Genomic DNA, 110,825 nt, shown 5'->3' on the forward strand with positions numbered 1-110,825 from the left:
ATGTAATCGAAGGCCTGCCGCCCGGACCGATCGCCAATCCGGGCCGTGCCTCGCTCGAAGCGGCCGCCAACCCGGCACGCACACGCGACCTCTTCTTCGTCGCCGACGGCACCGGCGGGCACGCCTTCACCGAAACCTACGACGCGCATCAGAAAAACGTCGCCAAGCTGCGGGCGCTCGAAAAACAGATTCAGAACGACACCGTCGAGCCGACCGAGGATGCGCCGCCACCGACGGCTGCCGGAGCGCCGCTGGATACCAACCCGACGGCGACGACACGGCCGACGGCGCCCGCGAAAAAGCCGCCCGCCCGGCCTGCGGCACCTGCGACCGCGCCGGGCCGGCAGGGCGCCGCGCAGTCGACCACGACGCCGCCGGTGGTGCAGCGTTGAGCCGGCGTTCCCGCCACGGCCCGAACGTAATTCCACTTTGGCGGAAATCGGCTTAAGGTCGCGCCGATCTTTTCGAGTCTCGAAATCCCTGTCTTTCGGAGAGTGTTACGCGATGGCGCTATCGAGCATGACCGGTTTTGCCCGGAGTCACGGCGCCAGCGGTCCCTACACGTTCGAGTGGGAACTGAAGTCGGTCAACGCCAAGGGCTTTGACCTCCGCTTGCGCCTGCCGCCCGGCTGGGACGAGGTGGAAGCCTTTGCCAAAAAGCGCGCCGCGGAGGTGCTGTCGCGCGGCACGGTATATGCCAACCTCAACGTCAAGCGCGCCAACGCTGTTGCGACCGTGCGCATCAATGAGGACGTGCTCGCCTCGGTCCTGAAGGTGGCCGGTGAACTCGCCGCCAAGGTCGACGCGGTGGCGCCGAGCATCGACGGCCTGCTCGGCATCAAGGGCGTCATCGAGGTGGTCGAGCCTGAAAGCGACGAGGTGGAGGACAAGGCGGCATGGGATGCAGCATCGGCCGCATTCGAACAGGCGCTTGGCAACCTCGTCGAGATGCGCCGCCGCGAGGGCGTGGCGCTCGGGAAAATCCTGAGCCAGCGCATGGACGAAATCGAGCGGCTGGCGAAAAAGGCGGAAGCCGCGCCGGGCCGCAAGCCGGAGGCGATCAGGGCGCGGCTGGCCGAGCAGGTGGCGGCGCTATTAGAGACATCCGAACGCTTCGACCCCGACAGACTCAATCAGGAGGCGATCCTGATTGCGACCAAGGCCGACATCCGCGAGGAGCTCGACCGCATCGCCTCGCATGTCGCCCAGGCGCGCGAGATGATCGGCAAGGGCGGACCGGTTGGACGGCGGCTCGACTTCCTCGCCCAGGAATTCAACCGCGAGGTCAACACCTGCTGCTCAAAGTCGAACGATCTGGAATTGACCCAGACCGGCCTCGAAATGAAAAACGTGGTCGAGCAGTTCCGCGAGCAGGTCCAGAATCTGGAGTGACGGATGGTGGCTTCTGGTTTCGACGGAGTTGAGCGACGCGGGCTGATGTTCGTGCTGTCCTCGCCATCGGGCGCGGGCAAGACGACGCTGTCGCGCATGCTGCTTGAGCGCGAGCCGGGCCTCAAGATGTCGGTTTCAGCAACGACGCGCCAGATGCGGCCGGGCGAGGTCGAAGGACGCGACTATTACTTCGTCGACAAGCAGACATTTGAGAAGATGGTGGAGCAGGGCGAACTGCTCGAATGGGCGACTGTATTCGACAATCTCTACGGTACGCCGCGGGCGCCGGTCGAAGCGGCGTTGTCGGCGGGGCAGGATGTTTTGTTCGACATCGACTGGCAGGGCACTCAGCAACTGCATCAGAAGGCGAGTGTCGACGTGGTCCGTGTCTTCATCCTGCCGCCTTCGGCCGCCGATCTCGAGAAACGGCTGCACACGCGGGCGCAGGATTCGGACGAGGTGATTCGCGGCCGCATGAGCCGCGCCACCCACGAACTCAGCCACTGGGCGGAATACGACTATATCGTCATCAATCAGAACGTCGATGATGCCTTTGCCGAGGTGCAGTCGATCCTGAAGGCCGAACGGCTCAAACGTGAGCGCCGCACCGGCCTGACCGAGTTCGTGCGTAAGCTGCAGCGCCAGCTGGAAAAATAACCACCGCTTCCGTGCCGGTTACGTCTGCGCGCTGCGCGCGAGGCGGGACAGCATTTCCGTGACCTGCCGCTCCCGTTCCCGGTCCTGCGGCACCTGTCGCCGGTCCGGGGGCGCGAATGAGCGCTCCGGGGTCGTGCGCGGCCGCTCCCGGGGCACCCGTGTCCGGTCTTGCAAGGGGCGATCCTGGAATGGACGGTCTTGGACTGTGCGTTCGTGGAAAGTCCGTTCCTGGGGAGCGCGCGCAGGCTGCGCGGCGACAGCGCGCCGCAGCTTGGCGCCGTCTTCACGGAGCGCCGGCTGCGGTGCACGCTTGGTGCGGGCGGAATCCCACATCGCGCGCCGCTTGCGTCGCATGGCGCGGCGCGCCCGCATGCGGCCGATCCGGACAATCGCACTGACCGTGAGGCCGGCGAGCGCGAGCGCGGCGACCATCACCAGAAACAGCATCTGCAACGAGGCGGTCGGCTTTGCCGGTTCTGCCGCGACAGGCGCAACCTGATCGACTGCGCCCTGCTGCACTTCCTCGGCCTGCGGCTGCTGCTCTGCAGGAGCCGCGGCAGCGGCCGCCATTTGCAGGCCTGCCGAATTGGTCGAAGCGCTCGCGGCGGGCGAGTCGTTCCAGCGCACATTCGCCAGCGGCGCAGGCGCCAGCACGTTTGGCATCGCTGCGCGCTGATTATCCTGAGATGTTGGCGCGGGCATTGCGCCTACCGATTGCGAGTCTGCTCTGGCGGCGTCCGTGCGGGATTGTCGCGAAACATATTCGGCGCGCGCCTCGGCGAATTTAGTTTGCGTCTGCGATTCGTCAGAAGGCGATGGAGCCGGTGCTGATGCTGGTGCCGCAGCCGCTGCAGGCGGCGCGGCACGCGCGAACTTGTCGTCGGCTTTCTCGCTCTCCTCGCGCAGATACCAGCATTGACGCTTGGTGGCGCGATCGATGCGGTAGTACCAGTGGCTGCCCGCGGGCGTCGCGCCCTTCGGCGCCGACAGGCAACTGTCCGTGGCTTGGGCCACTTGCAGTTCCGCGGCTTGGTCCGTTGCCTTTCCTGCGACCTGCGCCCGGAGATCCGTCACCGTGGCGAGGCTCGTTCCTGCCACGACACCGGCAAACAGAGCCGGGACGAATTTCACGGACCACTTCGACATCTGCATCCCCGGAAACGCAACGCTACGCGACGCTTGATGCGGCCAATCTGGTCAGAGACTTGGGTCGCAATGAGCCGCAATTTCGGAGCGGATGCGGTATAATTGAGGCTGACGCGCCGCCTCAATTCGGGCAGGCTAAGGCTATGAAAAACCGGCGAAAAACAGGGACCATTCGGCCTGTGGAAAACTCTACTGTTTAGAAGCCGTCCAACGTCCGGTACAGCCGTCCGCAGGCGCGGTGAAGATCAGCGCGATCAAAAAGCGCCAACGCTGAGCCCGCTCAGCGAAAAGCGCCCCCGGCGTCGTAAACCGGGGCAGGAAAGGCGGGATTATTACGGGGCTCGGACACGTATGGTTCTCTTGATGGATGCGGCCAACGTTGGATACAGCATTGCGATCTCGCGGCGCGTTGGCGCCCGAAGTTGTGCGTCGACGATACCCTCTTGAAGACAGAGGGTGCAGGGAAAGCCGGGTGCCCAAACACCCGCAGTCGTGCGCGCAATAACGCACACGGCAGACCGCAGGTGCGCCGGAATACCCGGCCTTCCCTGCGCAGTGGTTTTAACGGCTTATGGCGCGCTCTTCCCGGAGACGAATTCCTCTTGCCTCCGTCGCCGACGGATTGGCGATTGACCTGCGGCCCGGTCGGGCCCGACAATCTCCATCGGCTTGACACCAGCAACGGGTGACAGAACCACACGCTTTTGCCGTCCGCAGCTTCCCTCGCAAGATGCGCTTCGACCAAGCCCATGTGCTGCTGGGCCGAAGATCTCGCAAGAGCGTTTAAGCGCCGGTCGTCTGCGCGCCGTTCGATCGCTCACGAGGCAAAGCCCGCCCTGCAACCACGCGCGCGCCTGATGCTGCTGCGTCCACCGCATTCCAGCCCAACGTCCGTGACGCTCGCGATACGCCCCTCGTGGCGGGCCGGAACGGGCGCAGTTGTACGGCTGATTTGGGTGAAACGAGAAGCGGAATATTTTTGATTCCGGGGCTTGACACGATTTCGGAAAATCAGAAGTGATTTGCCTGTCGTGCCGTCGGTCGCTGGTCGGAAACCGCGCGCAAGTGATTTGCTTGCCGAACACGAGGGTCGGGGCGGACCACGCCGAATTGTCGCGTTGCGACGGTATGCGGTAAGCTGACGGTTGCCGGCGCGCCGCCGTTGATCCCGATTGCTCGTAGTGCAGGTGACGATCATGAGACCGAACGCGCTGAACCTCGTTGCAGCAGTCTTGCTTTCTCCTACGTTTCTTGCGTTGTTTTTCGCGTGGAAGGCAAAAGAACCAGTTGACTACGATCTCGCTCTCGTTGTGTGGGCCTGGTTTGGCTTGCCTTGTCTGGCGCTTTCCGCGCTTTTGTTTTGGCTTGGCAGATCTGATCGTCTCCAACAGAATGGTGATCAAGCGTCGAGCGGCGGATAGTAAGCGAAGTTGACTGTCGCAGGTTGCTCGCGCTGGATTTACTGGACAGGGGAGAAAACCGCGCGAGTGATTTGCACTCAATTAAGATGTTACGGCTTCGCGGGTATCAAAGTTAGGTGCACTGTCGCCGTGAGAACAAGCATCGGCTTGGCACGTTCAGCTTATGCGGCAGTCTCGCCGCATGACCGACGAGCCGACTTTCATTCCTGATCGGCTGAACCTAAGGTTATGACGCTAGTCGCAGCGACGCTCCCTGCGCGTAACCATACGGCCGTCGTCCCGCTCAACTCTTGTAGTCACTGTGCGGCAGCGCTGTCGTGGGCCGATGGTGACGCCGCCTGGGCCGACGCCGACGGTGGTGTCGCGGTCGTAGCGGTAACGGTCTCTATCATAGTCCCGGTCACGTCCGATCTGAACATCGACTTGGGCCATCTTGACGCCGGCCATCTTGACGTCTTGGGCGTTGGCCGGGATGGCAAGCGGGGCGGTTGTCAGCGCCGCTGTGGCTGCCGCCAAGGTAAGAGCGATCTTCAACATGTGGGAGTCCTCCCTTGAGCTTGAACCGATGTAACGGGCGCAAGCACTAACCGTTCCACTGGCCGATCGGGGAGATAGGCAAGGTCGAGACCTTGAAGGCGGCATCGAGCATCGATGCTGTACAGAACGGGCGATCCCCAGCGGAACGGCGATCACGATGCAAGACCAATAGCGACGGAAGGCTGTTCCGACCTGCCTCCATTATGGAGATAAACGTGGCGCAGAATATCTACGACAATCCCGATTTCTTCGCTGGCTACAGCCAGTTGCCTCGCCAGGTATATGGGCTGGACGGTGCGCCCGAATGGCCGGCTGTCCAGGCCATGCTGCCTGCGCTAACCGGCAAGCGCGTGGCCGATCTGGGCTGCGGCTTTGGCTGGGCCGCGCGCTGGATGCGCGCGCAGGGCGCGGTCTCGGTGCTTGGCCTCGATCTGTCGCAGAACATGATCGCACGCGCCAAGGTCGATACCTCGGACCCGGCCATTGAATATCGGCTCGCCGATCTCGAGACACTGGAACTGCCCGAAGCGGCTTTCGAGCTCGTCTACAGCGCCCTGACCTTTCACTACGTCGAAGATTTTCGGCGCCTCGTGCGCATGATCCACAAGGCGCTGGTCGGCGGCGGAGATCTGGTCTTCACGATCGAGCACCCGATCTTCATGGCTGCGGCGCATCCACACTGGATTGCAGATGAAGACGGGCGCAAGACCTGGCCGGTCAACGGCTACTCGGTCGAGGGCGAGCGCCGCACGGACTGGTTCGCCAAGGATGTACTGAAGTATCACCGCACGCTCGGCACGACGCTCAATACGCTAGTTGACGCGGGCTTCGAGTTGCGCCGGGTCGAAGAATTCGCCCCGACGCGCGAACAGATTGAGCGCTTGCCCGAACTGGCTGAAGAGCTGGAGCGGCCGATGATGCTCATGGTCTCAGCGCGGAAGACAGAGAAGCGGTGATCCTGGCGCCTGGCCTTCGATTACGCGGCTACACCCCCAGCGGCGCTGCTGGGCGCAAGCGGTATGCGGGATTTGCCTCAACTGAGCCTCGGGTGTCGCTGCTCACCCGGGCTACCAAGCTTATTCAGACGTCTTGGATGCGGCTCGTGACTTCACGTTAAGTGCACCATCACCGCAACTCCGCAATTCATTAGCTGCCGTTGCCCGCAACGCATGCACACGCGCTCGATCCTCAAGGGATATTATCAGCCGCAATTCCAGATCGGCCCTATCGGCGTGCGCGTCCAGCAAGGGCCGAAGCTGCCGCCATTGTAGCGACCGCCGTAAAAGCCGGGCCGACCGAAATAGTGCCAATTGCCATCGTACCCGTAATAACGCGGGACTGGATCGATATACCAAGGGCGCCGGTTGGAACGCGCCATGCGCGAAATCGAACCTTTCCGGCTGTAAACTGGAAGGCTGTTGTTCGGCGGCTGTTGATAGCCCGGCAGGAAGCCGTAGCCGTGCCAGCGTGGCGCTGGCCGTTTATGAGGTGGCGCAGCCGCCGCGACGACGGGCAGCAGCGATAGAACGATAGCAATTGAAACGAGGCGCAACATAAGCGCACCATAGACGGCCGGCCAGCGAGAGGCGATTCAAATCTGCGAACAGTGGAGCGCAACTGCTTTCGAATTGCTTGCGAAACGATCACTTTGCGCCACAACAAGATCCGCCACGGACTGATTGTGCGTATCCATGACAAGCAGCTGCTGCAAGAACGGTGCGAACCTCACGCGAACGAGCGCTCAGTTCGATGCCGCAGGCGTCCAGGCCTTGATACGATTTCGGAAAAGAAGTGATTTGCCCGTGTGGAGTTAGTTTGTCGCAGGCTGCTCTCGTTGGATTTACTGGACACGTGGGTGCCAAAACCGTTCGAGTGATTTGCTTATCGGGCAATTGCGGAACGCCGCGCGATTCCCCGAGGGGAAGAGCGCCGGCGTCCGGTTGATCCACGATTGGAGTTCGAACTACTCTTTTCTCAGCTCCACGATCGTCTCCGCGCCAGCGATGTTCTGCACTGTGATTTCCACTTGATCGCCGTTGCGGACCGAGTCGAACAGCAGGCCGTCCTGAACCCTGAACTGTTCCGTCTTGCCCGGAGCTGACCGGATAGCGATCGTGTCGTTGCTTTGATCGACCGTGGCAACCATCCCATGCAGCGACTGTGTTGCCGGTCCGGGTGCGACGGCTGCTCCCGAGTTGGTCGCGACAGCCGCCTCCCATTGGTCGCCGGCCGGCGAGCAAAGAGCCGCGCCCGGCAGCAGAACGACCGCCAGGGCTAGCATCGTTGATTTCACCATATGAATGCTCTCCTCTTTCGCTTTCTTTTGGCCGGCGGCATCGCCGCCCGATCCGCCTGCGCGATGCTACTTTTGCTCTTTGATCTGGCCGCTGCTGTCGACGACAAGGCGGACTTCCTTGCCATTTTTGATTGCCTTTACCGCCGTCCCTTCGGGGGTCGACTTGATATCGCTGACTTGCGTGTAGCCTGCAGCCTCAATCTTCGCGATAAGCTCCTGCTGGGTGAGTGCATGGGCCGGCGAGAGGACGCCTAGCAAAGCTAACCAAACGATCGTCCGAGAGATGTTTCGGGTCCGCATAATCCGTTCTCCTGCGTTGATATCCGCCCCATGTTCTAAAATCGGCCAGTTCGCTTTCCTCATCTTCGCTGCTCCAATGTCAATGCAGCGCGACCGCAGCCTTGTCGAGCGCGGCGCGCAAGCCTTTCGCCAATTTCACTGCATCATCGTTGGCCCAGAAATGGCAGAAGAACAGCCGCGGTTGCTCGTTCAGCATGTGGCTGTGCAGCGCGGTTACCTCGATCCCGTTGCCTCGCAAGGTCTTGATGACCGGGTTGACCTCGTCAGCTGTCAGAACGAAGTCGCCGGTAATCGCGGCCTTGCCGCCGCCGGTGGGCTGAAAGCCGATTGCCTCGGCGACGCCCATGGGACCGACTGGTGTGAGCGGCATACCGCCTTCACTGATCGGATCACGGCGCGGCACGGCGAACTGGTAGACGCCACCATTGTTCTGGCCCTTGACGCCGATGATCTGGTCAAGTTGCGCTGTGTCGAGATCGATCGGCGGCGGGGCGCCGGCGGCAGGTGCGGTAAGCGGAGTTTTGCTTGCCGAGAGCGCATCGCGGATGACCGCCGCCATCTTCACGGGATCTCCATGGCCGCCGACATGCATGTAGAAGGTTGCCGGGCTGGCGCGCAGCACATGATTGTGTACGGCAGTGATCTCCAGTCCGCCTTCGATCAGCTTCAGCATGACTGGGTTGACCTCGGTCTCCAACAGCACGAGATCGCCCATCGCCATTACGCCGCCATGGGCCGGCTTGAAGGCCACCCAGCCACCGAGCGCGAGCGCCGGCTTGATCGCGACACCGTCTAGCGTGACTGAAAGATCGGTGCGGGGAAAGCCGTAACGGTGCACGTCGCCGTTGACAGCGCCTTTTCTGCCGAAGGTGTCATCGACCTTCTGCCAATCGATCTCCTGCGATCGCGCGGTGGTGTTGAGGGCTACCGCCAGGATCAAAACGACAATTATGAGCACTGGACGCATGATTACTCTCCATCTTCACTCTGATCGCGCGTAACCTTGGACGGTGTCCCCGCGCTTCAACCCTAATAGGGCCAATGCGATCACGAAGCCTTCGTGCACCCGGGCGGCATCGCCGTAGTAAGTGACGGTCGATCCGCATCGGCTATCGTTCGAACGTGACGTCGCGGACCCGCCGGTGCGCAAGCCGCCGTCTTCAGATTGGGATGTTTGATGCTTTGGTTCGTCCACGCGCAATCCTCTCGACAAATCGAGTGTTGCGCAGAGCTTGGACGGATTAACGTCTGATGGGGAGTCTGCTTATCCCCGCGCGCAGTTATTACCGCAGATCGAACGGCGCATGCAACCCGACCAATAGGGAAGTGGTTGAGGCTGCTCCATCACAAGGGCGTGTGCGGAAACTCACTTCGAAGAGGTGCTCGACTTCAATGCCCAGCCCTTCCTCTGGAGTTGCCGCAAATCGCTTGAAGCTTCCGCAAGCAACCAATCGCGAAAGGTCACAATCTTCGGCAGGTTTGCGGTCGCCTTTGGGCAAATGATCCAGTAGGTCTTGGCCAAGGGGAGCGCCAGCACGAATGGGCGCACCAGATGCCCCTTAATAAGATCCCATGCCGCGAGCGTGGTACGCGCCAGTGCAATGCCTTGCCCATTGATGGCGGCGTCGATCACCATGCTGGCGCGATTGAGCACAGGCCCGTGCATGACGCCAGCTTCGTCCAGGCCAGCCTCCCGCAGCCAATTGTTCCAATCCGTGCGGCTGTCCATGTGGATCAGTGGAAACTTCAGGATGTCTGCAGGCTTCGCGAGCCTGCGGCGAACAGAAAGCAGCTTTGGGCTGCAGACCGCAAACAATTGTTCCGAACTCAGCCGCACCGTGTCCAGGCCCGGCCAGTTGCCGTCACCATGGCGCACCGCCAGGTCCACCTCCTCGCGAGCGAAATCAACGTGATGCAGCGTGGCTGAGATGCGCAAGTCGATATCGGGGTGCGCCTCGGCAAAATGGCCGAGCCGATGCACCAGCCACTTGGCGGCGAAATCCGGTGATGTCGAGACCGTAAGCACGCCTGCGTTCTGCCGCTGCAAGAGCCGCTCGGTGCCAATGGCTATGCGGTCGAGCGCGTCACGCACAACGGCGAGATAGTCGCGTCCCGCTTCGGTGATGATCAGGCGCTGGCGCTCGCGGTTAAACAGCTTGATCGCAAGCTCTGCTTCCAGCGCTTTTACCTGATGGCTCACTGCGCCTTGGGTGACGCAAAGCTCTTCCGCTGCGCGCGTAAAACTTTCATGCCGCGCAGCGGCTTCGAAGGCTTTCAAGGCATTGAGCGGCGGCAGGTGAGGGCGCATCGCACGACTTCATGAGAAAAACTAGGGCAGGCGCGAGAAACGATGCTTTGCGGGGAAGCGTCCCGCGATACTATTGAACAGCTCCAGTAAAGCATTTCAAGCGATTTGGAGCCTCTCATGTCCATCCTGTTAACCGATACATTGTCGATCCCGCCGGTACAGGCCGCCGACCCGGCCACGCCACTTCAACAATCCAGCTCAGGAACGCCAGCCACCACCCGGTCGCTCGGATGGTGGAGTTGGATCGACCGGCGGCTTCAGCGCATCGCGCTGCACGAGATTGCCGACGATCCGCATCTGCTCAACGACCTCGGCCTGACCCGCGACCAGGCGCTGCGCGAGGCCGCAAAGCCCTTCTGGCGCTGAGAACATTTATAGGGGAGAACCAGGATGTCCGATCCGATCGTGTACGGCTTTCCACGCAGCACATTTGTCAACATCGTTCGCCTGATCCTGACGCACAAGGATGTGACGTATGAATTCCATGATCTCGAACCAGTCATGGGCAAGCCCGATCATCTGGCGCTGCACCCATTCAACCGCGTCCCGATCCTCAGGGACGGCGATCTAACCGTCTACGAGACGAGCGCGATTGCCACCTATGTCGACGAAGCCTTTGGCGGCGCGTCGCTGACGCCGAAGGACGCCAAGGCACGGGCGCGCATGAATCAATGGATCAGCGCGGTCAATTCCTATTACTACCCCTACATGATCTATCACGTGACGCATGAGCGCCTGGTTTTCCCCGAGCTCGGCATTGCTTCGGACGAGAAGGTTGTGGCGCATGCGTTGCCCAAGGTCGAGACAGCGCTTGCTGTAGCCGAACGCCAGCTTGCGCACGGCAAGGAGTTTTTGCTCGGCGACGAGCTCTCGATCGCGGACTTCTATCTGCTGCCGAGCACGTTCGCCTTTAGCCTGACTGCCGAGGGGCAATCGATCTATCCGAAATTCCCGGCGTTCTGCCGCTGGCGGGAACGCATGGACAATCTACCGGCGACGCAAAGGTTCGTGCCGCCGTGCAGCGCCTGCCGATAGAACACGCCCGTGAATGGGCCAACTCGCATCGGCCGAAGTACTGATCATCGAGATAGCATGAAGCGCGATGCTGAAGCGACCAGCGACACGCCAGCAAGTAGAACCAGTATCAGCACTGACTTGCGGAAAGTTTCGTCGTTGATTGTTCCGTAGAGTTTGAACTCGATCCAGATGCCGGCGATCATGAACGGAAGACCGATGCCGTACAGTTTGACGGTTTCGACCGTGTACGATGCCGCGATGAGTTGCGAAACGGAGATGATCACAAAGGCCGTGAACAGCACGGGTTGAAAGACAGCCCGTTGCTTATCCTTTGACCATCCCCGCAATTGGCAGGAGATGGTGGAGATGACTCCGCCAAGGCCTGTGAGGCCACCGAGCAGCCCGTTGGAAATCCCGATCGCAACGTCGGCCGGGACACCAATCTTCACCGGCTTGATCGGCGCGCCTCGAACCGCTGCAGGGCAATGGGTTCGCGTCTGCTGCTTGCCGATCCTGAAGCGGTCGGCTCCGGAAGGACACGGCGGTTGAACGCACGGCGCGCGCAATATCCGGCAGAAGAGCGAGATGAGGTGAGCGAGGCTTCCAACTAGCGATCCTCGTCCGGATGCACCCACTTGTACGGCGTGATTTCCTGTTTTTCCGCCAGCTTTATCATGCGCACCGGTGGCGCGTAGCGGCCCTTTCGGCACGACCTGCATTTCAGCGACGCCTCGAGCTTCCATATCGGTGTGTCGCGGGGACGGCGGATGGCATCGAGCGGCAGGCTCGCGCGCGTCCTGCAGCTGCTACATTCGACTTCGAGCCAGCCGAGGCCAGCGCTGATACATTGTCCTATGGTCGGGGAAGGCTGAGCGGGGCCGCCATAGCCTTCCATCCGCACTGACCACGCATGCGCCTCGGCGCGGTCCGCGTCGCGAACTGCCTTCTGCGCGGCCTCTCTCGCGCTTTTGGCGCGGATGTCGGCACCTATGATCCGACCGGACCAGATGACTTGGCGCTTCTTTGTGCTCATGGCCGACAATTACAGCGGCTCTTGCAGCGGGGTGCAACGCCACTAGCTTGGAGGCGCCTTGCCCCACGGTTTCGTCAATGTGCAAGTCTGTACTCAATCACCATCAACCAGCAAGCTATTCGCCGCTGTTCCGGGTGATGAAACGATGCGGCGGCAAACTGCCACCTATGCCGGGCGTGTTGCCGGATTATCCCGCGGCAGTTGTGCGCGATGGAAAGAGAAGGGCCGCAGCGGTGCTGCGGCCCTTCTTTGCGGGAACGTTGTCGCAGTTGGGAGTGCGACATCGTTCAATTCTTGACTTGCCGATCGGTTCCAGCATTCAAGCCGGACCCTGATCTGATCCTCGTTCCACTAACCGCATGCCTGTTTAGTCGCAGATGCGCTCACGGATCCTGACGCGTTCACCAAAGCGGTTGGTGCGTTCGCGGATCACGATCCGGCAGTCATCTCTGTAATCACGGTAATAGTGGCGATCATAGTAGCCAGGACCGACATAGACGCCTCCAGGGCCAACGCCAAACTCGATAGCGTTCGCAGAAGCGATGGTTCCGACCGTAAGCAGTGTCGCAATCGTCAAGACAGATAGCTTCATAGATACCTCCTCTTGTCGACCGATAGACCAAAGGCTTGGGAGGGCATTCGTTCCGAATGGCGGAGATTTTGATGGTTCTCTTATCTGAGGTTCCGCTTGCGAAACATTGCAGCGAGCGACGTGGTTTCGATGACGGATGAAGCCGTCGTGGTGGCAGTTCTTGCGTGTGCGCGCGAGCGTAAGGAACCGGGAACCGGAGGCCGTTCTGGAAACTTGATCGACTTTGGTCGATGCGCCCTTTGGCTTCGTACTGGGACGAGAACGCCATGACATCACTTGCGAAACTTCTCACTCAAAAGCAGCAACTGCTGGCCAGGTTGGAGGAGGACCCGGGACCTAATGAGCGCGCCGAACTGGAGCGGCTCTTAGAGAAGGTCGATGCAGCGTTGAGTTCACTGCAGTCGGCACCCAGCGGGATGACTGAGGATCAATGATATCGCGTTTGATATCGCAAAGATCATCATCGGCGGTATCGTAGCGCTTCGACCAGAAGCGTGAAGGCGGGTGAGGGCTGTCGCCGGCTCGGATAGTACAGGTGATATCCCGAGAACGGTGGGCACCAGTCCGAGAGCACCCTGACAAGCTCGCCCCTGGTCACATATGGCTGCACGTGCCCTTCGGTGAGATAAGCGAGGCCGAAGCCTTTCAACGCGGCATCGAGCAGGGCGCCCGCACCATTGAAGACGAGTTGTCCATCCACGCGGACGTTGAGTTCGCGTCCGTTCTTCTCGAATTCCCATACGTACAGGCTGCCGCCGTGCGTCGGCAGGCGCAGGTTGATGCAGTTGTGCTCGGTGAGATCCTGCGGCGTCCGCGGCCGTTTCCGCTCGGCAAAGTAGGATGGCGAGCCGACCACTGCCATGCGCAGGTCGGGTCCCACCCGCACCGCAATCATATCTTTCGCCACCAATTCTCCGGGGCGAATACCCGCATCGTACTGCGCTGCGACGATGTTCGTGAGGCCATAGTCGACGAGCGCTTCGACTTTGATGTCGGGATATTTCGGAAGGATTTTCGCCAGGGCAGGCAAGAGGATTGCATGGATTGCATATTCGGTCGCCGTAATCCGGATGGTGCCGGCTGGCTTCTCGCGCAGTTCACCGAGCGCCGCCAACTCCGCATCCATCTCGTCGAACTTCGGCCCGAGCTTCAGGAACAGTCGTTCACCGGCTTGAGTGGGCGTCACGCTTCGGGTCGTGCGGTTCAGCAGCCTGACGCCGATGCGTTCCTCCAACGCGCGGATGATCTGGCTGAGCGCGGACTGCGTCATTCCAAGTTTCGCAGCGGCGCGAGTGAAGCTGCGCTCCCTCGCCACTGCAAGAAAAGCAAGAAGGTCACTCGCGTTGTCCCGGTCCATTGATAAGCCTCTCTAATGACTGCATTAAAGTTTTATCACCTAATCGGAGGGCGAAGGGAGCCTTAGGTTCGCAACTATTCTACTGCGGCAGGGCGCTGAGCCCCTCATCCTGGGGAGCCTGGCTTTATCGAGTGCAAGATTTGATGGAGGAGGTTCAATGAAGGTCGTCGCAGTCGTCATCGCATCGCTGACGCTGGTCACGCTGGCGCAAGCACAAACCAGCAAGCAGGGATTGAAAGCCATGCCCAATATGGAGGATGTCCGTGCGGTCGCGCCCGCACTCGAACAATATGCCGACGGTGTCGTGCTTGGAGATCTCTGGAATCGTCCGGGACTCTCGCAGCGGGATCGCAGCATCGTCACGCTCTCCGCGCTCATTGCTCGAGGGCAGACCGTCGAGCTTCCCTATTACCTCGCCCGCGCACTCGACAGCGGGGTGAAACCGTCAGAGATATCCGAGCTCATCACTCATCTGGCCTTCTATTCCGGTTGGGCGAATGCGATCTCGGCGGTGCCGGCCGCGCGCGAAGCATTCAGGGCCCGCAACGTCGGCCCCGATCAGCTTCCGGCGGCCAAGGGATCCCAGCTACCGCTCGACGAAGCGGCCGAAGCGCAGCGCGCATCCCGGGTTGGAGAGCAGTTCGGCAAGACGGCGCCTGGATTGGTGAAATACACGACCGACGTCCTGTTCAGAGACCTTTGGCTGAGACCGGGCCTCGCTCCACGCGACCGAAGCCTTGTCACGGTCAGCGCGCTCGTTGCGACGGGCCAAGTTGCGCAGATCACGTATCACCTCAATCGCGCGATGGATAATGGCCTCTCGGCTGAACAGGCTGGAGAGACTCTGACGCAACTCGCCTTCTACGCTGGCTGGCCCAACGCTTTCTCGGCGTTGCCGGTGGTCAAGGATGTCATCGAGAAGCGATCCAAATGATCAGTCCTGCGTGCAATGAGCAATGATGGCAATGGCTAAGCGCCACGTTTGGAACGGAGATGCCCGTGCCCCACGTCGTTGTGAAGCTCTATTCGGGCAGGACGGAGCAGCAGAAAGCTGCATTGGCAGAGGCGGTTACCAGAGCCGTAGTTGAGGCGCTGAGATACGGCGAATATTCGGTGTCGGTTGGAATAGAGGATGTCGAGCCGAAGGACTGGACAGAAAAGGTCTACAAGACGGACATCATCGCCAAGCCCGCCACGATCTACAAACAGCCCGGATATGATCCACGCTGAGGCAAGACGACATGCTGATCACACGTAGAGGCGTGCTCATCGGCGGAGGCGCCACCGCTCTGATCCACGTTCATGAGACGCGCGCGCAGACATCCGCACCTGTCAAGGAGTCGCACATGGAGATCGATATCAAACGAAATGGTTCTCGGCCTTCGCAGAAGGGTTCGAGTGACTGGTTTACCGGATCGGTCCGCATCGATCCGCTGTTCCAGCCGGCCGAGCCGGCCCGTACCGGCGCCGGCCAGGTCACGTTCGAGCCCGGCGCCCGTACGGCCTGGCACACGCATCCGCTCGGGCAGACGCTGATCATCACCGCAGGACTTGGTTGGGTGCAACGGGAGGGCGGGCTTGTCGAGGAAGTGCGTCCAGGCGACGTCGTGTGGTTTCCGCCGGGGCTGAAGCACTGGCACGGTGCGACGCCGACGACCGCCATGACCCACATCGCGATCCAGGAGTCCGTCAATGGCAAAAACGTGGATTGGATGGAAAAGGTCAGTGACGAGCAATACCGCAGGTAACTACGTCGGGCTTAGCCCCAAGGGCGTCCGCGCAATGACTGATGAGTTGCCGGCCTAAAATCGAGGGCGCGCGTTACTGCAAGTCAATCGTCGCAGTGACGCGAATACGCCGCTTCAGTTTTTCAGCACGATACGACCGACGACTTTTCCGGCGCGTAGCTCGTCGATCCATTTCTGGACGTCGGCCATCGGCTCTTCCCTCATCGGCGTCGGCTTGATCTTGCCGGCGCGGGCGAGCGCCATCAGTTCCTTGGCCTCAGTGAGCGTGCCGACCATGAAGCCTTCGATTGTCATGCGCTTGTAGACCCATTGCACCATCGGCAGGCTGAAATTGCCGCCCATTAGGCCAGACACCACGATCTTGCCGCCGCGAGCGACCGTCGCCACGGCGAACGCCATCGATTTCTCGTTGCCGGCGAAATCGACGACGCCGTCGAAGCCGCCCTCGGTTTCCTTCAGGATGCGCCTGACAATTTCGGGCTCGGCCGGATCGTAGGCGACGGCGGCGCCGTTCTTTAGCGCGGTCTCGCGCGCGGCCGGCGAGAGATCGGCGACCGTGATGTTCTGCTTGAACATCGCTTGCGCGAACGACAGCCCCATCATGCCGACGCCGCCGAGCCCGATCAGCAGGAGGTTACGCTGACGCGGGCGGTCGACCAGCCGCTTCAGCGCGCCATAGGCTGTCACGCCCGAGCACATCAATGTCGCCGCCTGGTTGACCGGCAGCGGATCGTATTCGAGCAGATATTTTGCGTCGGGCACCAGCACGTGGCTGGCGAAGCCCCCATCGATGGAGACGCCGAGGAAGCGCTGCTTGACGCAGAGGTTCTCGTCACCATTGGCGCAGTCGCGGCACTGGCCGCAGCCGATCCAGGGGAATACCGCGTACTTCTTTCCGATCAGCTCCTTGGAAACGTCGGGGCCGACTTCATCGACGACGCCGGCGATCTCGTGGCCGAGCGTGAACGGCAGCGTCATGCCGCGCGTGGTGTCGAGCCTTTTGCCGCCGCCGAGATCGGCATAACCGTCCTGGATGTGCAAATCGGAATGGCAGAGACCGCAGCGCTCGATGCGGACGAGAACCTCGCGCCCTTGCGGCTTCGGCGTGTCGACGATGGTTTCGCACAATGGCGCATCGAATTTGACGAGGGATTGGCGGACCATTCGTGCCATGGCGTTCACTCCTTATGCGGCGTCTGTTTTGTGTTTCGTATATCGGTCAATTCACGGGCCATGGCAACAAAGCCCGAGACGGGAATGGTTTCGGCGCGCCTGGTCGGATCGATATGCGCCGCCTCGGCGAGGCGTGCCGGATCGATCGACAGCGATTTCAGGCTCTGGCGCAGCATTTTGCGGCGCTGGCCGAAGGCTGCGGCTGCCACCTGCTCGAGCGCGCGGCGGTCGCATGGTTCGGGGGCGGCGCGCGGCACCAGCCGCACCACCGAGGAGGTCACCTTGGGCTGCGGCACGAAGGCGGCCGGGGAAACGTCGAAGAGGATTTTCGTCTCCGTGCGCCAGTTGGCGAGCACGGCGAGCCGGCCATAGGCCTCCTCATTCTCCCTCGCGACGATCCTTTCGGCGACCTCGCGCTGAAACATCAAGACCATCATGTCGAACCAGGGCGGCCAGGGCTCGATCGAGAGCCAGTCCACCAGCAGCGCGGTCGCGATGTTGTAGGGCAGGTTGGCGACGATCTTTGCGCGCTCATCGCCGAGCATCGGGCGGGGATCGAAATGCTGGGCGTCGGCATGCACGATATGCAGCCGCCCGGGATAGCGCCTAGAGATATAGTCGAGCGGGGCCAGCGCGCGCTCGTCGCGTTCGACCGCGATGACGCGCTTTGCACCTAACGCCAGCAGCGCGCGCGTCAGACCGCCGGGGCCCGGGCCGACCTCAATCACAACAGCGCCTTCGAGCGGGCCGGCAGCGCGCGCGATCCGCGCGGTGAGGTTGAGGTCGAGCAGAAAATTCTGGCCGAGCGATTTGCGCGCCGACAGGGAGTGTTCGCGGATGATCTCGCGCAGCGGCGGCAGATCGTCGATCGCGCTCATTTCGGCCTGGTCGCCGCCATTCGCGCGGCGAGCCGTAGCGCTGCGGCAAGGCTCGACGGGTTCGCCTTGCCGGTGCCGGCAATGTCGAAGGCCGTGCCGTGGTCCGGCGAGGTGCGGATGAACGGCAGGCCCAGCGTGACGTTGACCGCATCCTCGAACGCAATGGTCTTGATCGGGATCAGCGCCTGGTCGTGATACATGCAGATGGCGCAGTCATAGGTTTTGCGCGCCGCGGCGTGGAACATGGTGTCCGCCGGCAACGGGCCCCTGGCGTCGATACCGTCCTTGCGCAGCGCCTCGACGGCGGGAGCGACGATGTCGATGTCTTCACTGCCGAGCGAGCCATCTTCGCCGGCATGCGGGTTGAGGCCCGAGATCGCAAGCCGCGGCCGCGCCAGGCCGAAATGCGCTTTCATGTCCGCGACCGCAATCCGCGCGGTCGTCACGATCAGCTCGCTGGTGAGCCGGGCCACCGCCTCGCGCAGCGACAGATGGATGGTGACGGGAACGACGGCGAGCGCCGGCGACCACAGCATCATCACCGGCTGCGGCGCGCTTCCGCCATCGGCGGCAAGCTCGGCGAGATATTCGGTGTGGCCGGGATGGCGGAAGCCGGCGCGGTACAGCACGCTCTTGGCGATCGGGTTGGTGACGACGGCGCCGGCGCGTCCGCTCCTGACATGGTCGACCGCATGGCGAATGGAGGCGAGCACGGCATTCGCGCTGGTGTCGTCAGGTTGTCCGGGCGGCGCGGTCGCCGGTTCGCCGGTCGCGACCACGGGCAGGGCTGCTCCGAATATGGCGCTCGCTTCCTCCGGCGTGGCGTCGGCGAGTTCGACCGACAGGCCGAGTATTTTCGCTCGCGCAGCGAAGGAGGCGCGGTCGCCGAGCACATAGAATGGCGGGAGATCGAGTTCGCTGCGGCGCAGCCACGCGGCGAGGGCGATATCAGGGCCGATGCCCGCGGGCTCGCCGGATGTCAGCGCGAGAGCCTTGGTCTTTGCAGCCTCGGAGTTCGGATCCCCGGCCATCAACGACATTCGACCATCGCGGCCTTGCGGATGTCGGCCAGGTAAGCCTTCGACTTTGCCTCGTATTTTTGGGTGAACATCTTTTCGCGGATTTCGCGCTTCTTGGGCGTGTCGACCTTGGTCGGCTTCTTCTCGCACAACGCCACCATCTCCACGCCCTGTTTGGTGATCTCGGGCGGGGTCAGACGGCCGACCGGCGTCTTGTCGAGGAGCTCGCGTAGCGGGCCGGGGATGTCGGCCGACGTCTTGATGATGGGGGCGCGGATCGCGGCATTCTGCATCGACTTGAAGTAGGAGTTGGCCTGATCGCAGCTCTGCACGCGCTCGCGCAAGCTTTCCGCTTCCTTGCGCCGCTGATCAATCGTGCCCTGCGCCGAGCCGCGCGGCACGATCAGCACGATCGGCTGCAGCTTGTATTCGAACGCGTCCATCTGGGCCGACTCGCCGGTTGCTTCGGCAGCGGCGGCGACGTCCTTTTCGCCGACCTGGAGGCTCTCCTTGAAGCGGCCGCGCACCAGGCTGCCCCAGACCATCTCGGACTTGAGACGGGCCTTCAGCGTTTCCGGTCGCACGCCCTGGCTCTCCAGCGATTTGGTCAATTGTTCGGGCGTAAGGCGCATGCGCTGAGCCATCCCGGCAAAGGCCTGGTCCATGTCGCTTGCGCTGGGATCGACGCTAAACCGCTTGGCTTCCTTGATCTTGACCTTGTCGCTGATCAGCTCTTCGAGGACTTCCTGCCGCGGCATCTGCTTGCGCGTGGTCAGGAAGTTGAGCTTGGTGCGCTGCTCGATGTCTAGACCGGTGATCGGCTCGCCATTGACCATGCAGACAATCGACTGCGCTGGCAACGGCGAGACCCCGGCGGCGAGAGCGGCAAGCGCGACGGCGCAGCCGGCGGTCAGAGACCAGAGTCGGCGAGGACGGAGCATAGAAGTGATCATGTCATGTCAGCCGTATCAACCATTCGTACCGCGGTTTCGCTGGGTACTCTCCGGCACGGTCGGGCCTCACGCTACTGCATGCCGGTGCTGCCGGCCGACGAGGACGAATTCGCAATGGTCCGCAGGCCGATCTGCAGCATGAAAGCGTGATTGAGCACCGGCGGCGTCGCCCCGGCCTGGTAGGTATAGGACGTGACGTAGTTGGCGGCCAGCACGAAGCAATCGTCCACATAGCCGGCGCCGATGATGTACTGGTTCAGCTTGTTGGCTTCAAGATCCCAGCGCGCCCCGCCCGACACGACCCAGTTCGAAGCCACCTTGATCGAGGCGGTGCCGAGCAGGCCTTCGCGCCGGGTCAGGTATCCGAGTTCCGGCTGAGCGGCATAGTTGCCGTACAACATGCTGACCGACCAGCGATCGAACGAAGCGCGTCCCTCGGCTTCGAAGCGATTGACGTTCAGCGTCGCCTCATCGACGCGCGAGCGCACGCTGAACGTATAGGTCCGGTTCGGCGAATAATTGACGCGGCCGACGTAGTCGGACCGGGTGTTCTGCAGCCCGGATTCGAGGCCGGTATTGGTCGGGTCCTGCACCGCATACGAATTCAGGCCGAACAACTGGTAGGACTGGCCGAACAGCACGTTGATGCTGCCGCCGCGGTCGAACTGCGTGGTCGCCTGCACGCCGACATTGGCGCGGCCGCCGCCTTCGACGCGGTCGTACCCCGAGAACTTGTCGACGGCGAACAGATTGCTGGCGTCGAACACCATGCTCTGCGCGTCTTCGTTTGGCAGTCTGCCGGCGAACGTCTCGTTGGGACGCGCGATGATCTGCGCGATCGGCTCGATCGTGGTGGTGCCCCACGGCTGAACGTTGATGAAGGGATAGCGATACTCGAGGCCGACCGTCGGCATAAGGCGGACCGCCTGGGTGTCGCCGACGGGAAGGAAGTTCGAAACGCCGGGCTGGTTCGAGATCGAGGCGTTGATGGCATCGGCGCGCATGATCGCAAACGGCGTCCAGATCTGGCCGATCGGATCGGTGTACGAGCGCCGCCACTGCGCTTCAGCAGTCAACCGCGTATAGGTGCCGGGCACTCCCCGCAGCAGGCACTGCGAGGGGATCCGGGCGAGCGGGTCGGCCGACGCGTTCAGGCACAGGCCAGCGGTGTTGGCCAGCGTCGTGATCGGGTCGAAGGCTGCGGTCGTGCGCGACAGGCTGGTGAAGTTCGTCTTGTAGCTGACCTCACCCCCCAGGATCGGGTGGTTGATGACGTTGTTGTAGTCGATCACCGGATGAATCACCGGCACCTGGTCCTGGTTGCCGGAGAAGGAGAGGTAATAGATCGTGCGGGCGTCGAAGAAGCTGCGGTTGCCGACGCCGGTCAGATAGAGCTGTGAGATCGCTTCCGTCGGAAGACTGAGGAACGAGCCCAGCGGATCCTTGTATTGGGCCAGCCGGTAGTCCTGGAAGAAGTAGTAGTCCGACAGCAGAACGCCGTCCCAGCCCCAGACCCACTTGTCGTTGAGGGCGAACTGGCCCTTGGTGTCGATGCCGCCGCGGAAGTCGCGGTCGCCCGGCTGTCCGGCGAATGCGCCGGGATCGAGCTGGTTAATGCCATAGCCGCGGATCTGGTACGAGCCGTTGATCAGCCGCTGGCGGAATTCGCCCTGGAACAGCACGCCCTGGCGGGTAGTGAAGCGCGGATTGAAAGTCGCGTCATAGTCAGGCGCGATCGCCCAGTAGAACGGGGTTTCAACAGCGTAGCCGTAGGTCGAGTTGTTGCTGTAGGCGGGCATCAGGAAGCCCGTCTTGCGCTTCACGGTCGGATCGGGCGTCGAGAAGTACGGCAGATACGCCATCGGCACGCCGAAGAATTCGAGCTGCGCGTTCTCGAAATACAGCATCTTTTCGGTCTGGTTGTGGATGATGCGCGCACCCTTCACCTGCCACAGCGGCGGCTTCTTCGGATTGTCCTTGCACGGCGCGCAGGCGGTATACACGCCGTTTTCGAACACGGTGTAATTGCCGGCCGAACGGTCGGCGCGGGATGCCGCCATGCGCGTGTCGTCCGCCGTGTCGACGCGCAGCGAGTCGACGAAACCGTCACGGTAATCATCGCTCAGATCCATGATGTTGGCGTAGGTGACTTTGCCTTCCGCGTCGGTCAGGCGGATGTTGCCTTCCGCATGCAGCCGCTTCGTCTTCTGGTCGTAAATGACCTTGTCGGCCTCCACGCTGGTGCCGTTGTAGAACATCTGCACGTTGCCGACCGCCGACACGCGCTGGTTGTTATAGTCGTAGTCCACCTCGACCGCTTGCACGACCATGCGGCCATCATTGCTGACCGGCCGCGGCGGCGGCTTGGGCGGGCGTGGATTGTAGGTGAAGGTCTGCGCCGAGGCCGGCACGGTCAGGGCAAGCTCGATCGAGCCAGCCAGGACCAACCCGGCGAGCAGGGCAAACATGGGGGCGCCAACGGCGGCCAAGCGGGCTCGATGACGGCGCACGGTGGTGCGCCGCCTGAACGCAGGCGACCTCAACTGGCGGGCGGCGACAACGGCCACTACCCGTCCTCCTGGTACAACAAGGCCAAAAAGCCGGTGAGGCCGCCCACACAGACGGGCAACCACGCGGCAGCGATGGGATGCATCAATTCAGCCTTGCTCAAATCCTCAGTAACTTTCGATAGAACGTAGAGCAGAAACCCTGCGCCCACGCCACTCAAAACCATCTTCTGCACGCCGCCCATTCGGAAGAAGCGAAGGCTCACGGAAGCCGCCAACATCACCATTGCAGCCAGCAAAAATGGCTGTGCGATGAGCTTATGGTACTGCAGACGGTAGCCTGCCGTCGCGAAGCCCGAACTTTCGGAAGAGCGGATATAGCCAGGAAGTTGCCAAAAAGACACGGTTTCGGGGGTGGAGAAGCTGTTGCGAACCTGTGCCGGGGTGAGGGTTGTTGAGAGGTAATACGTCTCTTGATCAACCGGAGGTTTATCCAGGGAGTATCTTCGTACCGATTTGAAAGCCCAGCGGCCGTCCTCAAGGGAGGCCTCGCGCGCTTCGATTCGCTCCTTGAACTGGAGGTCGGTATCGAATCGGAACACGGTCAGCCCGGTCAGGCGGACGCCCTGTTGCTCGCTCCGCGCCGCGTTGATGATCGACTGGCCGTCGGCGTTGACCTGGTTAAGCCAGAACCCGGAGGCGTCCTGGATGCCACCGCCAGGCGCCGAGCCGAACAGTTCCGCCTCCATGCGCTTGGATAGCTCGCGCAAGTTGGCCGACATCGGGTTGTAGGCGACGGTGGCCAGGGTCCCGAGGATGATCGAGCTTGCCAGCGCCGGCGAGATGAACTGCCAGGCGGATACGCCCGCGGCGCGCGCCACCACCAGCTCGAGCCGTCGCGACAGCGCCAGATAGCAGGTCATCGCGCCGATCAGGACGCAGAACGGCATCAGCTTTTCGAGCAGCTGCGGCACCCGGTAGAGCGAGGTCTGCGCCACCGTGATCGCCGATGCCGAGACGAGACCGGAGGTCTTGCGGACCATTTCGATGTAGTCGACCAGCACCAGCAGGACGAAAATGCTCGCGAACACGCCCACCGCCGAGACCAGGAAGCGGCCGGCAAAGTATCGCCCGAGCGTATTGGTCATCATGCTCATGCTGCAGCGGGCCGTCCAAAGAGCCGTGCCAGCCGCGCATTCGACCGGTTGATAGCCTCCATCAGCGCCGCCGGCGGCTCCACCACGATCCCGCCGACGATCATCCACAGCCCAACCGCGATCGCGCCGAACAGCATCGAGTACTGGACGAGCGCCATGGCCGGCGTCTTCACCGTCATCACCGAGCAGGCGAATCCCGCCATGCGCAGGCCGAACACCGCCAGGATGGATCCGCCGATCGAGAAATTGCGGCTCTGCCGTGTGGTACGCGGCGTGCCGAGGAAGGCGAAGGTCAGGACGGCGAAGGCGAAGGGGTAAACCGGCGCCAGAAAGCGGTCATGCAACTCGGCGCGAAACTGCCCGGACAATTGCTTGAAAATTGGATCGTCCTCGGGAGGCGAAATCAGCTCCCAGAGGTAGCGTTCGCGAATGCCGAGCGCGACGTCGCGGCCGCGATTGGAGAATTTCGACATGTCGAAGGCGTAACGAACGAAGGCAACGAACTGTGGATCGCGTTTTCCGGTCTCGAATCGTTCGAGATTGCCGTCCTCCAGCACCAGGTAGGACCCGGTCTCGTTTTTCAACACCGTGCCGTGGTCGGCAATGATGGTGATGCGCTCCTTGGGATCGCGGCGGTCGTCGACGAAGATGCCGGCGAGCACGCCGCCGGGCTGCCGCTCGCGGATGCGAATCGTCAGGTTCTGGTCGAGCTGGGCGAAACGGCCGGGCTGCAGGATGTTGGTCAGCACGTCGGCGGTGATCTCGGCGTCCCATTGCTTGATCCGGCGCATGCCGTCGGGAGCGAGATAGGAGCCGATGAAGGCGACCATCAGCGCCACCACGCAGGTGGCGTAGAAGAACGGGCGGAACAGCCGGATAGGGGAGAAGCCGGCCGCGTTCATCACGATGATTTCGGAATCGGTGGCGAGCTTGTTCAGCGTGTGGGAGATCGCGATCATCAGTGCGATCGGCGCGATGATCAGCACCAGCGCCGGGATCACGAGGCCCGTGATGCCGAGAAAGGTGATGATGGTCTGGCCCTGGCTGGTCATCAGGTCGATGCCGCGCAGCGCCTGCGTAATCCAGATCACCCCCGTGAGGCTGACCAAGACCAGCGCAAACGACGCCAGCGTCGTGCGGAAAATGTACCTGTCGATCGACCCCATCGTTACCGCACGATCCCGCCCGCCCTTGCACGCCTGACGGCAGCTTCCGACCAATCCCTTTTGAGGGTTCCCCATTGGCCGGGCCGCCTGTTGCCAGACTGTCTACTCTCTCATTACCATCCCTTTGATCCGTCAACAAAATGGCCGGGCCGTGGCGCCCCTCCGGGACGGTTAATAATTACCTTCATGTGGCCTTCCAGCCACTGCGGCGCTTGGCAGTGGAGCGGCTGACAGGCCATAGTGGCGGAAACGTCAGGTCCGGAGCGATTTCGGCTGCCATCGAAGAGAACATTCCATAATCGGACCGATTCCGGCCCGTAAAGAACTGCCCTGAATTCTGGAGGATTACCTATGACCGACGCCGTTAAGGTCGGCTTTGTCGCTTTTTCCGCAGCCCCCCGGGGCGTTCTCGTGGTGTTTTGCGACGAGGCGCTGAAGTTCGGCGAGGCGACGCGGAAGGCGCTGGGGAAGGCGGCCGAGACCGTCAAGCGGGCAGCAGCCGCCAACCAGTTCAAGGGCAAGAGCGGATCGACGCTCGATATTCCGGCGCCGGAGGGAATCAAGGCAGAGCGGCTGATCGTGGTTGGGGTCGGCAAGGCTGCCGATATCAAGGAGAAGGATTTTCTAAAGTTCGGCGGAGTGACCGCGGGCAAGCTCAATGGCGCCAGCGAAACGGTCACCGTGATCGCCGAATTGCCTGAGGGGGCGATGCAGGCCGATGCGGCCGCCGCGATCGCTTCTGGTATCAAGCTGCGCGCCTACAAATTCGACCGCTACAAGACCAAGAAGAAGGACAACGATAACGGCGCACTGCGCGCCGATGTCTCGATTGCGGTTGAAGATGTCGCCGCGGCGCGCAAGGCGTTCGCGCCGGCGGCCCATGTCGTCGACGGCGTGATCATGGCACGCGAACTCGTTAACGAGCCGCCGAACGTCTTGTACCCGGTCGAATTCGCGCGCCGCGCGAGCCAGCTCAAGAAGCTCGGCGTCGATGTCGAGGTGCTCGACGTCAAGGCGATGGAAAAGCTCGGCATGGGCGCATTGCTCGGTGTCGCGCAGGGTTCGGCGAAGCCCGGCCGCACCGTGATCATGCGCTGGAACGGCGGCAAGAAGGGTGATCAGCCGGTCGCTTTCGTCGGCAAGGGCGTCTGTTTCGATACCGGCGGTATTTCAATCAAGAACGCTGCCAGCATGGAGGACATGAAGGGCGACATGGGCGGCGCGGCCTGCGTGGTCGGTTTGATGCATGCGCTGGCGGCGCGCAAGGCCAGGGTCAACGTAGTCGGCGCCATCGGCCTGGTCGAAAACATGCCTGACGGCAATGCCCAGCGCCCCGGCGATATCGTTACCTCGATGTCGGGACAGACGATCGAGATCATCAACACCGACGCAGAAGGCCGGCTCGTACTGGCCGACGTGCTCTGGTACGTAGCGAAGAAGTTCAAGCCGAAATTCATGATCGATCTGGCGACGCTCACCGGCGCGATCATGGTCGCGCTCGGCACCGAATATGCCGGCATGTTCTCCAACAATGACGAACTGGCCGACAGACTGAGTAAGATCGGCAATGAAACTGGCGAGCGCGTCTGGCGCATGCCGCTCGGTCCCGAATACGACAAGCTGATCGATTCGCAGTTCGCCGACATGAAGAACACCGGCGGGCGCCATGGCGGCTCGATCACCGCGGCGCAGTTCCTGCAGCGATTCGTCGATAACACGCCCTGGGCGCATCTCGACGTCGCGGGAACCGCGATGGGCGCGCCGAAAACCGACATCAACCATTCCTGGGGATCCGGCTACGGCGTGCGTCTCCTGGACCGGCTGGTCGCGGAATATTACGAAGCCACGAAGTAATTCGGTTGCAGGCGGATGACGGAAGTCCTGTTTTATCATTTGCAGGGCATGTCGCTCGAAAGCGTATTGCCACCGCTGCTCGAAAAATCGCTCGAGCGAGGCTGGCGCGTGGTCGTGCAGTCGACCTCGCCGGAACGCACCGAGGCGCTCGATGCGCACTTGTGGACCTACAGCGACGAATCATTCCTGCCGCACGCCACCTGGCGCGCCGGCGATGCGCAGGACCAGCCGATCATTCTATCGATCGAGGAGAGCAATCCGAACGGGGCCAATGTCAGGTTCCTGATCGACAATGCGGCGTTGCCGCCCGATTGCGACAGCTACGAGCGCGTGGTGTTGGTCTTCAACGGAGACGATGACGAGGCGCTGACTGCGGCGCGCGGCGCCTGGGCCGATTGCAAGGCGCGGGGCTTTGAGGTGACGTACTGGCAGGCCGACGAGCGGGGCCGCTGGCAGCGGCGGCAATAATGATCTATCGGATTAATGATATCTGGGGATTCTGCACCGGACCTTGCGGGCAGCCATGGTCGTGCCGCAAAGTGATGGTCGGACAACTAGTTACAGTAGAGGGCGGAGCCTGGGTCTTAGCGTGCGACGCGGAACGATCAATCGAAAGCCATTGCTGACGTTGTTGTTGCTCGGGCCTGCGCTTGCGGGCTGTTCGGGGACGGACCTCTTGTCGAAGGACGCGGACTGGTTTTCGCGCAGTGGTCGCGTGTTCATCCGCAACGTGTCGATCGAAACACCGCCGCTGACGCCGACCAAGGCGGTCGCGCCGGATGAGCTCGTCGCTGCTGATGGCGGGTGTCCGGGCATGGGGCCGCCTGGCGCCAATGCACTGGCGGACGGTGCCGCGGGCGGGCCGCCGCCCTCGACGACGGGCACAGTGGCACTCGGTCATACCGAATGCGACGTCGTGCGCGGCATCGGCGCGCCCGACAATGTCAGCCTCTCCAATAACCCGCGCGGCGATCGTGTGGCGGTCGTCACTTATTCGCGTGGGCAGCGCGCCGGCATCTACACCTTCACCGCGGGACGCCTGACCTCGATCGAGCGAGCTCCGGAAGCGGCGGCGCCGGCCAAGGGCGCCAAGCCGAAGAGGAAGCCGGCCGCGTAAGCCTCACGATAATAGCTTTTTCAGCCCGCCGCTTCGTCGAATTCCGTACTGGCCTCGAGCCAATCTTCCTCCGCTCGCCGCAGCGCGCTTTCCGCACCGGCACGCGCCTTGCTGAGTTGTGCGGCCTGCTTCGGATCGCGCGTGAACAGGTCGGGCAGGGCCAGGGCGGTGTCGATCTTGGCGATGATGCCGGTAATGCGCTCGATCTCAGCTTCCGCTTCGGCAATCCGCTGCTTCAGCGGCAGCCGCTTTTCGCTTTTCGTTCGCTCCGGTCTTGCGGATTCCTTTGGCTTTTCCCGGGAGGCGCTCCGGGTGTCGCCGATCGACAACACCATCCGTCGATAGTCGTCGAGGTCGCCGTCATACGTCGTCACCGTCTTGTTTGCGACAACCCACAATTGATCCGCGCAGGCCTCGATCAAATAGCGGTCGTGCGAGACCATGATGACCGCACCGGGAAAGTCGTTGATCGCTTCCGCCAGCGCAGCGCGGCTGTCGATGTCGAGATGGTTGGTCGGCTCGTCCAGGATGATCATGTTCGGGCCGAAGAAGGTGGCAAGCCCGAGCAACAGCCGCGCCTTCTCGCCGCCCGACAGGCTCCTGACCAGGGTGTCGCCGGCCTTGCCGGAAAAACCGATGGCGCCCACGCGTCCGCGCACCTTGGACTCCGGTGCATCGGGCATCAGCCTGCGGACGTGATCGTAAGGCGAGGCGTCAAGGTTCAGCTCGTCAACCTGATGCTGCGCGAAATAGCCGACCGAGAGCTTTTCCGCCCGCGTGATCCGGCCGGAAAATGGCTGCAGCTTGCCCGCCAACAGCTTGACGAGAGTCGACTTGCCGTTGCCGTTGGAGCCGAGCAGGGCAATGCGGTCGTCGGTATCGACGCGCAGCGTGACGTGATTGAGCACCGGCTTGTTCGCATCGTAACCGACCGAGACGTCGTCGACCGCGATGATCGGCGGCGACAACAGTTTTTCCGGTTTGGGGAACGTAATTTCATGCACGTCCTGCGTCACCAGCGCGGTGACCGGCTTCATCCGCTCCAGCATCTTGACGCGCGACTGAGCCTGTCGGGCTTTGGAGGCCTTGGCCTTGAAGCGATCGACGAAAGCCTGCAGCCGCTTGCGTTCGTCGGCCTGCCGCTTGGCGTGCTTGGCATCGAGCATCTCGCGCATGGCGCGCTGTTCCTCGAACGAGGAATAGGTCCCCTTGTAGAGCGCCAGCCTGCCGCGATCGAGGTGCAGGATCTGGTCGACTGACGTGTCGAGCAGGTCGCGGTCGTGGCTGATGACGATCACTGTGCGCGGATACTTGGCCAGATGATCTTCCAGCCACAGCGTGCCTTCGAGGTCGAGATAGTTGGTGGGCTCGTCCAGCAGCAGGAGATCGGGCGCCGAAAACAGCGTCGCCGCCAGCGCCACTCGCATGCGCCAGCCGCCGGAGAATTCGGAGCACGGCCGCGCCTGGTCCGCTGTGGAAAATCCGAGGCCGCTGAGGATGGCCGCCGCGCGGGCCGGCGCCGAATGCGCGTCGATGTCGACCAGCCGGGTCTGGATCTCGGCGATCCGGTGCGGATCATCGGCGGTTTCGGCTTCACGAAGCAGCGCATCGCGCTCGGAATCAGCCTTCAGCACGACGTTGATGAGGCTCTCTGGGCCATCGGGCGCTTCCTGCGCCAGGCTGCCGATGCGCCAGCGCGGTGGCAAGGTGATGCTGCCGGACTCGATCGGTAAATCGCCCCGGATGGCGTGAAACAGCGTCGATTTGCCTACGCCGTTGCGGCCGACAAAGCCGACGCGCGCACCGGGCACGATCTGTACCGTGCTGTTGTCGATCAGAAGCCGTCCGGCGATCCGGATCGAAATATCGGTGATGGAAAGCATGCGGCGTTGTCACCGGAGCCGGCGCCAAACGCAACCTCTATGTCGGTAAAATCAGCGCCCGCAGGGGATCAATGCAAGTTCATTGTCCTGGCGGCGCAGCTCTTCGACGAGTTGTTGCAAACGCGGAGATAATTCGTTTTCGGGGCGCATGCGCTGCTGAAGCCGTTCGCCGATGGCGTCACAGATCGACACGCATGTCCTGTGATCGATGTGTTCGAAATCGTTTCTGATTCGGCTACCCATAACCGCCTCTGGCGAGTTCCACCTCGCAGCGCGCAAGGCTTGATGACAATTTATTGGTTAAGTCATGGCGGCGAATTTGGTTTCGCGTGCAATACTGAATGCCCTCTATCTGCTGGGGTGCCGAAATCCCGCCCCGATGGTTCCGCAAAAAAATGCCCCGGCGCGGCGGCCGGGGCTCAGTCAGGGGGAAGCTCAAATCAGCTCAGAAGCAGCGGTTCACCAGCCGCCAGCGCGGGCCCCAAGGAGTCGGAACCAGGCGGCGCACATAGCAGCCGCCATAACCGCCGTAATAGGCCGGGCCGCCGATGAAGACGCGCGGACCCCAACCCCAGCCGTGGTGATGATGGTGACGGTGCCAGCCGTGATGATGCCAGCCGCCGGCCGAGGCCGAGGTCGGCGCCAGCGCGGCTGCCGCGAGCGCAGCCGCAGCCACCGCAGCGAGCGAAAATTTGCGTAACATGATCGTCTCCTCAAGGTTTCGGCGCGGCCATGCGCGCCATCGGTTGAGATCGCTCCCCGTAACGCCCCGGGCCGCGGATGCAGGCCCGGCGTTCGATCGCGGGAAAGTCTATGGCGGCGAGGCTGAATGGCGACGTGACGAAGATTACAGAATGGGTTCACCTCGGTGAAATTGCTGTAATCTTTGTCCCGCTGGGGGCGTGGGTCGGCACGAAAACAAGCCAAAAAGGGGTGGGAAGCCGCGTCACCGGGGCGCTTGCCGTCCCGGGATCGCGCCGATATAAGCCCCGCAACTCTCCATCGGTGGCATGCAAGGACGTAACAATGGCGATTGAACGCACTTTCTCGATCATCAAACCGGACGCGACGGCGCGCAACCTGACCGGCGCCGTCAACGCGCTGATCGAGAAGGCGGGCTTAAGGATCGTGGCCCAGAAGCGCATTCGCATGACCCGGGAACAGGCCGAAACATTTTATGCCGTTCACAAGGCGCGTCCGTTCTTCGGCGAGCTGGTGGACTTCATGACCTCGGGGCCGGTCGTGGTGCAGGTGCTGGAAGGTGAGGGCGCGATTGCCAAATATCGCGACGTGATGGGGGCGACCGATCCGTCCAAGGCGGCGGAAGGCACAATCCGCAAGCTCCACGCGAAGTCGATCGGCGAAAACTCGGTGCACGGTTCGGATGCGCCGGAGACCGCCGCGATCGAAATCGCGCAGTTCTTTTCGGGCAACGAAATCGTCGGCTAATCAAAATTGGATAGCGGCCAACACTAGCCGCGCGCAACGGCTGAACAGGCCGAGGGGGGAAAGCTGTGAACTGGCTGTGGCAAGTCTTCGATCCTGCAACGATCTCGGCGTTCTTCACGCAGTTCCACGCCGAGATGCAGACGCCGGCGTTCTGGGTCGCGCTCGGCAAGATCATGTGGATCAACATCCTGCTGTCGGGTGACAACGCGCTTGTCATCGCGATGGCGTGCCGCAGCCTGCCGCCGCGCCAGAAGTTTTGGGGCATGATACTCGGCGCCGGCGTCGCCGTTCTCTTGCGCATCATCTTCACCGGTATCGTCGTGACGTTGATGGGGCTGCCATTCCTCAAACTGGTCGGAGGCCTCGCGCTGCTCTTCATCGCGGCGAAGCTGCTGGTGCCTGAACACGAGGGCGAGGGTGATGTGGACGCGGCTGCGCATTTGTGGGCCGCCGTGCAGATCGTGGCGATCGCCGACATCGTGATGAGTCTCGACAACGTCATCGCCGTCGCCGCCGCCGCCAATGGCAGCATCCCGCTGCTGGTCATCGGCCTTGCCATCAGCGTTCCCCTGATCGTCGCGGGCGCCGCGCTGATCATGGCGCTGCTGACGCGTCTGCCCGCTCTGGTGTGGGCCGGCGCGGGCCTGCTGGGCTGGATCGCAGGCGAGGTCATGGCGACCGATCCGGCGCTGCAGCCGCATCTGCACGCGTTCTTCAACGGTCCGGTCGGTACCGGCCTCGATGGCCTCCTCAAATCGCTCGGCATGGCGCCGCAGTTCGCCAATGGCGGCCATGGCGGCGAGGTGATCCTTGGGCTGATCGGCATCGCCCTGGTGCTGATCGTCGGATCGGCCTGGCGAAAGCGCAGGCTGCAGGGCGCCGAGCACTCCGCTCCGGCGTAAGGCGGCAAATTCGTTCGGCGGGACTTCGAGTAGGCAGAAACAACGCGCCCTTACGGGCGCGTTGCGCTTTCTGTGTCTCTCCGAACGGAAAATGGCGCGTGCAGGCGGCTGCGGGGCTTTCCGCATTCCCAGGTCGTCAGCCGTTCTGCGTTCGGCCGGGCGAATGGCAGAGTCCGCGGACGGCTCTGACCGGCCCCGGCCTACGGGTCAAAACGCCCGACGGCGCGGCGGCGGACCCACTTGGGGGTGGCGTGCACGGGTGAGCCGTTCAAAAATCACGATCCCGGCGGCGCAAGCAATGAGGGCGACGATCGCCATCGCAAGAACAGTTTTGAGCATGGTTCGCTCCTGAAAGTGCCGCACCCACGACGTCAGACGAATCATGTTCCCGCAAGACGGGTGAACTACGGTCGCGCAATTTGTTCAGAAAAAGGTCGGTCTGCCGTGGCGTGCAGACAGGAAACGACCCCGGCTGGGGGGGGCGACCGGGGTCGTCGTCGCGGAGGTGTGCCAGGGGCCGCTGGCACGCGCAATGAACGGGGTGATGGCGCATTCGTTCCTATGACCAATGCTGACATCCCCTCTGCAGAAAGCGCAGTGAAAGATGGCGCTGCGCCGCGCGACGGCGGCTCTCCCTGTTTTTGCGTAAGCGGCTGCTATTGCTGCATTTGAGCCAATCGTTTGGTGTTCCGTCGCGGCTTGCAAATAAAGGTTCTTACGTAAGTCAACTACCGGACAGACTGAGGGGACCCATCGCGGCCCAATGTCGTTTGAAGATATGCATCGGTGATGAGACGCGTGATCGCGTTCCCGCCGTCTTCCAACCCCAGATGGAGTGGACCATGCAGAAGCGGCGTCGTTTCAGACAGACGACTACTCTTGAAGAGCGTCTTTCCGAAGAAGCGAAACAGTTACGCGCGCAAGCCCAATTGCTTCCACCAGGGCCGCAGCGCGATGGCCTGCTCCGGAAAGCGCGCCAGGATGAGGCTGCCTCGCACATGAGCGAGTGGCTCAACTCGCCGGGCCTGCAGCCGCCGCGAGGGTAACGCCGGCATGAAATGCCCGCGGCGCCAATGAAGGCGCCGAAGGCACGACGAGGTTGCAGCGCCCGCCGTCGTTTCCCTTGCCGCAGGGCGAGCTATTGCCTTTGCCGCGGCCCGATTCCATACAGCTTCACATGACCGAGCCCTTGTTGGGGCGCAGCATCAACCGCAATGAAGACGAGCGCTTCGTGCGGGGACGCGGGCGCTATATTGCCGATCTAACGGCCCCGAAAGCGCTTCACGGCGTCGTCGTTCGCTCGCCGCACGCGCATGCGCGCATCACCGCGATCAACGCCGATGCGGCGCGTCAGATGCCTGGCGTATCGGCCGTGCTGACGGGGGCTGACCTTGCTGCCGACCATATCGGCCCGCTGCCCTGCGCGGTGACCCAGATCCCGATGACCACGCCCTTGGTGGTGCCGCCCTATCACGCGCTGGCGCGCGATGTCGTTCGCTATGTCGGTGAGCCCATCGCGTTCGTGGTCGCGGAAAGCCCGGAGGCTGCACGCGACGCGGCCGAGGCCGTCGCCGTCGACTATGAGCCGTTGCCGCCGGTCGTCGCGATCCTGGATGCCATTCAGCCCGATGCGCCGTCAATCTGGCCGGAAGCGCGGGGCAACATCGCGTTTCAGTTCAACCGCGGCGAGCTCGATCCGGTGGAGGCGTCGATCCGCGACGCGGCCCACGTCGTGGAATGCGAGCTGGTTAACAACCGCGTCGTCGCCGCGCCGCTTGAGACGCGCGGTGCGCTGGGAGAGTTCGACGCCGCGAGCGGCCGCCTGCATCTGACCGCCTCGGCCGCCGGCGCGCACGGCATTCGCAACCCGCTTGCCGACGATGTTTTCCGCATCGGTAGGGACAAACTTCGCGTCAGCATTCCCGACGTCGGCGGCGGTTTTGGGATGAAGAACGTCCTCTATCCGGAATGGGTGCTGGTGCTATGGGCGGCGCGCCGCCTCGGCCGTCCCGTCAAATGGATCGGGGACCGCAACGAGGATTTCACCGGCTCCGCGCATGGCCGCGACAGTTTTGTGCGGGCCCGCCTTGCGCTCGATCGCGACGGCCGCTTCCTGGCGCTCGACACCAAGGTGTTCGCCAATCTAGGCGCCTATGTCTCGACGGTGGCGCCGGCCGTGCCGACCATGGCGATGGGAAGCGCGATGGGCGGTGTCTACGACATTCCGCTGATCGCGTTCGAAACCAAAGGCGTGTTCACCAATACCACGCCCGTCGACGCCTATCGCGGCGCCGGCAAGCCCGAGGCGAACTACCTGATCGAGCGCTGCATCGACATCGCAGCCCATCAGCTCGGGATGGATGCGCTAAAACTCCGCCGCAAGAACATCTTTCGCCGTTTTCCCCATGCAAGCGCGATGGGCCTCTCGGTCGAACAAGGGAGTTTTGGACTTGCGATCGATCACGCTGTTGCGGCGGCGAACGGATTCAAGACGCGCCAGAAAAGTTCACGCGCGCGCGGCAGGCTGCGCGGCCTCGGCTATGCCTGCTTTCTGGAGACGGCGCGCGGCCAGCCGAACGAGGTGGCGGAGGTCCGCGTCGGTGAGGACGGGCAGATCGACCTGATGGTCGGCACGCATTCCAACGGCCAGGGCCATGAAACCACCTTCGCCCAGATCGCCGCTGACGCGCTTGGCCTGCCGCTGACGCGCTTCCGCTTCCGCCAGGGCGATACGGATGATCTCGATTCCGGCGGCGGCCATGGCGGCGCGCGCTCCATGCATCAGGGCGGCACCGCGCTGTTGATGGCGGCCGAAGGCGTGATCGAGAATGCGCGGCGGCTCGCCGCGCGCCTTTTGCAGGCCAGCGTGGATGCGGTTCAGTACGAAGCGGGCATGCTCCGGGTGGCCGCGACCGGGCAGGAGATCAGCCTCGACGAAGTGGCGCGCGCCTCCTACCAGGCGCATGGCGACGATGTCGCGCCCGGCCTCGCGCACCAGGCGACCCACCTCTGCAACCGCTACACTTTCCCCAATGGCTGTCACCTCGCCGAGGTCGAGATCGATCCCGAAACCGGCGCGGTGAAGCTCGACCGCTACGTCATCTTCGACGATTATGGCCGTCTGCTCGATCCGCGCCTGACGCTGGGGCAGGTTCATGGCGGCGTCGCGCAGGGCATTGGGCAGGCGCTGTTCGAGCAGGCGCTGTTCGATGCGGAGACCGGGCAGTTCCTCTCGGGCTCGCTGATGGATTACGCGCTGCCGCGTGCGGACGATCTTCCCGCGTTCGAGGGCAATCTGACATCGGACTTTCCGAGCCGCGCCAACCGGCTCGGCGTAAAGGGAAGCGGTCAGGCCGGCGCCATCGCAGCTCCCGCCACCATCATGAACGCCGTAATGAACGCGCTGGCGCCGCTCGGCGTGCGGCATCTCGACATGCCCGCAACGCCCGAGCGGATCTGGCACGCGATCCAGGCGGCAGAAGCGCAATCGCGCACTGGCACGACGTCCGCCGAACAATAGTCGCGATGATGGGGAGTAAGCCAAGCTCAGGCGGCCTGACAGGCATCCGATGATGGATGCTGCGATGGTGCCCATGAAGGCGCGCAAGCAGCGGTCGTGTCCGGTCGCGATCCGTCGAGTTCTGATCGTCCATTCCTGATCACAGCAAGGTGACGAATGACCTGATTTCGTTGACATGCAGGTATTTACCTGCATATTAGGGGCCATACGAGTGAGACCGATGCAGGCCGACAAGGTTTTCAAAGCGCTGGGCGACCCGACGCGCAGAAAGCTGCTTGACCTTCTTTGTGAAAAGAACGGCCAGACCCTCGGCCAGCTTTGCGAACACCTGGACATGGCCCGGCAATCCGCCACGCAGCACCTCGAAATCCTGGAGGCGGCTAATCTCGTGAGCACGGTGAAGCGTGGCCGGGAAAAGCTGCACTTCATCAACCCCGTGCCGCTCCACGAGGTCTACGAGCGGTGGGTGCGGAAATTCGAACGACACCGGCTCAGCCTGCTGCACGACCTGAAGAAAGAGCTCGAAGGAGAATGACATGACCAAAGAGACGACCAGCTTTGTCTACGTGACCTATATTCGCTCGACGCCGGAAAAGGTGTTCGAGGCCATCACGAAACCGGACATCGCAAGGCGCTATTGGGGTCATGAGAACGTCTCAGACTGGAATCCCGGATCGAAATGGGAGCACGTCCGCGCCAATGATGAACGGACCGTCGAACTCGTCGGCAAGGTCGTCGAGGTCTCGCCGCCGGCCCGCCTCGTCATCACCTGGGCGAATGCGTCGCAGGCCTCCGATCCTTCCGCCTACAGCCGGGTGACATTCGAGATCGAGGAATACGAGGACATGGTGCGCCTGACGGTGAACCATGACGAACTCGTGGCCGGCAGCGGGATGGCGAACGGCATCAGTAAAGGTTGGCCGGTCGTTCTCGCCAGCCTGAAATCGTTGCTGGAAACCGGCCACGGCCTCGACGTTTTCGCCAAGCCGAAATCGGCCTGATCGTTTGCATATCAACCTGCAGCGGGAGAATGACCATGACTAAGCCTTATAAGCTTGATCGCCCGTGACGCAGTAGAACTAGACCGCAGCGCGCTTGCTCCGCCGGCCGTTTGCTTTGGCCGGCCATCGCCCCTCGCTGATGGCGGCGCGAACGACCTCCATCATCGTCTGGCGCACCTCAAGGAATGCCTTGGTCTGCGGCCGGTCGGGAAGGGCGATCGGCCAGGTCTTCGAATATTGCGGCGAGGCGTTGTCCAGCCTGACTACGGACGAGCGGGTGCCCCTGACCAACATGGTGGCGGAGACAGTGCGGATCGACATCGCCTATGGCGGCTCCTGCGCCGGCGGCAAACGCGAGGATCTCCTGCATTACCATGCCGTGCTGCACTGGGCCGCGCAACGCGGGCTGCGGGTCGCTGCCGGCACCCGATTCTTTCTTCAGTTCGGCAGCCAGGACGTTCGCGACTATTGCTTGCAGCGCGGGATGTTTGATGCGTTCGAACGCTGAGGGGTCGAGTTGATCGAGCCGGGATGCGCCGCGTGCTTAACGCTGGGCCCGGCGTTTCCGAGCGGGCCGATCAGGTGACGGTGAGCGCCATCAACCGCAACTTTCCCGGCCGTCCGAGCCGGGACAAATATGGCTCGCGAGCCCGTCCACCGTCGCGGCTAGCGCCATTGCCTGCCGCATCGTCAGCTTCGAGCAATTGCGCGGCGCGGTGGAGGAAACTCGAAAGCGCTGTAGGCCGTGCATGGCTGAACTTGGAGACGTGACGGGGGAATGTCACGTCTGCTTTGCTCACAAAGCAACCGGGGTCGTGCGGTGGCTCAATATGTCGCGAAGGGCACACAAGGAGACCTAGCCCGAGTCTCGACCAGGCGCTCGAACGGTCGAGAAACAAACGCTTTGCAGCCAGTGGGCCTGACGACCAGCGCCGCCCTGCATTGCCAGACCGTCGACCTCTGCAGACCAGATCGTGGCCAGATTTGAAGGAACCTCCGAACATCTGTCGACGTTTTCCTGCATCCCTCATTTCGAGCGAGAGACAACCTCAAGCAGGAGGTTCAGATGTCCACACGTATAGCAATCACAGCAGCATTCGCCGTTATCCTCGCCGGGCCAGCGTTTGCTGATTGTAACCAGGAACTGAAAGTGCTCGAACAGAATGTCGTTGCCGCCGGGACGGGCGCGAGCCCGAGCGAAACGGGAATGCCGGGGACCAAGCACCAAGAGGAGGTTTTAGCCACCAAGCAAAAGAGCGGTGAGCCTGAAACCACCGGATCAACGGCACCGGCTGTGACTCCCACTTCACCGCATCAGGAGCAAGTTATCAAGCGCGGCACTCAGAGCGCCGAACATGCCAACCAGCTGATTGCCGAAGCCCGCAAGTTGTCCGCGGCTGGCAACGAACAGGAGTGCATGAAGAAAGCCACAGAGCTCAAGGACGTCCTGGGAATCAAGTGAGCGTCAAAAAGGCGCGACTTCCGCTCTGGGTGATTTCGGCCAGTTCAGCCGGGATGTCGGCTCGTTGATGTCGGCTTTGCACCGATCGCAGCCGGTGACTGCGCATCAATGTGTGCAGCTCTAGTACAGCCGCATCGGCAGCGGCAACTGAACGTCCCGATAGCGGCCCTCGTAGCGATCGACAAAATCCTGCAGGAAAAATGGAATGTCGCGGAACTGGAGGTCGCAACGGCGCCGCAGCTCATGCGCAACGTCGGCCGAGGCGTCGCGGCACCATCCCTCGGCGACATTGAAAGCAACGATCCTGATCGGGTCGACGTATTGACCGCTGAGCAGATCCGAAACGACCGGCTCGAACCCGGGCGTCTCCGAATTCACCTCTCCCCAGATCCGTCCGTGTTCGAAGGAGTGATGCTCGACGATGTAGACATCGTGCTCGTCACCGTGGGGCACGATCGAGGGAACTGAGCCAGCCCTACGCATAAACCAACTCCGGCCTCCAGACCGGCGAATCAAGCTGGCTCATTTCGATTCGTTCCCGCGGCCGGACTACGCGGCAGGAGATCGCATTTGGGTCCGGAACATTTGGCAGCTTTGTAACTTTCTTTCAATGTCCTGCTTCCGACCAGGCGAAATCCACAGGCAGTGAACAAGCCGGCGGGCGACAACGCCCGCAAAGGTGCAGTGAGAGAGCGCAGTTAGGTGAAGTCTACGTCGGGCGGCGCCAACGCTGGACTAAGCGCAGCAAGACTTCCGGAGAAGTCATGGCGGTGAAGAAGCCGTCGCGAGCGAAGAGTGCCGTGAAGTTCAAGCGTGCGGGGCGAGAAAAAAAGCTGCCCGACAGTAAGGAATGCCCGCATGCCACGCTATTTTTTCAACGTGTATCACGACAGGGCCGAGCTGGACGAGGAAGGTGAGGAGTTGCCGGACCTGCAAGCAGCCTGGCGGGAAGCAACCGTGACGGCGGGGCAGATCATCCAGGATCTCGACGGAAGATTGCGCCCAGGCAAGGATTGGCGAATGGAAGTTACGGATGAATTCGCCAATCCGCTCTATGTCATCCACGTCTTGGCCGACAAACGCACGTGAGGCGCCGACGAAGCGCTATTTCGGACCCTCCAGCTCACGCGATGTCAGCCAGCGCTCGATGGCGGCCGCGGACTCGGTCGAGACCGCCGCCATCGTCAAGCGGTCGCGTTCGGGCCCTGGCGGCAATGCCTCGGCCTTCTCGCGGGCGCGGAATGCAAGTCGTTTGAGGCGCTCCTGAAGGGACAGCGCCGGGCGGGTTCGATTTCGTTTCTTTTTCATGGATCGCCTCTCTTTGCAGGGCCCGAGCGTTACACGTTCCAGCGCGCGCATCCTTAACCTTTGTTGGAACAGGTCACGGGCGGCGTTCGTTTTGCTTTTCATCGAAGGAGGCAATCCATTGGATCGCGAAACAGTGTTGGCGAGCTTGTTGCGGCGGCTCAATACCGTTTCGAAACTCGATCCGGCGGATATCTCCGCAATTCGTTCGCTTCCGATTGCGGTTCGCCACTGGGAAGGTGGAAGAGCGATCGTATCCGACGGCGAGCGCCCCAAGGACTGCTGTCTGATCATCGAAGGCTTTTGCGTCCGGTCAAAGACGACCGTGCGGGGCGGACGGCAAATCCTCTCGATTCACATACGCGGCGAAATTCCCGATCTTCAGAGTTTGCACCTGCAGACGATGGATCATGACCTCATCACGCTGGTGCCGTCGACGCTGGGGTTCATCAGCCATGCGTCGCTACGCGCCCTGACGCATGCGCGGCCGAGCGTCGCGGACGCACTCTGGCGCGACACGCTGATCGATGCCGCCATGTTCCGGGAGTGGATTGTCAACGTCGGGCAACGGCCGGCACCGGCCAGGCTGGCGCATGTCGTCATGGAGCTTCGCAGGCGCCTTGCAGTCACGAAACGCGCGGAGGCCGCGGCGATTGAATTTCCCCTGACCCAGGAGCAAATCGGCGAAGCCCTGGGGATTACACCGGTGCATGCCAACCGCATCATCAAACAGCTGCGTCAGGATGGAATTGTCGACGTCAGCAAAGGGCAGGTGCAGGTGCTCGACGAGACAAAGTTGGCGAAGTTTGCGCCGTTTGACGACCGTTATCTTCACCTCGATCCGTCCGCCTGAAGCGGCCATGCGGCATCACGCCCCAGCCATATCCCGCTCATCGCACGGCGATTTTGCTGCCGGAATTGGAACGATTCAGTTTCGGGAAAATTATGCAATATGTGTCAGGGATAGACACATGAACTCGAGCGGCTGCCGATGCTGTTCCGCTTCAGCGGTGCATTGGCAACCGCTTCCTTTTTCTTCGCCATTGCCATGAAGGACTTTGCGAACGCGTCGTTCCCGCCGGAGGTCATCTCGGTGATGGAGCAGGCGCTTGAGGAGGCCGTCGCCTCGCTTCCCGAGCCGGTCAGCGCCCACCACGTTCAATTCCTTGCCGAGGCAATCCTGCGCGCCGCTCACAGCGGAGAGCGGGACCCGCTTGCCCTGCAACGGCTCGCATTGCTGGAATTGCAGCTTCTTCCCAGGAAATAGGGACCGCTCTGATCGGTTCGGTCGGTCACTTCTTGCGAGAGCTGGCTGCTCGCTTCGACGTATTGAGCGCCACCGCCTCGCGAATGAGCGCCTTCAGCGCCTTTTCGTCGATCTTGTCACCCTGATGGAAGTCGATCGCGCGCCTGGTATTGCCTTCGAGGCTGGCATTGAAGAGGTCCGTTGGGTCGTCCAGTGAGGCGCCCTTGGCGAAGGTCATCTTCACCACTTCCTTGTAGGTCTCGCCGGTGCAGATGATGCCGTCATGCTCCCACACCGGAACGCCACGCCACTTCCATTCCTCAACGACCTCAGGGTCGGCCTTCTTGATGATACCACGGATGCGCGCGAGCATCTCGCCGCGCCAATCACCCAGCTCTCTGATCCTCGCGTCGATGTGGTCGGAGGGAGAGCCTGCTCCTTTGGCCGCCTTCGGGCCGGTCTTCTTCGAGCTTGTCGCTGCTTTCTTCATGGCGCTCACAATCGTTCGCCGGGCAACTGGCTGGCGTGCTTCACCCAGCTGGTAAACTGGGCCTCATCGAGCGGGACATCCTGGTAGACGTCAAGATAGCGCACTTCCTTATGCTTGGATTCGCCTGATGGGACAGGGCGCAACGATGTGCCGCGGAAGAACGTGACTTTGACGTACTTCGTGAAGCAATGAAAGCTGAGGAACCAGCCGTCCTGATCCGGGGCACCATAGAAGGGCGAATTCCATTTCACAGCCTTGCGCACGCCGGGGACGGTACGCACGACGAGGACGTCGAGTTGCCGCCCGACGTCGCGCTTCCAGTCCGGCATGGCCGCGATGTAGGCCTGCACGGGCGCATCGCCGTCGCCCTTCGCGATCTGGGGATTGCCGCCCGAGAGCAGGACAGGCTTTGCGGCGGGCCGCTTGATGGTCGTCTTCTTTGCGGCTTTCGCCGGCTTTCTCGAAGTCGTTTTCGCCATCGCGTCTATTCCGGGACCGGTGCCTTCAACCGCTGCGCCATTTGGCGGCGTAGGGCCGCGCGAACATATAGAGGCCGGTGAGCATCAATAGGATCAGTGGCAAGAGCGCAAGTAAGCCCACCCAGACAGCCGGCTTCTCCTGCACCATTGCGACGACATTGACGATCACGGCTACCGTGAAGGCAATCGAAAGCCAACGGTGGATCTGCCTGATACAATTGTTCCAGTTCAATGAGACCTCCATTTGACGATGAGCGTGAGCGTGACGCGGCGGTTCAGTCCGCCCGCGCCAATACCTCTTCCAATTTCTCGAAGAACTGCTTCCACCCGGCGTGGGCGCCGCCATAGGCCTGCTTCTGATCCGGCCGGAAGCCGGTTTGCTCCATGCGAAGCAGCGTTCCTGTCGGTGTCGGGGTGAGCGTGAACGTCACCACGCTCTGCAGGGCGAAGGCCGCATCGTCGTGGTTGAAGTTCCAGGTGTAGGACAGCGCCTTGTTCGGTTCGATGGCGAGGACCTCGCAGTCGAGCACGCCGCCCCATTCGCCGCGCAGATTGAAACGGTGGCCGACGGCCGGCTTGAAGTCGTTCTTCATCAGCCACTCCTCGATCAAATGCGGCTGCGTGAGCGCACGCCAGAGCTTTTCCGGCGGATGCGGCATCTCGCGTTCGACGACGACGGTACGTGTTTCGGTCGCGCTATTGATCATTGGTCCATCCGTTTGAGCAGATTTTCGAGGTTGTCGAACCGGTCCTGCCAGAAACCATGCAGCTGGCTCGCCCAGTCGATCAGCGGGGCGAGTGCGCCGAGCTGCGCGCTATAATGCGTCTGCCGGCCTTCGTGACGATCGCGTACCAGCCCGGCCTGCTTGAGAACGCCAAGGTGCTTCGAGACGGCCGGTTGCGAGATGCCGGCCCGGGCGGTGAGCGCCCCGACCGTCTGCTCGCCCTCGCGGCATAGGCGCTCGAAGATCGCCCGACGCGTGGGGTCGGCGAGCGTTCGAAATAGCACATCATGCGTGTTCGGCATCGGCAATCAATAACCCGGTGGTTATGGATTTTATGCATAGCCGACCGGTTATGGATTGGTCAAGTGGAAATGCAGCGGGCGTAACCCGCTCCTTGTCGCCGATGGGGAGGGGCAGCATATGTCGAACGTCTTCGAGGAAGAGGAGGGGCCGCCCATGGAAGATGCCAGTCGCCAGGCCCACTGGGAAAACGTTTATGCGACGAAGGGCGAGAACGAGGTCAGTTGGTTTCAGCAAAGCCCGGCGCCTTCGCTCGAGCTGATCGAGCAGGCGGGGGTGACGCACACATCGGCCATCATCGACATCGGCGGCGGCGCATCGCGACTGGTCGACCATCTCGTCGAACAGGGCTTTGAGGACGTCACGGTGCTCGATCTGTCCGCCGCGGCACTGACGGCTGCGCGCAGCCGGCTTGCCAGTCATCTTGGCGCCAGTGCCGAGCGGGTCAGGTGGATCGTCGCCGACGTGACGACGTGGGAGCCGCTCAAGCGCTACGACATCTGGCACGACCGTGCGGCATTCCACTTTCTTGTTGATGCAAACGATCGCGCCGCCTACATCGCCCGCCTTGAGCGCGGCCTGAGAATCGGTAGGCACGCCATCATCGCCACCTTTGCGCCCGAAGGTCCCGAGAAGTGCAGTGGCCTGCCGGTTGCACGCTATGACAGTGCGAGCCTCGGACAGACACTGGGCCCCGCGTTCAAGCTGGTTCATACGCGGCGCCACGAGCATGTCACGCCCTGGGGCTCGCGGCAGATGTTCCAGTTCAGCGTATTCCGGCACGAGAGTTGATCGAGCCGGCGGAGCGCCGCCGTTAATGCGCCATGCCCCGCGACACCTCCTGGCAGGCTTCCATGCAGCGGCGGCAGCTTTCCGCGCAGATGCGGCAATGTTCGTGCATGGTGGCGTGCCGCTGGCACTCCTCCGCGCACAGCTTGCAGGCGGCGGCACAGACGCTGAGCATGCGGCGCATCACCTCGTCATCGGAACCCGTCCTGCGGGTCATGATGCGGCCGGTGATGTTGCAGATGTCGGCGCAGTCCAGATCCAGACGGATGCACTGGGTCAGGTCCTGCACCATGCGCTCGGACAGGCAGGCGTCGGTGCAGGAGGTGCAGATCTGGGCACAGGAGTAGCATTCCTCGATGCAGCGGATCAGGGCGTCGTTGACCTGGCCTTGGACGGCCGGGTGGGTGCCGATCATTTCGCGGGCGTACATGGCGGGGCTCCTTGGCTGATGACCGGCCGCAGACGAGGCGGCCGCTACCTCAAGCCGCAGCGCTCGAAAATGTTCTGGCCGGCGCAAATTATGAATTCCGGGCACCCCTGGATCGGCCTGATTGACCCAACGCAGTGCGCTGTTAACGAAACCCGCGATTTCGTGATGGAACTTTGCTTTCCATTACGCGCCGCGTTGTGCGAAACTGGTCCCGTGAAACGCTCGATCCTCCTTTGCCGGCTGCTGGCGGTCTTCGTGATCGTTGGCCTCGTTATCGCCCCGCTCACGGCGCGGGCGAATACCGGCGCCATGGCATCGATGGCGATCACGTCGATGTCCGATGACGCGGCGCCCATGTCCGAAGACATGCCGTGTTGCCCCGGCAAATCGGCTCCCGTCGATTGCGATCAGTGCCCGTTGATGGCGCTCTGCGCATCAACGACCTTGCAGGCCCCGCTGCCGCCTGGCGTGGCCGAGCTGGTGCCAATCATTCTGCAAAGGCTGCGTCCGGGCAGCGATCCCGAGCTTGAAAGCCTCGGCTATTCACCCCCTCCAAGACCTCCCCGATCCCTGGACGTTTTGGCGTAACGCCAAATCGTGCGGCGCTTCATAGCGTCCGCTCCGTGCTGCCATGGCAGCTAACCAGAGATCGAGGTCATCACTATGAGGTCCATTCAGTTTTCGCGCGGTCTGCGGGTCGCGCTGAGCGGCGCTGTCCTGACGTGCGCCGCAACCGTCGCGTTCGCCGATATCAGGAATTACGAGTTCAAACTCGTCGAGCCCACCGTCAAGACCGGCCCCGACAAGACCATTGCCGTCAGACTCGTCGACAAGACCACGGGCAAGTCTGTTCCGGATGCGGTGATCTTTGCCACGCGGTTGGATATGGCGCCGGATGGCATGCAGGAGATGGCGACCAAACTCACTCCGCTGCCGGCATCGGAGCCGGGCACCTACCGATTCAAGGCCAATTTCAGCATGGCCGGCCGGTGGCAATTGTCGCTCGGCGCCAAGGTGCAGGGTGAAACCGGCACGGTCGAAAGCAAGCTCGTCATCCAGGCCGACCAATGAAACGGTCAGTCCTGATCGCCATTGCGGCGGCCGCCATCGGGGCCGCGGCGTTGGCCGGCATCGTCTCGCGTTCATGGATCTGGCCGGGCGGAGATTCCAAGCACGCTCACGTCGTGGCGCAAGCCGAGCCGTCTGGTGCCGCGATCTATTATCAGGATCCGGACGGCAAGCCGTTCTATTCGCAGACGCCGAAGAAGACGCCCGACGGCCGCGACTACCGCGCCGTCCCCCGCGAGGCCGACATCAGCTTCGACGATCCGCCGCAGGAAAGCGCGGCGGCTGCGCCATCCGCCGAGCGCAAGATCAAGTACTACCGCAATCCGATGGGTCTGCCGGACGTATCGCCGACGCCCAAGAAGGATTCCATGGGGATGGACTACATCCCCGTCTACGAGGGCGAGGACAGCGACGACGGATCGGTCAAGGTCTCGCCAGGCAAGATCCAGCGCACCGGAGTCAAATCAGAGCCGGCGGCCCTTCGTCCGATCCGGACTGTCGTGCGGGCGCCAGGCGCGATCCAGCTCGACGAGCGCCGCGTCTCCGTGATTGCGATGCGAGCGGAAACCTACCTGCAATCGGTGGCCGACGTTACGACCGGCACCTTCGTCAAGAAGGGCCAGCCCTTGATGGAGGTCTACAGTCCCGCCGTCTCCAGTGCGGCCGCTGAATATGTGACGACATTGACGTCCAGGACCACGGCGGGCGAGCCTTCCTACGGACGTGGTTCGCGGCAGCGGTTGATGAATCTCGACGTGCCCGACGCGGTAATCACCGCGATCGAACGGACGCGGGTTGTTCCGGTAACAGTGGAGTGGTCGGCCCCGCGCGATGGCATCGTACTGGAACGCAACGCGATCCAGGGCATGCGAGCCCAACCGGGCGACGTGCTGTTCCGCGTCGCCGACACCTCGCTTGTCTGGGCGATGATCGACGTGGCCGAGCGCGACCTCGGCTCGCTTGCGGTCGGGCAGCCCGTGACCGTTCGGGCGCGCAGCTTCCCTACGCGAGACTTCTCCGGAAAAATCGCGGTCGTCTATCCCCAGGTCAACCGCGAGACGCGGACCGCCCGCGTTCGAGTCGAACTCGCCAATCCGGACCTTGCCTTGCTGCCTGACATGTATGTCGACGCCGAGATCGAGATCGGCGGCTCGGAATCGGTTTTGACGGTTCCTGACAGCTCGGTGCTCGATACGGGCTCTCGCCAGATGGTTCTGGTCGACAAGGGCAAGGGCCGGTTCGAGCCTCGCGACGTCAAGATCGGCCGCCGGGGAGGCGGCCTGATCGAAATCCGCAGCGGCCTGCAAGACGGCGATCCGGTCGTCGTTTCCGCCAATTTTCTGATCGATGCGGAAAGCAATCTGAAGGCGGCTCTCAAGGGCTTTGCCGAGGGAGCGCAGCAATGATCGCCCGCCTGATCGCTTGGTCGGCCCGTAACCTGCTGCTGGTTCTGTTCGGCACCGGCTTCGCTGCCGCCGCCGGACTCTATGCGCTCCTCCATCTGCCGCTGGACGCCATCCCGGACCTCTCGGACACGCAGGTGATCGTCTACACCGAGTACCCCGGTCAGGCGCCGCAGGTCATCGAGGACCAGGTCACCTATCCCCTGACGACGGCGATGCTGACGGTACCGAAGTCGAAAGTGGTTCGCGGCTTTTCCTTCTTCGGCGTCTCCTTCGTCTACGTCATCTTCGAGGACGGTACCGACATCTATTGGGCGCGCTCGCGGGTGCTCGAATTTCTGAACGCCGCGACCTCGCGCATTCCCGCCGGCGTGACGCCGACCATCGGTCCCGATGCCACCGGCGTCGGCTGGGTCTACCAGTACGCCATCATGTCGAAGGAACTGAACCTATCCGACACGCGCACGATCCAGGACTGGAATCTGAAGTTCGCGCTCGCCAAGGCCGAAGGGGTCGCCGAAGTGGCCAGCGTCGGTGGGTTCGTCAAGCAGTACAACGTGATCCTCGATCCGCAGCGCATGCGCGATCTCGGGATCACCATGCAGAAGATGCGCGAGGCGATCCGCGCCAGCAATGCCGATGTCGGCGGCCGCACCGTCGAATTGTCCGAATTCGAATATGTCATCCGCGGCAAGGGCTATCTGAAGGGGATCAATGATCTCGGTAACGTCGTGCTGAAAGTCAGCAATGGCACGCCCGTCCTGCTGCGCGACGTCGCCCGTGTCGAGCTTGGCCCCGACGAGCGACGCGGCATCACCGAGCTGAACGGGGAGGGTGAGGTCGCCAGCGGCATCGTGCTGCAACGCTTCGGCGTCAACGCGCTCGATGTGATCCAGAACGTCAAGACGCGTTTTGTGGAAATCGCCAGCAGCCTGCCGAAATCGGTCGAGATCGTGCCGGTTTACGATCGCTCGAACCTGATCTATGCGGCCATCGACACGCTCAAGCACACGCTGTTTGAGGAGAGTGTCGTCGTTGCGCTGGTCTGCATCGTGTTCCTGCTGCACTTCCGCAGTGCGTTGGTTGCGATCCTGATGCTGCCGGTCGGCATCTTGATGGCGTTCGGCGCGATGAAGCTGCTCAACATCGGTTCCAACATCATGAGCCTCGGCGGCATCGCGATTGCCATCGGCGCCATGGTGGATGCCGCGATCGTCATGATCGAGAAGGCCCACAAACACCTCGAACGGGCCGAACCCGGAAAGTCCCGGGTGGAAATTCTGATCGAGGCGGCTGCGCAAGTCGGGCCGGCGCTGTTCTTCAGCCTGCTGATTATCACCGTGTCCTTCATGCCGATCTTCACGCTGGAGCAGCAGGAGGGGCGTCTTTTCAGCCCGCTGGCATTCACTAAGACCTTCGCCATGGCCGCAGCGGCGCTGCTGTCGGTGACGCTGGTGCCGGCGCTGATGGTGATATTCGTCCGCGGCAGAATCGTTCCCGAGCACAAGAACCCGATCAACCGCTTCCTGATCTGGATCTACCGGCCCGTTATCAAGGGTGTCTTGCGCGCCAAAACGCTGGTCGTCCTGCTCGCGCTCGGGATTCTCGCCGTGAGCGTCTGGCCAGCGCGCCAGCTCGGCACCGAGTTCATGCCCAACCTGAACGAGGGCACGCTGCTCTACATGCCGACGACATTGCCGGGCATCTCCGTGACCAAGTCCGCTGAACTGATGCAGACCCAGGATCGGATCATCCGTTCTTTTCCGGAAGTAGAATCCGTCTACGGCAAGGCAGGCCGCGCTGCGACGGCAACCGATCCGGCGCCGTCGGAAATGTACGAGACCATCGTCAATCTCAAACCGAAGCAGGAGTGGCGGCCCGGTGTGACGATCGACAGCCTGATCGCAGAAATGGACAAGGCGCTGCAGTTTCCCGGCGTCTCGAATGCATGGACCATGCCGATCAAAGCCCGCATCGACATGCTGTCGACCGGCATCCGCACCCCGGTCGGAGTCAAGGTGATCGGTACTGATCTGGTAGAAATCGACAAACTCGCGAAACAGATCGAGCAGGTCCTGAAGGCGGTCCCAGGCACCTCATCGGCCTACGCCGAGCGCGGCATCGGCGGCTATTATCTGGAGATCGCGCCGGACCGCGACGCGATGGCGCGCTACGGCATCATGGTCCAGGATGTCCAGGACACCATCGCAACCGCGCTGGGTGGACAGACGGTCACGACGACAGTCGAGGGACGCCAGCGCTTCTCCGTCAATATGCGCTACCCACGCGATCTCCGCGACAATCCGAAGGCGATTGCAAGCGACGTGCTGGTGCCGATGCCGGCTGGCGGCGCGGTCCCGCTCGGCGAAGTCGCAAAGGTTGCGCCGGCGCGCGGGCCGTCCTCGATTCGCACCGAGAACGGCCAGTTGGCGACCTACATCTATGTCGACATCCGCGACCGCGACCTCGGCGGCTATGTCGCCGAAGCGCAACGCGCCGTGCAGGCCAGCATCCAGTTTCCACCCGGCTATTACGTGATGTGGAGCGGCCAATACGAATATCTCGAGCGCGCCACCGCAAGGCTCAAAATCGTCGTTCCCACAACACTGCTCATCATCTTTCTGCTGCTCTATCTCAACTTCCGGTCCATCACCGAGACGCTGATCGTGATGCTGTCACTGCCGTTTGCGCTGGTCGGCGGGTTCTGGCTGATGTGGTGGCTCGGCTTCAACCTTTCGGTGGCGGTCGCGGTCGGCTTCATCGCGCTCGCTGGAGTAGCCGCCGAGACCGGCGTCGTGATGCTGATCTACCTGAACCAGGCGCTTGCCGAAATCAGGGCCCGGCGCGAAGTCGAAAAGCGGCCGCTGACGAAGCGTGATCTCTACGACGCCATCATGGAGGGCGCGGTGGAGCGGGTGCGGCCAAAAATGATGACGGTGGTGGCCATCATGGCCGGGTTGCTCCCGATCATGTGGAGCAGCGGTACCGGCTCGGAGATCATGCAGCGCATCGCGGTGCCGATGATCGGCGGCATGATCTCCTCGACGCTGCTGACGCTGATCGTGATCCCGGCGATCTTCGGCCTGGTCAAAGGCTTTGGGCTGAAGGCCGACGACGATTCCTTGGCAGGGCCTCCGCATTCCGCGTCGTCGTCCGGCCCGCAGAAGAGACCGATTCTGGAGCCGGCCCAATGATCCCATGAGGAGTACGTCGCGCCCGAAGAGATCAGCAGGATGATCGAAGCGCGATGCTGAGAGGGTGGCATCGGCGGCTGAGGGTCTCCACATATGGTGCTCTCGGCAACCGCGGGTGTATCGATGGCATTCTATAGTGACGTCATCCTGCCAAGACTATGCGATCTCGCGATGCGCAACAAACAACTTCGGCCATATCGCGAGCGGGTGATCGGCGCGGCGGAAGGGCGGGTGATCGAAATCGGGATTGGCTCCGGGCTGAATTTGCCGTTCTATCGGCCGCCCGCGAAAGAAATCCTGGCGCTGGAGCCGTCTCCGAAGCTGATCGCGATGGCCCGGCAAGCCCGCGACCGGGCCATGCCCGTCAACTTTATTGAAGCTTCCGCGGAAGCCATTCCACTCGACGATCGCAGCGTCGATACAGTCGTGACCACTTGGACTTTGTGCAGCATTCCAGATGCCGCCATCGCGCTCACCGAAATGCGTCGCGTGCTTCGGCCGAATGGCAAGCTTCTATTCGTCGAGCACGGCATGGCGCCTGATAAGAATGTGCGGCGATGGCAGGATTGGCTGACGCCGGCATGGAAACGCATCAGCGGCGGCTGTCACCTCAATCGGCCCATCAGCACGATGATCGAGAGCGCGGGCTTCCGGATCGATCGGGTCGAGACCGGCTATATGCCGGGGCCCAAGCCGATGACCTTCATGTACGAGGGCGCCGCCCGGCCAAGCTACGGTTCAGGACCCATAGGCTGAACGAAAAACTAGGACAGCGACTGCAAGTCCAGGACGAACCTCAATCAGCCCGTCGGTAGCTTGCCGGTGTTGACTGCCAATTGGGCGTCGAAAGCCCGCTTGTAGGCGGGCCGCGATTCGCCGCGGGCGACATAGGCGGCCAGGTTCGGATATTCGTCCAGAATGCCCGATGATCTCAGCCTGAGCAGCACCGACACCATCATCAAGTCGCCCGCGCTGAACGCGCCATCGAGCCAATCGGCATCACCCAGGCGAGTGGATAGTTGGTCCAGCCGATTTCGAACACGCTCCTCGACTAAAGGCAGGCGTTCCTTGGTCCAAGACTTGTCGCCCTCCAGCAGCCTGGCGGTTGCGAGTTCAAGGATCGGCGGCTCCACCGTATTGACCGCGGCAAACATCCATGTGATCGCGCGCGCCCGGGCATTGGCATCGACCGGCAGCAGGCCCGCATGGCGCTCGGCGATATGCAATACGATCGCCCCCGTCTCGAACAGGGCGAGATCACCTTCCTCATAGGTTGGAATCTGTCCGAAAGGCTGCAGCGCCCGATGAGCGGGTTCCTTCATCGCACGGAAGGAAACAAGGCGAACCTCATACGGTTGGCCCACTTCTTCAAGCGCCCAGCGAACGCGTGTGTCACGCGCCAGTCCTTTGCCGCCATCGGGTGAGCGTTCAAAGGCGGTAATGATGATGGTCATCGTGAGGCTCCTCCGAAACTGGCTACGGGTCTGCCATGCGGACAAACTGGATGCGACCCGACATCCAATCAATACTGGCTGACTAAGGCTCAATGTTTGCAACGTGGTTATACGGACTTCCTGGTGAGGGGCTCCCGGCTGAAACTTGTGACGCGTTTCACCATCGCCCCAAGAAAGATCGGATAAGCTTGGTTCCCGATCCTACTTGCCACACTCTCTTCCAGGAGGAGCACATGCCAGATCCTGCAAAGAGTCATGCCGTGGTTATCGGCGCCGGCATGGCCGGCCTTACGGCCGCTCAGGCAATTTCCAAGCATTTCGAAAAAGTCACGGTCATCGAGCGAGACACGCTTCCCGCGGAAGCGGCGCCCCGAAGAGGGACGCCGCAATGTCAGCATGCCCACATGCTGCTCGCGGGCGGGCTGAACGCTCTGCAGACGCTGTTTCCGGGATTTGAGAAGGATCTGGCCGAAGCCGGCGCCGTGAAGGTCCGTACCGGAAAGGACATCCGGTTCGAGCGCCCCGGGTTCGACCCATTTCCCGTTCGCGATCTCGGCTTCGATATTTTCAGCATGTCGCGCCCACTGCTCGAGGCCGTCACGCGAGGACGCATTCTCCAAAGCCCGAATATCGGCATATGCATGCGCTCCCGCGTGACGAAGCTTATCGCATCGCGCCATGGGATGCGGGTCGAGGCGATCCGTTATGAAAGCGACGATGGTCCTGCTGTGACGGTGGAAGCCGATCTGGTTGTTGAAGCGTCCGGCCGCTGCGGCCTGACGCTGCAACTGCTCGAAGAACTTTCCCTGCAGAAGCCCGAAGAAACCGAGATCGGCATTGATCAGGCGTATGCGAGCACCATTGTAGAGAGGCTCGATCACAATACCGACTGGCTGGGCAATATCACCCTGCCGTCTGCACCCGCCAGCAGCCGCGGGGCGTTCCTGTTTCCGATCGAGAAGCAGCGCTGGCTGCTTTCCATCGGAGGCAATCATGGCGATGCGCCTCCGGACGATCGCGCAGGATTTATGGATTTCGTCAGGAGCCTGCGCACTCCGACGATCTATGATGCGGTCAGAGACGCGCGACCGCTGACCGATATCGTTCGCTATCAGCTGCCTTGCAGTATACGGCGACATTTCGAGCGCCTTGAGTCTTTCCCGGCGGGTCTGCTCGCGACAGGCGATGCGCTCTGCCGCTTTAATCCGATCTTCGGCCAGGGCATGAGCGTGGCAGCGCAGGAGGCGGTGATCCTGGACCGGTTGTTGGCGGAGGATGTTCCCATGGAGCGCCTGGCGCGCGAATTCTTCGCGGCCATCCAGGACACCATCGCGACGCCGTGGGGCGTTGCCGTCAACGATTTCGTCTACCCTGCCACGCGCGGTGTTCGGCCCCCCGATCTCGCGCAGCGCCTGCAATATGGCGCAGCCTTGACCAAGCTTGCCGCGCAGGATCCCGAGGTACATCGGCTAACGGTAGAGGTCTCCCAACTGCTCAAGCCGCAGGCCGCGCTGCGTGAGCCAATGCTTGCCGCGCGCGTGATGTCGCTGATGTGATTGGTAGTGCAGGGGAGGCCGCTATGGACTTTTTCACCGTCCGAAACGGAGCGACTGAGCTCAATGTGGCGATCAGCGGCTCGGGCCCGCTGATCGTCTGCGTCCATGGATTTCCGGAGCTATGGTACTCCTGGCGGCACCAAATCTCGCACTTCGCGGCGCGGGGCTTTCGGGTAGCCGCGCTCGACGTGCGTGGTTACGGGCGCAGCTCGAAGCCGAAAGAAGTTTCGGCCTATACGCTACGTCATCTCGCCTCTGATGTCGTTGCCGTGATCGATCATGTCGGAGATGGCCCGGCCGTTCTGTTCGGCCACGATTGGGGCGCGCCTATCGTGTGGCACACCGCACTGCTTCACCCTGACAAAGTCAGGGCAGTGGCCGGCCTGAGCGTGCCGTTCCGTCCGCGCGGACCCGCGCCCTTCATCGAGCTGGCCCGATCCATCTACAAGGAGCGCTTTTTCTACCAGATCTATTTCCAGCAAGAGGGCATCGCGGAAGCGGAGCTGGACGCAGACATCGCGGGTGCTCTGCGCAAGGTGTACTTCGCACTGTCGGGAGCGGCGCCCCATAACAAGTGGCTGGAGCCGAAGCCGCCGGAGGCAAGGCTGTTGGATGGGCTCGTCGATCCGCAGCCCTTTCCGGACTGGATGAGCGAGAGCGATCTGGCGGTCTATGTTGATGCCTTCAGGGCCGGCGGCTTTCGTGGCCCGCTCAACCGATACCGCGCACAGAGCCTGGACTTTGACGATCTGGCCGAATTGAGCGGACGCGGCATTACGCAGCCATCGACCTTCATCGCCGGAGAGCGCGACCCCGTACGCGCCTTCATTCCAGGTGTGGACCTTTACGCCGAACCCGGAATCGCCTGCTCCGATTTCCGGGGCTCCACCATCATCCCTGGGATCGGACATTGGGTGCAGCAGGAAGCACCCAAAGAGACCAACGTGGCGCTCGAAACCTTCGTGCGCGGGCTGTAGCACCGCCCTCGCGCGACAGACATTGGATCGACCACGCGGTGCTGGGCAGCCGGCGCAGCAATCGAGGGCCCGCTCTGCCGGGCTGCAGAAACACATCGTCCAAGGTTTTCCCTCCTAGGTTTTTCGTCGCACGCTCTACGTGCTGACGTAGACAGAAGATCGTGCGGTGCAACAGCAGCGCCAAATGCTGTGGTCAGAAAGCAAGATGACAACTCGGCGCGATGGTGGCAGGATGGTGGCAGACGTGGTTTCAAGGCTAGGCGGCTAAGAAAAACGAAGAAAAGCGATCGCCGCGGTCACGTCGTCCAAGGGAGGAGATGGCTCATGAAACGTTTGTTTCCGGGGTTAATCGTCGCTGCCCTGATGGCATCGGCGTTTGTCGGATCCACCACTGCAGTCATGGCTCAGACGAAAGTGCTGAAGATGCAGGCCTCATGGCCGGCGTCGCTCACGCTCTATGACAACTTCACCTACTTCGCCGAGCGGGTGAACAAGCTATCGGCCGGCAGCTTGAAAATCGAAGCGATGCCCGCCGGCCAGGTCGTACCGGCGTTCGAGGTGCTGGACGCGACCCACAAGAAAGTGCTCGACGGATCGCATGCGTGGGCCGGCTACTGGACGGGCAAGAACAAGACCGCGATCCTGTTCACCGGCGGTCCCGGCGGCACTTTCGGCATGGACTTCATGGACGTGATGGGCTGGTTCTATCACGGCGGCGGCCTCGATCTTTACAACGAGTTCTATCAAAAAGAGCTCAAGCTCAACGTGGTCGTGTTCCCCATCCTGCCTGCAGGACCGCAGGCGTTCGGCTGGTTCAAGAAGCCGATCCAGACGGTTGAGGACATGAAGGGCATGAAATGCCGCCAGACCGGCATGGCCGGCGAAGTGTGGCAGGCGCTCGGCTTTACCGTGGTCAACATGCCGGGCGGCGAAATCATTCCCTCCGCGCAGCGCGGCGTGATCGATTGCGCGGAATGGGTCGGCGGCATCGAGGACATGCAGCTCGGCTTCCACAACGTCTGGAAATATCATTATTCGCCCGGCTTGCATGAGAACGTGACGGTCGGCGAAATCGTGATCAACGGCGACGTGTGGAAGGAGCTCAGCCCGCAGCATCAGGAGATCATCAAGTCGGCAGCCAACGAGACATTCCTCGTCTGGTGGACCAAGTGGCAGCGCCAGAACGCCGATGCGCTGATTGAGATGCAGCAGAAGCACGGCGTACAGATCCTGCGCACGCCGACCGAAATCCTGCTGGCTTTCATCAAGAAGTGGGACGAGATCGCGGCGGCCGAGAGCGCTAAGAACCCGTTCTTCAGGAAGGTACACGACTCGCAGAAGGCCTATGCCAGCGCTGTGGTGCCGTACAAGCGGTCCTATTTCCCGCCGTACTCCTTCATGGCGAACTACTACTTCCCGGTCGAGAAATAGGCTTCGTCCGAGGGCGGCCGGTTCGGCCGCCCTCCTTTCGCACGCGGCCGGCCTGCGTCGCGCCGCACGAACGATCGGCGGTAGGGAAGGGATGGCTGAGATAACAGAAAGGCAGTCGCCGGCGCTGCTGGCCATAATCCGGATCATTGACGGCTTCACGGATCGGACCGGCACGATCATTTCGTGGCTGGCGGTGCCGCTGGTTCTGGCCGTCGCCTACGAGGTTGGCGCGCGCTACCTGTTCAACGCGCCGACTATATGGGCCTACGACGCTACCTACATGCTCTACGGTTCACTGTTCATGCTCGGCGCCGCTTACGCGCTGCACAAGGGCGCTCACATCCGCACCGACTTCTTCTGGGAGAAGTTCTCCATCCGCAGGAAGGGCTTGATCGACACGATCTCCTATATCGTTTTCTTCTTCCCAAGCCTGATCATGCTGTTGGTGATCAGCTGGAACGAGTTTCACTACTCCTGGCAGATCAACGAGATGTCAGACCAGACACCGTGGCGACCGGTGCTGTGGCCGTTCAAGTTCGTCGTGCCGTTCGCCTGCCTTTTGCTGCTGATCCAGGGCGTGTCCGAGCTGATCAAGAGCATCTACATGCTGCGCACCGGCGTCGAGCTCGAGCACAAGGAGAAGGTCGAGATATGACCGCAGAAGCGCTCATCGGCCTCATCATGCTTCTGGTGCTGCTCGGAGCGATCTTCATCGGCGTGCCGATCTCGTTCACGCTGCTATTTCTCGCCTTTGCGTTCGGCTACCTTGGCATGGGCGCGACGGTCTTTGACCTTGCCTACTTCCAGACCATCGGTCTGATGAAGGAGGAGCTGCTGGCCGCGGTGCCGCTGTTCATCTTCATGGGCTTCATCACCGAGCAGGCGGGACTCATGGAGCGCCTTTTCAGGGCGTTCCGCATGCTGCTTGCGCCGGTGCGCGGCGCACTTTTCCTTGTCGTCATCCTGACCTCGACCGTGTTCGCGATGGCGACGGGCATCGTCGGAGCAGCCGTCACCGTTCTGGGCATTATGGCCTCGCCGATCATGACGAAGGCGGGTTACGACGCCAAGCTTTCAGCGGGCACCATCACTGCGGGCGGCACGCTTGGCATTCTCATTCCCCCGTCGGTCATGCTGATCGTGATGGGGCCGGTGCTCGGGGTGTCGGTCGCCGACCTCTATGCTGCAGCCTTCGGGCCGGGATTCCTGCTGGCCGGCCTCTACATCGTCTATCTGATGGGCCGTGCCTTCATGAACCCGAAACTCGGGCCGCCGGTGCCAATGGACGAGCGGATCTACTCAGCGGGGTACATCGCGCAAGAGGTGGTCGTCGGCACGCTGCCGCTGCTGGGGCTCATCACGGCGACGCTGGGCTCGATCATCGGGGGGCTTGCGACGCCGACGGAGGCCGCCGGCATCGGCAGCGTCGGCGCGCTGATACTGGCGATCGCATATGGCAGGTTCTCGCTCAGCGGACTGCAACGAGCGCTGATCTCGACGATGGCGACGTCGAGCATGGTCCTGCTGCTGGCGGTGACCTCGAACATATTCGGCGCGGTGTTTGCCCGCCTCGGCTCGGCGAACTGGATCACCGAGACGATGCTCGGCCTCCAGTTGCCGCCCAGCCTCATGCTGATTGTCGTGCTCATTCTCATTTTCCTGCTGGGTTGGCCGTTTGAGTGGCCAGCCATCATTCTGGTGTTCCTGCCGATCTTCTATCCTGTCGTGAAGGGCATGGGCATCGACCTCATATGGTTCGGAGCGTTGGTCGCGGTGGTGCTGCAGACCGCCTTCCTGTCGCCGCCGGTCGCCATGTCAGCGTATTATCTCAAGCAGGTGGTCAAGGGCTGGAGTCTCGCGACGATTTACGCCGGCATGTTCCAGTTCATGATCCTGCAGGTGATCTGCGTTGGGCTGATGATCGCCTTCCCCGGCATTGCGACCTGGTTCCCGCATACGCTGCACGAAGCATCGCGTAGTCAGGTTATCCCGGAGGAGCACAGGAAAATCCTGGAACAGCAGAAGCGGGCACCGTCCCTGGAAGACGAAGACTGGCTGACACCGAAAAAGAAGTAGCCGGGCGGTCGGGGCTAGGCCCTTACTTCCGCACGATCGAGCCGGCGCGGCCGACCAGCCGCGCCAGTTGCTTGAAACGGCTGCCGACCCGGTCGGCGACGAGATCGACCATGCGATGCTCGAACACCAGCATCAGCTTGCGGCTGCCGGTTCGGAAATGCGTCGCGGGCAGCACACCGGTCCGCGCGGCCGAAATCAGATGCGCGACGCGGAACGCCGCGCCGAGGATGCGGGCGCGTTCATCCATCGCCGGCGGCACCAAACCGCGGATGCGCTCCGGCGGTTCATTCTCTTCGCTGAGACCAGCGTAGCGATAAAACACCGACAGCGCGACGAAGGCGCGGCCCTGATGGCTGATCGAGCCGAAATTACCGTTAGTGATGAGGCTGAGCGTTTCCTCGCCGCGATGGTCGGGATGCACGCGCCAGCCGATGTCAGAGAGCAGGCAGGCGGCATGGCGCAGCCGACGATCCTCGTCGGTTTCGCGCAGCTTCACGACCCGCACCAGCCGATCGGTCCAGTCGACCAGTTCCTCGGCATGACGTGCGGAGCGCGACAATAATCCGTTGAGCGTTTGCGCGGCGCAGATGAAACCGTCCTTGGAGCGCTCCTGCGGCGGCAGCATCTCATAGAGCAGGCCTTCGCGCACGCCGAAGGTCGAGAACACGATTGTCTTCGGCTGGCCGACGCGGATGATGTATTCGAGCACCAGCGCCGCGTAGGTCAGGAGTGGCCGCCGCGCGTCCGCGACGACTTCAATGTCGGCGAGCATGTTGGCGGCTGCCAGCCGGCGCAAGCGCCGGGCGAAATCGAGTGCGTCGGCGGCAGGGATCGAATAGCCGTGCATCACGCGCAGCGGATAGCCGCTCTGCACGATGTGGATACGCGCCAGTGCGCGCCAGGTGCCGCCGACCGCATAGAAGGTGCGGCCATGGCCGGCCTTGAGCTGCGGAACGTCGGACAGCGCGTCGCCAACGATGCGCTCGGCGCGCTTCAAGGATTTGTGCGACAGATCCTGCAGCGCGAGGCTTCCGAGCGGCAGCGTGACGCCGCTATGGACGCGGTTTTTCTTCACGTCGATCAGTTCGAGCGAGCCGCCGCCGAGGTCGCCGACAATGCCGTCGGGATTATGAATGCCTGAGACGACGCCAAGCGCGGAAAGCTTCGCCTCGCGAGGACCCGACAGGATTTGAATGCGCGCGCCGCAGATGCGCTCGGCTTTCGCGATGAAGTCGGGACCGTTTTTGGCGTCGCGGCAGGCGGCGGTGGCGATCGCGAAGACGCGTCCCACCTGCTGGATGCGGCATAGCGCCCGGAATCGCCGGAGCGCCGTCAGCGCCTTGGTGACGGCATCCTCGGCCAGCAGACCGGTGCTCTGCACTTCGCGGCCGAGCCCGCACAGCGCCTTTTCGTTGAAGATGGTGACGAGGCTGCGCGCCATCGTCTCATAGACGACGAGACGAACCGAGTTCGAACCGATGTCGATGACGGCGACGCTGGAAGCGCGCTTGCGCGGCCGCTTCACGGCCGCGGCCCCTTATGGTGATGGTTGACGCTCGGTACGGCGCGTGAGGCGGCGCGGCGAGGATTCCTTGAGAGACTTTCCACGGCCTGACAGACTCGGATTCGTCATGAAATAGTTGTGCAGGTTGAAGGGCTCTTCGCCTTTCGCGGCCTTCATACGCGTTGACGATCCATCCGGCAATAACTGCCAGCTCTGCTCGTTGTCCTTCAGGTTCGCGACCATGATCTGTTCGAGAACCTGCTGATGTACCGTGGGATTTTGCAATGGACAGAGGACTTCGACGCGGCGGTCGAGGTTTCGCGGCATCATGTCGGCGGACGAGATATACACAGCCGCTTTCGGGCCGGGCAGGCCCTGACCCATACCAAAGCAGTAGATTCGGCCATGCTCCAGGAAGCGGCCGATAATTGATTTGACTCGGATATTCTCGGAAAGTCCCGGAATGCCCGGCCGCAAGCAGCAGATGCCGCGCACCACGAGTTCAACCGACACGCCGGCCTGCGAAGCCTCGTAAAGCGCGTCGATGACATCAGGATCGACCAGCGAGTTCATCTTCATCCAGATTGCGCCAGGCTTGCCGTGCCGCGCGTGATTTATCTCGCCCTTGATGTGTTCGATGATGCGCTTGCGCAGCGTCAGCGGCGACACGGCCATCCGTTCGATGTCGCTCGGCTCGGCGTAGCCGGTGATGTAGTTGAAGACACGCGCGGCATCACGGCCGATGATGGGGTCGGAGGTGAAATAGGACAGGTCGGTATAGATGCGCGCAGTGACCGGATGATAGTTGCCGGTGCCGGTATGCACATAGGTCGTCAGGCTACCGCCCTCGCGCCGCACCACCATCGACAGCTTGGCGTGGGTCTTCAGTTCGAGGAAGCCGTACACGACTTGCACGCCGGCGCGTTCGAGGTCGCGCGCCCAGCGGATATTGGCTTCCTCATCGAACCGCGCCTTCAGCTCGATCAGCGCAGTCACCGACTTGCCGGCCTCCGCGGCCTCGGCGAGGGCGCGCACGATCGGCGAGTTGTTCGAGGTTCGGTAGAGCGTCTGCTTGATGGCGACGACATCGGGATCGCGCGCCGCCTGCTGCAGGAACTGCACGACGACGTCGAAGGATTCGTAGGGATGATGGACGATCAGGTCCTTCTGCCGGATCGCGGCGAAGATGTCGCCGCCATGATCGCGCACCCGCTCGGGGTGGCGTGGCACATAGGGCATGAATTCAAGGTCGGGCCGGTCGAGCCGCGTGAGCTGTGAGAGCTCGTTCATCGCCAGCACGCCATCGACCAGAAACACTTCGTCGTCGGCCGCCGAAAGCGCCTGCTGCACGAAGGCACGCAGCTCTTCCGGCATCTTGGCTTCCATCTCGAGCCGAATCACCGAACCGCGCCGGCGACGCTTCAATGCGGTCTCGAACAGGCGGACCAGATCTTCGGCCTCTTCCTCGATTTCAAGTTCGGAATCCCTGATGATGCGGAACGCGCCCTGGCCCTTGACCGTGTAGCCGGGAAACAGGCGGCCGATGAACAGGCCGGTGGCCTGCTCCAGCGGGATCAAGTGCACGGCGCCATCCTTGCCCGCGGGCATGCGGATGAAGCGGTCGATCTTGCTGGGCATGCGGATCAGCGCGTTCATCGCCTTGCCGTCCGAGGTGCGCAGCAATTGCAGGGCGATGGTGAAGCCGAGGCTCGGGATGAACGGGAAGGGGTGCGCGGGATCGATCGCCAGCGGTGTCAGCAGCGGGAAGATGCTGTGGAGGAAGTGATCCTCGAGCCAGCTCCGCTCCGCCTTGGTGAAATCGTGACCGTCGACCAGCATGATGCCGGCGTCCGACAGGATGGTGCGCAGGTCGCGCCAGATCGCCTGCTGGTCGGAGGCGAGTTCCGAAACCGTCTTGTTGATCAGGGCAAGCTGCTCGGCGGGCGTCAGGCCATCCGGGCTGCGCTCGGCAATGCCCTCACGGACCTGCGCCTTGATACCGGCGACGCGGACCATGAAGAACTCATCAAGGTTATTGGCAGAAATCGACAGGAACCGGACCCGCTCCAGCACAGGATGGCCCGTGTTGACGGATTCCTCGAGCACACGACGGTTGAAATGCAGCCAGGACAGCTCCCGGTTAATGAAGCGCTCCGGGCTGTCAGCGATCGCGGGAATAGTCTCGGCAGAGGCTTCTTTTTCTTTTAGTTCAAGGACTTGTGCCGATTCCATGAGGCTTTGATCCATCTCGGGCAAGGGTGGGGCAGACCTTAAGGGGAAACGGCCCAGAACATGTGATATTCGGATGTCGTTTCAATGACATTGATGTTCCGCCCGCGGCCGGCGTCAAGGCGGCAGGAGGCAGCACCGCAAGGGTTACTCAGGCGTTGCGCAGAAGTTCCGCGGCCAACGCCCGGGTCACGGGACGGCCGAGCCGTAGCGCCTCGGTGTCGAGGAGCTCGACCGCCTGGCGGGCGGCGGCATAGGACCGCTCGATCCGGGTGGCGAGATAGCTCACGACAGTCTCGTCGATGCTCAGTTGGCGATCGGCGCAGAATTTGACGATCAGGCCGCGGAACAAGAGGTCGTCGGGCGGCGACAGCGACACCATGGGCAAGGCGCGCAGGCGAGAGCGGAGATCGCGGAGTTCGATCTCGTACGCCGACGGCGGAACGCGTGCAGTGATCAGAATGTAGGCCGCATCCTCCCGCGCCAAGTTCAGGAGATGAAACATCGCGCGCTCGTCGAAATCGGCGGGCCTCAGGTCCTCGACCACAAGTGCTCCGGTGGCGAGCGCGCCGGGGACGGCGGTGGCGTCAAGCGCATGCGCCGAAGTCGAGCGCGCACCGGCCTGTTCGGCCCAGATCGCGGCGAGATGACTCTTGCCGGAGCCTTCCGGTCCGACCAGCAGCATGATGCGGTTCGGCCAGTCCGGCCAGCTTTCGATCAGCGACAGCGCGGCCTCATTGGCCGGCCCTTCCAGGAAATTGTCGCGGGTCAGACTCTCCGCATGGGGCAATGCAAAGGCAAGCTGACGAGGTTGAACGCGAACTGCCACGCAAGTCTCCAGGCCGGGATTCCAGGGCATTCATAGCGTTTTCAAGCGAAATGGCTACCGGTTCGCGTGAAGAAAACGCGTCAAAACAAAGAAGAAGCTAGCGCGCTTCGATCGTGCTCATGTGCCGCACCCACTCGACGAGATAGAGCGAGACGGAAACAAGAGTAAAGACCGTAACGAATCCCATCAGGATCACGTCATAAGGCGCCGGCTTGAAATTGAAACCGAGCGAAGCCAGCACCAGCGCGGCGAATGCCACCTGTGCCACCGTGTTGAGCTTTGACACCATCAGCGGTTTCATCGGAATGGGCTTGTCGAACAGCCATGAGACGATCACGGCCGTGACGATCATGATGTCGCGCGACACCACGAGGATGACGAGCCAGCGCGGCACCGCGCCCCAGATGCCGAGCGCGACGAAGATCGAAACCAAGAGCGCCTTGTCGGCGAGGGGGTCGAGCAGGGCGCCGAGCTCGCTCGACATGTTGAACCGCTTGGCGAGAAAGCCGTCGACGGCGTCGCTGACCCCGGCAATGACGAAAATCGCAAAGGCGATTTCCATCTGGCTGGAAACGATCGCCCAGACGATGACCGGCACCAGAATGATGCGGCCCAGCGTAATGATATTCGGAATGCTCAACTCGGTCGCTTCCCGGCTCCCGGCCTAGATCCGGCCCCTGGCGGGTTCTGCCGGTTCTTATCTACATAGTATATGCGCCAAGCGCTTGCGAGCCATTGCAGGATCGCCGAATTCCTCGTAACCAGCGGTCATCATACTGGAATTTGGCCATGAACGACCGCAAAAACGGGCTCACTTACGCCGATTCGGGTGTTGATATCGACGCAGGCAATCGCCTGGTTGATCTCATCAAGCCGATGGTGCGCGCTACCGCCCGACCCGGCGCCGACGCCGAAATCGGCGGTTTCGGCGGCCTGTTCGACCTCAAGGCGGCGGGTTTCAAGGACCCTGTCCTGGTGGCGGCGACCGACGGTGTCGGCACCAAGGTCAAGATCGCCATCGAAACCGGCCTGCATGGCGGCATCGGCATTGACCTGGTGGCAATGTCGGTCAATGACCTCGTCGTGCAGGGGGCGGAACCCTTGTTTTTCCTGGACTATTTTGCCTGCGGCAAGCTCGATCCGGAGGCCGCTGCGGCCATCGTGGCCGGTGTCGCTGAAGGCTGCCGCGAATCCGGCTGCGCCCTGATTGGCGGCGAGACCGCGGAAATGCCGGGCCTCTACAAGGACGGCGATTACGATCTGGCGGGCTTTGCGGTGGGGGCGGCCGAGCGCGGCACGCTGCTGCCGAGCGCCGACATCGCCGTGGGCGACGCCGTGATTGGGCTGGCCTCATCGGGCGTTCACTCCAACGGCTTCTCGCTGGTCCGCAAGATCGTCGAACAATCCCGCGTGGCGTTCGACGCGCCGGCGCCGTTCTCGCCGGTCATGACACTGGGCGGCGCGCTGCTGACGCCGACGCGGCTCTATGTGAAGTCCTGCCTGCGCGCGATTCGCGAGACCGGCGCGATCAAGGGCCTCGCCCACATCACCGGCGGCGGCTTCACCGACAACATTCCGCGCGTGCTGCCCAAGCATCTCGGCGTCGGCATTGATCTGGCGCGGCTGCCGGTGTTGCCGGTGTTCAAATGGCTGGCCGAGCAGGGCGGCATCGCCGAGCTCGAATTGCTGCGCACCTTCAACTGCGGCATCGGCATGGTCGCCATCGTCAGGCCGGATGCGATCGAGAAGGTGACGGAAGTTTTGACCGAAAGCGGCGAGACCGTCACGCTGCTCGGCGAAGTGGTCCCGGTCGCGGGCGAACATCGCGTGGTCTACAACGGTCATCTCGATCTCGCGCAATGAAGCGTCGCGTCGCCATCCTGATCTCGGGGCGCGGATCGAACATGGCCGCGTTGATCGACGCGGCGAAGGCTGCGGATTTTCCAGCCGAGATCGTCGCCGTCATTTCCAATCGGGCCGATGCAGCCGGGCTGGAGAAGGCGGCCGCGAGCGGTATCAAGACCAAGGTGATCGAGAGCAAGCCGTTCGGCAAGGACCGCGCGGGCTTCGAAGCCGTCCTGCAGCGTGCGCTGGAGGAGGAAAACGTTGAGCTGATTTGCCTGGGCGGGTTCATGCGGCTGTTCACCGCCGAATTCGTTCAGCACTGGTACGGGAAGATGCTCAACATCCATCCCTCGCTGCTGCCGTCCTTTCCGGGGCTCGATCCGCACGGCCAGGCGTTAAAGGCCGGCGTGAAGATCTCGGGCGCGACGGTGCATTTCGTCATTCCCGAAACCGACGCCGGTCCGATCGTGATGCAGGGCGCGGTCACGGTGGCCGATGACGACACCGCCGAGACGCTGTCGCAGCGCATCCTCGGCATCGAGCATCGGATCTATCCCGAGGCGCTGCGCCTCTTGGCGAGCGGCAGGCTTCGCCTTGAAGGCGATCTCTGCAGGATCGCTGACAGCGCCGACCGCGACGGCACCCTGATTTCGCCCCGGACGATCTGATATTATCCGCGTGCGAAGTCGTGCGGCTGACGCGCGCGCGGCACAAATCCATCGAGGTTCCATGATCACGCTCTATGGCTCCGGGCCGAATTTCGGCCTTCCCGACGCAAGCCCGTTCGTGACCAAGGCCGAGACCTTGTTGCGGATGTCGAAACTGCCGTTCGAAAAAGCGATGATGAGCTTTTCGAAGGCGCCCAAAGGCAAGATTCCCTATATCGAGGACGACGGCCAGTTGCTGGGCGATTCCACGCTGATCCGCTGGCACCTCGAGAAGAAATACGGCATCGATTTCGATCAGGGTCTTTCCGCCGAGCAACTCGCCATCTCCTGGGCGTTCGAGAAAATGGCGGAGGACAATCTCTACTGGGCCAGCGTCTACTTCCGCTGGATGATTGACGACAATTTCCGCAAAGGGCCGGTCAATTTCTTCAAGGACGTGCCCGCGCTGGTGCGGCCCGTGGTTGTCGCGATGATCCGCCGCCGTCTGCGCAAAACGCTGCACGGCCAGGGGCTGGGCCGCCACTCCGCCGACGAGATCACCGCGATCGGAATCCGCTCGATCGATGCGATGGCGGCCTATCTCGGCGACAAGCCGTTCTTCATGGGCACTACGCCGGCTGGCATCGACGCCACGATGTTCGCGTTTGCGGTCAGTGCGATTTGTCCGCTGTTCGAATCGGATCTGCAGCGGGCGGCCGCAAGCCACGCCAATTTGCGGCGCTATGTCGGCCGCATGACCGCGCGATTCTATCCGGAACTCCAGGAGATCGCGGGTTGCCAAGCGGCGGCGTGAGTCCAGGGCAGCGCGCAAAGAAAACCCCCCGGCGGGGCCGGGGGTTCAAGGTGTTGTGGTCTAGGTGACCTTGAGGTTTTCCGCGGAAGTCTTTCCGCGATTTTCGACAAGGTCGTACTCGATGTGCTGGTTTTCGTTGAGAGTGGTGAGTCCCGCACGCTCGACGGCCGAGATGTGGACGAACACGTCCTTCTCGCCGACCGCCGGCTTGATGAACCCATACCCCTTGGTGGGGTTGAACCACTTGACGGTGCCCTTGTGCATCGCCATCGCCTGTCTCCAAGTTTGGACTTAGATAGTCCGGACAAAAAAAGACGCGGCCACGTTTTCCACGTGCCACGCCACAAACGGGCTTCCCGATAGCTGCTAGATTTCCTGCTCGCGAAACGCACAGTCGAACGGCCTGAATCCGATTGCACCGCGGATTGCAACACGAAATTTGGACATTCGCAAGGTTTTGGCTGACTGTTGCAAATCGTCCTGGTCTCGCGGGCTGTGGCAGCCGGACCACATTAGCGCGTATTCGGCGCCGCGCCGATTGACCCTTGCACGAACTGGGGGCAAATCGTTGCGGATTATCGGCATTTGCGCATTTTTTCGCCCTGGCGCTTCGCCCTTTGGAATGGATTGCATGCGCGGCTCACGGCGGTCCTCGCGAGCATTAGAAACCGGAACCGGGCGTGCGCTGGCGCGTCTGGCCGCGATTGCATTCGTCCTCATGGCCGTCATGTCCGCCGCGCACGCACAATCGCCGATACCTACACCCACGCCGACGCCCACGCCTTCGCCGACGCCGAGCCCAACTCCGACGGTAATCAATTCGACGGTCTCATCAGGCGCAGCGCTGACAAACCTCGGCAGCAATTTCCTGGAGCGGCTGGGCAATCAGTCGAGCAACGGTTTCAACCGCCTGCAGCGGACCAATCCGGGCGGCGGCGGCGCGTCCGAGAGTGTCGAAGCGCCGCGCTACCGGACCTGGTTCGAAGCATATGGGAATTCGACCAAGAACGGCGCTGTCGGCGATTTCGTCGGCGATAGCAGAAAGACCTGGGGCGGCGTGGCTGGTATCGGCGCGCGGGTCGCGCCGGGCATCAATGTCGGCTTCTCGGTCGACCAGAGCCGCTCCGCGATCGATATTCCGCTGGCGCTGCAATCGGCGACGATCGACCTGACACAAGTTGGCTTTACGGCCTCCGTCGATAGTGGGCCGTGGACGTGGGCGAGCGCGGTGGTGCACGGCTTCGGCAACATCCATTCGCGCCGCGATACTGGCTTGGGGATAGCGACCGCCGGATACAACGCGCGGCTCGACGGTGTGCTCAGCGAGATCAGCTATTACTGGTCCAAGGATCAGGGCCGCATTGTGCCCAAGGCCGCGTTCGAATATGTCCGCGCCCAGACCGGGGCGCTGCAGGAGATCGGCGGCCTCGATCCGGTGTCCGCGACGGGCGCGACCGTGCAGCGCGGGCGGCTGCTGATCGGCGCGGAGATCGGTCACTACTGGATATTCGACGGCAAGATTTTGGACCTGTCGGGCTACGGCAAGTTCGTCGACAATCTCGTGCAAAATTTCTCCGATATCACGGTCAGTCTCGGCGGCCAGAGCCTGACCCTGCAGGGCATCGGCGAGAGCCGCTATGGCGCCGATGCCGGCGCCTCCGCGTCGCTGAGCCTCACCAACACGGCGCGGCTCTACGTCAATTACGACGCCAAATTCCGCGCCGCGATGCAGTCGCATCAGGGCACGCTGGGACTGGAATTGAAGTGGTAGCGGCCTCTTCCTCGCTCCGCTCTTGCACGGAGAGGTAAGGGACGGCCTATGTCCGGTCGACCCTGACGACGCGGCCTTTCTCGATCGCGAGCGCCAGCCGGCCGTGCTTCAGCGCAATGGCGGCTTCGCCGAACAATTCGCGGCGCCAGCCGTGCAGGGCGGGAACGTCGGCATGATCGTCGGCGGCGATCTGGTCGAGATCGTCGACGGTCGCGATCACCTTGCTGGCAACGGCATGGCGCTCTGAGGTCATCCGCAGCAGCACTTTCAGCAGCTCGACGGTCGCAGCACCATTGGAATTGCCGCGTGGCTTTTCGATCTTCGGCAGCTTGTGGGGATCGCGGGCGAGCCCGCGCTGCACGGCGGCGATGATGTCGCTGCCCCATTTCGAGCGGTCAAAGCCCTTCGGCAGCGAGCGCAGGCTGGCGAGACGCTCCAGCGATGTCGGGGCGTGAGTCGCGATATCGCCGACCGCATCGTCCTTCAATACGCGCGAGCGCGGCACGTCGCGGCTTTGCGCTTCCTGCTCGCGCCACGCCGCGACTTCCATCAGCACGGCAAGCTCCTTCGGTTTGCGCACCCGCGTCTTGAGCCGCTCCCAGGCGCGCTCCGGATGGAAATCATAGGTCCTCGGCGAGGTCAGGACTTCCATCTCCTCACTGACCCAGTCGCTGCGACCGCGCTTCTTCAGGTCGGCGTCGAGCGCTGCGAAGACATCGCGCAAATGGGTGACGTCGGAGATCGCGTAGTGCATCTGCTCGGGCGTCAGCGGCCGGCGCGACCAGTCGGTGAAGCGGTGGGTCTTGTCCGGCCGGTGACCGGTGACGCGCTCGACGAGTTGGTCATAGGCGATGCTGTCGCCATAGCCGAGCACCATGGCTGCGACCTGCGTATCGAAGATCGGGTGCGGAATGGTACCGGATTGGTGCCAGACGATCTCGATGTCCTGACGCGCGGCGTGAAACACCTTCAGCACCGCCTCGTTTCCCATCAGTTCGAAGAACGGCTTGAGGTCGATGCCGGGCGCCAGCGTGTCGATGACGACGGCCTCGTCCGGGCTTGCCATCTGCACGACGCAGAGCAGGGGGTAGTAGGTCGTCTCCCGCAGGAACTCGGTGTCGACGGTGATAACCTTGTGCTGGGCGAGCCGGGAGCAGGCAGCTGCGAGGTCGGAAGTGGTAGTGATCAGATCCATGAACAATCCATGACGCGTCGGACAGGCGTTCTGCCGAAAACGCTGATATGTCAAGGGTGTCGCGGAGGATTTGAGCCCTGCATTTGAGCCTGAACACGGCTTTTTTGCGTCCCAACCGGGGCTGGGCGACGTCTGACAAGCTGTTCCGGCGGTCGGGCGGCGGCCGGGTGAGAAAAACAGGTTACTCCTAGCGGACGTGCCGCGACCGGCGCCGGCCCGACGGGATCGCTAGCACCGCGAGACAGAGAGCAATCATCACCATTCCCATGAATGCGAAGGCAAAGGCGTTCACGGCAATTCTCCCCGGTAAACCGTTAGACTTGTGCGGAGCGCGTTGACCATTTCTTAATTCTAGGAGCCGGGGCCGACGTGCATTTGCGCATGGTGGATGGGCGCTTAAGGAGTTGAGTTAACGGCCCCTACAATCTCCGCCCCGCTACTTGCCAACCAGACTGCACCTACTGCGGTCGAGTGGTCGGAAGGCATGGTGCGGAGGGATCGTTGCGACGAGCTTGACGAAATCCCATGGGCGTTTCGATTCCTCCGGTGACTTGACCTGAACGAGATAGAGGTCGTGCACCATGCGCTGGTCCTCGCGGATCCTGCCGTTCGGCGTGTAAGCGTCCGACACCGGCGTCGCCTTCATCTTAGCCATGACAGTCGCGCCATCATCGCTGTCGGTGTCCTTCACTGCCTGCAGATAATGGCGAACGGCGGAGTAGACGCCTGCCTGGATCTGCGAGGGCATTGCGTTCCTGCGGGCGAAGAAGGCGTCAGAGAAACGCCGCGCCGCCGGGGATAAATCCTCGAAGAAACTGGTCACGATGAGATCGCCTTTGGTCGCTTTGAGCCCGATCGCCTGGATGTCGACGTTCTGGAATGACATCGGCACGATCTTGATGCCTTGGCTGGCCAGCCCGAATTCCTCGGCCTGCTTGATGGCGGTCGCATTGTCGCCGGCGACGTTGATCGCCAGTATTTTCGCGCCCGATGCCTGCGCCTGCAACGGGAAGGAGCTGTAGTCGGGCGTACCGAGCTGCGCCTTGACGCTGCCGGCAACTTTGCCGCCAAGTTCGGCGATCCTGGCCCGCGCCGTTGCTTCGATCGAATGTCCGAACGCGTAGTCGCCGGTGATGAAGAACCATGGCTCCTTGCTAGTCTGCATGATGCCTGACACCACGGCCGTGGCCGTCGAATAGGCGTCCTGAGTCCATTGCACGCTGGTCGGCGCGCAGGCCTCGTCAGTGAGTTGGTTGGCGCCGGCGCCGGAAATCAGGAAGATCTTTCCATTCGCCCGCACCAGTTCCTGGACCGCTAGCGCCGAGCCAGAACTGCCGCCGTCGGCGATCGCCTGGACGCCGTCACGCTCGAACCATTTTCGTGCCAGCGATGTCGCAATGTCAGGCTTGTTCTGATGGTCGGCCTGCAAGATCTCGATCGGCTTGCCGTTGATCTTGCCGCCGAATTCTTCCGCCGCCATTCGCGCGGCCTCGACCGATCCGGCGCTCATCGCGGTTGCGAACACGCCGTTCATATCGGTGAGAACCCCGATGCGAACAGCATCGCCCTTGATCTCGGCCAGCGCCGACGATGCGGCGAGAATGATGGCGAGCAGTCCAATGGTCGTTGCCGATGTGTTGATATGGCCCACGTCGTTTCTCCAGTCGGTTTTTGTTTGGTTTTCGCCGGGGGTGCGTCGGCGTTTGTCGGTCACGCCGCTTCCGCGACAACCGTGTTACGGAGGATGCCGATGCCGCTGATCTCGACCTCGACGGTGTCGCCGGGACGCATCCACAAGGGTGGTGTGCGTTTGGCGCCGACGCCGCCCGGCGTTCCCGTCACGATCACATCGCCCGGAGCGAGGGGGCAGATGGTGGAGATGTAGGCGATTAGCTCGGGTACGGGGGTGATGAGAAGGTCGGTGGTGGTGTCTTGCACCACCACGCCGTTGAGCCGCGTTTGCAGCGTGAGCTTTGCGGGATCGGGAATTTCGTCAGACGTCACCATCCACGGCCCAAAGCTACCGCTTTCCGCGAACGACTTGCCCGCGAGAAACTGGCTGGTGTGGCGCTGCCAGTCGCGCACGCTTCCCTCGTTGTAACAGCCATAACCGGCGACATGCCGAAGCGCGTGGGCAGGGGCAATGTGTCGGCCTGCCACTCCGATGATAACCGCCAGTTCGCCCTCGTAGTCGAAATCGTCGCTTACTTTCGGTTTCACGAGGGGCTGCAGGTGTCCGACGTGGCTGCACGGGAAGCGCGCGAACAGGGCCGGCCTTTCCGTGACGGTCCTGCCAGTTTCTTCGACATGATCGCGGTAGTTCAGGCCGACGCAGATGATCTTGCCCGGATCGGAAATGACGGGCGCAAAGCTGAGCTCGTCGAGGTCATGGTCAGCCTGCGCTGATGTTACCAGCCGTGCTGCATCCGGCAGCCGCCCGCTTGCGATGAAGTCGCGAAGAGTCGCGATGCCTTCCGGCGCAAAACGGCGGCCGAGATCGACGACGCCGCCATTCGCCAGAACCCCGTAGCTCGGGCGCCCGTTCGCAGTAAATGACAACAACTTCATCGTAGCTCCCAATGGTTATGCAAGTGAGGACTCCGCCGTCATCGGCGTAACGGCAGGCGATTGGACGGCGGCTAGCAGGGCAGCGAAGTCGTTTTCGGACCGCGCCGCGCCGAGCACGTAGCGGTCGGGCCTCACCATCACTGCTTGGACATCCTGCTGAAGAAGCCATTGATCGAGACCAGCCGCTTCGCCGCTGCGGATGACGGTGATGTCGGCATTGATCAGTGTGGTGCGCGCACCCTGGGACAGACCCGCCAGGAAATTGGAATCGGCGAACAGGCAGTAGCGATATCCGACATGGTCGTCGCTGCGCCGTCCATCGGGAAGGAAGAATTGCGGCGCAGGTCTGCCAGCAAGAGCCATATGCCCGGCCGCAAGTCCGGGACCCAGCAGCGGCTTTTGGACGTCCAGCTTGGCGGCGGCGTTGTCGCGCGGCTGGCCCGTTGCAAGCCCAGCCTCCATCGCCTTGGTGTTGATGAGGCCGCCGAGACGGATCGCGAGTTCGATGAACTCCCGAACATGCGGCGATCGCTCGTTTTCATAGCTGTCAAGCAGGCCCGCCTCGGCGCCGCCGCGGAGAACGGCATGCAGCTTCCATGCAAGGTTGGCGGCATCACGGATGCCCGCGCACATGCCCTGTCCGAGGAACGGAGGCGTTTGATGCGCCGAATCGCCGGCGATGAACAGCCGGCCATTGCGCCAATGCTTTGCGATCGTCGAGTGGAAGGTGTAGACCGCCGCCCGTTCGATTTCGGCATCATCAGGCGAGATCCAGGGCGCGAGCAACTGCCAGATCTGTTCCGGTTGTGTGACTGCCTGCGTCTGCTCATCCGGAAGGACCGTAATTTCCCAGCGCCGGCGGTTGCCGGTCCCTCTGACATAGGTGGCGGGACGCTTCGGATTGCAGAACTGGATGCTGTGATTTCCGAGATCAGGACGATCGCACTTGAGCAGGGCATCGACGACGAGCCACCTTTCATGGAAGCCGAGATCGTCCATCGGCGATCCCATGAAGCGACGTACCAGCGATCGGGCGCCATCACAGCCGACCACGTAGCGGACGCACGTTTCCGCGAGCCGACCGGTGCTGAGGTCCTCATATCTGACGTGGACGCCATGCTCATCTTGGTCGACGGCAAACACGTCACACCGGTTGCGGACGACGACATGCGGCCAGCGCCGCAGGCCATCATTCAGCACGTTTTCGAGGTCCGGCTGATGGAAGCGATAGCTCAGATGCCAGCCCATCGGGGTGATTTCGGCCGGCCGCGGCCAATCGAGCATCAGGCGGCCATCGGTGTCGACGAACCGCATGCCCGGGCTGAGGATGACGTGAGGCAGCACGGCATCGCTCAGCCCGATGGTCTGAAAGACACGCATCGCCTCGTCATCGAAATGGACGGCGCGCGGCAAATGATAGGCCTGCGCCTCGCGTTCGAGGACCAGCGTGTTGACGCCGCACAGGCCGAGCAGGTTGGCCAGCGTCGATCCGACAGGTCCAAGGCCGACCACGGCGACGTCGAAGGAAGGCGTATGGGCGCTGCGAACGTTCATCGCGCCATCTGTTCGCAGCCGGGGCGGCGCTTCAACGTCCACGGCAAGACTGTCCGCGGAGCGGACGCCCTGGATCAGGCTGTGACTGGAATCTCGGCGGCGGCCGATTGCATCGGTTCGACGAAACCGGCGACCGCCTCATTGAGCGAAAGCGCCGACCTGATCCAGATGATGGAGATGCAGCCAAGGACGATGCCGCCACGGACCACGGGGACAGCGATGCTCGATGTTTTTGCGTTGAACTCACCCTCATTGCGCACGGCATAGCCGCGCTGCATCGTCTCCTTGATTATCCGGGCAAGATAGGCCTCGTCGAGAAACGGCCGGTCCTCCGCATCGTCGATGCGCCGCAGATGATGGAGGATAACGTCGCGTTCCGCCGCCGGGCAGGCGGCGAGATAGGCGCGTCCAGCGGAAGTTCGCAGCATCGGCAGCCGCTTGCCGATCATGCCCCGGTCAATCGATAGCGGGCTGCGCGGGTGGGTGGTCTCCTGGATCACCATCGCAGCATTCTCATAGGTCGACAGATCGACGGGCCAGACCAGGCGCTTGCTGAGCTCGGCGAGGTAGGGCGCGGCGGCCTGGCAGATCACGACGCCGGGATCATGTCCGTCGCCAAGGCTGCTGGCGCGCCGCGTCACCCTGAAACGGTCGTCGCTGGCGCTGCGTGCGACATAGCCAAGCTCTTCGAGGGTTTCGAGCAGACGGTAGACCGTGGGCCGCGGCAGGTTAAGCTGACGTGCGACGTCGCCCGCCCGGATTCCCCCCGAGCGGTTGACTTCGTGCAGCACATCGAGACCGCGCTTGAAGGCGCGCACGCCCTCCGACCGCCGCGGTTTTCCTGATCGCGTCCGCTCCTTGGACACTTGCGAAACCTCCCTTGTGCTGCCCAGCCCGTCGCCTCAGCATCGGCCCGGCGATTTGGCGGGATGCGCACTTTACACCACGCGTTCGCAGGGTCGGTAGCCAGCAAGTATTGTCGCAGCGATCCCGAGAAGGAACTGACATGGAAATTACCGCCTTGGGCTATATCGGGATACAGTCCTCGCAGTTGGACATGTGGGGCCGGATGGCCACCGGCCTGCTCGGAATGGAGCAGGTTGACCGCGGCGGCCTTGTGCGCGCCTTTCGGATGGATGACCGCAAGCAGCGGCTGATCATCGATGGTGGCGGCGACGCCGGGCTGACCGCGATGGGTTGGGAGGTTGCAACCTGCGCCGAACTCGATCGTCTGGCAGGCCGGCTCGACGATCATGGTATCGAGGTGACGCGCGGGTCGCGGGCGCTCGCCGGCGAGCGACACGTCGAGGAACTGATCTCGTTTCGTGATCCGGAAGGCAATCCGCTCGAAGCGTTTTGCAAGCCAGCGCTGGCCTCGACCCCCTTCAAGCCCGGACGGCCGATCTCAGGCTTCCGGACGGGTGCGCTCGGCATGGGACACGTGGTCCTCAGCGTCGAGAACGTCGAGCCATTGCTGCCATTCTATCGCGATCTGTTGGGCTTTAAGGTTTCTGACTTTGGCCTGAAGCCGTACAAGCTCTATTTCTTTCACGTGAACGGAAGGCACCACAGCTTTGCCATGGTGGGCGCGGGGCGCCGGGCGCTACATCATTTCATGCTCGAAGTGGGCCAGCTCGACGATGTCGGCCAGGGGTACGATCTGGCGCAGCTCGAGGAGGGGCGCATTGCCTATACGCTCGGCCGCCACACCAACGATCATATGACGTCGTTCTACGTCAACACGCCCTCGGGCTTCTTCGTCGAATATGGCTGGGCGGGTCGGGTGATCGATCCCGCAAGCTGGCAGCCGCACGAGACGTTCGATGGCCCTTCGCTCTGGGGGCATGAGCGCCTGCATATGCCGCAGGAGCAGCGCACGAAGATGCGGGACATGCGGCTTTCCGCAGCCGCGCGCGGCATCCGCGCGCCGGATCCGAACGTAGCAGCGTTGAATTGCGCGTGGTTCGACGCGGCGATTGCGCGCGAGTGAGGGGCAGCGAACGGAGCGTTGAACTCTCACGAACTCATTGCGAGCGAAGCGCGGCAATCGATCTTTCCGCGCATGAGGTGGCAATGGATTGCTTTCGCTTCGCTCGCAATGACGGGGATAGATCCGCGGCTTTACGTCCCGCAGAACGTGCGCAGCACGCGCTGATCTGGCAGCGGCGGATCGGCGTAGGCCGCAAACTCCGGCTGATCCTCATACGGCTTCGACAGCACCGTCAGCATTCCCTCGAACGGCGCGTAATCGTCATTCACGGCGGCCGCGATCACGGCTTCGATGCGATGGTTGCGCGGGATGAAAGCCGGATTGACCGCGCGCATCGCGGCCTGACGCTCGGTGGATGACTGCGGCTCGTCGGCGATACGCTTTCGCCACCGCGTCGCCCATTCGTCGAAGGCTGCGGGATCGGTGAACTGATCCCTGACCTTGCCGTCGGCGCCATCGCCGGCGGCATCGGAAAGACGGCGGAAGGTGAGGGTGAAGTCGGCCTGGTTCTTCGCCATCGCATCAAGCAGATCCTGGATCAGCGCTTCGTCGCCATCCTGTGTGGTGAACAGGCCGATCTTCTTGCGCAGGCCCGCCTGATAGGCGGCGGTGAATTTGTCGGCGAATTCGCCGAGGATGAACTGCGCTTGTTCGATCGCCTTCTCCTGATCATCGGAGAACAGCCGCAGCAGGCATTCGGCGAACCGCGTCAGGTTCCACAACGCAATCCTCGGCTGGTTACCATAGGCGTAGCGGCCGAGCTCGTCGATCGAAGAGAACACTTGCGCCGGGTTGTATTCGTCCATGAAGGCGCAGGGACCGTAGTCGATGGTCTCGCCCGAGATCGAAGTGTTGTCGGTGTTCATGACGCCATGGACAAAGCCGACCAGAAGCCAGCGGGCGACGAGATCCGCCTGGCGGGCGACCACGCCTTCGAGCAGAGCGTGATAGGGGCGCTCGGCCTTCGCCACGTCGGGATAGTGCCTGGCGATGACATGGTCGGCGAGGGCGCGCACGCCGTCGGTGTCGCCGCGCGCGGCGAAGAACTGGAAGGTGCCGACGCGGACATGGCTTGCGGCGATGCGCGTGAGCACCGCGCCCGGTAGCATCGTCTCGCGCATGACGCTTTCGCCCGTGATGACAGCGGCAAGCGAGCGCGTGGTGGGGATGCCGAGCGCGAACATCGCCTCGCTGACGATGTATTCGCGCAGGACTGGACCCAGTGCGGCGCGGCCGTCGCCCCGGCGCGAGAACGGGGTCGGGCCGCTGCCCTTGAGCTGGATGTCGCGGCGGACGCCGTCCTTGTCGATCACTTCGCCAAGCAGGATAGCTCGGCCGTCGCCAAGCTGGGGCACGAATTGCCCGAACTGGTGGCCGGCATAGGCCATGGCGATTGGATCGGCGCCCTCCGGAAGGCGCTTTCCAGCAAGGATTTCCGCTCCTTCCGGGCTATCCAGCACGTCGGGATCGAGCCCGAGATGGATGGCCAGGGCCCGGTTCAGCTTGATCAGCCGGGGGCTGGCGACGGGCGTCGGCGCCACCCGCGCGAAAAAGTTCGCCGGCAGGGCCGAATAGGTGTTCTGGAACGGAAAATGGATGGTCATGGCCTAGAGATAGGCGCGCTCCCCGAATAGGCAAACGGATCGGGCCCCAGGGGCCGGAAATCTCGCGTCCGGAGCACAAAACTGGGCCCGCCATTGGTTGCCGCCCCCTTCGGCGTCGGGTAAACCCTCCCGCAATTCGCGCGGGCTTTGGCCCCCGATTCTCACCTCCGACATCTGTTTTTTGGGACTTCCATGCATCGCTACCGGTCACATACATGCGGCGCGCTCCGTGAGAGCGACATCGGGCAAATCGCCCGTCTTTCCGGCTGGTGCCATCGCATCCGCGACCATGGCGGCGTGCTGTTCATCGATCTGCGCGACCATTACGGTATTACCCAATGCGTGGCAGACCCGGACTCGCCGGCGTTCAAGGAAGTTGAAAAGTTCCGCTCGGAATGGGTGGTGCGGATCGACGGCAAGGTGCGCCGGCGTCCCGATGGCACCGACAATCCGGAACTGCCGACCGGCAAGGTCGAGGTTTACGTCAGCGAGATCGAGGTACTCGGTCCGGCCGCCGAGCTGCCACTGCCGGTCTTCGGCGAGCAGGAATATCCTGAAGACATCAGGCTTAAGTACCGCTTCCTCGATCTCCGTCGCGAGAAGCTGCACCAGAACATCATGACCCGCGGCGCCATCGTGGATTCCATGCGCCGGCGGATGAAGGAGCAGGGGTTCTTCGAGTTCCAGACCCCGATCCTGACGGCGTCCTCGCCGGAGGGCGCGCGCGACTTCCTGGTGCCGTCGCGCATCCACCCCGGCAAGTTCTACGCGCTTCCGCAGGCGCCGCAGCAATATAAGCAGCTCCTGATGATGTCGGGCTTCGACCGCTACTTCCAGATCGCACCTTGCTTCCGCGACGAGGACCCGCGCGCCGACCGCCTGCCGGGCGAGTTTTATCAGCTCGATGTCGAGATGAGCTTCGTCACGCAGGAGGATGTGTTTGCGGCGATGGAGCCGGTTGTCACCGGCGTGTTCGAGGAATTTGCCAAGGGCAAGCCGGTCACCAAAGGCTGGCCGCGGATTCCGTTTGCGGAAGCCCTGCGTAAATACGGCACCGACAAGCCGGACCTGCGCAACCCGATTGTAATGCAGGATGTCTCAGAGCACTTCCGCGGCTCCGGCTTCAAGGTGTTCGCGCGGATGCTGGAAGATACGAAGAACCAGGTCTGGGCAATCCCGGGCAAGGGCGGTGGATCGCGCGCGTTCTGCGATCGCATGAACTCGTGGGCGCAGGGCGAAGGCCAGCCCGGCCTCGGCTACATCATGTGGCGCGAGGGCGGCGAGGGCGCGGGCCCGCTTGCCAACAACATCGGTGCAGAGCGGACGGCTGCGATCCGCGATCAGCTCGGCATGAAGGAGGGCGATGCCGCCTTCTTCGTCGCGGGCGATCCGGAAAAGTTCTGGAAGTTCTCAGGCCTCGCCCGCACCAAGGTGGCGGAGGAATTGAACCTGGTCGACAAGGACCGGTTCGAGCTCGCCTGGATCGTCGACTTCCCGATGTACGAGTACAACGAGGAAGACAAGAAGGTCGACTTCTCGCACAACCCGTTCTCGATGCCACAGGGCGGCCTCGACGCGCTGCAGACGCAGGACCCGCTGACCATCAAGGCGTTCCAGTACGACATCACCTGCAACGGTTACGAGATCGCCTCGGGCGGTATCCGCAACCATAAGCCAGAAGCGATGGTGAAGGCGTTCGAGATCGCGGGCTATGGCGAGAAGGATGTCGTCGAGCGTTTCGGCGGCATGTATCGCGCGTTCCAGTACGGCGCGCCGCCGCATGGCGGCATGGCGGCCGGCGTCGACCGCATCGTGATGCTGCTCTGCGGCACCACCAACCTGCGCGAGATCTCGCTGTTCCCGATGAACCAGCAGGCCGTCGACCTCCTGATGGGCGCGCCATCGGAAGTCACGACCAAGCAGCTCCGCGAGCTTCACATCCGGCTCAATCTGCCCGACAAGGGGTAGAGCGCTTACGAACGAACTGGACTCGCGACGGCTCAGAGCGCCGTCGCGGCCTCCAGCCGAAACTGCGACAAGGCCATCAGCGGATCGGTCTGAAGCAGCTGGAACAGCTGCATCGCCGGCACCTTGCCAAGCGGCGTCAGCTTGATCGTCAGTGCTGTCCCCGGCGTCTCGAAGAAGTGCGCGAGCGAGTCCGCGACCGCCTGTGCGTCGGGATTGCTGGTTGCCGTTTCGGCGCCGTTGTCCTTGATATCCTGGACGATGGCCAGCCGCGCCGCGTCACGGCTGATGTTCGCCGCCCGGGCGTAGTGGGCGACGACGAGATCGACGACACCCAGATCGTGCACCGTGAGCTCGATTCCGCCGGCCTCGATTTGCATGGCCATAGCCGCTGCCTGAAGCGGGTTGATCGAGAACACCTCGCGCGGCACGTTGGCGAGCGTAACTCTTGCCGACGCTTTCAACATACCGCCAAGCTCGACCATTGCCGGCTCCAGCACGAATGAACGTGATGCTTCGGTCCACGCCGTGCCGAGATCGAGATTGATCGCCATCTTGTCGAGGCCCGCGGCAACAAGCATTCGCTGGCTGGGATGCGTCGCGTCGAGTGGACCGGACAGTTTCGCGATCAGCCGCGCCTTGCTCGGAATCGGCCCGACGAACTGCCCCCAGTCCAGGCTGACGAGGTCGACGTTGATCGGCTTGCCGGTGTTTTTGTAGGGCGCCGCAAAGCCCTTCAGTTCGGCGCCCTCGAGCAACGCGATCATGCCTAGCGCCCGGTCGGGCGATGGCGGTTGCGCCGGATCTGAGAACAGCGCGCTCATCCGCAGCAGGCCGGCGATATCCAGGCTCTTGAGGGCGAAGCGGGCCAGCTTAATCGGACCCTGCGGCGTACGGCCGTCGAAACCTTCCACCGCAAATTCGCCGGTCTTTCCGTTCTCAAGACTGAAGCGCATCGATGCGAGTTTGAAGCCGCCCTCGGGCATCTCCATCGAGAGGCCGCGCATCTCGGCGTTTCCAATACGTACGCCCTCATAGATCTTGGCGAGCCGCTCCATCATTTCGCGCGTCTGCGCCGGCGTGGGCTGGGCCGTGCCTGCCGGTATTGTCGCGAGGAGCCCAGCCAATTGCAGCCGCGAGGGTCGCGCCCCGATATCGTCGGCCGTCAGTCCATCGATACGCATTGCGGGACCTTGCCCTGAGGTGATCGTGTAGGTGCCGATGCTAACCTGCCGGTAGACGCGGTAGTATTGATCGTCGTTGGCGCGCTGCGGATCGAGGATGACCGCGGCGGCTACCGTATCGACGTCGTGCGCAGCGAGATTTGCCATGTCGCCGGTGACCTTCTCGGACTTGCCTTTCGCCTGCGTGGTCCCTGTGAACGTCATTCGGTCGATTGTGACAGCGGCGATCTTGCCGGCCTTGATGTCGCGGAGCACAAGGTTGGAATAGGCGAATTCGCCGTTCCCCAGCCCGGGATTTCCCGAATTCATGGTGCCGGCAACGTTGGGCGCAGTGATCGAGGAGGCGGTGAGCGCGCCAAGCTGTTCGATAAGCGATCGATATAGGTCGAGCACCGTCGACTGTGCCGGTGTCCGCGGCAGGCTGGCCGGACCGGAAAAATCCTTGGCCACGATCCGCGGCACCTTGTAGGTGACTTGCCAATCCGCCGCTGCCGGCATCCTGGTATTCAGTTCGAGATCGATCGCCTCAATGGCATCAGCCGAGAATCGACCCGCCTCGGGCTGGCCGACCCCGGAGGCGACGATGCTGGCGATCTTCACGCGCACCGGCGGCTGCATTGCCGATTCCGTCGCGATATCGTCGATCCGGAGCGTGCGGCTTCTCAGGTCGAACGAGACCTTGCCGTGGCCGGCCTTGCCGCCTGCGGCTCTGATCTGTTCGAACGCGGCCTCGACCTCGCCCGCGATCCGATGCTGCGTGTACAACTCGAAGCCGAAGAAGCCGCCCACCGCGATCACGACCGCGGCGACCAGACCCAGCAGTATTTTTACCATTAGTTGTGCTCCGGAAGCCGACTATTCGCGGGGGGCAAATTTGCCACATTGTCGGTCAGGGGGGACGGGTAGGGAGGAAAATATGCTATCGGCTTTGCTGCTTTGCGTCGATGCCCCTGTTGATGGGAACGCGCCGAGATGTTGCATCCGAGTGGCTGCCCGTGCTTCACATCCGCCTCAATCTGCCGCAAAACCGACGGTCCGAACGAAGGCCGGCCTCGGCACGTAATTCGGGGTCGTTGAAGCCCATGGGGGAGTGTATGTCGTCCTATTCTGAAGATCTCCGCTCCGCGGCGCTTGCCTACCATCGGTTGCCACGTCCGGGTAAACTCGAGATCCAGGCGACCAAGCCGCTCGCCAACCAGCGCGACCTCGCGCTGGCCTATTCGCCGGGTGTCGCGGCGGCCTGCACCGAGATCGCCAACAATCCAGGCGAAGCAGCGTCGCTGACATCGAGGGCCAATCTGGTCGCCGTGGTTTCCAACGGTACCGCGGTGTTGGGGCTTGGCAATATCGGACCCTTGGCCTCCAAGCCCGTCATGGAAGGCAAGGCGGTTCTGTTCAAGAAATTTGCCGGCATCGACGTCTTCGATATCGAAATCGCCGCCGACACGATCGAGCGCGTGGTCGAAACGGTGGCGGCGCTGGAGCCGACCTTCGGCGGCATCAATCTCGAGGACATCAAGGGGCCGGAATGCTTCGAGATCGAGGCGCAGCTCAAGGAGCGCATGAAGATCCCGGTCTTCCATGACGACCAGCATGGCACGGCCATCATCGTGGGCGCCGCCATCGTCAATGGCTTGCTGCTGAACGGCAAGAAGCTCTCGGAGGTGAAGATCGTCTGTTCCGGCGCGGGCGCGGCGGCGATCGCGTGCCTCAATCTCCTGGTCTCGATGGGGGCGCAGCGCAAGAACATCTGGGTCTGCGACATCGACGGCGTGGTGCATGAGGGCCGCAACACGCTGATGGACCGCTGGAAGGCGGTCTATGCGCAGAAGACCAATGCCCGCGTGCTGGCCGATGTGATCGGCGGAGCGGATATCTTCCTCGGGCTTTCGGCGCCCAACGTGCTGACGCCTGACATGGTCAAGCAGATGGCGGACAAGCCGCTGGTGATGGCGCTGGCAAATCCGGTCCCGGAAATCATGCCGGACGAGGCCCGCAAGGCGCGGCCCGACGCCATGATCTGCACCGGGCGTTCCGACTTCCCGAACCAGGTTAACAACGTCCTGTGCTTTCCATTCATCTTCCGCGGTGCGCTCGACGTCGGCGCTACCGGGATCAACGAGGAAATGAAACATGCCGCCGTCGAGGCGATCGCGCAGCTCGCGCGCGACCCGCCGTCGGATGCGGTGGCGCAAGGTTTTGACAGCGGCGAGGCGCAAGGCTTCGGCCCGGGCTCGCTGATTCCGAGCCCGTTCGATCCGCGGCTGATCCTGCGGATCGCGCCCGCGGTGGCGCGGGCTGCGATGGAATCCGGCGTGGCGACGCGCCCGATCAAGAATTTCGAAGAGTACAAGGCGCTACTTGAGCGCTTCGCCTTCCGCTCCGGCCTCGTCATGAAGCCGGTGTTCGCCAAGGCCAAGACCCAGCCGGTGCGCGTGATCTATGCCGAGGGCGAGGACCAGCGCGTGCTGCGCGCCACGCAGGTCGTGCTGGAAGAGAAGCTGGCGCGGCCGATTCTGGTCGGACGGCCGTCGGTGGTCGAAGCCAGGATCAAGCGGTTCGGCCTCTCGATCAAGGCCGGGCAGGATTTCGATCTCATCAATCCCGAGGACGATCCGCGCTATCGCTCCTATGTACAGACCTATATCGACGTGGCAGGCCGGCGCGGCGTCACGCCCGAAGCGGCACGCACGGTGGTCCGCACCAACAACACCGTGATCGCCGCGCTTGCGGTCGTCCGCGGCGAGGCCGATGCCATGCTCTGCGGCGTCGAAGGTCGCTATATGAGCCATCTGCGCCACGTCCGCGAGATCATCGGCTTCCTGCCTGGCGTCAGCGATTTCGCGGCGCTGGCGATGATGATCACCAGCAAGGGGTCCTATTTCATCGCCGATACCCAGGTGCGGCCCAATCCGAGCGCCGAGGAGCTTGCGGAAGTGGCCTCGCTGGCGGCCAACCATGTGCAGCGCTTCAACATGAAGCCGCGCATCGCCTTTGTGTCGCATTCCGACTTCGGTAGTTACGACACCGACTCCTCGCGCAAGATGCGCCGCGCCACCGCGCTGCTGCGGGAGAAGCATCCGGAAATCGAGGCCGATGGCGAGATGCAAGGCGATACCGCGCTTTCCGCCGCCGCGCGCAAGCTCGTGCTGCCGCACTCGAACCTGGAAGGCGACGCCAACATCCTGATCATGCCGAACCTCGACACCGCCAACGTCGCCTACCAGATGATCAAGACGCTGGCGGACGCACTGCCGGTGGGGCCGATCCTGATCGGACCTGCACGCCCGGCGCATATCCTCACCCCTGGCGTCACCGCGCGCGGCGTACTCAACATGACGGCGGTTGCCGCCGTCGAAGCCCAGGAGCGAGCCGGCCGTCAGCAGCCAACCCTGTTCGGGTAGATCCCTGTTCTGGCCGAACCAGACCAGCATCTGGCCTTTGTTCTGACGCGTTTTCTTCGCGGATCGTACATGTCCCCGGGATAACTCCGGGGCATGGGGCGAATGCGCCATGATCAGCAAAGCGCCTTGGTTCTGCTTCGATCGGGAGGTCTGTTAGCGGCGCGTGCAGGCTTCCCGCGCGGATGGTTTCGATTTGAGCGTTTGAAAAGCGGAGACGAAACGCCCATAATCGTTTCGCGCCGCCTGCTAATTTTGCATGCCATTCAGTGAGGCCAATCCCATGCCAGCGTTAGTTACCTTCGGGCGAGTCCTGTTCGCCGTGCTCTTCATGTACACGGGGGCGACCAAGCTGTTCGCCATACAGCCGACGGCGGACTTCATCGCGTCCAAGGTGACCATTCCCGCAATGCTTGCGCCCTATACCTCGCAGCTTGAGACCATGACCGGCATGCCGATGCCGCAACTACTGGCGATGGGCGCCGGTGGCTTCGAGATCCTCGCTGGCCTGATGATCGCGGTCAATTTCGGCGCACGCTTCTTCGCGATCCTTTTGATCTTCTTTGTGATCGCCACAACCTTCTACTTCCACGATTTCTGGAATCAGCCGGCGCCCGAGAACGCCAAGACGCTGATTGAAGCCCTGAAGAACCTGTCGATCATCGGCGCCCTGTTCATGATTGCAGGCTACGGCAAGGGGCCGCGGCCGAACGAGCCGGCCTACGGGGATATCTAAATCCGGTAGCCGGCTTCAGGCGAAGTCAGAAATTCCTGATGATGACGGGTGGCTCCTTCGATGCCACCGTGGCGCTCTGCGGCGGCGCGACGTATTCGATCTGCGCGGTGCGCGCCGCGATCCGCCGCGCCTGCAGCCAGTTCGGGAACCACATCGCGATCGCCGGGAAGATCAGGACCAGCGCCACGCAAGCGACCTGCAGCACCATGAAGTCGGCCATGCCGCGGTAGATCAGCCGCAGATTCCATTCCTTGACGACCTGCTTGAGATAATAGGCCGACATCGCGACGGGCGGCGACAGGAACGCGGTCTGCAGCACCACCGCGACGATGCAGCCGAACCAGACCATGTCGTAGCCGAGGCCCTTGGCGACAGGCGCGAGCATCGGCAGGAAGATGAAGACGATCGCCGGCCATTCGAACGGCCAGCCGAGCAGGAAAATCAGGGTCAGCAGCAGGGACATCGTGCCCCAGGACGGCAGCGGCGAGGCGAGCAGCGCCTTGGTCATCCAGGTGGCCGTGCCGAGCCATGAGAAGACGGCGCCGAATACGTTGGAGGCGACCGCAAGCAACAGCACCATGCTGGTCGTTGCCAGTGTGGCATAGCAGGCATCCAGTAGCCCGCGCCATGTGAACCGGCCGTAGGCAATGACGAGGAGGATCGCCCCCAATGCGCCGAACGCCGCTGCTTCCGCGGCGGTCGTGATACCGGCGAGGATGGCGCCGAGGGTCAGGATCGTCAGGATGGTCACCGGCACCAGACCGACCAGACACTCCCACAGCACGATTCGCACCGAATGGGGCCGCTCCTCGACCGGCACCGGCGGGCCGAGCTTCGGATTGAAGTAACAACGGATCAGGGTGTAGGCGATGAACATCGCGGACAGCAGGAAGCCCGGACCGAATGCCGCCGCATAGAGATCGATGATTGAGATATCGAGCACGGGCGCCATTACGACCAGCATCACCGACGGCGGAATCAGGATGCCGAGCGTGCCGCCAGCGGCGATTGAGCCGGCCGACATGCGCACATCATAACCGGAGCGGATCATCATCGGGCCCGCCATGATGCCGAGCAGCGCGACGGTTGCGCCGACGGTCCCCGCAGCGATCCCGAACAGTGTCGCCGTGAGAATGACGACTACGTAGAGCGCGCCATTGAGCGGCGCAAACAGGTCGCGGAACGCTTTGAACAGCCGTTCCATCAATCCGGCCTGGTCGCAGACGAAGCCCATCAGGATGAACATCGGCACTGCGACGAGTTCGTCCTGCTTCATTAGGCCGATGGTCTGCAGGTAGGCGAGGTTGAACACGCGCTCGCCCATGCCGACGTAGCCGAACGACAGCGCCAGGAACAATAGCGTGAAACTGATCGGCAGGCCGATGAAGATCGCCCCCAGCATCACCAGGAGCATGGCAAGTCCGAGGAGTTCGAGTCCCGTCATATTTCGATCTTTTCCTTGTGCTCGAACTCGCGCCCGAACTGAACCTGGTACCAGCACTTAAGGACCTCTGACACGCCCTGGATCATCAGAAGAAGGGCCGCCAGCGGGATCGTTGCCCGGAATGGCCACATGATCGCACGCCACACGCTTTCCTGCGACCGTTCGCCCGTGTCGTAGGAGTGCCATGCGTCGTCAATGCTGATCAGCATGAACGTGATCATGGCCGGATAGAAAAACACCAGGTAGGAGACCAGGTCGACGATGCCCTTCTTCCGTTCCGAGTAATTCTCCCAATAGATATCGGTGCGGACATGGGCACCCTTGAGCAGCGCATAGGCTGCGCCGAGCATAAAGGCCGCGCCGTTGGCCATGAAGCTCGATTCGTAGACCCAAACGGTTGGCGCGCCGAAGCCGTAGCGCATGACGACCTCGTAAGAGATCGTCACAACGAGAAACAGCATCGTCAGGGCGATGAGTTTGCCGGTCGCATCCGTAAAGCCGTCGATCAAGCGAATGATCGCATAGAACGCGCGCGGGAATTCTCTACCCTGATTGCCAGGCACCGAGGCGCTGGTGGTGTCCGACGACATGATCGCTCCTATTTCGGCAGTGCAGTGCTGGCGTCCGGCAGTTGCGGACGCCAGCAGCTTCGCTACACGCGAAGAGAGATCACTTCTTGGTCAGATAGATCTTGTTCTTCCAGTAATACTCGCCGGCAAAATTGTACGGCGGGAACCACGAGAGCTTGAACGGCACGATCTGCTCGGCATAAGCCTTCTGGCTGTCGATCACCTTCCTGTAGAAGGGATTCTTTGCCGCGTGCTCGGTCTGAATCTTCTCCCACTCGTCAAGGAAGTTCTTCAGGACCTCGTCGGGCGTGCGATGCATCTGGACGCCCGCCTTGAGCAGTTCCTGGCAAGCATGCGCGGTCTCGCGGTTGAAGGCGAAGTTGCGCTGCGTCGTGGCGTAGACGCTCGCCACCTTGATAATCTCCTGCAGGTCCGGAGTGAGCTTCTTCCAGACATCGCCATTGATCATCAACTGGCCACCAGTGACCGGCTCATGCATGCCCGGCGTGTAGTAGTGCTTGGCGACCTGGTGAAGACCGAGTTTCTTGTCTTCCTCGCAGTTGATCCATTCGGCGCCCTCGATCACACCGCGCTCCATTGCGGGGACGATCTCGCCGCCGGGAATGGTGACGACCGACACGCCGAGCCGGCCGTAGGTCTCTGCACCGATGCCGTAGATCCGGTACTTCAGGCCCTTGAGATCGCTGAGGCTGTTGATCTCCTTCTTGAACCAGCCCATTCCCTGCGGGTAATCAGTTGGGATCGGGAAGCCGACAACGTTCAGCTTGAGGACGTCGCGGTAGAACTCGTCGAGCAGCTTCATGCCGCCGCCGTCATAATACCAGGCCCAGTAGTCCGAGCCGTCCATGCCGTACAGTGGCCCGTGCGACATCGGAATCGTCGCGGTGTTGCGGCCGAGGATGTAGCCGAACGGTCCCATGCCGACGTCGAGAACGTTCTTGGAGGTTGCGTCGAACACTTCGAAGGGCGGCACGATCGCACCCGCCGGAAGCGTCTCGATCTTGAGGCGTCCTGCCGTCATCTTTTCGACGGTCTCCGCCCACAATTTGAAGATGAGGTGGAAGTTCGAGGATGCGGGGTGGGTCGATTGACCCTTTAGCACTAGCGGCTTTTCCGTTGTTTGAGCGTGAACCGGCTCAGCCAAAACGGTGACCATTCCAAGAGTCACCGCTGCAAGCATAGTTGAAGCATACCTCAACATGTTGTGGTCCTCCCGATGATGTTATGTGTCTTTTTTCTTTTCAGGGTGGAACCACGTCCGCTTGCTGTCAAGCGATCTCTAGCCGCAGGTGGCTGACGGTGAGGCTGATTGGACGAAAGGATGACGTCCTAATAACGTTTTCGAGCGAAGCGGGTGCCGGTTCGCATCAAGAAAACGCGTCAAAATTAGAATCTGGAGGCCGGCTCTGATTCAAGCAAAGCCGGCCTCTAGGGGCTGCGTCGCCACGGCGTGACGCTGACTTCATGGGCGGCGTCGAGCATCTGCGGCTTGCCGGGGCGCAAGCCATGTGCGGCGAGGATGTCTTGCGGCGATCGCGCAGGGACCCCGGGGAAGCAGGGTTCGCCGCCGGGAATGTGGACGTGCGGCGCCAGCGAGAGCCAGAACTCGTCGTAGCGATCCATGAACATCCCGAACACGCCGGGCCCACCGATCACGGCGACGGTGCCGGTCTCGACGCCGGCGCGGCTGCAGGCAGCCTCGAACGAGGCGCCCGCCGGATTCCACAAGGTGGCTTTCGGGTTGGCCGGATCGGGCGCGATCGCGTCGATCTTTCGCGTCAGGATGATCCTCTTGCGGCGCGGCGAGTTCGGCTGGTCTTCGTAGGAATTGCGGCCGTGCAGGACCAGATCGGCGCGGTCGAGGGCGGCGGTGAAAAACGCCTTGTCGCCCTCGAACTTCAATTCATCAGGCATGACGTTATGCGCGTCAGCCAGCATGCCGTCCGCGGAGACGATGACATAACCTTCGATACGCAGCGCCGCCACGGGAAGCGTGTCGCGGAAGCGTTATTCCGAGATCGTCTGCACGACGCTGGAGACCGGCCGCGAGCTCACGGTCGGCAGCTTCAGGTCCTTGACGATGTCTTCGTCGTACTGCGCAATGGTCTGCACCGGCGTCTTGGCGCGCATCGCGACCACCTTGTAGCCGCCGGCCTTCAGCTTCTTGAGAAGCTCGGGCAGCGCTTCCGCGGTGTGCTTCTGGAAGTCGTGCATCAGGATGATGCCCTTGCCGTTCTTTTCGACCTTGCGCATCACGTTGTCGATGATCGTCTGCGCCTTGCTCGCCTTGAAGTCGAAGGAATCGAGGTCGCAGGAGAAGATCCCGATGTTGCGCTCGCCGAGATAGGTGACCATCTCCGGCGGGTGCTGCAGCGCGGGGAAGCGGAAGAACGGAGCCGGGGCCTTGCCGCCGAGCGCCCATTTCACGGCGCTGAAGCCCTTTTCGATTTCATCCTTGCGCTGCTGCTCGGTCAGCTTCTTGTTGACGAGCGCGGCATGCGACCAGGTATGCGATCCGATCGAGTGGCCGCCCGCCATCACCTGCTTGAGGATCTCGGGATAATAGGTGGCGTGCTTGCCGATCGGGAAGAAGATGCCGGTGGTGCATTCTTCCGCGAGCGTCTTCAGCACCGCGGGCGTATTCACTGGCCACGGCCCGTCGTCAAACGTCAGCACAACCTCCTTGTCGCGAAGGAAGTCGAGCTCCTTGAAATGCTCGAAGCCGAAGCCGGGACCGCCTGTCGTATCGATCTCGACAGTGCGACCAATGCCGAGCGCGTTCGGATTGTTGCAGGGCGGACGGGTCGAGACCGGTGCCGGCGGCGGAGCGGGGACTGGCGCTGCCGCGGGAGTGGCTTGAGGAGCGGCCGCCGCGCCCTTCGTGGGTAGCGCCTGCGACCATGCCGTACTTGATGCCAACAACGAAACCGCGCCCGCCAAGAATATCCCTGCCGCCATACGCATCTTGTTTTCCCCAAGTCTTGAATCCCACACCCGGTCGCGGCGCTGCCGTCGCCCGGTCTGCCTCCATTCCCCGAAGCACATAGTAGCCTAGTTGGAGCGGGCGCGCCAACGCAACGGCTGCGATTACGCCCAGCCGATTTGTCACCGGGAGCGGTTAATTCGAATCAGGAAGCGGCCAGCGCCCGCGCGACGGCAGTCTTCACCCGTGTATCTACGGGGTCGACCGATTCCGGGAAGACCTCGGCGATATAGCCGTCGCGGCCGATCAGGTATTTATGAAAGTTCCAACGTGGAACATCCTTCGGCCGCGCTTCGGCCGCCCATTTGTAGAAGGGGTGCGCGTTCGGTCCCCTGACGGCGGCCTTCGCGGCGATCGGAAAGGTGACGCGGTGGTCTTGTGTGGTCGCGGTGATCTCGCTCGCGCCGCCCGGCTCCTGGCCGCCGAAATCGTTGGAGGGTACGCCGACGATCATCAGGCCGCGGCCACCGAACTCGCTCCACAATTCCTGCAGCCCGCTATATTGCGGCGTGTAGCCACAGAGCGAAGCCGTGTTGACGATCAGGATCGGCCGGCCGGCAAATTCGGATAGCCTGATGTCGCCGCCGGCCAGAGCAGGAAATGAAAACGCGTAGGCTGTGATGCGGCTCATGCCGGCCTGCGCCAGCGATTGCCTATTCGAGCCGACTGTTGCGAGCGCGGCCAGCGCCGCTGTCATCACGCTCCTGCGGTCGATCATGAAAAGCTCCGGCTGCGGTCCCACAGCCTAAAGCATAGCGCAACGCGGCAGCCGCGGCCGCTCAACAAGCTGTTATGGGGTCTATCGCAGCGGGACGATGAAGTCGGTGCCTTCGCCGGTTTCGCCACCCTGGTTGACGCCGAGATCGGACACAATGATCGAGCCGCCGGTTGTCAGCACCTCGGCGATCCGCGCCATGGCTTCCGGCGCGACCGTGATGCGGTCGAGCGCCTCGGCCGGGCTGTTCGGCAGCGGCGATGGCCTGGCGTCGGCAGGCGCGGGCATCTTGCGACGGCCGGCTGTGCGGCTGTCGTCGTCGATCCGGGCCGCGCTACGCGCCGTGACCGGCAGCGAGACCACCGACCAGCGCAACAGGTTGGGATCGTTCTTGTCGGCTTCCGCAGTGAAGACATGCGTGCCCAGCGGCCGGTCGCTCGGTGCGATCGTGACCGGTACCTCGAACTGCGGCTTAAAGCTCTCGCGAACGTACAGCTTGGAGTCCTTGCGGCTTACGAACACCGCGATCTGGCCAGGCCTCCTGGGCGCTTCGATCTTGGCGGCCTTATCCGCGCCGGGCAGACGCGCCGGATCCTTCTTCACATCCGCCGGCGCGGTGACCACTGCCTTGGCGGGCTCGACGGGCTTTTCGGCGGCCTTCGATTCATCAGCCTCGGATTCCGTGGCCTTTGCGGACGGCTTGGCCACCTCTGCTTTCGGCGCTTCAGCCTTGGCAGGCTCCGCATCGGCAATCGCTGCGGTGGGAGCTTCGGTGTTCAACCCCTCGGACTTTGTTTGCGACTTCGCTTCGACCTTCGCATAGTCGGGCTTTTCCTCGGCCCCGCTCGATTTTGCCGCGGCGGTCGGCTGATCGCTGGCAGGCTGAACCTTGGCCACCGACGGCGTCGCGTCGGACATTGTCACGACGCCCTTCGGCAGCGCGCTGCTGGCATCTGCGGTGTGGGTCTGTTCGCGCAATGGAGCGGCATGTCCGACGCTGGGTCGAAGATCGAGGCTCGCGTCGGCGTTCACCGTGCCCGCATTGGTGGGCTTGGTGAGACTGCCCGCATCCGCGCCTTTGTCGCCCTTCACGGCAGGCGCGTCATTCGTCGGGTCGTCGGCAAGGAGAGGCTGCGGCACGACCTTCTGCGCCGCCAGCAACGGGTGCGAGAAACTGGCAGGCGTGATCTGGCCGGGTGTGATGATGACCCGCGCACCCATCCTGGTCCAGTTCCACATCTTCATCGCAAACGCCGTCGGCATGCGGATGCAGCCATGCGACGCCGGATAGCCGGGCAATACGCCGGCATGCAGCGCGACGCCTGACCAGGTGATGCGCTGCATGTAAGGCATCGGCGCGCCGCTGTAGATGTTCGAGCGGTGCATCTTGTGTTTCTGGATAACGCTGAATACGCCCATCGGGGTCGAATGCCCCTTCATGCCCGTCGACACCGGGCTTTCGGCGAACAGTCCCTTCGCGTCATAGACGCGGAGCTTCTGCTGCTCGATCGAGACGTTGATGATCAGCGGCCCCTGCGGCTTGGCGTTGGTTTCCCTGACTGCCTCAGTCTTGGCGGCAGGCCGGCGCGTCTTAGGCTTGCGCGGCTGCACGATCGGCATCGGCCGGTAATAGCCAGGCTCGGAATCCTGCCAGTAGAACATGGCGGCGGCATCCGCTTGGGAAACGGCGGCAACGGAGCCGGCCGCCGTCAACATCGCAATCTGCCAAAATCGCTGGTTCGAATTGATCGCGCCCGCACTGCTCGCACTAAGAAATCGATGCCCGTTCACGCGCATAGTCCTCAAATCCAGATACTCGTATCCACCGTCCTACCAATTCATTTGTTGTCGCAGAGGGGAAAAGCGTTCACCAGCGGAGGCCTTCTAATTTCGGCGCTTTTCGCCCCGATCGTAGCAAAAAAGCCTCATATTCCGTTAAACGACGCGCCGGCTAAGAGACGCCATCTGTACGGCGGTACTGAGGCCTCCAAACACTTACGGCCTTCCTGTCGGGCTTTCCGGCATTACATAGGCGGCGAGCCCTTCAGCGGAGATATCAATGACATCCAAGGCCATCGTTAAGTGTGACAAGAAGCGGGAAATTCTGGCCTTGGTGGTGCTGGTGCTGACATTGTGGCAGGCGTGCCCGGCATTGGCCGCAGAAGAGCCCGATCTGATCTTTCGCCGCTCGACTGTCTTCAAATGGCTGAGCCCCAACGACAAGCTCGCCACCTATGCCCTCGACGACCCCGAGGTCGAGGGTGTGGCCTGTCACTTCACGGTGCCGGAAAAGGGCGGCTTCAAGGGCTGGCTTGGCCTTGCCGAGGAGGTCTCTGACATTTCGCTGGCGTGCCGCCAGATCGGCCCGATCAAGTTCAAGCAGAAGCTGGAGCAGGGCGATGACATGTTCCGCCAGCGCCGCTCGCTGTTCTTCAAGAAGATGCAGATCGTGCGCGGCTGCGATGCCAAGCGCAACGTGCTGGTCTACATGGTTTATTCAGACAAGCTGATCGAGGGCTCACCCAAAAACTCAACGTCCTCGGTGCCGATCATGCCCTGGGGGACGACCGAAGCCGCGGTTCAGAAATGCGGTGAATTCATTCAGTAAGCGCGATGCCGCCCCAATCCGAGATCGGATGAGAGCCTCACGCTTACCGTTTGACCGGATTGGAATATTGGCGGGCCTCCTGGCCCGGAGCGACCTTGCGGTCGCGGCAGCCGACCAGATGCACGAATTGTTGCGGCGCCGAGACATTGCCGCGAAATTCGCCGCCTTGTTGCGACATCGCGCCACAAACGCTTGCAGGATGCGATGAGACTTTTCCTTGGCGCTCTGCCTTCAGGGAAGGATCGATCCGCGTTTCGGGGCCATTACTTCCACACAAATCTTCAACTACCGGCTGGCCGGGTTTGCGGGTCGCCGTTGCACTGCCAACATCGATGTTGCCATTACCCACGACGGCTGTCCTTTTGTTGAGGAAGGGATCACAACGCACGAGCACGCGCAAAGTTGCGCGAGCGTTCGAGTGAGTCGGCCAGGCCCGGGCCTCGGTTCAGCCGATGAGCCTGTGAACGAGGTCTTCGTCGTCAGTTGGACAAGGGCCAAAGCGGCGCCAATCGGACGGCTCGCGGCTCAGCCGGACTATCGCACGTGGCTGCATCGTATCTGAATTCATTGAATTTTTTCCGCAATTGTTTCGTCGCGCGGCGCCGACGAAACAATTCTCCTGGGCGACGAAACCATTTTCCGTTTTCGTGCAGATGTGCGGAAACAGCCGATAGTTATCAGATTGCCAACGAGACGGCGGGCGATGCCGGCCAACGACAACCGGAGACAGTCAGATGCGGACCACCAGCTTCATCCTCGCCTTCGCCTTCATCCTGGCTGGGCTGTCGACGGCTGGCTCCGCAGATCAGGCTCTGCCCGGTGTCGGCACGTTTGCCTATAATGGTTCGCCGGTTGCGAGCCCGGCACCACAGCCGATGGTTGTTGCTGCCAAGTGAACATGGCGGATACTTTGCAAGAACGCCGATAAAGGCCCTGCATGTCGGTACGTATCTGTTCTGCCGTAATTCTGTCTCTCTTCCTTCTCAGCGGCGCGGCGCAGGCCCAGGTCCAGTTTCAGCCGCCGCAGCAGACCACTTTCCGTTCCCTTTTCAAGGTGCCCGATCCGCGCGGCGAGTTCGTGCGGCTCTGCGCACCGCATATGGTTGGCCGCTGGGCGCATCCCGAGAGCGTCTGTGGCTGCCTGCACGATTATGCAGCCGCGACTGTCGAAGATGCCGACCTGCGCGAGGCGCTCTTGCGCGGCATTAGCGAGACCGGCGTGCCGACGATCGAGACCGCGTGGGTGCCGCCGTCGAAGCAATCCCAGATCGGCCCGACCTTCACCAAGATCGCCAAGCCGACGCTGCAGTGCATGTTCGATCCGGCGACGAACCAGTAACGCCAGCACGGCTCGGCCTCGACGCTGAATTCCCCGCAGGCTCGACACGCCGATGACGACCATTGTAAGCAATGGCCGGTCGACGTTCTTTCGTGAGCCAGCCAATGCAGCCGGGACGTTTCCTGCTCTCATGCGCGATGCTCGTCGCGCTGGGCCTGCCAGCCTCCGCTGCGCCCGATGAGGATCTGTTAGGCAAGGCGACCGGCTATCCGGTGGGCTCGCGCGCCAACTGGTTCTATGACGAGCGCGTCCGGATCGGATCGTTCAGCCAGCTCGATAGCATCCTGCCGCACTACACGCTGAAGAAGGCGATTTCTCCGCTACCTTTGCGCAAAGTCTCCGGTGAGCCGAAGATCGAGTATCAGTTCGAGAAGCAGACCTGCACGCTTGACGACTTCCTGAGCCGCCAGCGCGTGACCGGCTTCCTGCTGATCAAAGACGGCGAGCTGCTCGCGGAACGGTATCAATATGATCGCAATGCCGAGCATCGCTTCGTTTCGCATTCGATGGCGAAGTCGATCGTCAGCATCGCGATCGGACTGGCGCTGGCCGAAAAGAAGATCGGCTCGCTCGACGATACGATCTCCAGATACGTCCCGGCGCTATCAGGCAATCCCTATGGCGAGACGACGATTCGCAACATGCTGCGGATGGCATCGGGCGTAGCGTTCGAGGAGGTCTATGACGGCAAGGACGATCTGGCGAAATTCAACAGGATTCGCGTGAGCGAGGACGCGGTTGCGGCGCTCCGCGCGTTCACGACGCGCGAAGTCGAGCAGGGGACGCGCTTTCACTACGCGTCCAATCAGACTGTGGCGCTCACGCTGTTGATACGCGCAGTGACGGGCACCTCCCTCAGCGAATATCTGACGACGCGGCTGTGGCAGCCGATGGGTGCGGAGGCTGATGCAACCTGGATCAGGACCAGGGACGGCACCGAAACCGGCTCGGGGAGCTTCAATGCGGTCCTGCGCGACTATGGCCGCCTCGGAATCCTGCTCGCAAATGACGGCGCGCTGGACGGCAGGCAGATCGTGCCGAAGGATTACCTGCTCGATGCCACCGATTGGCGCCGCCAGCCCGAGGCATTCACGCCGCGCAAGGCGACGCCCTATTTCGGCTACGGCTACCAGTTCTGGCTGTTTCCGGGCGAGAAGCGGCGGTTCGCACTGCTCGGCGTCTACGGGCAGTCGATCTTTATCGATCCCGAGCTCAAGCTCGTGATGGTGATTACCGCCGCGGCAAAGAACGCCAGCGTCGGCAAGGAGTCGTTCGCGCGCGAACGCGACGCGCTGTGGCGCGGGGTCGTCGCTCGATACGGAACCTGGTAATTATCGCCGCTTGGTCCCTAGGCGCGGAATGCATTTGCTGGTGCGGAGCACGCCGGTCGCTGTCATCTGTGATCCCACGACTTCCTTGACCTGCCCGGTCGGGCACGTGCCGTCATCGACCAGGACACGCTGGCCGAGCCGGAGGTCGACGATGTCCCGCTCGCGCGAGAACATCTGGGCGAACGCTGACGTCGTCACGAGTGACAAGGCGATGAAGGCGGGCAGGGCGAGCGCCCCTGCGACGATGGCTCTTGCAAGCACCAATTCGGCCTCCCTCACTTGCTCTGGACTTAAGCCCGCCGGCCCGACATTGATCTGCAGCCCTTGATGGAGGGCGAGCTTAGTGACGCCGTGGCGATTCTCATAGAGCGCGGGCCGTGCGGCGCCGTGACAGCTATGTTGCAGACTTCAGCCTTCTCACGCCGTTTCCGCTGTTCACATTGCGGGTCGACTGCAAGGCCGAGAGCGATGCTTCCGCCAGTCTTCTTGCCGACGCCACCAGTTGTGGAATCGGATGGCCGGCAAAGCCGAGCACGAAGCCCGGCAGCGGACGCGCACGATGATAGGTTTCCGCCAGCAGCCAGCCTGCAACGCCGGCGTCGGCCTTTGCCTTTGCGGCAACCAGCGGATCGGTCGACGGATCAAAGCGCGCGACGAGATGCAGGCCCTGCGAGGGGACCGGCACCGATAGTTCGCCATTCGAAGCGCTTGACAGCGTCGATGCCAGCACGTCGCGCGCCTCGCGATAAAGCCCGCGCACCCGGCGCAGATTGGCCGCGAACGTGCCGGAATTGAGCATATCAGCCACCGCTCCTTCGAGCAGCGTGCCGGGAAAGCGATCGAGCGCGGCTCGTGCCGTCGTCACCGGTCCGACCAGCCGCTCGGGCAGGGCGCAATAGCCGATGCGCAGACCCGGAAACAGCGTCTTGGCGAATGTGCCCATGTAGATGACGCGCGAGAGGTGATCGATGCCGGCGAGCGACAGCAAGGGCGCGCCGTCGTAGCGAAACTCGCTGTCGTAATCGTCCTCGATCACGAAGGCGCTCGCCTCCCGTGCCCAGTCGAGCAGTTCGAGCCGCCGCGGCATCGACATCTGCACGCCCAGCGGAAACTGGTGCGACGGTGTCACGTAAGCCGCGCCGGCGGTGGGCGCGAGGGCGCGGCCTCTCGCTATGATCATGCCGGAGGCGTCGACCGGTACGGAGACCAGGCGGAGCCGGCAATGTTCAATGGCCTTTCGTGCAGCGGGATAGCCGGGGTCTTCGCACCAGATCTGGTCGCCGTGCTTGAGGATCGCGCCGAGCACGATCCGTAATGCGTGCTGCGTGCCCGACGTCAGCATGATCTGGTCGGGATCACAGCGCAGCCCGCGCGCCGACAGCAAATGATCGGCAATCGCGACGCGGAGTTCGCGGCTGCCTCTGGGATCACCGTAATGCAGGTGCTCGGTGCCGAAGGCGCGCAGGCGCCGGCCGGTAAATGCCCGGAAGCGCTGCAGTGCCCGTTCATCGATATGGGTGCAGCCGAGCGCGAGCGGGCCTTGCTGCGGCGGCTCGACCGCGATCTTCGCCTTGCTTCTGTCATTGACGCGGGCGGGAATGCGAGCGGCGACGAAGGTTCCGGAGCCGACGGTCGCCACCGCAAAGCCATCAGCGATCAGCCGCTCATAGGCCGAGGTGACTGCGTTGCGGCGAAAGCCGGTCTGCTTCGCCAGCGTGCGCGAGGGCGGCAGCGGCTCGCCGGGTTTGGCGATCCCGCCCGTTATGGCATGGCATAACGCCTGGTAGAGCCGGTGCTGGGAGGAGGCGCCCGGTGTGACGTGCGCACCCGAGAGATCGAGTGCCAGCTCCGGCTTCCGCCGCGACGGCCGGGAATTGGTCGGAATTTTTCGCATGGAATTGGCACTATCGCAGACCAAATTGGCCGGTACAACTCTCTGCAGCCGCACCCGATCCGGACAGGAGCTGTCGTGACCGACGCCGTGACCACCGATATCTACCCGCTATCGCCGCGAAACCAGGTGAAGCGACGCCATGACCGCGGTTTCTATGACCACGCGACGGTCCATGGCCTGCTCGACGCATCGATGCTGTGCCACGTTTCCTATGTGATCGACGGCCAGCCCTATTGCACGCCGACGTTTTTCTGGCGGGAGGGAAGCAAGCTTTATTGGCACGGCTCTAGCGCCAGCCGCATGCTGCGCAACCAGTCCGGTGGCGAGCGGGTCTGCCTCACGGTTGCCCACCTCGACAGCCTGGTGCTGGCGCGCTGCGGCTTCAACCATTCGGCGGACTACCGCGCCGTGATGGCGTTCGGCACGGCCTATCTCGTCACCGACGAGAACGAGAAGGAGCGGGCGCTGGTTGCCATGGTCGACCGGTTCTTTCCCGACCGGACTGCGAGCTTGCGGCAAAGCACGGTGCAGGAGATCAAGGCGACGTCTGTGATTGCGATGGAGATCGAGCAGGCCTCCGCCAAGATCAGGTCGAAGGGCGTCGCTGACGACGAGGAGGACTATGAACTCCCGATCTATGCCGAGCGCATCCCGGTGCGCACGGTGCTGGGACGGCCGGAACCTTGTCCGCGACTGCTCGACGGCGTCGAGCGGCCGGCCTCGCTGAGCGGCTATTCGGAAGGCCGCCTGCTCGAAGATGCATTGCGGGATGCGCATTTTGCGCATTACGCTGGCGGCTGAGATCGGGCTAGGGTGCGCACTCCTTCCTGAAATGACAGACTGGAGCTGCCGCATGACGACCGATACGCAACAAAGAATCCTGGACGCCGTCGACGCCGGTTTCGATTCGCAATTGGCGACGACAAAGGATTTCGTTGCGATTCCGTCAACGCGCGGCGCCGAGGGGCCGTGCCAGGACATGATCGGCGACCTCCTGCGCCAGCGTGGCTATGAGGTCGACGATTGGCATATCGACGTCGAGGACCTGAAGGATCTGCGCGGCTTCGGCCCGATCGAGCATGATTTTTCCAAAGCGCGCACGGTGGTCGGCACCTATCGGCCGTCCAATAATGCCGGCAAATCGCTGATCCTGCAGGGCCACTGCGACGTCGTGCCGGCCGGCCCGCTCGACATGTGGGAGACGCCGCCATTCTCGCCGACCATCAAGGACGGCAAGATGTATGGCCGCGGCGCCTGCGACATGAAATCCGGCACCATCGCCGCGCTTTATGCGTTGGACGCGATCAAGGCGGCGGGGTTGAAGCCGACGGCGCGCATCCACTTCCAATCGGTCATTGAAGAGGAGAGCACCGGAGTCGGCGCGCTCTCGACCTTGCAGCGCGGCTACCGCGCTGACGCCTGCTTCATCCCGGAGCCGACCGGGGAGACCATGGTGCGCTCGCAAGTCGGCGTGATCTGGTTTCGCCTGAAGGTGCGCGGCTTCCCGGTGCACGTGTTCGAGGCCGGCGCCGGAGCCAACGCCATCATGGCAGCCTATCATCTGATCCACGCACTGCAGAAGCTCGAGGCCGACTGGAACGAGCGCGCCAAGGCGGACCGTCATTTCAAGGCGGTCACCCATCCGCTCAATTTCAACCCGGGTATCATCAAGGGCGGCGACTGGGCCTCCAGCGTGCCGGCCTGGTGCGACGTCGATTGCCGCATCGCCATTCTGCCGGGCTGGTCGATCGCCGAATGCCAGAAGGAAATTTTGGCGTGCGTCTCTGCGGCAGCGCGCGACCACCGTTTCCTCTCCAACAACCCGCCGCAGGTCGAATGGTCCGGCTTCTTGTCGGAAGGCTATGAACTCGTGAACTCCGCCGAGCCGGAAGCCGCATTTGCAAAAGCGTTTGACGCCGTCTATGGCGGCGTGGTGCCGGACCGCGCTTTCACCGCGCTGACCGACACGCGGTTCTATGGATTGAACTACAACATCCCGAGCCTCTGCTTCGGCGCGAAGGGCGCCGCGATGCATGGGTTCAACGAATATGTCGAGCTGGACTCGCTGCGGAAGTCCACCAAGGCTACCGCGCTGTTCGTCGCCGAATGGTGTGGGGTGGAGAAGGTGTGAGCTAGTCGCCGGCCCACTTCGTCATTGCGAGGAGCAAAGCGAACGAAGCAATCCATGCCTCCGCGTACGCGGAGAGATGGATTGCTTCGCTTCGCTCGCAATGACGACGCGGAGGCTACGCGCTCTTTCCCCACAACGCCTGCACAATTGCATCGAGCCCATCCGTCAGCGCGGCCGGTCCAGGCTGCAGGATGATCGTCGACTTGATCTCGACAATGCGGTTGTTGCGCACCGCCGGAATATCGCCCCAACCCGGACGTTGCCGGATACGCTCCGGCACGACCTTCTTGCCGCACCAGGAGGCGAGGATCACATCGGGGGCGGCCTCGCGCACCGCGTCAGGCGAAATGATCCGGTCCTTGGCGGCCTGCTGAAACCGCAGTTTTGGCAGCACGTCCTCGCCGCCGGCAATCTCGATCAGTTCGGACACCCAGCCGATGCCGGAGATCAGCGGATCGTCCCATTCCTCGAAGTAGACTTTTGGTCTGGACGGCGGCCGAGGCGTCGCGGCGATGCGCGCGAGGCGCTCTTCAAATCCTTTTGCGAGTTGGTCGGCGCGCTCCGCCGCGCCGACCATGGCGCCGAGCGTGCGGATCATGCTGAGGATGCCAGCTATGTCGCGCTGGTTGAAGACGTGGACGGCTATCCCGGCGCGCACGAGGTCGGCGACAATGGCGGCCTGCAGGTCGGAGAAGGCCAGCACGAGATCGGGCTCGAGGGCGAGAATTTTCGGAATGTCCGCGGAGATGAAGGCGGCGACCCGCGGCTTCTCGCGACGCACGCCCGGCGGACGCACCGCATAGCCGGAGACGCCGACAATGCGATCCTGCTCGCCGAGCAGATAAAGCGTCTCGACGGTCTCTTCGGTCAGGCAGACGATACGGCGGGGCGGGAACTGGCGCATGCCTGACGATATGCCGAATTTCGGACCGCATGTCACGGCGGCCATTACCTCAGAGGTCATTGCCGGATTTACCGGCAGCGTCCATGCTGCCCGAGAAATCGCCAGAGAATGCCCGGAGGACCAATGACGCCGCTCGAGAAAGTCCAGTCGATGAAGATGCCGTTCGCGGAACTGAAGGGGGTGACCTTCACGGAAGCCGGATTGGATCGGGTGGTGGCGAAGATGGTCGTGCGGCCCGATCTCTGCACGCTGCGGAACACGATTCACGGCGGCGCGGTGATGGCGCTCGCGGATTCGGTCGGTGCCGCGGCAACCGTCATCAACCTGCCCGAGGATGCCAAGGGCACCACGACGATCGAGAGCAAGACCAATTTCATCGGCGGCGCCAAGGAAGGCTCGACGGTGATCGCTACCGCAACGCCAGTGCATCGGGGACGCCGCACTCAGGTCTGGCAGACTAGGCTGGAGACCGAGGACGGCAAGCTGGTTGCGGTCGTCACGCAAACGCAGATGGTGCTGTAGCCTCAGGCCGCCTCGACTGCCTGCACCGCGTTCAGCATCCCGGTTTGCGGATGACAATCCACATACTCGAAGAGCTGCTCGTCGGCGCGGGCGACCGTGACCTCGTGATAGAGCCGTAGCTTGGCGGCTGGTCCTAGCGTGGACAGATATTTCATGGCCGCGCCAAAGATCCTGACGTGGGTCGGGTGCGATTCAGCCCAGCGTTCGAGCGCCGACAGGCTCTTCCACCAGCTCATGCCATAGGACTTTTCGATCGTCGCACCGTCGGGGCCGACGACCGTCATGTAACGGTTCGCATAGCAGCCGATCGAGCGTCCCTCATCACGCAGAAAGTCCATACCTTCCCGCAGCACCGGCTCGACATCGCCAAGATACATCTTGCGCTCGGTGGTTTCAGTATCGCCCCAATCCTGGCCCGACCGGATCAGGCAGATGTTGTCGTGCGGAATGATCCTGATGCGCGCACCGTCGCGGATCGCGCGGGCGGAGCCTGACGGCGCCATCTCGCTGGTCTGCGACAACGGGATACGATCGCGCATGCCGCCCCAATAGGCATGTTCCAGAACTTCGCCGCTCATGCTGTCGGCGAGAACAGCAACGCCTTCGGGCCTTCCGAGCGAAGAGAACAGGGTCTCATAGCCTTCCACCGAGGGATAAAGCGCCTCGATGAAGGTGCCGAAGCCGTCATTCGTCCGCTGCTCGCCGGTCCAGCGCTCGCGTGCGGCCGGAAACCAGCGATCGAATTTTTGCGGGTCGTCCCAGTAGGCGACGGTGACGACGTTGGTGAACCCGGCCTCGTCGACATATTTCGCGCAGTCCCAATGCATGGGACCATCGACGGCAGCAAACTCTGACGTGAGCCGTACCAGCGCTTGTTCTGCGGCGGCGTTGGACGCGCCGCGGGACTGGAGGCCGAAATATGCCATCACCACGCGTGTGACGCTCGGCTTGTGCCGCGCCACGAAGGACGGATAGGGCGGCGCATAATCGTCGCCGACACGGCGATGACGCGTTCGTTCGGTTCGCAGATGCGCAGGGATCGCGGATTCCATCGGCCTGCTCCTTGGCAAAATGAGTGCCTCAGGCCTGCAGCCTGACTTCGCTCATCACTTCGGCATCGACGGGAAGCGAGAAATGCTCGACGCGATTGGCGCGCTTATTATTGAGCAACAGCCGCGTGACGTCGGGCCGCGAATAATGCCCGGCCGGATCGGCGGCGTTCTTGGCGACGCCAATCATGCCGAGATCGATATCGGCGTACAGAATGCCTTCCTGATCGGGTGGCAGTTTCTCGGCGAGCGAACTGCCGTCTGGCCCGTAGATCACGGCGTGGCCGCCGCCGACATGGAGGAATGCGTGTTTCTCGGGGGTGTCGCAGAGCTCGTCGATCATCGCCTGCGAGACCACCGCGCAGGGGCCGAGGAAGAAGCACGAGCCTTCCACCGCATAGACCTTGCTGGCGGCGTTGTTGACCTCATGGCCGAGCGCATGCGCGAACGGGTCGTACAGCGAGAAGCTCGGCCACGCCCCGACATGCACCTGTTCGTTCTGGGCATACATCGCGTATTTCGACAATGGCTGCAGGTGCTCCCAGCAGCACAGCGCGCCGAGACGCCCGACGTCGGCGCGATCGTGCACCGCGAGGTCACTGCCGTCGCCTTCGCCGAACACGGTGCGCTCGGCGTGAGTGGGCCGCAGCTTCCGCCGCTTGGCGATGGTCTCGCCATCGGGACCGATCAGCCATTGCGCGATGTAAAGGCTGCCGCCGTCGCGCTCGGAGAGCCCAAGCACGGCAGTCAGCTTCGCGCGTTTCACGGCATTGCGGATCTTTTCCGCTTGCGGGCTCTCATAGGCGAGCGAGTTGTCGAAATAGCGTTGCACAAAGCCGCGGCCGATCGCCCAGGCGGGCGCGCCAAGCCAGATCTGCCACGGGTATCCGGGAATGAAGGTTTCGGGAAACGCGATCAGCTTGGCGCCGTGCGCGGCAGCTTCCTCGATCAGCTTGATGGTCTTGTCGACAGTCGCATCGAGATCGAGAAACACCGGCGCCGCTTGAACCACCGCCACCTTGTATTTCTGATGAACCAGACCCATTGCAGCCCTCCCTTCGCATTGGACCGACACTTGTTGATGCCGAGTCTACAGCCGCGAAGACCCGGGCCGCTTGTCCGCGATGGAACGAAAACTTGTCTAAATCGGCAGATGGGCCGAAGCGGCGCTGGGGGCTGGAAGATGAGGCGGGATTGAGGGCGCTATCTGCCCGTCCGCTCCCGCCATTCGCGCGGCGAGACGCCGAAGCGCTGCCTGAAGATGCGGCTGAAATGGGCGAGGTCGTTAAAGCCCCAGGCGAAGGCGATCTCGCCGATGTGGCGGGCTTGGCAGGCTGGATCGGCAAGATCGCGCTTGCAGCGCTCCAGCCGTTGTGTCTGCACGTAGCTGCGGAACGAGGTCTGTTCGGCCGCCATCAGATCGCTGGCATAGCGCGGCGAAATACCAATGGCTGCCGCAGCGCGCGGCAGCGACAATTCGGGATCGGCGAGATGCGTCAGGATATGGTTCTTGAGCCGATAGAGCAGCGCCGAGCGGTGCACCGACTGATCCGGCAAACGCGCGTGCAGCCTGTCGGCCAGCGTCATCGCGAGCAGATCGAGGACCTGGTCGAGAAGGCGCGATGCGGCCGCGGGATCGACCAGTTCAATCGTCCGGCTCACATTGCGCGCGAAATCATAGGTCAGCCGTTCGAGCGGACGGTCGCCCGCGAAAGTCGTCGCGGTCAAACTTTCGAACGAGCCGACGCGCTGTTGCAGAAGCTTGCGTGGCATCTGGAAGATAGTTTGCGAAAAGCTGTCGTCGAAGCGTAGCTCGTACGGGCGCGTGGTATCGTAGATGACGAACTGTCCGGCGGAGACGACCGCTTCGCGGCCGTCCTGGAAGACCCCGTTCACGCCGTGATTGCCGAGCGCCATCAGCACGAAATCCTCGCTCGCGCGGGCTATTCGCGACGGCGTGCGGAATACCCGCTGTGCGGTGGAGTCGACCTGGGTGAGTGACACCTGCCCGATTCGGGATTGCGAGACCGAGCCCCAAAACGCGCCCCGCATCTCCGATTTGCAGTCTAGTCCGACGAAGGTGTCGCAGACGATGTCCTGCCACACCGCAAGCCGGCGCTCCGGCAGGCAAGAACTCGTGTCGAGCACGACAGCCACGACGGACCTCCACCATGTCAGGTGCAAAGCTTCGCCCAGAAATAAGCAAGGCTTATGCCTAGTCTGCGCCGGGCAAAAAGGCTTAACAATTGGTTAATGGGAGTGCCGCTAAATAGCTGCAATTATTGCAATAATTTAAGGCAGTATACGAAGCGGTACGGCCTTGAATTTGATGTTGCGATGCACAATATAAGTGGCCTAGGGATTCGGACGCCTCCTCGAAGGGCTCTTCTGAGAGGAGTTATGGACTATGTACCTCACCGTTATTGCGGCTGCGCTTGCCAATTCGAGCGTGCGCACGCTGAGCCAGCAGGAAGAGTTGCCGCTCTTGCGCGATCACCTGCTGCGGCTCGACCGCAACAGCCGCCGCGACCGTTTCCATGGCTTCATGGATGACAGCTTCATCGAGCGCTACGCCGAGAAATGCGCCAATGACGGCACGATCATCATAGCCTTCTTTGAAGATGGTGTGGTCAGGGGCGCAGCCGAACTGCATCCGCCGGATCAGTCACCGGATTCGCTGCCCGAGATCGCATTCAGCGTCGAAACGTCGGTGCGGCGTCGGGGCGTCGGGACCATCCTGTTCCGCAAGCTGATCAAGGAAGCCCGTGCCAAGGGCCACAAGAGCCTGCGGATCACTACCGGAGCGCAGAACGAGGCGATGCGGGCCCTCGCCAGCAAGTTCGGCGCGCAGCTTGTGTTCCGCCACGGCGAATCCACCGGCACCATCGACGTGACGAAGTATGATCAGGCCGAATTCGCCACGTCCTGGGTCGAGAACACGGTCAATGCGATCCGCGCGGTCGTGGCTTTCAACCGTGCCTATTGGCGGATGGTGCTTCGGATGGCCGGATCGGCTCCGAAGGAATGGGGCGCCTCATAGGGATCCGTACGATTGATCACGCAAAAATTGCCCAAGGCCGAACGATGAGGCCTTGGGCTTTTTCTTGCGCAATTCGGGCAGGCTGCGGCGAGCCGTCAGGTGCCGGTACGCTTGTCGTTGCCGAAGCGCCTGATCACGCGGCGCTCGACCACGACGGCGCGCTGCGCGCCTTGTTCGCCGGCGATGACACGGGTGGCTGATCGCGCCATGGCGCGGCTGGTTTTCTTCACCTCAGCCAGCACGTCCTCGTAGGGCAGGCCCATCAGCGCGGCGGCGATTTCCGCCTGCTGCTGCTGATCGTCGGTGATGCCCACCGCGGCGAAGATTGCCTCCTCCAGCGTCGGCGGATCCCGCCGGACGCGTCGTGTACCGTATTTCGTGTTCCAGTCTTCGCTCATTGGGGCCTCGCATTGAATCGAGGAAATACCTAGGTGCACGAATGTTGCATTGCAATATGAATTTCGGATGGCAATACAGCCATGCATCTACAACCTCTCAAGTCTGGCCGGCTTATGTGGTTCTGCGGCTACGGCGCGGAATTGCTGGCGGCGGCCAGATCCAGCGGCTGCGGTGGCCAGCGCTTCAATGCGGCATGTCCGGCATCGGTCAGCACGTAAATGCCGCGCTCGGCGCGATCGAACCAGCCATAGACGTTGTGCAGGAGGATTTTCCCGGCATCCGGAATCTCCGCCCGCAAATCCCTCACGCGTCGTGGCCCGCCTGAGAGCGCGAAGGCGCAGGCCAGCGCCTGCTGACGGTAGGCCGTCATGATCGGTGCGCGGGTCGATCCGCCCATGACAGGATCGCCCTTGCGCTTCTGATGCTCGGCGATCAGCCGTGAGCGCTTTTTGGGATCGCGGCGCGGCGCTGCGGTCGGCGGCTTGACCAGCACCTCGACATCCCCGGAGTTCGTGACAGCGAGCATGCCAAAACCCAGGCGGCGGCAGAGATTGCGATAGCGCGCATCGCTTTCGCGGCCCTTGCCGCGTGCGGATAGTTTGGCGGCGAGCCATACCTCGTCGGCGGCGCCCGCGCGATCAACCGCCTGCAAGATCAATTCGAGATTGAAGGACAGCTTCAGTTCGCCGATCACGACGATCGGCGGGTCATCGCCGCTCAGCGCCACCAGATCGCAGCCGCCGACCTCGCCCTTGACGGTGAAGCCAAGCTTTTCAAGGAAGCGTTTGACGGGAAGATAAAGCTCGGTTTCCAAGATTTGCTCCGGCGGGCCGGGCGGCCGCGACTCAGTGCCCGGACTCTAGCCGAATTCGGGCAAAGCGTTTGATCGTCTGGTGCTCGGCCGGCTATTCTGGGCGCCGGGACAAGGCCAGAGGTAATCGAGGGAACCTGCGAATCCAGTGTTTGCGGGTCAAATTGCGTTTGCCGATGCAAAACGGGCAGGGCGTGCTGCAAGGACTTTACAAATTCAGTTTTGTCACCGAGCGCGGGACCGGATGCGGCGTGATGTTCGCCACCGAAGGCGGCCGGCTGTATGGCGGCGATTCCGGCTCGTCCTTTGCCGGCGGTTTCACCTCGGCTGACGGCGTCATCTCCGTCGAGGTTACGATGTCGCGTCACAACCACGATCCGAACTACGTTCCGATGTTCGACGTCGACCACGCCGTCTTACATTTCACCGGCATGCCTCACGGCGACGAGATTCATTTCGAGGGCGGCAGCGCCGCGATGCCAGGCGTCCACTTCAAGACCGTGCTCACGCGGATCAACGACTCCGATGCACCGCCGCCCGGCGAGGTCGGCCCCGACGGCATCGGCAACGGGCTTTACTCCATCCACATCCGAATGCTCGATGGCATCGACGCCGGCAACACCGGTGTCATGATGCTGCAGGACGGCCGGATCAGGGGCGGCGACGCCTTCTTCGACTATATCGGTGCGTATTCGGCGGCGAATGGCAGATGGAAGGGCGAACTCATCAACCGCGAGCATACGTCGGCCCAAAGCGAGCGGCCGCTGTTCAGCGGCCATGAAGTCGGCATCGGCTTTTCCGGCACCTACGATAATGACGGCGCGGAAGGCGAAGCCACCGCACTTGCCGGCAAGCGCAGCATCCGCTTCAAGGCCGTGCTGCGAAAGCTGGCGGAGGTGGAGGGTTAGACCCTCCCGTTTACCGGCAGCAGCGCGCCGGTCACGGCGCTCGCCGCGTCGCTGGCGAGGAACAGGATCACTTCGGCCAACTCGTTCGGTGTCACCCATTTGGCGAAATCGGCTTTCGGCATGCTGGCGCGGTTGGCCGCGGTGTCGATGATCGACGGCAGCACGGCATTGACGGTGACCTTGCCCTTGAGCTCGGCGGCGAGTGCTTCCGTCAGCCGATGCACGCCGGATTTGGAGGCGGCGTAAGCACCCATGCCGGCGCCTGCCTGCAGCGCGCTCATCGCACCGACATTGATGATCCGCCCGTTGCCCGATGCGACGAGATGCGGGATCGCGGCGCGCGACGCGTTCAGCGCGGTCATGACGTTGAGCGCGTACATCCGCTGCCATGTCTTGGGATCGCCATCAGCCACTGCTTCGAAGGCGAAGCCGCCAGCAATGTTGATCAGCACGTCGAGCTTGCCAAAATGCGACGCCGCGGCGTGGATGGCTTTCCTGGCTTGCGCCGCGTCGGTCAGGTCGACACCGCCGAGCTCGAACAGATCGGCCGTAGCCGGAGCTTGCGTAGGCGCATGATCGACGCTCGCAATCCTGGCGCGGCGCTTCAGCGCTTCGTCGACTACGACGCTGCCAAGCGCGCCTAATGCACCCGTCACGACAACGACTTTACCGTCCATGATGGGTCTCCATATGCATGCGTAAAATATGAGTCGACACTAGCGCGGAGCTTTTCATTTGCAATGCGGCGAATTTCTGCGCTTAATGCGGGTGTGTGATTAAATATTCTCGCGGAGGATGTTCAACATGCCCGCAGCGCAAAAGACTTGCGACACACACAGCGATCTCTTCAATTTCGTGCATGAGCTTCCACGCTTCGCGGAAAGCTTGAAGAAACAGCGAAAGATCAAGGTCGTGGCCATTGGTTCGTCGTCGACAGCGGGCGAAAGCGACGTTGTGCCTTACCCGGAACGGCTAGCGATGTTGCTGCGGGAGCATTACCGCGACCACATGATCGACGTGCTGAACCACGGCATCGGCGGTCAGGAAGCGACCACCGAATTGTTGCGCTTCGAGCCCGACGTGCTTGCTGAGGCGCCTGCGTTGGTTATTTGGCAGGTCGGCACCAATGCCGTCTTCCGGAAGGACGAATTTGATTTCGGCGAGGTGATCGCTGCGATCAAGATGGGGCTAAATCGGTTGTTGGAGCGCTCCATCGACGTGGTGGTTATGGACTCGCAATATGTTCCGGCCGTTGTGAACGGAGAGAAGCTGAAATTGTCTGAGGAACTTGTGGGGAAAATCGGGCAGGCGGCGAACGCCGTCCGCGTCAACGTCTTCCGCCGCTTTGAATTGATGCGGCACTGGGTCACTCAGGACGGGCTGTCGATCGGGGAGCTAGTCCGCGAGGGCGACGAGAAGATGCTCCACATGAGCGATTGGGCGACCAATTGCGTCTCAAGGGCGTTGTTCGAGTCGATTAGAGGGCGCGTGGAAGCGTAGGGCACCACGTAAGACTACGGAATGGGGCAAAATCGATAAAATTTGCCCGAGTTCTGTAAGCCGTTCGCAGACTCCGTTCGGTACAAGGCGGAGACCAACAAAAGGCAGGGGGATTTGTCATGGGTTTGCCGGATCACGGTTTACCGCTTGTTCAGCTTAAGGAGCAGCGGCGTGACCTCGTCGTGGCGCTGCAGAACCGCAGCGGTCCGGTCTCGAGCTGGGAACTGATGCAGATCGCAGCGATCCAGCAGGCGATCTCGGCGTTCGAGGACGTCATCGCCGATCTCGACGCCGAAATGGAAATGGAAGCGGCGGCCTGAGCCGATAGGCGCTGCCTTCCGGATAGTCCACGGCCTGCTTTACGGTTCGCGTGCGACGGATAGGATTGCAGCATGCGCCGGGCGCTGGCATTTCCGCTCGTTCTCACCGCGCTATTTGCGCAGCAGGTGCCTGCTGCGTTGGCGCAGGCCTGCGTTGCCGACCAACATGGTGGGCTCGTCTGCGGCCAAGGGAAGGCGGCGATGCGCGTCGTCGCCGATACCATCTCACCATCGAAGAATTACGCATTCGCCTGGCGCAGCGAGCAGGGCTTGTCCGTCGGCGATCCGCCGCCGCCCGGCGTCGAAAACCTCCTGATCCGTATCAGCGACGGCGCTGTGCTTGCCAAGCTCGGCGGCGAGTACTGGGCGACCGGTGAGATGCGCGCCAACCGCTACGAACTGGTGGCCGCGTGGTCGCCGGACAGCCGATCCGTCATCGAGGTCGCGAACAGCCGCTCGAAAAGCGATTCCTTCGCCTATTACCGGATCGAGGGCGCGACGGCGGTGAAGTTCGATCTGCGTGCGCTGGTCGAGCCTGTCATGACAGCCAGACTGCCGCCGCGAAACCGTCAGGGCAATTCCTTCAGCGTGCGTACCGATTTGCCGCTGACGCTCGATGAGCGCGGCCGCGTGCGCTTTACCGCGATGCTCTATGTGCCCAAGAGCGAAACCACCAATGACTACAAGGTACAGGTCAACGTCCGGACCACAGGCGGCAAGCCGTCCGCGCAGGTCGTATCGATGCGGCGCGTAAAGTAGATCAGCGCTGCAGATAGCGCGCTTCGAGATGGGCGCGCTCGGCCTTGCCTATGCCGAGGCCGTCGCGGATGTAGCTTTCGAGATCGCCATAATCAGCATTGATGGCCTGGAACGCGGCGGCGAGAAAAGATGCCTGCACGGAGCCGAGCACCTGTCTGACCTCGTCGGGCAAGTCCGTGCTGTGGTTGGGATCCCGCCGGTAGAAGCGGTTGGTCAAGAGATAATCTTCCGAGATGACGTCCTCGGGAACGCCGAGCGTATGCAGGATCAGCGCACAGGCAAAGCCGGTGCGGTCCTTGCCGGCGGTGCAATGGATCACCAGCGGCGCACGGTCTTCGAGGAGATGCGCAAACAGCGCGCGGAAATGCTGCGTGTTGCTCTGGACGTAGCTGCGGTAGGAGTCGCACATTACTTCAACGGCATGATCGGTCGACAGCGGCGTGCCGCCCGCCGCGATCGCGCGCAACGCCGCGACGACCGTGGGTTCGACCGGCAGCGAATGAACTGATATTTCGGGCATAGCGCATAGCGCGGCGACGCGTTCCTCGGTGCCGCGAAAATCGAACGCGCTGCGGACGCCAAGCTCGCGCAGAACGGCGACGTCGTCATCGGTAAGATGGCCGAGATGGTTGGAGCGGAATATCTGCCGCCAGCGCACGATCCGGCCGTCGCCGGTTGGATAGCCGCCGAGATCGCGGAAATTGCTGGCGCCGGAAAGATTGAGATGGCGGGCAGGGGAATCTGGCATCAGTGCAGCAGGTTCGACGACAAGGGGCGAAGGTGTCGTTTGGTTCAGTCTCGTCTATACTGAACTCTCACGAGGGCGAAATATGAATCGGCGGAACATTGCGGTTTTTGGGGCGGTGCTAGGTCTCACCGCGGTTGCAGCCATGCCATCGCCGGCGTTCGCGCAGTCCAGCTTCCGGAACTATCGCTGCGCTGACGGATCACAATTCATGGTCGGTTTTTTCCAGTACGACAAGCGCGCCCATCTGCAGCTCGACGGTAAGGCCATCACGCTGCCCAAGCGCGTGGCGCTGTGGGGGTCGCGCTATCAGGCCAAGGGCGTGACGTTGAGGATCACCAAGACCGGGGTGGTGACGCTCAAGCACGCCAGACGGAAGACTACGACCTGCGAGCAGCAGACATGAAAAAGGGCCGAAACGATAACGTTTCGACCCTTTTCAGTTCACCGTCCGCGCCCTGATGATCGGGCGCGTCCCTGCCAAACACTTCCCGGACATCAGTGATCACGTTCGTTGTTGGCATCCTGGATGGCGGCGGCGTGGTACCAGCTGTCGCAGCAGTCCGCGAGGTTGACCGTCTCCGCGGCAAACTCGGCCGGCTTGGTCTCGGAGTACCGGCCTCCCCGGAGAGCCGCACGGCCCCCGGTTGGGAATTGATAGATCTTGGCAGACCCCTGACTCACACCCGTATTGATCATGGCAGTCTCTCCTTCGCGTCGACGCGCGTACCTCCATGGTGCGCCCGACTCGTTCTCTAGTGGTTTAAGTCGATATTGTTGGTGCCCCGGGTGGGTGCAAGTGCCCAAGATGGCGGCACGTTTTGTCTATTTCGTGAGCAATTTTGGCATTGCTTCCTGCGAGGCAGCAGTTGCATGACCAACGCGTGACCCGGTGGGATGGTTGCCCGGGTAGGTAGGCACCCCGCGCGCGGGGCTCAGAGCTTTGCCGCTCCTTTAAGCGCCTGACGGCCTGGAAACGGAAATGCCGGAGAAATGGGCTGGATTCGCCCTGCGAGCGTGCCGCCGAACCGCCCGATTTGCAGGCCTGCCGCGCTTCTATGTCGCAGCTCTTATTTTAGGTCGCCGCGCGGTCGTCCTGTGGATGACGCCTGCCGCAGTGCAGCGATTGGCACGCTTAATGCTTACCAAGAGGCGGCCTGACGTGGCCGGGTACACGTATGCGGAGACCTCCAGGGGCTGGGCGTCAAAATCCAGATTTCAAGGCTTCGGTTTCCCGCATTTCAAAGTAGCAACTCAAGAGAGGCTCAATGACCAAGTACAAGCTCGAGTATATTTGGCTCGACGGGTATACGCCGACGCCAAATCTGCGCGGCAAAACCCAGATCAAGGAATTCGACAAGTTTCCGACGCTCGAGCAGCTTCCGCTGTGGGGCTTTGACGGTTCGTCGACCATGCAGGCCGAAGGTCACAGCTCCGACTGCGTGCTGAAGCCGGTGGCGGTCTATCCGGACGGCGCCCGCACCAACGGCGTGCTGGTGATGTGCGAAGTCATGATGCCCGATGGCAAGACCCCGCACCCCTCGAACAAGCGCGCGACCATTCTGGACGACGAGGGCGCCTGGTTCGGCTTCGAGCAGGAATACTTCTTCTACAAGGACGGCCGTCCGCTCGGCTTCCCGTCGGAGGGCTATCCGGCGCCGCAGGGCCCGTACTACACCGGCGTCGGCTACAAGAACGTCGGCGACGTCGCCCGCAAGATTGTCGAAGAGCACCTCGATCTCTGCCTCCATGCCGGCATCAACCACGAAGGCATCAACGCCGAAGTGGCGAAGGGTCAGTGGGAATTCCAGATCTTCGGCAAGGGCTCCCGCACCGCCGCCGACCAGATGTGGATGGCCCGCTACCTGATGCTGCGTCTGACTGAAAAGTACGGCATCGATATCGAATTCCACTGCAAGCCGCTCGGCGACACCGACTGGAACGGCTCCGGCATGCATGCCAACTTCTCGACCAAGTACATGCGTGAATTCGGCGGCAAGGACTATTTCGAGAAGCTGATGGCGGCCTTTGAGAAGAACCTCATGGACCACATCGCCGTCTACGGCCCGGACAACGACAAGCGTCTGACCGGAAAGCACGAGACCGCGCCCTGGAACAAGTTCAGCTATGGCGTGGCCGACCGCGGCGCTTCGATCCGCGTGCCGCACTCGTTCATCAAGAACGACTACAAGGGCTATCTGGAAGACCGTCGCCCGAACTCCCAGGGCG

118 protein-coding genes (2 of these 118 running past the window's edge) are annotated in these 110,825 nt (G+C 62.5%); 56 read left to right on the forward strand and 62 right to left on the reverse strand.

Annotated elements, in window-relative coordinates; all coding sequences use genetic code 11:
* The 3 genes from mltG to gmk form a co-directional block, all read left to right on the forward strand.
* Positions 1 to 392, forward strand: the final stretch of a protein-coding gene (gene mltG / locus J6524_RS00585) for an endolytic transglycosylase MltG (protein ID WP_225668247.1). Its footprint begins 889 nt before the window's first position; 392 of the gene's 1,281 nt are visible here — the last part of the coding sequence; its start codon lies off the left edge, out of view; it ends in the stop codon at positions 390 to 392.
* 112 nt (positions 393 to 504) lie between these two features.
* Positions 505 to 1,392 carry a YicC/YloC family endoribonuclease gene (locus tag J6524_RS00590; protein ID WP_225668248.1) on the forward strand — a complete coding sequence of 296 codons (888 nt, stop codon included), beginning with the start codon at positions 505 to 507 and terminating at the stop codon, positions 1,390 to 1,392.
* 3 nt (positions 1,393 to 1,395) lie between these two features.
* Positions 1,396 to 2,049, forward strand: coding sequence for a guanylate kinase (gene gmk / locus J6524_RS00595; protein WP_225668250.1), 654 nt, complete (start codon positions 1,396 to 1,398; stop codon positions 2,047 to 2,049).
* Positions 2,050 to 2,067: 18 nt separating this feature from the next.
* Here gmk and J6524_RS00600 read toward each other — a convergent pair whose 3' ends face one another.
* Both J6524_RS00600 and J6524_RS00605 read right to left on the reverse strand, forming a co-directional pair.
* Positions 2,068 to 3,195, reverse strand: a complete 1,128-nt coding sequence (locus J6524_RS00600) for a hypothetical protein (RefSeq protein WP_225668252.1) — start codon at positions 3,193 to 3,195, stop codon at positions 2,068 to 2,070.
* Positions 3,196 to 4,850: 1,655 nt separating this feature from the next.
* The gene (locus tag J6524_RS00605) at positions 4,851 to 5,153 is read right to left on the reverse strand and encodes a hypothetical protein (RefSeq protein ID WP_225668253.1); all 303 of its coding nucleotides are present in this window, start codon (positions 5,151 to 5,153) and stop codon (positions 4,851 to 4,853) included.
* Between the two features lie 215 nt (positions 5,154 to 5,368).
* Here J6524_RS00605 and J6524_RS00610 point away from each other — a divergent pair, with 215 nt between their 5' ends.
* A complete protein-coding gene (locus J6524_RS00610) occupies positions 5,369 to 6,109 on the forward strand; it encodes a class I SAM-dependent methyltransferase (protein WP_225669286.1) in 741 nt (246 codons plus the stop codon).
* Between the two features lie 245 nt (positions 6,110 to 6,354).
* On the opposite strand, the gene J6524_RS00615 is transcribed toward J6524_RS00610, so the two are convergent.
* The 5 genes from J6524_RS00615 to J6524_RS00635 all read right to left on the reverse strand — a co-directional run bounded on the left by J6524_RS00615 (position 6,355) and on the right by J6524_RS00635 (position 10,057).
* Positions 6,355 to 6,708: a hypothetical protein gene (locus J6524_RS00615; RefSeq protein ID WP_225668254.1), complete on the reverse strand. Its 354-nt coding sequence runs from the start codon at positions 6,706 to 6,708 to the stop codon at positions 6,355 to 6,357.
* A gap of 408 nt (positions 6,709 to 7,116) precedes the next feature.
* Positions 7,117 to 7,449: a copper-binding protein gene (locus J6524_RS00620; RefSeq protein WP_225668255.1), complete on the reverse strand. Its 333-nt coding sequence runs from the start codon at positions 7,447 to 7,449 to the stop codon at positions 7,117 to 7,119.
* A gap of 66 nt (positions 7,450 to 7,515) precedes the next feature.
* Positions 7,516 to 7,812, reverse strand: coding sequence for a hypothetical protein (locus tag J6524_RS00625; RefSeq protein ID WP_312002184.1), 297 nt, complete (start codon positions 7,810 to 7,812; stop codon positions 7,516 to 7,518).
* 16 nt (positions 7,813 to 7,828) lie between these two features.
* The gene (locus J6524_RS00630; RefSeq protein ID WP_225668256.1) at positions 7,829 to 8,716 is read right to left on the reverse strand and encodes a DUF1259 domain-containing protein; all 888 of its coding nucleotides are present in this window, start codon (positions 8,714 to 8,716) and stop codon (positions 7,829 to 7,831) included.
* Positions 8,717 to 9,115: 399 nt separating this feature from the next.
* A complete protein-coding gene (locus J6524_RS00635) occupies positions 9,116 to 10,057 on the reverse strand; it encodes a transcriptional regulator GcvA (protein ID WP_225668257.1) in 942 nt (313 codons plus the stop codon).
* Between the two features lie 117 nt (positions 10,058 to 10,174).
* Between J6524_RS00635 and J6524_RS00640 the strand changes: the two genes are divergently transcribed.
* On the forward strand, positions 10,175 to 10,423 hold the full coding sequence (locus J6524_RS00640; protein WP_225668258.1) for a DUF1127 domain-containing protein: 249 nt from the start codon (positions 10,175 to 10,177) through the stop codon (positions 10,421 to 10,423).
* A 24-nt stretch (positions 10,424 to 10,447) separates the two neighbouring features.
* The gene (locus tag J6524_RS00645; protein ID WP_225668259.1) at positions 10,448 to 11,092 is read left to right on the forward strand and encodes a glutathione S-transferase family protein; all 645 of its coding nucleotides are present in this window, start codon (positions 10,448 to 10,450) and stop codon (positions 11,090 to 11,092) included.
* A gap of 44 nt (positions 11,093 to 11,136) precedes the next feature.
* Here J6524_RS00645 and J6524_RS00650 read toward each other — a convergent pair whose 3' ends face one another.
* From J6524_RS00650 to J6524_RS00665, 3 genes are all read right to left on the reverse strand, one after another.
* Positions 11,137 to 11,793: a hypothetical protein gene (locus J6524_RS00650; protein ID WP_225668261.1), complete on the reverse strand. Its 657-nt coding sequence runs from the start codon at positions 11,791 to 11,793 to the stop codon at positions 11,137 to 11,139.
* Complete coding sequence (locus J6524_RS00655) at positions 11,682 to 12,107, reverse strand: hypothetical protein (RefSeq protein WP_225668262.1); 426 nt, start codon at positions 12,105 to 12,107, stop codon at positions 11,682 to 11,684. Before J6524_RS00655 ends, J6524_RS00650 begins: the two co-directional genes overlap by 112 nt.
* A gap of 367 nt (positions 12,108 to 12,474) precedes the next feature.
* Positions 12,475 to 12,699 (reverse strand): hypothetical protein, encoded by a 225-nt coding sequence (locus J6524_RS00665; RefSeq protein ID WP_225668263.1) that lies wholly within the window; start codon positions 12,697 to 12,699, stop codon positions 12,475 to 12,477.
* A gap of 266 nt (positions 12,700 to 12,965) precedes the next feature.
* Here J6524_RS00665 and J6524_RS00670 point away from each other — a divergent pair, with 266 nt between their 5' ends.
* Positions 12,966 to 13,133 carry a hypothetical protein gene (locus J6524_RS00670; protein ID WP_225668264.1) on the forward strand — a complete coding sequence of 56 codons (168 nt, stop codon included), beginning with the start codon at positions 12,966 to 12,968 and terminating at the stop codon, positions 13,131 to 13,133.
* A gap of 26 nt (positions 13,134 to 13,159) precedes the next feature.
* Here the strand turns inward: J6524_RS00670 and J6524_RS00675 are convergent, their stop codons facing one another.
* On the reverse strand, positions 13,160 to 14,056 hold the full coding sequence (locus J6524_RS00675) for a LysR family transcriptional regulator (protein WP_225668265.1): 897 nt from the start codon (positions 14,054 to 14,056) through the stop codon (positions 13,160 to 13,162).
* A 157-nt stretch (positions 14,057 to 14,213) separates the two neighbouring features.
* Between J6524_RS00675 and J6524_RS00680 the strand changes: the two genes are divergently transcribed.
* The 3 genes from J6524_RS00680 (at position 14,214) to J6524_RS00690 (ending at position 15,804) form a co-directional block, all read left to right on the forward strand.
* Positions 14,214 to 14,990: a carboxymuconolactone decarboxylase family protein gene (locus J6524_RS00680; RefSeq protein WP_225668266.1), complete on the forward strand. Its 777-nt coding sequence runs from the start codon at positions 14,214 to 14,216 to the stop codon at positions 14,988 to 14,990.
* Between the two features lie 65 nt (positions 14,991 to 15,055).
* Positions 15,056 to 15,286 carry a tautomerase family protein gene (locus J6524_RS00685; RefSeq protein WP_225668267.1) on the forward strand — a complete coding sequence of 77 codons (231 nt, stop codon included), beginning with the start codon at positions 15,056 to 15,058 and terminating at the stop codon, positions 15,284 to 15,286.
* A 122-nt stretch (positions 15,287 to 15,408) separates the two neighbouring features.
* Complete coding sequence (locus tag J6524_RS00690) at positions 15,409 to 15,804, forward strand: (R)-mandelonitrile lyase (RefSeq protein WP_225669288.1); 396 nt, start codon at positions 15,409 to 15,411, stop codon at positions 15,802 to 15,804.
* Positions 15,805 to 15,918: 114 nt separating this feature from the next.
* Here the strand turns inward: J6524_RS00690 and J6524_RS00695 are convergent, their stop codons facing one another.
* From J6524_RS00695 to lptF, 7 genes are all read right to left on the reverse strand, one after another.
* Complete coding sequence (locus tag J6524_RS00695; RefSeq protein ID WP_225668268.1) at positions 15,919 to 16,977, reverse strand: alcohol dehydrogenase; 1,059 nt, start codon at positions 16,975 to 16,977, stop codon at positions 15,919 to 15,921.
* A gap of 5 nt (positions 16,978 to 16,982) precedes the next feature.
* Positions 16,983 to 17,855, reverse strand: a complete 873-nt coding sequence (gene rsmA / locus J6524_RS00700; protein ID WP_225668270.1) for a 16S rRNA (adenine(1518)-N(6)/adenine(1519)-N(6))-dimethyltransferase RsmA — start codon at positions 17,853 to 17,855, stop codon at positions 16,983 to 16,985.
* Positions 17,852 to 18,895, reverse strand: coding sequence for a 4-hydroxythreonine-4-phosphate dehydrogenase PdxA (gene pdxA, locus J6524_RS00705; protein WP_225668271.1), 1,044 nt, complete (start codon positions 18,893 to 18,895; stop codon positions 17,852 to 17,854). The genes rsmA and pdxA overlap by 4 nt, the downstream gene beginning before the upstream one ends.
* Positions 18,886 to 19,815 (reverse strand): SurA N-terminal domain-containing protein, encoded by a 930-nt coding sequence (locus J6524_RS00710; protein WP_225668272.1) that lies wholly within the window; start codon positions 19,813 to 19,815, stop codon positions 18,886 to 18,888. The genes pdxA and J6524_RS00710 overlap by 10 nt, the downstream gene beginning before the upstream one ends.
* Positions 19,816 to 19,898: 83 nt before the next feature.
* Positions 19,899 to 22,394: an LPS-assembly protein LptD gene (locus J6524_RS00715; RefSeq protein WP_376711963.1), complete on the reverse strand. Its 2,496-nt coding sequence runs from the start codon at positions 22,392 to 22,394 to the stop codon at positions 19,899 to 19,901.
* Positions 22,394 to 23,491: an LPS export ABC transporter permease LptG gene (lptG, locus tag J6524_RS00720; protein WP_225668274.1), complete on the reverse strand. Its 1,098-nt coding sequence runs from the start codon at positions 23,489 to 23,491 to the stop codon at positions 22,394 to 22,396. The genes J6524_RS00715 and lptG overlap by 1 nt, the downstream gene beginning before the upstream one ends.
* Entirely contained in the window at positions 23,488 to 24,657 is a 1,170-nt protein-coding gene (lptF, locus tag J6524_RS00725; protein WP_225669289.1) for an LPS export ABC transporter permease LptF, read from the reverse strand. Before lptF ends, lptG begins: the two co-directional genes overlap by 4 nt.
* 351 nt (positions 24,658 to 25,008) lie before the next feature.
* On the opposite strand from lptF, the gene J6524_RS00730 reads away from it, so the two are divergent.
* The 3 genes from J6524_RS00730 to J6524_RS00740 all read left to right on the forward strand — a co-directional run bounded on the left by J6524_RS00730 (position 25,009) and on the right by J6524_RS00740 (position 27,628).
* Positions 25,009 to 26,511 (forward strand): leucyl aminopeptidase, encoded by a 1,503-nt coding sequence (locus tag J6524_RS00730; protein ID WP_225668275.1) that lies wholly within the window; start codon positions 25,009 to 25,011, stop codon positions 26,509 to 26,511.
* A 15-nt stretch (positions 26,512 to 26,526) separates the two neighbouring features.
* Complete coding sequence (locus tag J6524_RS00735; RefSeq protein ID WP_225668276.1) at positions 26,527 to 26,979, forward strand: DNA polymerase III subunit chi; 453 nt, start codon at positions 26,527 to 26,529, stop codon at positions 26,977 to 26,979.
* Positions 26,980 to 27,145: 166 nt separating this feature from the next.
* Complete coding sequence (locus J6524_RS00740) at positions 27,146 to 27,628, forward strand: hypothetical protein (RefSeq protein WP_225669290.1); 483 nt, start codon at positions 27,146 to 27,148, stop codon at positions 27,626 to 27,628.
* Positions 27,629 to 27,648: 20 nt separating this feature from the next.
* On the opposite strand, the gene J6524_RS00745 is transcribed toward J6524_RS00740, so the two are convergent.
* The 3 genes from J6524_RS00745 to J6524_RS00755 all read right to left on the reverse strand — a co-directional run bounded on the left by J6524_RS00745 (position 27,649) and on the right by J6524_RS00755 (position 30,214).
* Complete coding sequence (locus tag J6524_RS00745; protein ID WP_225668277.1) at positions 27,649 to 29,511, reverse strand: ABC-F family ATP-binding cassette domain-containing protein; 1,863 nt, start codon at positions 29,509 to 29,511, stop codon at positions 27,649 to 27,651.
* 51 nt (positions 29,512 to 29,562) lie between these two features.
* On the reverse strand, positions 29,563 to 29,754 hold the full coding sequence (locus J6524_RS00750) for a hypothetical protein (RefSeq protein WP_225668278.1): 192 nt from the start codon (positions 29,752 to 29,754) through the stop codon (positions 29,563 to 29,565).
* Between the two features lie 202 nt (positions 29,755 to 29,956).
* Positions 29,957 to 30,214: a sulfur globule protein precursor gene (locus J6524_RS00755; protein ID WP_225668280.1), complete on the reverse strand. Its 258-nt coding sequence runs from the start codon at positions 30,212 to 30,214 to the stop codon at positions 29,957 to 29,959.
* Between the two features lie 323 nt (positions 30,215 to 30,537).
* On the opposite strand from J6524_RS00755, the gene ndk reads away from it, so the two are divergent.
* On the forward strand, positions 30,538 to 30,960 hold the full coding sequence (gene ndk / locus J6524_RS00760) for a nucleoside-diphosphate kinase (protein WP_225669291.1): 423 nt from the start codon (positions 30,538 to 30,540) through the stop codon (positions 30,958 to 30,960).
* 65 nt (positions 30,961 to 31,025) lie between these two features.
* Positions 31,026 to 31,862 carry a TerC family protein gene (locus J6524_RS00765; RefSeq protein ID WP_225668281.1) on the forward strand — a complete coding sequence of 279 codons (837 nt, stop codon included), beginning with the start codon at positions 31,026 to 31,028 and terminating at the stop codon, positions 31,860 to 31,862.
* 207 nt (positions 31,863 to 32,069) lie between these two features.
* On the opposite strand, the gene J6524_RS37260 is transcribed toward J6524_RS00765, so the two are convergent.
* A complete protein-coding gene (locus tag J6524_RS37260; RefSeq protein ID WP_283843208.1) occupies positions 32,070 to 32,201 on the reverse strand; it encodes a hypothetical protein in 132 nt (43 codons plus the stop codon).
* Positions 32,202 to 33,039: 838 nt separating this feature from the next.
* Between J6524_RS37260 and J6524_RS00775 the strand changes: the two genes are divergently transcribed.
* The 5 genes from J6524_RS00775 to J6524_RS00795 all read left to right on the forward strand — a co-directional run bounded on the left by J6524_RS00775 (position 33,040) and on the right by J6524_RS00795 (position 37,845).
* Positions 33,040 to 35,382, forward strand: coding sequence for a xanthine dehydrogenase family protein molybdopterin-binding subunit (locus J6524_RS00775; RefSeq protein WP_225668283.1), 2,343 nt, complete (start codon positions 33,040 to 33,042; stop codon positions 35,380 to 35,382).
* A 220-nt stretch (positions 35,383 to 35,602) separates the two neighbouring features.
* Positions 35,603 to 35,917, forward strand: a complete 315-nt coding sequence (locus J6524_RS00780) for an ArsR/SmtB family transcription factor (protein WP_225668284.1) — start codon at positions 35,603 to 35,605, stop codon at positions 35,915 to 35,917.
* A gap of 1 nt (position 35,918) precedes the next feature.
* Complete coding sequence (locus J6524_RS00785) at positions 35,919 to 36,383, forward strand: SRPBCC family protein (protein WP_225668285.1); 465 nt, start codon at positions 35,919 to 35,921, stop codon at positions 36,381 to 36,383.
* Between the two features lie 115 nt (positions 36,384 to 36,498).
* Complete coding sequence (locus J6524_RS00790; RefSeq protein WP_225668286.1) at positions 36,499 to 36,891, forward strand: aconitase family protein; 393 nt, start codon at positions 36,499 to 36,501, stop codon at positions 36,889 to 36,891.
* Between the two features lie 558 nt (positions 36,892 to 37,449).
* Positions 37,450 to 37,845, forward strand: coding sequence for a hypothetical protein (locus J6524_RS00795; protein WP_225668287.1), 396 nt, complete (start codon positions 37,450 to 37,452; stop codon positions 37,843 to 37,845).
* 120 nt (positions 37,846 to 37,965) lie between these two features.
* On the opposite strand, the gene J6524_RS00800 is transcribed toward J6524_RS00795, so the two are convergent.
* Positions 37,966 to 38,328: a hypothetical protein gene (locus J6524_RS00800; protein WP_225668289.1), complete on the reverse strand. Its 363-nt coding sequence runs from the start codon at positions 38,326 to 38,328 to the stop codon at positions 37,966 to 37,968.
* 375 nt (positions 38,329 to 38,703) lie between these two features.
* On the opposite strand from J6524_RS00800, the gene J6524_RS00805 reads away from it, so the two are divergent.
* Positions 38,704 to 38,934 carry a DUF6894 family protein gene (locus tag J6524_RS00805; protein WP_225668290.1) on the forward strand — a complete coding sequence of 77 codons (231 nt, stop codon included), beginning with the start codon at positions 38,704 to 38,706 and terminating at the stop codon, positions 38,932 to 38,934.
* 15 nt (positions 38,935 to 38,949) lie between these two features.
* Here J6524_RS00805 and J6524_RS00810 read toward each other — a convergent pair whose 3' ends face one another.
* A complete protein-coding gene (locus tag J6524_RS00810) occupies positions 38,950 to 39,153 on the reverse strand; it encodes a hypothetical protein (RefSeq protein WP_225668291.1) in 204 nt (67 codons plus the stop codon).
* A 91-nt stretch (positions 39,154 to 39,244) separates the two neighbouring features.
* On the opposite strand from J6524_RS00810, the gene J6524_RS00815 reads away from it, so the two are divergent.
* Positions 39,245 to 40,003 (forward strand): Crp/Fnr family transcriptional regulator, encoded by a 759-nt coding sequence (locus tag J6524_RS00815; protein WP_225668292.1) that lies wholly within the window; start codon positions 39,245 to 39,247, stop codon positions 40,001 to 40,003.
* A 195-nt stretch (positions 40,004 to 40,198) separates the two neighbouring features.
* Complete coding sequence (locus J6524_RS00820; RefSeq protein ID WP_225669292.1) at positions 40,199 to 40,417, forward strand: hypothetical protein; 219 nt, start codon at positions 40,199 to 40,201, stop codon at positions 40,415 to 40,417.
* 25 nt (positions 40,418 to 40,442) lie between these two features.
* On the opposite strand, the gene J6524_RS00825 is transcribed toward J6524_RS00820, so the two are convergent.
* From J6524_RS00825 to J6524_RS00845, 5 genes are read right to left on the reverse strand one after another with little or no spacing between them, the layout of a single operon-like run.
* Positions 40,443 to 40,886, reverse strand: coding sequence for a DUF1801 domain-containing protein (locus J6524_RS00825; RefSeq protein WP_225668293.1), 444 nt, complete (start codon positions 40,884 to 40,886; stop codon positions 40,443 to 40,445).
* 5 nt (positions 40,887 to 40,891) lie between these two features.
* Positions 40,892 to 41,365, reverse strand: coding sequence for a DUF1801 domain-containing protein (locus J6524_RS00830; RefSeq protein ID WP_225668294.1), 474 nt, complete (start codon positions 41,363 to 41,365; stop codon positions 40,892 to 40,894).
* Positions 41,366 to 41,390: 25 nt separating this feature from the next.
* Complete coding sequence (locus tag J6524_RS00835; RefSeq protein ID WP_225668295.1) at positions 41,391 to 41,597, reverse strand: hypothetical protein; 207 nt, start codon at positions 41,595 to 41,597, stop codon at positions 41,391 to 41,393.
* A gap of 43 nt (positions 41,598 to 41,640) precedes the next feature.
* Positions 41,641 to 42,072: an SRPBCC family protein gene (locus tag J6524_RS00840; RefSeq protein ID WP_225668297.1), complete on the reverse strand. Its 432-nt coding sequence runs from the start codon at positions 42,070 to 42,072 to the stop codon at positions 41,641 to 41,643.
* Positions 42,069 to 42,392 carry an ArsR/SmtB family transcription factor gene (locus J6524_RS00845; RefSeq protein ID WP_225668298.1) on the reverse strand — a complete coding sequence of 108 codons (324 nt, stop codon included), beginning with the start codon at positions 42,390 to 42,392 and terminating at the stop codon, positions 42,069 to 42,071. Before J6524_RS00845 ends, J6524_RS00840 begins: the two co-directional genes overlap by 4 nt.
* A gap of 154 nt (positions 42,393 to 42,546) precedes the next feature.
* On the opposite strand from J6524_RS00845, the gene J6524_RS00850 reads away from it, so the two are divergent.
* The gene (locus J6524_RS00850) at positions 42,547 to 43,182 is read left to right on the forward strand and encodes a class I SAM-dependent methyltransferase (protein ID WP_225669293.1); all 636 of its coding nucleotides are present in this window, start codon (positions 42,547 to 42,549) and stop codon (positions 43,180 to 43,182) included.
* Positions 43,183 to 43,204: 22 nt separating this feature from the next.
* Here J6524_RS00850 and J6524_RS00855 read toward each other — a convergent pair whose 3' ends face one another.
* Positions 43,205 to 43,609: a four-helix bundle copper-binding protein gene (locus J6524_RS00855; RefSeq protein WP_225668299.1), complete on the reverse strand. Its 405-nt coding sequence runs from the start codon at positions 43,607 to 43,609 to the stop codon at positions 43,205 to 43,207.
* 18 nt (positions 43,610 to 43,627) lie between these two features.
* Here J6524_RS00855 and J6524_RS00860 point away from each other — a divergent pair, with 18 nt between their 5' ends.
* The 5 genes from J6524_RS00860 to J6524_RS00880 all read left to right on the forward strand — a co-directional run bounded on the left by J6524_RS00860 (position 43,628) and on the right by J6524_RS00880 (position 50,030).
* Positions 43,628 to 44,197: a hypothetical protein gene (locus J6524_RS00860; RefSeq protein WP_225668300.1), complete on the forward strand. Its 570-nt coding sequence runs from the start codon at positions 43,628 to 43,630 to the stop codon at positions 44,195 to 44,197.
* 75 nt (positions 44,198 to 44,272) lie between these two features.
* A complete protein-coding gene (locus tag J6524_RS00865) occupies positions 44,273 to 44,680 on the forward strand; it encodes a FixH family protein (RefSeq protein WP_225668301.1) in 408 nt (135 codons plus the stop codon).
* Positions 44,677 to 46,083, forward strand: coding sequence for an efflux RND transporter periplasmic adaptor subunit (locus tag J6524_RS00870; protein WP_225668302.1), 1,407 nt, complete (start codon positions 44,677 to 44,679; stop codon positions 46,081 to 46,083). The genes J6524_RS00865 and J6524_RS00870 overlap by 4 nt, the downstream gene beginning before the upstream one ends.
* Positions 46,080 to 49,274: an efflux RND transporter permease subunit gene (locus J6524_RS00875; protein ID WP_225668303.1), complete on the forward strand. Its 3,195-nt coding sequence runs from the start codon at positions 46,080 to 46,082 to the stop codon at positions 49,272 to 49,274. Before J6524_RS00870 ends, J6524_RS00875 begins: the two co-directional genes overlap by 4 nt.
* Positions 49,275 to 49,397: 123 nt before the next feature.
* Entirely contained in the window at positions 49,398 to 50,030 is a 633-nt protein-coding gene (locus J6524_RS00880) for a class I SAM-dependent methyltransferase (RefSeq protein WP_225668304.1), read from the forward strand.
* A 44-nt stretch (positions 50,031 to 50,074) separates the two neighbouring features.
* Here the strand turns inward: J6524_RS00880 and J6524_RS00885 are convergent, their stop codons facing one another.
* Positions 50,075 to 50,728 carry a glutathione S-transferase family protein gene (locus tag J6524_RS00885; protein WP_225668305.1) on the reverse strand — a complete coding sequence of 218 codons (654 nt, stop codon included), beginning with the start codon at positions 50,726 to 50,728 and terminating at the stop codon, positions 50,075 to 50,077.
* 260 nt (positions 50,729 to 50,988) lie between these two features.
* Here J6524_RS00885 and J6524_RS00890 point away from each other — a divergent pair, with 260 nt between their 5' ends.
* The 5 genes from J6524_RS00890 (at position 50,989) to J6524_RS00910 (ending at position 56,768) form a co-directional block, all read left to right on the forward strand.
* Positions 50,989 to 52,284 carry an FAD-dependent oxidoreductase gene (locus J6524_RS00890; RefSeq protein WP_312002188.1) on the forward strand — a complete coding sequence of 432 codons (1,296 nt, stop codon included), beginning with the start codon at positions 50,989 to 50,991 and terminating at the stop codon, positions 52,282 to 52,284.
* A 23-nt stretch (positions 52,285 to 52,307) separates the two neighbouring features.
* On the forward strand, positions 52,308 to 53,261 hold the full coding sequence (locus J6524_RS00895) for an alpha/beta fold hydrolase (RefSeq protein WP_225668306.1): 954 nt from the start codon (positions 52,308 to 52,310) through the stop codon (positions 53,259 to 53,261).
* Between the two features lie 324 nt (positions 53,262 to 53,585).
* Positions 53,586 to 54,692 carry a TRAP transporter substrate-binding protein gene (locus tag J6524_RS00900; RefSeq protein WP_225668308.1) on the forward strand — a complete coding sequence of 369 codons (1,107 nt, stop codon included), beginning with the start codon at positions 53,586 to 53,588 and terminating at the stop codon, positions 54,690 to 54,692.
* 91 nt (positions 54,693 to 54,783) lie between these two features.
* Positions 54,784 to 55,347, forward strand: coding sequence for a TRAP transporter small permease subunit (locus tag J6524_RS00905; protein WP_225668310.1), 564 nt, complete (start codon positions 54,784 to 54,786; stop codon positions 55,345 to 55,347).
* Positions 55,344 to 56,768, forward strand: coding sequence for a TRAP transporter large permease (locus J6524_RS00910; RefSeq protein ID WP_225668311.1), 1,425 nt, complete (start codon positions 55,344 to 55,346; stop codon positions 56,766 to 56,768). The genes J6524_RS00905 and J6524_RS00910 overlap by 4 nt, the downstream gene beginning before the upstream one ends.
* 22 nt (positions 56,769 to 56,790) lie before the next feature.
* On the opposite strand, the gene ppx is transcribed toward J6524_RS00910, so the two are convergent.
* The 4 genes from ppx to J6524_RS00930 form a co-directional block, all read right to left on the reverse strand.
* The gene (gene ppx / locus J6524_RS00915) at positions 56,791 to 58,293 is read right to left on the reverse strand and encodes an exopolyphosphatase (RefSeq protein WP_225668312.1); all 1,503 of its coding nucleotides are present in this window, start codon (positions 58,291 to 58,293) and stop codon (positions 56,791 to 56,793) included.
* Positions 58,294 to 58,305: 12 nt separating this feature from the next.
* Positions 58,306 to 60,504, reverse strand: a complete 2,199-nt coding sequence (locus J6524_RS00920) for an RNA degradosome polyphosphate kinase (RefSeq protein WP_225668313.1) — start codon at positions 60,502 to 60,504, stop codon at positions 58,306 to 58,308.
* A 148-nt stretch (positions 60,505 to 60,652) separates the two neighbouring features.
* The gene (locus tag J6524_RS00925; RefSeq protein WP_225668314.1) at positions 60,653 to 61,330 is read right to left on the reverse strand and encodes a P-loop NTPase family protein; all 678 of its coding nucleotides are present in this window, start codon (positions 61,328 to 61,330) and stop codon (positions 60,653 to 60,655) included.
* Positions 61,331 to 61,427: 97 nt separating this feature from the next.
* Positions 61,428 to 61,970, reverse strand: coding sequence for a CDP-alcohol phosphatidyltransferase family protein (locus J6524_RS00930; protein ID WP_028346428.1), 543 nt, complete (start codon positions 61,968 to 61,970; stop codon positions 61,428 to 61,430).
* A gap of 149 nt (positions 61,971 to 62,119) precedes the next feature.
* Between J6524_RS00930 and purM the strand changes: the two genes are divergently transcribed.
* From purM to J6524_RS00945, 3 genes are all read left to right on the forward strand, one after another.
* Positions 62,120 to 63,193, forward strand: a complete 1,074-nt coding sequence (gene purM / locus J6524_RS00935; RefSeq protein ID WP_225668315.1) for a phosphoribosylformylglycinamidine cyclo-ligase — start codon at positions 62,120 to 62,122, stop codon at positions 63,191 to 63,193.
* The gene (gene purN / locus J6524_RS00940; protein ID WP_225668316.1) at positions 63,190 to 63,843 is read left to right on the forward strand and encodes a phosphoribosylglycinamide formyltransferase; all 654 of its coding nucleotides are present in this window, start codon (positions 63,190 to 63,192) and stop codon (positions 63,841 to 63,843) included. Before purM ends, purN begins: the two co-directional genes overlap by 4 nt.
* Before the next feature lie 61 nt (positions 63,844 to 63,904).
* Entirely contained in the window at positions 63,905 to 64,636 is a 732-nt protein-coding gene (locus J6524_RS00945; RefSeq protein ID WP_225668318.1) for a glutathione S-transferase family protein, read from the forward strand.
* 60 nt (positions 64,637 to 64,696) lie between these two features.
* On the opposite strand, the gene J6524_RS00950 is transcribed toward J6524_RS00945, so the two are convergent.
* A complete protein-coding gene (locus tag J6524_RS00950; protein ID WP_171711436.1) occupies positions 64,697 to 64,900 on the reverse strand; it encodes a cold-shock protein in 204 nt (67 codons plus the stop codon).
* 358 nt (positions 64,901 to 65,258) lie between these two features.
* On the opposite strand from J6524_RS00950, the gene J6524_RS00955 reads away from it, so the two are divergent.
* Complete coding sequence (locus J6524_RS00955; RefSeq protein ID WP_376711964.1) at positions 65,259 to 66,407, forward strand: autotransporter outer membrane beta-barrel domain-containing protein; 1,149 nt, start codon at positions 65,259 to 65,261, stop codon at positions 66,405 to 66,407.
* A gap of 46 nt (positions 66,408 to 66,453) precedes the next feature.
* Here J6524_RS00955 and rnd read toward each other — a convergent pair whose 3' ends face one another.
* The 5 genes from rnd to J6524_RS00980 all read right to left on the reverse strand — a co-directional run bounded on the left by rnd (position 66,454) and on the right by J6524_RS00980 (position 72,590).
* The gene (gene rnd, locus J6524_RS00960) at positions 66,454 to 67,602 is read right to left on the reverse strand and encodes a ribonuclease D (RefSeq protein ID WP_225668320.1); all 1,149 of its coding nucleotides are present in this window, start codon (positions 67,600 to 67,602) and stop codon (positions 66,454 to 66,456) included.
* Between the two features lie 436 nt (positions 67,603 to 68,038).
* A complete protein-coding gene (locus tag J6524_RS00965) occupies positions 68,039 to 69,253 on the reverse strand; it encodes an ABC transporter substrate-binding protein (RefSeq protein WP_225668322.1) in 1,215 nt (404 codons plus the stop codon).
* A gap of 59 nt (positions 69,254 to 69,312) precedes the next feature.
* On the reverse strand, positions 69,313 to 70,170 hold the full coding sequence (locus J6524_RS00970; RefSeq protein WP_225668323.1) for a fumarylacetoacetate hydrolase family protein: 858 nt from the start codon (positions 70,168 to 70,170) through the stop codon (positions 69,313 to 69,315).
* Between the two features lie 15 nt (positions 70,171 to 70,185).
* A complete protein-coding gene (gene mhpA / locus J6524_RS00975; RefSeq protein WP_225668325.1) occupies positions 70,186 to 71,724 on the reverse strand; it encodes a bifunctional 3-(3-hydroxy-phenyl)propionate/3-hydroxycinnamic acid hydroxylase MhpA in 1,539 nt (512 codons plus the stop codon).
* 74 nt (positions 71,725 to 71,798) lie between these two features.
* Positions 71,799 to 72,590, reverse strand: a complete 792-nt coding sequence (locus J6524_RS00980; protein ID WP_225668326.1) for a DNA-binding transcriptional regulator — start codon at positions 72,588 to 72,590, stop codon at positions 71,799 to 71,801.
* Between the two features lie 140 nt (positions 72,591 to 72,730).
* On the opposite strand from J6524_RS00980, the gene J6524_RS00985 reads away from it, so the two are divergent.
* On the forward strand, positions 72,731 to 73,714 hold the full coding sequence (locus J6524_RS00985) for a VOC family protein (protein WP_225668327.1): 984 nt from the start codon (positions 72,731 to 72,733) through the stop codon (positions 73,712 to 73,714).
* Between the two features lie 131 nt (positions 73,715 to 73,845).
* Here the strand turns inward: J6524_RS00985 and J6524_RS00990 are convergent, their stop codons facing one another.
* Positions 73,846 to 75,318 (reverse strand): protein adenylyltransferase SelO, encoded by a 1,473-nt coding sequence (locus tag J6524_RS00990; protein ID WP_225668328.1) that lies wholly within the window; start codon positions 75,316 to 75,318, stop codon positions 73,846 to 73,848.
* 192 nt (positions 75,319 to 75,510) lie between these two features.
* On the opposite strand from J6524_RS00990, the gene aspS reads away from it, so the two are divergent.
* Positions 75,511 to 77,286 carry an aspartate--tRNA ligase gene (gene aspS, locus J6524_RS00995; RefSeq protein WP_225668329.1) on the forward strand — a complete coding sequence of 592 codons (1,776 nt, stop codon included), beginning with the start codon at positions 75,511 to 75,513 and terminating at the stop codon, positions 77,284 to 77,286.
* 32 nt (positions 77,287 to 77,318) lie between these two features.
* Here the strand turns inward: aspS and J6524_RS01000 are convergent, their stop codons facing one another.
* Positions 77,319 to 79,301 carry an aq_1923 C-terminal domain gene (locus tag J6524_RS01000; protein WP_225668330.1) on the reverse strand — a complete coding sequence of 661 codons (1,983 nt, stop codon included), beginning with the start codon at positions 79,299 to 79,301 and terminating at the stop codon, positions 77,319 to 77,321.
* 260 nt (positions 79,302 to 79,561) lie between these two features.
* Between J6524_RS01000 and J6524_RS01005 the strand changes: the two genes are divergently transcribed.
* Together J6524_RS01005 and J6524_RS01010 are read left to right on the forward strand one after the other, a co-directional pair.
* Positions 79,562 to 81,871 carry an NADP-dependent malic enzyme gene (locus tag J6524_RS01005; protein WP_225668331.1) on the forward strand — a complete coding sequence of 770 codons (2,310 nt, stop codon included), beginning with the start codon at positions 79,562 to 79,564 and terminating at the stop codon, positions 81,869 to 81,871.
* A gap of 280 nt (positions 81,872 to 82,151) precedes the next feature.
* Complete coding sequence (locus J6524_RS01010) at positions 82,152 to 82,604, forward strand: DoxX family protein (RefSeq protein ID WP_225668332.1); 453 nt, start codon at positions 82,152 to 82,154, stop codon at positions 82,602 to 82,604.
* Between the two features lie 25 nt (positions 82,605 to 82,629).
* Here the strand turns inward: J6524_RS01010 and J6524_RS01015 are convergent, their stop codons facing one another.
* From J6524_RS01015 to J6524_RS01045, 7 genes are all read right to left on the reverse strand, one after another.
* A complete protein-coding gene (locus J6524_RS01015) occupies positions 82,630 to 84,048 on the reverse strand; it encodes a TRAP transporter large permease (RefSeq protein ID WP_225668334.1) in 1,419 nt (472 codons plus the stop codon).
* Positions 84,045 to 84,638 (reverse strand): TRAP transporter small permease subunit, encoded by a 594-nt coding sequence (locus J6524_RS01020; protein WP_225668336.1) that lies wholly within the window; start codon positions 84,636 to 84,638, stop codon positions 84,045 to 84,047. Before J6524_RS01020 ends, J6524_RS01015 begins: the two co-directional genes overlap by 4 nt.
* A gap of 79 nt (positions 84,639 to 84,717) precedes the next feature.
* Positions 84,718 to 85,740: a TRAP transporter substrate-binding protein gene (locus J6524_RS01025; protein ID WP_225668337.1), complete on the reverse strand. Its 1,023-nt coding sequence runs from the start codon at positions 85,738 to 85,740 to the stop codon at positions 84,718 to 84,720.
* 326 nt (positions 85,741 to 86,066) lie between these two features.
* Positions 86,067 to 86,576 carry a dihydrofolate reductase family protein gene (locus tag J6524_RS01030; protein WP_225669295.1) on the reverse strand — a complete coding sequence of 170 codons (510 nt, stop codon included), beginning with the start codon at positions 86,574 to 86,576 and terminating at the stop codon, positions 86,067 to 86,069.
* A gap of 69 nt (positions 86,577 to 86,645) precedes the next feature.
* Positions 86,646 to 87,602 carry a polysaccharide deacetylase family protein gene (locus J6524_RS01035; protein ID WP_225668338.1) on the reverse strand — a complete coding sequence of 319 codons (957 nt, stop codon included), beginning with the start codon at positions 87,600 to 87,602 and terminating at the stop codon, positions 86,646 to 86,648.
* A 164-nt stretch (positions 87,603 to 87,766) separates the two neighbouring features.
* The gene (locus J6524_RS01040; protein ID WP_225668339.1) at positions 87,767 to 88,339 is read right to left on the reverse strand and encodes a glutathione peroxidase; all 573 of its coding nucleotides are present in this window, start codon (positions 88,337 to 88,339) and stop codon (positions 87,767 to 87,769) included.
* A gap of 81 nt (positions 88,340 to 88,420) precedes the next feature.
* Positions 88,421 to 90,052: a L,D-transpeptidase gene (locus tag J6524_RS01045; protein ID WP_225668340.1), complete on the reverse strand. Its 1,632-nt coding sequence runs from the start codon at positions 90,050 to 90,052 to the stop codon at positions 88,421 to 88,423.
* A 343-nt stretch (positions 90,053 to 90,395) separates the two neighbouring features.
* On the opposite strand from J6524_RS01045, the gene J6524_RS01050 reads away from it, so the two are divergent.
* Entirely contained in the window at positions 90,396 to 90,944 is a 549-nt protein-coding gene (locus J6524_RS01050) for a CreA family protein (RefSeq protein ID WP_225668341.1), read from the forward strand.
* 43 nt (positions 90,945 to 90,987) lie between these two features.
* On the opposite strand, the gene J6524_RS01055 is transcribed toward J6524_RS01050, so the two are convergent.
* Positions 90,988 to 91,344 (reverse strand): hypothetical protein, encoded by a 357-nt coding sequence (locus J6524_RS01055; protein ID WP_225668342.1) that lies wholly within the window; start codon positions 91,342 to 91,344, stop codon positions 90,988 to 90,990.
* Positions 91,345 to 91,678: 334 nt separating this feature from the next.
* On the opposite strand from J6524_RS01055, the gene J6524_RS01060 reads away from it, so the two are divergent.
* The 3 genes from J6524_RS01060 to J6524_RS01070 all read left to right on the forward strand — a co-directional run bounded on the left by J6524_RS01060 (position 91,679) and on the right by J6524_RS01070 (position 93,614).
* On the forward strand, positions 91,679 to 91,840 hold the full coding sequence (locus tag J6524_RS01060; RefSeq protein WP_225668343.1) for a hypothetical protein: 162 nt from the start codon (positions 91,679 to 91,681) through the stop codon (positions 91,838 to 91,840).
* A gap of 41 nt (positions 91,841 to 91,881) precedes the next feature.
* Complete coding sequence (locus J6524_RS01065; RefSeq protein WP_225668344.1) at positions 91,882 to 92,283, forward strand: hypothetical protein; 402 nt, start codon at positions 91,882 to 91,884, stop codon at positions 92,281 to 92,283.
* Between the two features lie 104 nt (positions 92,284 to 92,387).
* On the forward strand, positions 92,388 to 93,614 hold the full coding sequence (locus J6524_RS01070) for a serine hydrolase domain-containing protein (RefSeq protein ID WP_225668346.1): 1,227 nt from the start codon (positions 92,388 to 92,390) through the stop codon (positions 93,612 to 93,614).
* Here J6524_RS01070 and J6524_RS01075 read toward each other — a convergent pair whose 3' ends face one another.
* Entirely contained in the window at positions 93,615 to 93,875 is a 261-nt protein-coding gene (locus J6524_RS01075) for a DUF6719 family protein (RefSeq protein WP_376711977.1), read from the reverse strand.
* 133 nt (positions 93,876 to 94,008) lie between these two features.
* Positions 94,009 to 95,508: a MocR-like pyridoxine biosynthesis transcription factor PdxR gene (gene pdxR / locus J6524_RS01080; protein ID WP_225668348.1), complete on the reverse strand. Its 1,500-nt coding sequence runs from the start codon at positions 95,506 to 95,508 to the stop codon at positions 94,009 to 94,011.
* Between the two features lie 75 nt (positions 95,509 to 95,583).
* Here pdxR and J6524_RS01085 point away from each other — a divergent pair, with 75 nt between their 5' ends.
* Together J6524_RS01085 and J6524_RS01090 are read left to right on the forward strand one after the other, a co-directional pair.
* Positions 95,584 to 96,309, forward strand: coding sequence for a pyridoxamine 5'-phosphate oxidase family protein (locus J6524_RS01085; RefSeq protein WP_225668349.1), 726 nt, complete (start codon positions 95,584 to 95,586; stop codon positions 96,307 to 96,309).
* A gap of 52 nt (positions 96,310 to 96,361) precedes the next feature.
* The gene (locus J6524_RS01090; RefSeq protein WP_225668351.1) at positions 96,362 to 97,639 is read left to right on the forward strand and encodes an ArgE/DapE family deacylase; all 1,278 of its coding nucleotides are present in this window, start codon (positions 96,362 to 96,364) and stop codon (positions 97,637 to 97,639) included.
* 115 nt (positions 97,640 to 97,754) lie between these two features.
* Here J6524_RS01090 and J6524_RS01095 read toward each other — a convergent pair whose 3' ends face one another.
* Positions 97,755 to 98,543 carry a cobalamin-binding protein gene (locus tag J6524_RS01095; RefSeq protein ID WP_225669297.1) on the reverse strand — a complete coding sequence of 263 codons (789 nt, stop codon included), beginning with the start codon at positions 98,541 to 98,543 and terminating at the stop codon, positions 97,755 to 97,757.
* Between the two features lie 123 nt (positions 98,544 to 98,666).
* Here J6524_RS01095 and J6524_RS01100 point away from each other — a divergent pair, with 123 nt between their 5' ends.
* Complete coding sequence (locus tag J6524_RS01100) at positions 98,667 to 99,065, forward strand: PaaI family thioesterase (RefSeq protein ID WP_225668352.1); 399 nt, start codon at positions 98,667 to 98,669, stop codon at positions 99,063 to 99,065.
* Between the two features lie 2 nt (positions 99,066 to 99,067).
* Here J6524_RS01100 and J6524_RS01105 read toward each other — a convergent pair whose 3' ends face one another.
* The 3 genes from J6524_RS01105 to J6524_RS01115 form a co-directional block, all read right to left on the reverse strand.
* Positions 99,068 to 100,117 (reverse strand): phenylacetaldoxime dehydratase family protein, encoded by a 1,050-nt coding sequence (locus J6524_RS01105; RefSeq protein WP_225668354.1) that lies wholly within the window; start codon positions 100,115 to 100,117, stop codon positions 99,068 to 99,070.
* Between the two features lie 28 nt (positions 100,118 to 100,145).
* Positions 100,146 to 101,159: a carbon-nitrogen hydrolase family protein gene (locus J6524_RS01110; protein ID WP_225668355.1), complete on the reverse strand. Its 1,014-nt coding sequence runs from the start codon at positions 101,157 to 101,159 to the stop codon at positions 100,146 to 100,148.
* A 158-nt stretch (positions 101,160 to 101,317) separates the two neighbouring features.
* Entirely contained in the window at positions 101,318 to 102,271 is a 954-nt protein-coding gene (locus J6524_RS01115; RefSeq protein WP_225668356.1) for an AraC-like ligand-binding domain-containing protein, read from the reverse strand.
* Positions 102,272 to 102,521: 250 nt separating this feature from the next.
* Between J6524_RS01115 and J6524_RS01120 the strand changes: the two genes are divergently transcribed.
* Positions 102,522 to 103,154, forward strand: coding sequence for a GNAT family N-acetyltransferase (locus J6524_RS01120; RefSeq protein ID WP_225668357.1), 633 nt, complete (start codon positions 102,522 to 102,524; stop codon positions 103,152 to 103,154).
* 95 nt (positions 103,155 to 103,249) lie between these two features.
* Here the strand turns inward: J6524_RS01120 and J6524_RS01125 are convergent, their stop codons facing one another.
* Together J6524_RS01125 and J6524_RS01130 are read right to left on the reverse strand one after the other, a co-directional pair.
* Positions 103,250 to 103,552: a hypothetical protein gene (locus tag J6524_RS01125; protein ID WP_225668358.1), complete on the reverse strand. Its 303-nt coding sequence runs from the start codon at positions 103,550 to 103,552 to the stop codon at positions 103,250 to 103,252.
* A gap of 128 nt (positions 103,553 to 103,680) precedes the next feature.
* Positions 103,681 to 104,367, reverse strand: a complete 687-nt coding sequence (locus J6524_RS01130) for a DUF2161 domain-containing phosphodiesterase (protein ID WP_225668359.1) — start codon at positions 104,365 to 104,367, stop codon at positions 103,681 to 103,683.
* A 173-nt stretch (positions 104,368 to 104,540) separates the two neighbouring features.
* Between J6524_RS01130 and J6524_RS01135 the strand changes: the two genes are divergently transcribed.
* A complete protein-coding gene (locus tag J6524_RS01135; protein ID WP_225668360.1) occupies positions 104,541 to 105,272 on the forward strand; it encodes a hypothetical protein in 732 nt (243 codons plus the stop codon).
* On the opposite strand, the gene fabG is transcribed toward J6524_RS01135, so the two are convergent.
* Complete coding sequence (gene fabG / locus J6524_RS01140) at positions 105,269 to 105,949, reverse strand: 3-oxoacyl-ACP reductase FabG (RefSeq protein ID WP_225668361.1); 681 nt, start codon at positions 105,947 to 105,949, stop codon at positions 105,269 to 105,271. The two genes, J6524_RS01135 and fabG, sit on opposite strands and share 4 nt — an antisense overlap.
* Positions 105,950 to 106,076: 127 nt before the next feature.
* On the opposite strand from fabG, the gene J6524_RS01145 reads away from it, so the two are divergent.
* The 3 genes from J6524_RS01145 to J6524_RS01155 all read left to right on the forward strand — a co-directional run bounded on the left by J6524_RS01145 (position 106,077) and on the right by J6524_RS01155 (position 107,851).
* A complete protein-coding gene (locus tag J6524_RS01145; protein WP_225668363.1) occupies positions 106,077 to 106,772 on the forward strand; it encodes an SGNH/GDSL hydrolase family protein in 696 nt (231 codons plus the stop codon).
* A 119-nt stretch (positions 106,773 to 106,891) separates the two neighbouring features.
* Positions 106,892 to 107,092: a hypothetical protein gene (locus J6524_RS01150; RefSeq protein ID WP_057839937.1), complete on the forward strand. Its 201-nt coding sequence runs from the start codon at positions 106,892 to 106,894 to the stop codon at positions 107,090 to 107,092.
* 72 nt (positions 107,093 to 107,164) lie between these two features.
* Complete coding sequence (locus tag J6524_RS01155; RefSeq protein WP_225668365.1) at positions 107,165 to 107,851, forward strand: hypothetical protein; 687 nt, start codon at positions 107,165 to 107,167, stop codon at positions 107,849 to 107,851.
* A gap of 1 nt (position 107,852) precedes the next feature.
* Here J6524_RS01155 and J6524_RS01160 read toward each other — a convergent pair whose 3' ends face one another.
* Positions 107,853 to 108,599 carry a tyrosine-protein phosphatase gene (locus J6524_RS01160; protein ID WP_225668367.1) on the reverse strand — a complete coding sequence of 249 codons (747 nt, stop codon included), beginning with the start codon at positions 108,597 to 108,599 and terminating at the stop codon, positions 107,853 to 107,855.
* Between the two features lie 142 nt (positions 108,600 to 108,741).
* Between J6524_RS01160 and J6524_RS01165 the strand changes: the two genes are divergently transcribed.
* Positions 108,742 to 109,002, forward strand: coding sequence for an MliC family protein (locus tag J6524_RS01165; protein ID WP_225669298.1), 261 nt, complete (start codon positions 108,742 to 108,744; stop codon positions 109,000 to 109,002).
* Positions 109,003 to 109,094: 92 nt separating this feature from the next.
* Here the strand turns inward: J6524_RS01165 and J6524_RS01170 are convergent, their stop codons facing one another.
* Positions 109,095 to 109,295 carry a DUF2735 domain-containing protein gene (locus J6524_RS01170; protein WP_225668369.1) on the reverse strand — a complete coding sequence of 67 codons (201 nt, stop codon included), beginning with the start codon at positions 109,293 to 109,295 and terminating at the stop codon, positions 109,095 to 109,097.
* A 569-nt stretch (positions 109,296 to 109,864) separates the two neighbouring features.
* On the opposite strand from J6524_RS01170, the gene J6524_RS01175 reads away from it, so the two are divergent.
* Positions 109,865 to 110,825: the 5' portion of a glutamine synthetase beta-grasp domain-containing protein gene (locus J6524_RS01175; protein WP_225668371.1), read on the forward strand. The gene runs 74 nt beyond the window's last position; 961 of the gene's 1,035 nt are visible here — the first part of the coding sequence; the start codon lies at positions 109,865 to 109,867; its stop codon lies beyond the right edge, outside the window.

Origin of the sequence: Bradyrhizobium hereditatis (assembly GCF_020329435.1) — a bacterium.
Lineage (GTDB): Bacteria > Pseudomonadota > Alphaproteobacteria > Rhizobiales > Xanthobacteraceae > Bradyrhizobium > Bradyrhizobium hereditatis.

Coding starts and splice junctions, on each gene's coding strand:
- gmk (WP_225668250.1), top strand. CDS start 1,396: ATGGTGGCTTCTGGTTTCGACGGAGTTGAGCGACGCGGGCTGATGTTC.
- J6524_RS01105 (WP_225668354.1), bottom strand. CDS start 100,117: ATGGAATCCGCGATCCCTGCGCATCTGCGAACCGAACGAACGCGTCAT.
- J6524_RS00655 (WP_225668262.1), bottom strand. CDS start 12,107: ATGAGCACAAAGAAGCGCCAAGTCATCTGGTCCGGTCGGATCATAGGT.
- J6524_RS01100 (WP_225668352.1), top strand. CDS start 98,667: ATGACGCCGCTCGAGAAAGTCCAGTCGATGAAGATGCCGTTCGCGGAA.
- J6524_RS00640 (WP_225668258.1), top strand. CDS start 10,175: ATGTCCATCCTGTTAACCGATACATTGTCGATCCCGCCGGTACAGGCC.
- J6524_RS00785 (WP_225668285.1), top strand. CDS start 35,919: ATGACCAAAGAGACGACCAGCTTTGTCTACGTGACCTATATTCGCTCG.
- J6524_RS00855 (WP_225668299.1), bottom strand. CDS start 43,609: ATGTACGCCCGCGAAATGATCGGCACCCACCCGGCCGTCCAAGGCCAG.
- J6524_RS01165 (WP_225669298.1), top strand. CDS start 108,742: ATGCCATCGCCGGCGTTCGCGCAGTCCAGCTTCCGGAACTATCGCTGC.
- J6524_RS01135 (WP_225668360.1), top strand. CDS start 104,541: ATGCAAAACGGGCAGGGCGTGCTGCAAGGACTTTACAAATTCAGTTTT.
- J6524_RS00880 (WP_225668304.1), top strand. CDS start 49,398: ATGGCATTCTATAGTGACGTCATCCTGCCAAGACTATGCGATCTCGCG.
- J6524_RS00920 (WP_225668313.1), bottom strand. CDS start 60,504: ATGGAATCGGCACAAGTCCTTGAACTAAAAGAAAAAGAAGCCTCTGCC.
- J6524_RS01090 (WP_225668351.1), top strand. CDS start 96,362: ATGACGACCGATACGCAACAAAGAATCCTGGACGCCGTCGACGCCGGT.
- J6524_RS00650 (WP_225668261.1), bottom strand. CDS start 11,793: ATGCAGGTCGTGCCGAAAGGGCCGCTACGCGCCACCGGTGCGCATGAT.
- J6524_RS01050 (WP_225668341.1), top strand. CDS start 90,396: ATGACATCCAAGGCCATCGTTAAGTGTGACAAGAAGCGGGAAATTCTG.
- J6524_RS01005 (WP_225668331.1), top strand. CDS start 79,562: ATGTCGTCCTATTCTGAAGATCTCCGCTCCGCGGCGCTTGCCTACCAT.
- pdxA (WP_225668271.1), bottom strand. CDS start 18,895: ATGTCGTTGATGGCCGGGGATCCGAACTCCGAGGCTGCAAAGACCAAG.
- J6524_RS00950 (WP_171711436.1), bottom strand. CDS start 64,900: ATGCACAAGGGCACCGTCAAGTGGTTCAACCCCACCAAGGGGTATGGG.
- J6524_RS01145 (WP_225668363.1), top strand. CDS start 106,077: ATGCCCGCAGCGCAAAAGACTTGCGACACACACAGCGATCTCTTCAAT.
- J6524_RS00730 (WP_225668275.1), top strand. CDS start 25,009: ATGACCGACGCCGTTAAGGTCGGCTTTGTCGCTTTTTCCGCAGCCCCC.
- J6524_RS00670 (WP_225668264.1), top strand. CDS start 12,966: ATGACATCACTTGCGAAACTTCTCACTCAAAAGCAGCAACTGCTGGCC.
- J6524_RS00665 (WP_225668263.1), bottom strand. CDS start 12,699: ATGAAGCTATCTGTCTTGACGATTGCGACACTGCTTACGGTCGGAACC.
- J6524_RS00645 (WP_225668259.1), top strand. CDS start 10,448: ATGTCCGATCCGATCGTGTACGGCTTTCCACGCAGCACATTTGTCAAC.
- J6524_RS01065 (WP_225668344.1), top strand. CDS start 91,882: ATGTCGGTACGTATCTGTTCTGCCGTAATTCTGTCTCTCTTCCTTCTC.
- J6524_RS00895 (WP_225668306.1), top strand. CDS start 52,308: ATGGACTTTTTCACCGTCCGAAACGGAGCGACTGAGCTCAATGTGGCG.
- J6524_RS01020 (WP_225668336.1), bottom strand. CDS start 84,638: ATGTCGTCGGACACCACCAGCGCCTCGGTGCCTGGCAATCAGGGTAGA.
- J6524_RS01070 (WP_225668346.1), top strand. CDS start 92,388: ATGCAGCCGGGACGTTTCCTGCTCTCATGCGCGATGCTCGTCGCGCTG.
- lptF (WP_225669289.1), bottom strand. CDS start 24,657: ATGGGGTCGATCGACAGGTACATTTTCCGCACGACGCTGGCGTCGTTT.
- J6524_RS00850 (WP_225669293.1), top strand. CDS start 42,547: ATGGAAGATGCCAGTCGCCAGGCCCACTGGGAAAACGTTTATGCGACG.
- purM (WP_225668315.1), top strand. CDS start 62,120: ATGAACGACCGCAAAAACGGGCTCACTTACGCCGATTCGGGTGTTGAT.
- rnd (WP_225668320.1), bottom strand. CDS start 67,602: ATGGATCTGATCACTACCACTTCCGACCTCGCAGCTGCCTGCTCCCGG.
- J6524_RS00615 (WP_225668254.1), bottom strand. CDS start 6,708: ATGTTGCGCCTCGTTTCAATTGCTATCGTTCTATCGCTGCTGCCCGTC.
- J6524_RS01045 (WP_225668340.1), bottom strand. CDS start 90,052: ATGTTGACGGCGGCCGGCTCCGTTGCCGCCGTTTCCCAAGCGGATGCC.
- J6524_RS00750 (WP_225668278.1), bottom strand. CDS start 29,754: ATGGGTAGCCGAATCAGAAACGATTTCGAACACATCGATCACAGGACA.
- J6524_RS00905 (WP_225668310.1), top strand. CDS start 54,784: ATGGCTGAGATAACAGAAAGGCAGTCGCCGGCGCTGCTGGCCATAATC.
- J6524_RS00810 (WP_225668291.1), bottom strand. CDS start 39,153: ATGAAAAAGAAACGAAATCGAACCCGCCCGGCGCTGTCCCTTCAGGAG.
- J6524_RS00710 (WP_225668272.1), bottom strand. CDS start 19,815: ATGCTCCGTCCTCGCCGACTCTGGTCTCTGACCGCCGGCTGCGCCGTC.
- J6524_RS01030 (WP_225669295.1), bottom strand. CDS start 86,576: ATGCTGGCTGACGCGCATAACGTCATGCCTGATGAATTGAAGTTCGAG.
- J6524_RS37260 (WP_283843208.1), bottom strand. CDS start 32,201: ATGCTCAAAACTGTTCTTGCGATGGCGATCGTCGCCCTCATTGCTTGC.
- J6524_RS01170 (WP_225668369.1), bottom strand. CDS start 109,295: ATGATCAATACGGGTGTGAGTCAGGGGTCTGCCAAGATCTATCAATTC.
- J6524_RS00970 (WP_225668323.1), bottom strand. CDS start 70,170: ATGAAGTTGTTGTCATTTACTGCGAACGGGCGCCCGAGCTACGGGGTT.
- J6524_RS00885 (WP_225668305.1), bottom strand. CDS start 50,728: ATGACCATCATCATTACCGCCTTTGAACGCTCACCCGATGGCGGCAAA.
- J6524_RS00755 (WP_225668280.1), bottom strand. CDS start 30,214: ATGTTACGCAAATTTTCGCTCGCTGCGGTGGCTGCGGCTGCGCTCGCG.
- ndk (WP_225669291.1), top strand. CDS start 30,538: ATGGCGATTGAACGCACTTTCTCGATCATCAAACCGGACGCGACGGCG.
- J6524_RS01015 (WP_225668334.1), bottom strand. CDS start 84,048: ATGACGGGACTCGAACTCCTCGGACTTGCCATGCTCCTGGTGATGCTG.
- rsmA (WP_225668270.1), bottom strand. CDS start 17,855: ATGAGCGCGATCGACGATCTGCCGCCGCTGCGCGAGATCATCCGCGAA.
- J6524_RS01150 (WP_057839937.1), top strand. CDS start 106,892: ATGGGTTTGCCGGATCACGGTTTACCGCTTGTTCAGCTTAAGGAGCAG.
- J6524_RS00910 (WP_225668311.1), top strand. CDS start 55,344: ATGACCGCAGAAGCGCTCATCGGCCTCATCATGCTTCTGGTGCTGCTC.
- J6524_RS00635 (WP_225668257.1), bottom strand. CDS start 10,057: ATGCGCCCTCACCTGCCGCCGCTCAATGCCTTGAAAGCCTTCGAAGCC.
- J6524_RS00830 (WP_225668294.1), bottom strand. CDS start 41,365: ATGGCGAAAACGACTTCGAGAAAGCCGGCGAAAGCCGCAAAGAAGACG.
- J6524_RS00945 (WP_225668318.1), top strand. CDS start 63,905: ATGATCACGCTCTATGGCTCCGGGCCGAATTTCGGCCTTCCCGACGCA.
- mhpA (WP_225668325.1), bottom strand. CDS start 71,724: ATGAACGTTCGCAGCGCCCATACGCCTTCCTTCGACGTCGCCGTGGTC.
- aspS (WP_225668329.1), top strand. CDS start 75,511: ATGCATCGCTACCGGTCACATACATGCGGCGCGCTCCGTGAGAGCGAC.
- J6524_RS01095 (WP_225669297.1), bottom strand. CDS start 98,543: ATGCGCCAGTTCCCGCCCCGCCGTATCGTCTGCCTGACCGAAGAGACC.
- J6524_RS00775 (WP_225668283.1), top strand. CDS start 33,040: ATGACCGAGCCCTTGTTGGGGCGCAGCATCAACCGCAATGAAGACGAG.
- J6524_RS00675 (WP_225668265.1), bottom strand. CDS start 14,056: ATGGACCGGGACAACGCGAGTGACCTTCTTGCTTTTCTTGCAGTGGCG.
- J6524_RS01040 (WP_225668339.1), bottom strand. CDS start 88,339: ATGATCGACCGCAGGAGCGTGATGACAGCGGCGCTGGCCGCGCTCGCA.
- J6524_RS00955 (WP_376711964.1), top strand. CDS start 65,259: ATGGATTGCATGCGCGGCTCACGGCGGTCCTCGCGAGCATTAGAAACC.
- J6524_RS00840 (WP_225668297.1), bottom strand. CDS start 42,072: ATGATCAATAGCGCGACCGAAACACGTACCGTCGTCGTCGAACGCGAG.
- lptG (WP_225668274.1), bottom strand. CDS start 23,491: ATGAGCATGATGACCAATACGCTCGGGCGATACTTTGCCGGCCGCTTC.
- J6524_RS00695 (WP_225668268.1), bottom strand. CDS start 16,977: ATGGCACGAATGGTCCGCCAATCCCTCGTCAAATTCGATGCGCCATTG.
- J6524_RS00990 (WP_225668328.1), bottom strand. CDS start 75,318: ATGACCATCCATTTTCCGTTCCAGAACACCTATTCGGCCCTGCCGGCG.
- J6524_RS00870 (WP_225668302.1), top strand. CDS start 44,677: ATGAAACGGTCAGTCCTGATCGCCATTGCGGCGGCCGCCATCGGGGCC.
- J6524_RS00845 (WP_225668298.1), bottom strand. CDS start 42,392: ATGCCGAACACGCATGATGTGCTATTTCGAACGCTCGCCGACCCCACG.
- pdxR (WP_225668348.1), bottom strand. CDS start 95,508: ATGCGAAAAATTCCGACCAATTCCCGGCCGTCGCGGCGGAAGCCGGAG.
- J6524_RS00795 (WP_225668287.1), top strand. CDS start 37,450: ATGTCCACACGTATAGCAATCACAGCAGCATTCGCCGTTATCCTCGCC.
- J6524_RS01120 (WP_225668357.1), top strand. CDS start 102,522: ATGTACCTCACCGTTATTGCGGCTGCGCTTGCCAATTCGAGCGTGCGC.
- J6524_RS00620 (WP_225668255.1), bottom strand. CDS start 7,449: ATGGTGAAATCAACGATGCTAGCCCTGGCGGTCGTTCTGCTGCCGGGC.
- J6524_RS01110 (WP_225668355.1), bottom strand. CDS start 101,159: ATGGGTCTGGTTCATCAGAAATACAAGGTGGCGGTGGTTCAAGCGGCG.
- J6524_RS00860 (WP_225668300.1), top strand. CDS start 43,628: ATGACCGGCCGCAGACGAGGCGGCCGCTACCTCAAGCCGCAGCGCTCG.
- J6524_RS01125 (WP_225668358.1), bottom strand. CDS start 103,552: ATGAGCGAAGACTGGAACACGAAATACGGTACACGACGCGTCCGGCGG.
- J6524_RS00875 (WP_225668303.1), top strand. CDS start 46,080: ATGATCGCCCGCCTGATCGCTTGGTCGGCCCGTAACCTGCTGCTGGTT.
- J6524_RS00800 (WP_225668289.1), bottom strand. CDS start 38,328: ATGCGTAGGGCTGGCTCAGTTCCCTCGATCGTGCCCCACGGTGACGAG.
- J6524_RS00590 (WP_225668248.1), top strand. CDS start 505: ATGGCGCTATCGAGCATGACCGGTTTTGCCCGGAGTCACGGCGCCAGC.
- J6524_RS00745 (WP_225668277.1), bottom strand. CDS start 29,511: ATGCTTTCCATCACCGATATTTCGATCCGGATCGCCGGACGGCTTCTG.
- J6524_RS00605 (WP_225668253.1), bottom strand. CDS start 5,153: ATGTTGAAGATCGCTCTTACCTTGGCGGCAGCCACAGCGGCGCTGACA.
- J6524_RS00735 (WP_225668276.1), top strand. CDS start 26,527: ATGACGGAAGTCCTGTTTTATCATTTGCAGGGCATGTCGCTCGAAAGC.
- J6524_RS00680 (WP_225668266.1), top strand. CDS start 14,214: ATGAAGGTCGTCGCAGTCGTCATCGCATCGCTGACGCTGGTCACGCTG.
- J6524_RS01060 (WP_225668343.1), top strand. CDS start 91,679: ATGCGGACCACCAGCTTCATCCTCGCCTTCGCCTTCATCCTGGCTGGG.
- J6524_RS00780 (WP_225668284.1), top strand. CDS start 35,603: ATGCAGGCCGACAAGGTTTTCAAAGCGCTGGGCGACCCGACGCGCAGA.
- J6524_RS00985 (WP_225668327.1), top strand. CDS start 72,731: ATGGAAATTACCGCCTTGGGCTATATCGGGATACAGTCCTCGCAGTTG.
- J6524_RS00600 (WP_225668252.1), bottom strand. CDS start 3,195: ATGTCGAAGTGGTCCGTGAAATTCGTCCCGGCTCTGTTTGCCGGTGTC.
- J6524_RS00630 (WP_225668256.1), bottom strand. CDS start 8,716: ATGCGTCCAGTGCTCATAATTGTCGTTTTGATCCTGGCGGTAGCCCTC.
- J6524_RS01010 (WP_225668332.1), top strand. CDS start 82,152: ATGCCAGCGTTAGTTACCTTCGGGCGAGTCCTGTTCGCCGTGCTCTTC.
- J6524_RS01000 (WP_225668330.1), bottom strand. CDS start 79,301: ATGGTAAAAATACTGCTGGGTCTGGTCGCCGCGGTCGTGATCGCGGTG.
- purN (WP_225668316.1), top strand. CDS start 63,190: ATGAAGCGTCGCGTCGCCATCCTGATCTCGGGGCGCGGATCGAACATG.
- J6524_RS00825 (WP_225668293.1), bottom strand. CDS start 40,886: ATGAAGAAAGCAGCGACAAGCTCGAAGAAGACCGGCCCGAAGGCGGCC.
- J6524_RS00865 (WP_225668301.1), top strand. CDS start 44,273: ATGAGGTCCATTCAGTTTTCGCGCGGTCTGCGGGTCGCGCTGAGCGGC.
- J6524_RS00900 (WP_225668308.1), top strand. CDS start 53,586: ATGAAACGTTTGTTTCCGGGGTTAATCGTCGCTGCCCTGATGGCATCG.
- J6524_RS01155 (WP_225668365.1), top strand. CDS start 107,165: ATGCGCCGGGCGCTGGCATTTCCGCTCGTTCTCACCGCGCTATTTGCG.
- J6524_RS00625 (WP_312002184.1), bottom strand. CDS start 7,812: ATGAGGAAAGCGAACTGGCCGATTTTAGAACATGGGGCGGATATCAAC.
- J6524_RS00820 (WP_225669292.1), top strand. CDS start 40,199: ATGAAGGACTTTGCGAACGCGTCGTTCCCGCCGGAGGTCATCTCGGTG.
- J6524_RS01035 (WP_225668338.1), bottom strand. CDS start 87,602: ATGCGTATGGCGGCAGGGATATTCTTGGCGGGCGCGGTTTCGTTGTTG.
- J6524_RS01160 (WP_225668367.1), bottom strand. CDS start 108,599: ATGCCAGATTCCCCTGCCCGCCATCTCAATCTTTCCGGCGCCAGCAAT.
- J6524_RS00805 (WP_225668290.1), top strand. CDS start 38,704: ATGCCACGCTATTTTTTCAACGTGTATCACGACAGGGCCGAGCTGGAC.
- fabG (WP_225668361.1), bottom strand. CDS start 105,949: ATGGACGGTAAAGTCGTTGTCGTGACGGGTGCATTAGGCGCGCTTGGC.